Source organism: Caldicellulosiruptor acetigenus (assembly GCF_026914305.1).
In the GTDB taxonomy this organism is placed as follows: Bacteria; Bacillota; Thermoanaerobacteria; order Caldicellulosiruptorales; family Caldicellulosiruptoraceae; genus Caldicellulosiruptor; species Caldicellulosiruptor acetigenus.
Genome location: NZ_CP113866.1, coordinates 1,288,186 through 1,403,528, shown reverse-complemented (window position 1 = coordinate 1,403,528; position 115,343 = coordinate 1,288,186). Strand labels below are relative to the sequence as shown.

The 115,343-nt window shown below is 35.5% G+C and carries 115 protein-coding genes and 1 other RNA gene (2 of these 116 only partly in view); 38 read left to right on the top strand and 78 right to left on the bottom strand.

The annotated features are described in order from the left end of the window. The 11 genes from rnhA to aroB all read left to right on the top strand — a co-directional run. A protein-coding gene (rnhA, locus tag OTK01_RS06950; protein WP_029227601.1) for a ribonuclease HI crosses the window boundary here: on the top strand, positions 1-226 show its 3' portion. 212 nt of this gene lie to the left of the window's left edge; 226 of the gene's 438 nt are visible here — the last part of the coding sequence; its start codon lies beyond the left edge, outside the window; it ends in the stop codon at positions 224-226. Positions 227-231: 5 nt separating this feature from the next. After that, positions 232-1,284 carry a DUF3866 family protein gene (locus OTK01_RS06945; protein ID WP_029227602.1) on the top strand — a complete coding sequence of 351 codons (1,053 nt, stop codon included), beginning with the start codon at positions 232-234 and terminating at the stop codon, positions 1,282-1,284. Between the two features lie 9 nt (positions 1,285-1,293). Beyond that, positions 1,294-1,845, top strand: a complete 552-nt coding sequence (locus tag OTK01_RS06940) for an NUDIX domain-containing protein (protein ID WP_013432619.1) — start codon at positions 1,294-1,296, stop codon at positions 1,843-1,845. Beyond that, on the top strand, positions 1,842-2,987 hold the full coding sequence (locus tag OTK01_RS06935) for an endonuclease Q family protein (RefSeq protein ID WP_029227603.1): 1,146 nt from the start codon (positions 1,842-1,844) through the stop codon (positions 2,985-2,987). Before OTK01_RS06940 ends, OTK01_RS06935 begins: the two co-directional genes overlap by 4 nt. A gap of 15 nt (positions 2,988-3,002) precedes the next feature. Then, on the top strand, positions 3,003-3,704 hold the full coding sequence (locus tag OTK01_RS06930) for a YggS family pyridoxal phosphate-dependent enzyme (RefSeq protein WP_029227604.1): 702 nt from the start codon (positions 3,003-3,005) through the stop codon (positions 3,702-3,704). 19 nt (positions 3,705-3,723) lie between these two features. Further along, entirely contained in the window at positions 3,724-4,161 is a 438-nt protein-coding gene (locus OTK01_RS06925) for a cell division protein SepF (RefSeq protein ID WP_013403272.1), read from the top strand. A 27-nt stretch (positions 4,162-4,188) separates the two neighbouring features. Further along, positions 4,189-4,464: a YggT family protein gene (locus OTK01_RS06920; protein WP_013412077.1), complete on the top strand. Its 276-nt coding sequence runs from the start codon at positions 4,189-4,191 to the stop codon at positions 4,462-4,464. A gap of 3 nt (positions 4,465-4,467) precedes the next feature. Then, positions 4,468-5,250 carry a YlmH family RNA-binding protein gene (locus tag OTK01_RS06915; RefSeq protein WP_029227605.1) on the top strand — a complete coding sequence of 261 codons (783 nt, stop codon included), beginning with the start codon at positions 4,468-4,470 and terminating at the stop codon, positions 5,248-5,250. A 24-nt stretch (positions 5,251-5,274) separates the two neighbouring features. Further along, positions 5,275-5,736, top strand: coding sequence for a DivIVA domain-containing protein (locus OTK01_RS06910; protein WP_013290501.1), 462 nt, complete (start codon positions 5,275-5,277; stop codon positions 5,734-5,736). Between the two features lie 28 nt (positions 5,737-5,764). After that, on the top strand, positions 5,765-8,527 hold the full coding sequence (ileS, locus tag OTK01_RS06905) for an isoleucine--tRNA ligase (protein ID WP_029227606.1): 2,763 nt from the start codon (positions 5,765-5,767) through the stop codon (positions 8,525-8,527). A gap of 80 nt (positions 8,528-8,607) precedes the next feature. Then, positions 8,608-9,690 carry a 3-dehydroquinate synthase gene (gene aroB, locus OTK01_RS06900; RefSeq protein WP_029227607.1) on the top strand — a complete coding sequence of 361 codons (1,083 nt, stop codon included), beginning with the start codon at positions 8,608-8,610 and terminating at the stop codon, positions 9,688-9,690. Positions 9,691-9,828: 138 nt separating this feature from the next. Here aroB and OTK01_RS06895 read toward each other — a convergent pair whose 3' ends face one another. From OTK01_RS06895 to OTK01_RS06880, 4 genes are all read right to left on the bottom strand, one after another. Continuing rightward, on the bottom strand, positions 9,829-10,962 hold the full coding sequence (locus OTK01_RS06895; RefSeq protein WP_232841632.1) for a hypothetical protein: 1,134 nt from the start codon (positions 10,960-10,962) through the stop codon (positions 9,829-9,831). A gap of 219 nt (positions 10,963-11,181) precedes the next feature. Further along, positions 11,182-11,337: a hypothetical protein gene (locus tag OTK01_RS06890; protein WP_156844437.1), complete on the bottom strand. Its 156-nt coding sequence runs from the start codon at positions 11,335-11,337 to the stop codon at positions 11,182-11,184. Further along, positions 11,337-11,855 (bottom strand): VanZ family protein, encoded by a 519-nt coding sequence (locus OTK01_RS06885; RefSeq protein ID WP_029227608.1) that lies wholly within the window; start codon positions 11,853-11,855, stop codon positions 11,337-11,339. The genes OTK01_RS06890 and OTK01_RS06885 overlap by 1 nt, the downstream gene beginning before the upstream one ends. Before the next feature lie 69 nt (positions 11,856-11,924). Then, on the bottom strand, positions 11,925-12,458 hold the full coding sequence (locus OTK01_RS06880) for a hypothetical protein (RefSeq protein ID WP_029227609.1): 534 nt from the start codon (positions 12,456-12,458) through the stop codon (positions 11,925-11,927). Between the two features lie 481 nt (positions 12,459-12,939). Between OTK01_RS06880 and OTK01_RS06875 the strand changes: the two genes are divergently transcribed. The 6 genes from OTK01_RS06875 (at position 12,940) to OTK01_RS06850 (ending at position 20,342) form a co-directional block, all read left to right on the top strand. Next, the gene (locus OTK01_RS06875; protein ID WP_013432630.1) at positions 12,940-13,320 is read left to right on the top strand and encodes a BlaI/MecI/CopY family transcriptional regulator; all 381 of its coding nucleotides are present in this window, start codon (positions 12,940-12,942) and stop codon (positions 13,318-13,320) included. A 7-nt stretch (positions 13,321-13,327) separates the two neighbouring features. Then, positions 13,328-14,887 carry a M56 family metallopeptidase gene (locus OTK01_RS06870; RefSeq protein ID WP_029227610.1) on the top strand — a complete coding sequence of 520 codons (1,560 nt, stop codon included), beginning with the start codon at positions 13,328-13,330 and terminating at the stop codon, positions 14,885-14,887. A 160-nt stretch (positions 14,888-15,047) separates the two neighbouring features. Beyond that, positions 15,048-16,211, top strand: a complete 1,164-nt coding sequence (locus OTK01_RS06865; protein WP_029227611.1) for an amidase domain-containing protein — start codon at positions 15,048-15,050, stop codon at positions 16,209-16,211. Positions 16,212-16,371: 160 nt separating this feature from the next. After that, positions 16,372-17,004: a hypothetical protein gene (locus OTK01_RS06860; RefSeq protein WP_013432633.1), complete on the top strand. Its 633-nt coding sequence runs from the start codon at positions 16,372-16,374 to the stop codon at positions 17,002-17,004. Between the two features lie 370 nt (positions 17,005-17,374). Next, a complete protein-coding gene (locus OTK01_RS06855) occupies positions 17,375-19,099 on the top strand; it encodes an NHL repeat-containing protein (RefSeq protein WP_029227612.1) in 1,725 nt (574 codons plus the stop codon). Between the two features lie 55 nt (positions 19,100-19,154). Further along, positions 19,155-20,342 carry a hypothetical protein gene (locus OTK01_RS06850; protein WP_029671833.1) on the top strand — a complete coding sequence of 396 codons (1,188 nt, stop codon included), beginning with the start codon at positions 19,155-19,157 and terminating at the stop codon, positions 20,340-20,342. 328 nt (positions 20,343-20,670) lie between these two features. Here the strand turns inward: OTK01_RS06850 and OTK01_RS06845 are convergent, their stop codons facing one another. The 4 genes from OTK01_RS06845 to OTK01_RS06830 form a co-directional block, all read right to left on the bottom strand. Beyond that, complete coding sequence (locus OTK01_RS06845; RefSeq protein WP_029227614.1) at positions 20,671-21,297, bottom strand: hypothetical protein; 627 nt, start codon at positions 21,295-21,297, stop codon at positions 20,671-20,673. 34 nt (positions 21,298-21,331) lie between these two features. Then, complete coding sequence (locus OTK01_RS06840) at positions 21,332-21,964, bottom strand: amidase domain-containing protein (RefSeq protein WP_029227615.1); 633 nt, start codon at positions 21,962-21,964, stop codon at positions 21,332-21,334. Between the two features lie 659 nt (positions 21,965-22,623). Further along, the gene (gene mtnA / locus OTK01_RS06835) at positions 22,624-23,652 is read right to left on the bottom strand and encodes an S-methyl-5-thioribose-1-phosphate isomerase (RefSeq protein WP_029227616.1); all 1,029 of its coding nucleotides are present in this window, start codon (positions 23,650-23,652) and stop codon (positions 22,624-22,626) included. Between the two features lie 8 nt (positions 23,653-23,660). Continuing rightward, positions 23,661-24,434 (bottom strand): S-methyl-5'-thioadenosine phosphorylase, encoded by a 774-nt coding sequence (locus OTK01_RS06830; RefSeq protein ID WP_029227617.1) that lies wholly within the window; start codon positions 24,432-24,434, stop codon positions 23,661-23,663. 99 nt (positions 24,435-24,533) lie between these two features. Here OTK01_RS06830 and OTK01_RS06825 point away from each other — a divergent pair, with 99 nt between their 5' ends. The 15 genes from OTK01_RS06825 to OTK01_RS06755 all read left to right on the top strand — a co-directional run bounded on the left by OTK01_RS06825 (position 24,534) and on the right by OTK01_RS06755 (position 38,991). Then, positions 24,534-24,812 (top strand): DUF5665 domain-containing protein, encoded by a 279-nt coding sequence (locus OTK01_RS06825; protein ID WP_015907832.1) that lies wholly within the window; start codon positions 24,534-24,536, stop codon positions 24,810-24,812. Positions 24,813-24,839: 27 nt separating this feature from the next. Next, positions 24,840-25,469: a TraR/DksA C4-type zinc finger protein gene (locus tag OTK01_RS06820; protein ID WP_029227618.1), complete on the top strand. Its 630-nt coding sequence runs from the start codon at positions 24,840-24,842 to the stop codon at positions 25,467-25,469. Between the two features lie 95 nt (positions 25,470-25,564). Next, a complete protein-coding gene (lspA, locus tag OTK01_RS06815) occupies positions 25,565-26,017 on the top strand; it encodes a signal peptidase II (protein WP_029227619.1) in 453 nt (150 codons plus the stop codon). Continuing rightward, positions 26,014-26,916 (top strand): RluA family pseudouridine synthase, encoded by a 903-nt coding sequence (locus OTK01_RS06810; protein ID WP_029227620.1) that lies wholly within the window; start codon positions 26,014-26,016, stop codon positions 26,914-26,916. The genes lspA and OTK01_RS06810 overlap by 4 nt, the downstream gene beginning before the upstream one ends. A 224-nt stretch (positions 26,917-27,140) precedes the next feature. After that, positions 27,141-27,689 (top strand): bifunctional pyr operon transcriptional regulator/uracil phosphoribosyltransferase PyrR, encoded by a 549-nt coding sequence (pyrR, locus tag OTK01_RS06805; RefSeq protein ID WP_029227621.1) that lies wholly within the window; start codon positions 27,141-27,143, stop codon positions 27,687-27,689. 28 nt (positions 27,690-27,717) lie between these two features. Further along, a complete protein-coding gene (gene uraA / locus OTK01_RS06800; protein WP_029227622.1) occupies positions 27,718-29,091 on the top strand; it encodes a uracil permease in 1,374 nt (457 codons plus the stop codon). Between the two features lie 51 nt (positions 29,092-29,142). Continuing rightward, the gene (locus OTK01_RS06795; protein WP_029227623.1) at positions 29,143-30,060 is read left to right on the top strand and encodes an aspartate carbamoyltransferase catalytic subunit; all 918 of its coding nucleotides are present in this window, start codon (positions 29,143-29,145) and stop codon (positions 30,058-30,060) included. Beyond that, positions 30,060-31,352 (top strand): dihydroorotase, encoded by a 1,293-nt coding sequence (locus OTK01_RS06790; protein ID WP_029227624.1) that lies wholly within the window; start codon positions 30,060-30,062, stop codon positions 31,350-31,352. Before OTK01_RS06795 ends, OTK01_RS06790 begins: the two co-directional genes overlap by 1 nt. After that, positions 31,346-32,263: an orotidine-5'-phosphate decarboxylase gene (pyrF, locus tag OTK01_RS06785; RefSeq protein ID WP_029227625.1), complete on the top strand. Its 918-nt coding sequence runs from the start codon at positions 31,346-31,348 to the stop codon at positions 32,261-32,263. The genes OTK01_RS06790 and pyrF overlap by 7 nt, the downstream gene beginning before the upstream one ends. Positions 32,264-32,295: 32 nt before the next feature. Beyond that, positions 32,296-35,523 carry a carbamoyl-phosphate synthase large subunit gene (gene carB, locus OTK01_RS06780; protein WP_029227626.1) on the top strand — a complete coding sequence of 1,076 codons (3,228 nt, stop codon included), beginning with the start codon at positions 32,296-32,298 and terminating at the stop codon, positions 35,521-35,523. Continuing rightward, the gene (locus OTK01_RS06775) at positions 35,504-36,271 is read left to right on the top strand and encodes a dihydroorotate dehydrogenase electron transfer subunit (protein WP_029227627.1); all 768 of its coding nucleotides are present in this window, start codon (positions 35,504-35,506) and stop codon (positions 36,269-36,271) included. Before carB ends, OTK01_RS06775 begins: the two co-directional genes overlap by 20 nt. After that, a complete protein-coding gene (locus OTK01_RS06770; RefSeq protein ID WP_029227628.1) occupies positions 36,268-37,170 on the top strand; it encodes a dihydroorotate dehydrogenase in 903 nt (300 codons plus the stop codon). The genes OTK01_RS06775 and OTK01_RS06770 overlap by 4 nt, the downstream gene beginning before the upstream one ends. Before the next feature lie 12 nt (positions 37,171-37,182). Further along, entirely contained in the window at positions 37,183-37,905 is a 723-nt protein-coding gene (locus OTK01_RS06765) for a histidine phosphatase family protein (protein WP_029227629.1), read from the top strand. After that, complete coding sequence (gene pyrE, locus OTK01_RS06760) at positions 37,898-38,473, top strand: orotate phosphoribosyltransferase (protein ID WP_029227630.1); 576 nt, start codon at positions 37,898-37,900, stop codon at positions 38,471-38,473. The genes OTK01_RS06765 and pyrE overlap by 8 nt, the downstream gene beginning before the upstream one ends. Positions 38,474-38,592: 119 nt before the next feature. Continuing rightward, entirely contained in the window at positions 38,593-38,991 is a 399-nt protein-coding gene (locus OTK01_RS06755) for a double zinc ribbon domain-containing protein (protein ID WP_029227631.1), read from the top strand. A gap of 90 nt (positions 38,992-39,081) precedes the next feature. On the opposite strand, the gene OTK01_RS06750 is transcribed toward OTK01_RS06755, so the two are convergent. The 5 genes from OTK01_RS06750 to OTK01_RS06730 all read right to left on the bottom strand — a co-directional run bounded on the left by OTK01_RS06750 (position 39,082) and on the right by OTK01_RS06730 (position 43,662). Next, positions 39,082-39,786 carry an ABC transporter ATP-binding protein gene (locus OTK01_RS06750; RefSeq protein WP_029227632.1) on the bottom strand — a complete coding sequence of 235 codons (705 nt, stop codon included), beginning with the start codon at positions 39,784-39,786 and terminating at the stop codon, positions 39,082-39,084. Beyond that, positions 39,779-40,549: an ABC transporter ATP-binding protein gene (locus tag OTK01_RS06745; RefSeq protein ID WP_013432662.1), complete on the bottom strand. Its 771-nt coding sequence runs from the start codon at positions 40,547-40,549 to the stop codon at positions 39,779-39,781. Before OTK01_RS06745 ends, OTK01_RS06750 begins: the two co-directional genes overlap by 8 nt. After that, positions 40,542-41,480, bottom strand: coding sequence for a branched-chain amino acid ABC transporter permease (locus tag OTK01_RS06740; protein ID WP_013432663.1), 939 nt, complete (start codon positions 41,478-41,480; stop codon positions 40,542-40,544). Before OTK01_RS06740 ends, OTK01_RS06745 begins: the two co-directional genes overlap by 8 nt. Positions 41,481-41,486: 6 nt before the next feature. Next, entirely contained in the window at positions 41,487-42,371 is an 885-nt protein-coding gene (locus tag OTK01_RS06735; protein WP_029227633.1) for a branched-chain amino acid ABC transporter permease, read from the bottom strand. A 118-nt stretch (positions 42,372-42,489) separates the two neighbouring features. Beyond that, positions 42,490-43,662 (bottom strand): ABC transporter substrate-binding protein, encoded by a 1,173-nt coding sequence (locus OTK01_RS06730; protein WP_029227634.1) that lies wholly within the window; start codon positions 43,660-43,662, stop codon positions 42,490-42,492. A 180-nt stretch (positions 43,663-43,842) separates the two neighbouring features. Between OTK01_RS06730 and OTK01_RS06725 the strand changes: the two genes are divergently transcribed. After that, the gene (locus tag OTK01_RS06725) at positions 43,843-44,388 is read left to right on the top strand and encodes a pyruvate kinase alpha/beta domain-containing protein (protein ID WP_029227635.1); all 546 of its coding nucleotides are present in this window, start codon (positions 43,843-43,845) and stop codon (positions 44,386-44,388) included. A 124-nt stretch (positions 44,389-44,512) separates the two neighbouring features. Beyond that, entirely contained in the window at positions 44,513-45,496 is a 984-nt protein-coding gene (gene xerA, locus OTK01_RS06720) for a site-specific tyrosine recombinase/integron integrase (RefSeq protein ID WP_029227636.1), read from the top strand. A gap of 17 nt (positions 45,497-45,513) precedes the next feature. Here xerA and OTK01_RS06715 read toward each other — a convergent pair whose 3' ends face one another. The 13 genes from OTK01_RS06715 to era form a co-directional block, all read right to left on the bottom strand. Then, positions 45,514-45,843, bottom strand: coding sequence for a LysM peptidoglycan-binding domain-containing protein (locus tag OTK01_RS06715; protein ID WP_029227637.1), 330 nt, complete (start codon positions 45,841-45,843; stop codon positions 45,514-45,516). 55 nt (positions 45,844-45,898) lie between these two features. Next, entirely contained in the window at positions 45,899-46,342 is a 444-nt protein-coding gene (locus OTK01_RS06710) for a PIN domain-containing protein (RefSeq protein ID WP_029227638.1), read from the bottom strand. Then, entirely contained in the window at positions 46,329-46,577 is a 249-nt protein-coding gene (locus OTK01_RS06705) for a DUF6364 family protein (RefSeq protein ID WP_013432670.1), read from the bottom strand. Before OTK01_RS06705 ends, OTK01_RS06710 begins: the two co-directional genes overlap by 14 nt. A 213-nt stretch (positions 46,578-46,790) precedes the next feature. Beyond that, positions 46,791-48,185, bottom strand: coding sequence for a glucuronate isomerase (gene uxaC, locus OTK01_RS06700; RefSeq protein ID WP_029227639.1), 1,395 nt, complete (start codon positions 48,183-48,185; stop codon positions 46,791-46,793). Positions 48,186-48,358: 173 nt separating this feature from the next. Then, positions 48,359-49,663: a phosphopyruvate hydratase gene (eno, locus tag OTK01_RS06695; RefSeq protein ID WP_029227640.1), complete on the bottom strand. Its 1,305-nt coding sequence runs from the start codon at positions 49,661-49,663 to the stop codon at positions 48,359-48,361. Positions 49,664-49,710: 47 nt separating this feature from the next. After that, positions 49,711-51,249: a 2,3-bisphosphoglycerate-independent phosphoglycerate mutase gene (gene gpmI, locus OTK01_RS06690; protein WP_029227641.1), complete on the bottom strand. Its 1,539-nt coding sequence runs from the start codon at positions 51,247-51,249 to the stop codon at positions 49,711-49,713. Positions 51,250-51,273: 24 nt separating this feature from the next. After that, positions 51,274-53,226, bottom strand: coding sequence for a triose-phosphate isomerase (gene tpiA / locus OTK01_RS06685; protein ID WP_029227642.1), 1,953 nt, complete (start codon positions 53,224-53,226; stop codon positions 51,274-51,276). A 110-nt stretch (positions 53,227-53,336) separates the two neighbouring features. Then, on the bottom strand, positions 53,337-54,350 hold the full coding sequence (gene gap / locus OTK01_RS06680) for a type I glyceraldehyde-3-phosphate dehydrogenase (RefSeq protein ID WP_013403223.1): 1,014 nt from the start codon (positions 54,348-54,350) through the stop codon (positions 53,337-53,339). 80 nt (positions 54,351-54,430) lie between these two features. Next, entirely contained in the window at positions 54,431-55,453 is a 1,023-nt protein-coding gene (locus tag OTK01_RS06675; protein ID WP_029227643.1) for a sugar-binding transcriptional regulator, read from the bottom strand. A 156-nt stretch (positions 55,454-55,609) separates the two neighbouring features. Continuing rightward, positions 55,610-58,261, bottom strand: a complete 2,652-nt coding sequence (gene ppdK, locus OTK01_RS06670; RefSeq protein ID WP_029227644.1) for a pyruvate, phosphate dikinase — start codon at positions 58,259-58,261, stop codon at positions 55,610-55,612. A gap of 112 nt (positions 58,262-58,373) precedes the next feature. Next, a complete protein-coding gene (locus tag OTK01_RS06665; protein ID WP_156844438.1) occupies positions 58,374-59,669 on the bottom strand; it encodes a glycine--tRNA ligase in 1,296 nt (431 codons plus the stop codon). Positions 59,670-59,730: 61 nt separating this feature from the next. Continuing rightward, positions 59,731-60,465 carry a DNA repair protein RecO gene (recO, locus tag OTK01_RS06660; RefSeq protein ID WP_013432678.1) on the bottom strand — a complete coding sequence of 245 codons (735 nt, stop codon included), beginning with the start codon at positions 60,463-60,465 and terminating at the stop codon, positions 59,731-59,733. A gap of 7 nt (positions 60,466-60,472) precedes the next feature. After that, on the bottom strand, positions 60,473-61,375 hold the full coding sequence (gene era / locus OTK01_RS06655) for a GTPase Era (protein WP_013432679.1): 903 nt from the start codon (positions 61,373-61,375) through the stop codon (positions 60,473-60,475). 121 nt (positions 61,376-61,496) lie between these two features. On the opposite strand from era, the gene OTK01_RS06650 reads away from it, so the two are divergent. Then, the gene (locus tag OTK01_RS06650) at positions 61,497-62,378 is read left to right on the top strand and encodes an RluA family pseudouridine synthase (RefSeq protein WP_029227646.1); all 882 of its coding nucleotides are present in this window, start codon (positions 61,497-61,499) and stop codon (positions 62,376-62,378) included. Here the strand turns inward: OTK01_RS06650 and OTK01_RS06645 are convergent. The 8 genes from OTK01_RS06645 to OTK01_RS06610 are packed head-to-tail and all read right to left on the bottom strand — an operon-like array spanning position 62,320 to position 68,042. Then, on the bottom strand, positions 62,320-63,543 hold the full coding sequence (locus tag OTK01_RS06645) for an aminotransferase class I/II-fold pyridoxal phosphate-dependent enzyme (RefSeq protein ID WP_014042267.1): 1,224 nt from the start codon (positions 63,541-63,543) through the stop codon (positions 62,320-62,322). The genes OTK01_RS06650 and OTK01_RS06645 overlap by 59 nt on opposite strands. Next, on the bottom strand, positions 63,540-64,028 hold the full coding sequence (locus tag OTK01_RS06640; protein WP_013432682.1) for an Lrp/AsnC family transcriptional regulator: 489 nt from the start codon (positions 64,026-64,028) through the stop codon (positions 63,540-63,542). The genes OTK01_RS06645 and OTK01_RS06640 overlap by 4 nt, the downstream gene beginning before the upstream one ends. Continuing rightward, positions 64,025-64,612, bottom strand: coding sequence for a hypothetical protein (locus OTK01_RS06635; RefSeq protein ID WP_013432683.1), 588 nt, complete (start codon positions 64,610-64,612; stop codon positions 64,025-64,027). Before OTK01_RS06635 ends, OTK01_RS06640 begins: the two co-directional genes overlap by 4 nt. After that, positions 64,609-64,845 (bottom strand): PRC-barrel domain-containing protein, encoded by a 237-nt coding sequence (locus OTK01_RS06630; RefSeq protein WP_029227647.1) that lies wholly within the window; start codon positions 64,843-64,845, stop codon positions 64,609-64,611. The genes OTK01_RS06635 and OTK01_RS06630 overlap by 4 nt, the downstream gene beginning before the upstream one ends. Positions 64,846-64,865: 20 nt before the next feature. Next, the gene (gene dut / locus OTK01_RS06625) at positions 64,866-65,309 is read right to left on the bottom strand and encodes a dUTP diphosphatase (protein ID WP_029227648.1); all 444 of its coding nucleotides are present in this window, start codon (positions 65,307-65,309) and stop codon (positions 64,866-64,868) included. A 16-nt stretch (positions 65,310-65,325) separates the two neighbouring features. Continuing rightward, complete coding sequence (locus OTK01_RS06620) at positions 65,326-66,600, bottom strand: M16 family metallopeptidase (RefSeq protein WP_029227649.1); 1,275 nt, start codon at positions 66,598-66,600, stop codon at positions 65,326-65,328. Between the two features lie 15 nt (positions 66,601-66,615). Continuing rightward, on the bottom strand, positions 66,616-67,191 hold the full coding sequence (locus tag OTK01_RS13230; protein ID WP_013432687.1) for a J domain-containing protein: 576 nt from the start codon (positions 67,189-67,191) through the stop codon (positions 66,616-66,618). Further along, the gene (locus OTK01_RS06610) at positions 67,191-68,042 is read right to left on the bottom strand and encodes a DUF5685 family protein (RefSeq protein ID WP_013432688.1); all 852 of its coding nucleotides are present in this window, start codon (positions 68,040-68,042) and stop codon (positions 67,191-67,193) included. Before OTK01_RS06610 ends, OTK01_RS13230 begins: the two co-directional genes overlap by 1 nt. A gap of 148 nt (positions 68,043-68,190) precedes the next feature. Here OTK01_RS06610 and OTK01_RS06605 point away from each other — a divergent pair, with 148 nt between their 5' ends. Beyond that, the gene (locus OTK01_RS06605) at positions 68,191-68,727 is read left to right on the top strand and encodes a hypothetical protein (protein WP_013432689.1); all 537 of its coding nucleotides are present in this window, start codon (positions 68,191-68,193) and stop codon (positions 68,725-68,727) included. 30 nt (positions 68,728-68,757) lie between these two features. On the opposite strand, the gene atpC is transcribed toward OTK01_RS06605, so the two are convergent. From atpC to OTK01_RS06545, 12 genes are all read right to left on the bottom strand, one after another. Then, the gene (gene atpC / locus OTK01_RS06600) at positions 68,758-69,171 is read right to left on the bottom strand and encodes an ATP synthase F1 subunit epsilon (protein WP_013432690.1); all 414 of its coding nucleotides are present in this window, start codon (positions 69,169-69,171) and stop codon (positions 68,758-68,760) included. A gap of 20 nt (positions 69,172-69,191) precedes the next feature. Continuing rightward, positions 69,192-70,595, bottom strand: a complete 1,404-nt coding sequence (atpD, locus tag OTK01_RS06595) for a F0F1 ATP synthase subunit beta (protein ID WP_029227650.1) — start codon at positions 70,593-70,595, stop codon at positions 69,192-69,194. Positions 70,596-70,639: 44 nt separating this feature from the next. Continuing rightward, complete coding sequence (gene atpG, locus OTK01_RS06590) at positions 70,640-71,518, bottom strand: ATP synthase F1 subunit gamma (RefSeq protein ID WP_013432692.1); 879 nt, start codon at positions 71,516-71,518, stop codon at positions 70,640-70,642. 13 nt (positions 71,519-71,531) lie between these two features. Continuing rightward, positions 71,532-73,055 carry a F0F1 ATP synthase subunit alpha gene (atpA, locus tag OTK01_RS06585; protein ID WP_013432693.1) on the bottom strand — a complete coding sequence of 508 codons (1,524 nt, stop codon included), beginning with the start codon at positions 73,053-73,055 and terminating at the stop codon, positions 71,532-71,534. A gap of 14 nt (positions 73,056-73,069) precedes the next feature. Then, positions 73,070-73,612, bottom strand: a complete 543-nt coding sequence (atpH, locus tag OTK01_RS06580; protein ID WP_029227651.1) for an ATP synthase F1 subunit delta — start codon at positions 73,610-73,612, stop codon at positions 73,070-73,072. A 2-nt stretch (positions 73,613-73,614) separates the two neighbouring features. Continuing rightward, positions 73,615-74,106, bottom strand: a complete 492-nt coding sequence (gene atpF, locus OTK01_RS06575) for a F0F1 ATP synthase subunit B (protein ID WP_029227652.1) — start codon at positions 74,104-74,106, stop codon at positions 73,615-73,617. Positions 74,107-74,215: 109 nt separating this feature from the next. Further along, entirely contained in the window at positions 74,216-74,428 is a 213-nt protein-coding gene (gene atpE, locus OTK01_RS06570) for an ATP synthase F0 subunit C (RefSeq protein WP_013290424.1), read from the bottom strand. Positions 74,429-74,454: 26 nt separating this feature from the next. Further along, positions 74,455-75,135, bottom strand: coding sequence for a F0F1 ATP synthase subunit A (locus OTK01_RS06565; protein ID WP_029227653.1), 681 nt, complete (start codon positions 75,133-75,135; stop codon positions 74,455-74,457). 8 nt (positions 75,136-75,143) lie between these two features. After that, positions 75,144-75,419 (bottom strand): hypothetical protein, encoded by a 276-nt coding sequence (locus tag OTK01_RS06560; RefSeq protein WP_232841634.1) that lies wholly within the window; start codon positions 75,417-75,419, stop codon positions 75,144-75,146. Positions 75,420-75,605: 186 nt separating this feature from the next. After that, positions 75,606-77,141 (bottom strand): glutamine-hydrolyzing GMP synthase, encoded by a 1,536-nt coding sequence (gene guaA, locus OTK01_RS06555; RefSeq protein WP_029227654.1) that lies wholly within the window; start codon positions 77,139-77,141, stop codon positions 75,606-75,608. An 18-nt stretch (positions 77,142-77,159) separates the two neighbouring features. Continuing rightward, a complete protein-coding gene (locus tag OTK01_RS06550; RefSeq protein WP_029227655.1) occupies positions 77,160-78,122 on the bottom strand; it encodes an AEC family transporter in 963 nt (320 codons plus the stop codon). Positions 78,123-78,208: 86 nt separating this feature from the next. Continuing rightward, on the bottom strand, positions 78,209-78,826 hold the full coding sequence (locus OTK01_RS06545; RefSeq protein ID WP_029227656.1) for a hypothetical protein: 618 nt from the start codon (positions 78,824-78,826) through the stop codon (positions 78,209-78,211). A gap of 151 nt (positions 78,827-78,977) precedes the next feature. Here OTK01_RS06545 and OTK01_RS06540 point away from each other — a divergent pair, with 151 nt between their 5' ends. Both OTK01_RS06540 and OTK01_RS06535 read left to right on the top strand, forming a co-directional pair. Next, positions 78,978-80,180: an FprA family A-type flavoprotein gene (locus OTK01_RS06540; protein WP_029227657.1), complete on the top strand. Its 1,203-nt coding sequence runs from the start codon at positions 78,978-78,980 to the stop codon at positions 80,178-80,180. 18 nt (positions 80,181-80,198) lie between these two features. Then, on the top strand, positions 80,199-81,380 hold the full coding sequence (locus OTK01_RS06535) for an NAD(P)/FAD-dependent oxidoreductase (protein WP_013432703.1): 1,182 nt from the start codon (positions 80,199-80,201) through the stop codon (positions 81,378-81,380). A gap of 27 nt (positions 81,381-81,407) precedes the next feature. Here the strand turns inward: OTK01_RS06535 and uvrA are convergent, their stop codons facing one another. The 32 genes from uvrA to OTK01_RS06375 all read right to left on the bottom strand — a co-directional run. After that, on the bottom strand, positions 81,408-84,236 hold the full coding sequence (gene uvrA, locus OTK01_RS06530; RefSeq protein WP_029227658.1) for an excinuclease ABC subunit UvrA: 2,829 nt from the start codon (positions 84,234-84,236) through the stop codon (positions 81,408-81,410). 30 nt (positions 84,237-84,266) lie between these two features. Further along, entirely contained in the window at positions 84,267-86,252 is a 1,986-nt protein-coding gene (gene uvrB, locus OTK01_RS06525) for an excinuclease ABC subunit UvrB (RefSeq protein WP_029227659.1), read from the bottom strand. 80 nt (positions 86,253-86,332) lie between these two features. Then, a complete protein-coding gene (locus tag OTK01_RS06520; RefSeq protein WP_014042286.1) occupies positions 86,333-86,896 on the bottom strand; it encodes a lytic transglycosylase domain-containing protein in 564 nt (187 codons plus the stop codon). Beyond that, entirely contained in the window at positions 86,893-87,492 is a 600-nt protein-coding gene (gene coaE, locus OTK01_RS06515) for a dephospho-CoA kinase (protein WP_014042287.1), read from the bottom strand. Before coaE ends, OTK01_RS06520 begins: the two co-directional genes overlap by 4 nt. Further along, positions 87,479-90,031, bottom strand: a complete 2,553-nt coding sequence (gene polA, locus OTK01_RS06510; RefSeq protein ID WP_029227660.1) for a DNA polymerase I — start codon at positions 90,029-90,031, stop codon at positions 87,479-87,481. The genes coaE and polA overlap by 14 nt, the downstream gene beginning before the upstream one ends. After that, the gene (locus OTK01_RS06505) at positions 90,028-91,320 is read right to left on the bottom strand and encodes a hypothetical protein (protein ID WP_029671844.1); all 1,293 of its coding nucleotides are present in this window, start codon (positions 91,318-91,320) and stop codon (positions 90,028-90,030) included. The genes polA and OTK01_RS06505 overlap by 4 nt, the downstream gene beginning before the upstream one ends. 117 nt (positions 91,321-91,437) lie before the next feature. Further along, on the bottom strand, positions 91,438-91,596 hold the full coding sequence (gene rd / locus OTK01_RS06500) for a rubredoxin (RefSeq protein ID WP_013430239.1): 159 nt from the start codon (positions 91,594-91,596) through the stop codon (positions 91,438-91,440). Positions 91,597-91,676: 80 nt separating this feature from the next. Continuing rightward, positions 91,677-92,939 (bottom strand): phosphoribosylamine--glycine ligase, encoded by a 1,263-nt coding sequence (gene purD, locus OTK01_RS06495; RefSeq protein ID WP_029227661.1) that lies wholly within the window; start codon positions 92,937-92,939, stop codon positions 91,677-91,679. Positions 92,940-92,960: 21 nt separating this feature from the next. Further along, positions 92,961-94,502 (bottom strand): bifunctional phosphoribosylaminoimidazolecarboxamide formyltransferase/IMP cyclohydrolase, encoded by a 1,542-nt coding sequence (gene purH, locus OTK01_RS06490; protein WP_029227662.1) that lies wholly within the window; start codon positions 94,500-94,502, stop codon positions 92,961-92,963. Continuing rightward, the gene (gene purN, locus OTK01_RS06485) at positions 94,499-95,155 is read right to left on the bottom strand and encodes a phosphoribosylglycinamide formyltransferase (RefSeq protein WP_029227663.1); all 657 of its coding nucleotides are present in this window, start codon (positions 95,153-95,155) and stop codon (positions 94,499-94,501) included. The genes purH and purN overlap by 4 nt, the downstream gene beginning before the upstream one ends. After that, positions 95,152-96,177 (bottom strand): phosphoribosylformylglycinamidine cyclo-ligase, encoded by a 1,026-nt coding sequence (gene purM / locus OTK01_RS06480; protein ID WP_013432713.1) that lies wholly within the window; start codon positions 96,175-96,177, stop codon positions 95,152-95,154. Before purM ends, purN begins: the two co-directional genes overlap by 4 nt. Positions 96,178-96,180: 3 nt before the next feature. Beyond that, complete coding sequence (gene purF / locus OTK01_RS06475; RefSeq protein WP_029227664.1) at positions 96,181-97,605, bottom strand: amidophosphoribosyltransferase; 1,425 nt, start codon at positions 97,603-97,605, stop codon at positions 96,181-96,183. Further along, complete coding sequence (purL, locus tag OTK01_RS06470; protein WP_029227665.1) at positions 97,587-99,779, bottom strand: phosphoribosylformylglycinamidine synthase subunit PurL; 2,193 nt, start codon at positions 99,777-99,779, stop codon at positions 97,587-97,589. Before purL ends, purF begins: the two co-directional genes overlap by 19 nt. A gap of 6 nt (positions 99,780-99,785) precedes the next feature. Continuing rightward, positions 99,786-100,484: a phosphoribosylformylglycinamidine synthase subunit PurQ gene (purQ, locus tag OTK01_RS06465; RefSeq protein ID WP_014042296.1), complete on the bottom strand. Its 699-nt coding sequence runs from the start codon at positions 100,482-100,484 to the stop codon at positions 99,786-99,788. A gap of 3 nt (positions 100,485-100,487) precedes the next feature. Then, positions 100,488-100,736 (bottom strand): phosphoribosylformylglycinamidine synthase subunit PurS, encoded by a 249-nt coding sequence (gene purS, locus OTK01_RS06460; protein ID WP_029227666.1) that lies wholly within the window; start codon positions 100,734-100,736, stop codon positions 100,488-100,490. Between the two features lie 37 nt (positions 100,737-100,773). Then, a complete protein-coding gene (gene purC / locus OTK01_RS06455) occupies positions 100,774-101,493 on the bottom strand; it encodes a phosphoribosylaminoimidazolesuccinocarboxamide synthase (protein ID WP_029671845.1) in 720 nt (239 codons plus the stop codon). Between the two features lie 122 nt (positions 101,494-101,615). Continuing rightward, a complete protein-coding gene (locus OTK01_RS06450) occupies positions 101,616-103,004 on the bottom strand; it encodes an NCS2 family permease (protein WP_029227668.1) in 1,389 nt (462 codons plus the stop codon). Between the two features lie 218 nt (positions 103,005-103,222). Then, positions 103,223-104,452, bottom strand: coding sequence for a S1C family serine protease (locus OTK01_RS06445; protein ID WP_029227669.1), 1,230 nt, complete (start codon positions 104,450-104,452; stop codon positions 103,223-103,225). Between the two features lie 91 nt (positions 104,453-104,543). Beyond that, positions 104,544-105,947, bottom strand: a complete 1,404-nt coding sequence (locus OTK01_RS06440) for a sensor histidine kinase (protein ID WP_013403177.1) — start codon at positions 105,945-105,947, stop codon at positions 104,544-104,546. Between the two features lie 24 nt (positions 105,948-105,971). Then, positions 105,972-106,643, bottom strand: a complete 672-nt coding sequence (locus OTK01_RS06435; RefSeq protein ID WP_029227670.1) for a response regulator transcription factor — start codon at positions 106,641-106,643, stop codon at positions 105,972-105,974. Positions 106,644-106,661: 18 nt separating this feature from the next. Beyond that, positions 106,662-107,639: an AIR synthase family protein gene (locus OTK01_RS06430; RefSeq protein WP_029227671.1), complete on the bottom strand. Its 978-nt coding sequence runs from the start codon at positions 107,637-107,639 to the stop codon at positions 106,662-106,664. A gap of 27 nt (positions 107,640-107,666) precedes the next feature. After that, a complete protein-coding gene (locus OTK01_RS06425) occupies positions 107,667-108,026 on the bottom strand; it encodes a phage holin family protein (protein WP_013403174.1) in 360 nt (119 codons plus the stop codon). Positions 108,027-108,071: 45 nt separating this feature from the next. Then, positions 108,072-108,611: a CDP-diacylglycerol--glycerol-3-phosphate 3-phosphatidyltransferase gene (gene pgsA, locus OTK01_RS06420; RefSeq protein ID WP_013432725.1), complete on the bottom strand. Its 540-nt coding sequence runs from the start codon at positions 108,609-108,611 to the stop codon at positions 108,072-108,074. Positions 108,612-108,683: 72 nt separating this feature from the next. Beyond that, positions 108,684-109,328, bottom strand: a complete 645-nt coding sequence (locus tag OTK01_RS06415) for a single-stranded DNA-binding protein (RefSeq protein WP_029227672.1) — start codon at positions 109,326-109,328, stop codon at positions 108,684-108,686. Positions 109,329-109,391: 63 nt separating this feature from the next. Further along, positions 109,392-109,985, bottom strand: coding sequence for a hypothetical protein (locus tag OTK01_RS06410; RefSeq protein WP_029227673.1), 594 nt, complete (start codon positions 109,983-109,985; stop codon positions 109,392-109,394). 67 nt (positions 109,986-110,052) lie between these two features. Continuing rightward, positions 110,053-110,820, bottom strand: a complete 768-nt coding sequence (locus OTK01_RS06405) for a polysaccharide deacetylase family protein (protein ID WP_029227674.1) — start codon at positions 110,818-110,820, stop codon at positions 110,053-110,055. 81 nt (positions 110,821-110,901) lie between these two features. After that, positions 110,902-111,357 (bottom strand): DivIVA domain-containing protein, encoded by a 456-nt coding sequence (locus OTK01_RS06400; protein WP_013290390.1) that lies wholly within the window; start codon positions 111,355-111,357, stop codon positions 110,902-110,904. Between the two features lie 72 nt (positions 111,358-111,429). Beyond that, a complete protein-coding gene (locus tag OTK01_RS06395) occupies positions 111,430-112,158 on the bottom strand; it encodes a tRNA threonylcarbamoyladenosine dehydratase (RefSeq protein WP_029227675.1) in 729 nt (242 codons plus the stop codon). 82 nt (positions 112,159-112,240) lie between these two features. After that, a non-coding RNA gene (gene ssrS / locus OTK01_RS06390) (6S RNA) lies at positions 112,241-112,449 on the bottom strand. Positions 112,450-112,487: 38 nt separating this feature from the next. Continuing rightward, positions 112,488-113,480, bottom strand: coding sequence for an acyl-CoA dehydratase activase (locus OTK01_RS06385; protein WP_029227677.1), 993 nt, complete (start codon positions 113,478-113,480; stop codon positions 112,488-112,490). After that, the gene (locus tag OTK01_RS06380) at positions 113,452-114,546 is read right to left on the bottom strand and encodes an acyl-CoA dehydratase activase-related protein (RefSeq protein WP_029227678.1); all 1,095 of its coding nucleotides are present in this window, start codon (positions 114,544-114,546) and stop codon (positions 113,452-113,454) included. Before OTK01_RS06380 ends, OTK01_RS06385 begins: the two co-directional genes overlap by 29 nt. After that, on the bottom strand, positions 114,515-115,343 hold the 3' portion of the coding sequence (locus OTK01_RS06375; RefSeq protein ID WP_029227679.1) for an acyl-CoA dehydratase activase-related protein. The gene runs 47 nt beyond the window's last position; 829 of the gene's 876 nt are visible here — the last part of the coding sequence; its start codon lies off the right edge, out of view — the gene reads right to left on this strand; it ends in the stop codon at positions 114,515-114,517. Before OTK01_RS06375 ends, OTK01_RS06380 begins: the two co-directional genes overlap by 32 nt.

Genomic DNA, 115,343 nt, shown 5'->3' with positions numbered 1-115,343 from the left:
TTATATTGTAAATGCTGTCAATCAAAATTGGATAGAAAGATGGCAGAAAAATGGATGGAAGACATCTGAAAATGAAGAGGTCAAAAACATTGATTTGTGGAATGAGCTCATAGAACTTCTAAAAATTCACAAAGTAACTTTTGAGAAAGTTAAGGGTCACGCTGACAACGAACTTAACAATCTTTGTGACCAGATTGCAAGAAGTATGATAAAAGGGGAGCAGTAAACAAAGTGTTTGAAATAAAAAAAGGGATTGTGACAAGAAATTTAAATACTGCAGGGTTTTGCCAGTATGTTGAAGTAAAATATCAAGACGGCGATGTAGGTATTGCTATAAACTTTTTAGATATAAATCACGAGGTAAAAGAGGGACAAGAAGTTTTGGTGAACACAACAGCAAGAGTGCTTCAGCTTGGGACTGGCGGATATGATTATATTTTGCCTTTTGAGGCTTTTAAAAATCTGTCAAAAGGTCATATAATGAAGCTCAGATACACACCACTGCAATTTTCTGTGTTGACAGAAGAAGAAAAAAATCCTGACCTTTTTGATAAAGTCCCAAATTTTAATGATATAATTGTTATTGTATGTGAGCTTCACAGCATGCTTTTGCCTCTATGTATTTACCTTAAAGAAAAAGTAAAAGGAATAAAGATTTCTGTCATATTAAACGATTGGGGAATGTTAAATGCAAAGCTTTCACATAACTTAGAGTTTTTAAAGGAAAACAAATTTGTAGACTACATAATAACATGCCAGGAAGCATTCAATGGTGAATTTGAATGTATAAACGAAATAAATTCTCTCATTTTTTCTCAAAGCTTGGGATGTGATGTTGCTATAATTTCTCCCCTGCCCGGAATTGTGGGAACAGGGACAAAGTTTGGGTTTACAAGTTACAAGGCTGTACATGTTATTGAGGACGTAGTGAGGTTTGGCGGTAGAGTAGTGTTTCCTGTGAGAGTATCGAAAAATGAAAAAAGACAGCGGCACAGATTCATAAGTCATCATTCTCTTACAATATTAAATTATGTCAATTGTTTAGTAGAAATTCCAATTTTTGATTTTGAGGATAAAATATTTTTCGCAAAAATATATAAGACATTAAACAATTACCGTGCAAAGCATACTGTAGCTGTGGTAAACGAAATAGATAAAATGATAGTTGAAAAATATAAGTCAATCATGAGCACAATGGGGAGAAGTTATGAGCAAGATTGTGAATACTTTTTAGAACTTTTTGCTACAGCTGAATATGTCTCGACAAAACTTAAAAGGAGATGAAGAATAAAGATGGATTTTTATGAAAAGACCATAGATTCTACATTGATATATGACGGTTCATTTATATCATTAAAAGTGGACAAAGTTTTACTTCCAAACGGCAATATCTCTCAGCGTGCTATTGTACTTCACTCGGGTGCAGCTGTAGTTGTTCCTGTCGATGATGAGAACAACGTCATCTTTGTAAAACAGTTTCGAAAACCAATTGAAAAGGTAATAATAGAACTTCCTGCAGGCAAACTTGACAAAGATGAAAATCCACTTGAATGTGCCAAAAGAGAGCTTGAAGAAGAAACAGGTTATAAAGCAAGAGAATTAATAAAACTTACTGAGATTTATACAACGCCGGGATTTTCAAACGAAGTGATACATGTGTACCTTGCAACAGGCCTTTACAAAGGAGAGGCTCATACAGATGCTGACGAGTTTGTTGAAGTACTAAATATTAAGATGGCTGATGCTATTTTGATGGTCAAAAAAGGTGAGATTAGGGATGCAAAGACAATAATAGGACTTCTTCTTGCAAATATGTATTTGCAGGAGCAAGGTCTGGTAAAATGAGGGTATATGCTGATTTGCATGTCCACATAGGATTTTCTAATGGGAGGTATATAAAGGTACCTTCTTCAAAAACCCTTACACTTGAGAATATTATAAAAACAGCAAAAGATGAAAAAGGACTTAATGTGATTGGTATTGTCGATTTTTTATGTAAGGATGTAATTGAAGAAACTGATAAGCTATTAGATAAAGGAAAGCTTGAATTGAAAGATGGAAGCTTGTATTCTGAAAGGCTTTTGATAATACCTGCAGCCGAGATTGAATTGAGGTTTTGTTCAAATGATTTTCACTGTCTTGTCTTTTTCGAAGATTATGAAAAGTTAAAAGACTTCAGAAAAATAATTAAGACCTACTTTAATCAAATTGATTTTAGCTGTCCGGTTTTCAGAGGCCAAATTAGCGATTTTGAAAGGATTGTATCATCTTTTGGACTTTTAGCTGTCCCTGCACATGCATTTACGCCATATAAAGGTTTTTATTCAGCAGCACAAAGAGTTGAGGAAGTTTTCAGAGATATAGAGGTTTTTTCAATAGAGCTTGGTCTTTCTGCAGACTCAAAAATGGTAAGTTATCTTTGCGATGTCCAAAAAAGGAGTCTGCTTTCTAACTCAGACGCTCATTCTCTAAAAAATATTGCAAGAGAGTTTAATGAAATTGAGGTTGAAAATGTTTCTGCAAAGGATGTTATAAAAAGTATAAAAGAAAACAGAGTAGTTGCAAACTATGGCATAAACCCAAAACTTGGAAAATATCATAAATCGTATTGCAATAGATGTAACAGTTCATTTAATCTGAAAAGCCAAAATTCTGCATTGTGTCCGTTTTGCAAAAGTAGAGACATTGTAATTGGTGTTGAGGATAGGATCTCATGGCTTTACAAGACAGAAAATCCGGTTGAAAAACCGCCTTATTTTTACACTTTCCCTTTTGAACTTGTACAGGGATTTGGACAAAAAACAATCAAAAAAATAATTGACGTTTTTGAAAATGAAATAAACTTTATTAAATCTCTAAATAATGGTACTTTTAAGAATTATAATATTGATGAAAATGTAGTTCAAAAACTTGTAAGATTTATAAATCAAGACTACACCGTTAAATTTGGCGCTGGAGGACATTTTGGAAGAATTATATTTGAATAAACTGGGTGATGACTTATGGTTGACAAAGAGACGCTCAAAAAAAATATTGAGGATGTAATGGAAAGAATTGAAATGGCTTGTTTAAGAGCTGGTAGAAAGCCAGATGAGGTAAGCCTGCTTGGTGCAACCAAAGGGGTAGATGTCGAGACTATAAAGCTTGCAAACCAGTTTGGTCTAAAGATTTTTGGTGAGAACAGGGTACAAGAATTTTTGCCAAAGTTTCAAGAACTTCCTTATCTTGAATGGCATTTTATAGGAAGGCTTCAAACAAACAAGATTAAATACATTTACGATAAAGTAAGTCTCATTCATTCAATTGATAGTCCTCAGCAAATTGATGAACTTGAAAAAAGATGCACAAAAGCAGGAAAAACGTGCAGTGTACTTATAGAAATAAACATAGGTGGTGAAGAGTCAAAGGGTGGAATAAATCCAGAAAAAGTAGACCATTTAATTGAAAAAATCATAAATTGTCCACATGTTATTCTTAAGGGTTTTATGACAATACCTCCAATCGAAGATGATGACATGAAATTGAGAGGCTACTTTAGAAAGATGAAAGAAATCTTTGAAAAATACAAGAAATTAAATTATAATAATGTTAACATTGAAGTGCTGTCGATGGGTATGAGTGGTGACTTTGAGGTGGCAATAGAAGAAGGTGCCACCTTGGTTAGAATAGGAACTAAAATCTTTGGGGAAAGACCAAAAAAATAATAAGGGAGGTTTTTTGGTCATGTTTGATAACCTTCAAAGAAAATTTTTAAACCTTATTGGCATTGAGATTGAAGAGGAGGACAAGCCTCAGGACATCTCAAAAACAAAAGAGGAAAATGCAAAACCAAAGCATGAAACACCAAAGGTTGTGACAATCGGAAAAGCAAATCAGACAGAAGTTACAGTGTACAATCTCAAACTCTTTGATGAGGTTGTTAAAGTTTGCGATGCTCTGAGAGAAAACAAGATAGTTGTTTTCAATTTAGAACAAGTAGCAGAGGAGCATATACAAAGAATAATTGATTTTGTAAGCGGGGCTGTTTATGTTCTGGATGCTAAGATTCATAAGGTGAGTAAAAAGATATTTGTTGTTGTTCCAAGAAGTATTGATTTAGAAGTTGATGAACAGCTCAAAGAAGAGTTCAGGTCAAAAGGTGTATTTGCCTGGTTGAAGTAATCAAGACAAAATTTTTGGGGGAGTTATATGATAAGATTTTTATTTGGACTTGCAGACAAGGCAATTTCGTTTGTGGAGTTTTGTATAATAGTTGATGCAATCTTATCATGGGTGATAGTTGACCCATACAATAAATACAGGAGGATATTAGGTACTATTGTAAATCCTATCCTTGACCCTGTGAGGAGGGTAGCTTCGCGATACATTCGGATAGGTTTTATTGACTTTTCTCCTATGATTGCTATAATTCTTTTAGAAGTTTTAAGATGGCTTTTGCGACTACTTCTCATAATATTGATATGAAAAATGGGGCAGCAGGCTATGACTTATATTCCCGAAGAGAACAAACATGAAGTGCTGAAACTCAAAAACTTGATAGAAAAGCTTAGCTGGGGAATTGAATATTCTGACTTTCTTTCCCCGTTTGCAATAAAGTATGCAGTCGAGGTCCTATTAAAAAATCAAAATCACATTCTACACAGATGTTGGGGCGGGTATGAAGGCAGCGAAAGAAATATATTGGCTATTTTTAGCAGTGATTTTGAAGAATATGCAGAAAATCTCACATATCCAATACAAACAATTTTAATTGAAGCTAAGAATAACCTTTCTCACAGACAAATTTTGGGTAGTCTTATTGGAAACGGACTCAAAAGAGACAAGATAGGTGATATTCTGGTAAAAGAAAATAGCGCGCTTGTGTTTGTAAAAGATGAAATTGCAACATATATTGTAACAAATATAGACAAAATTGGCAAAGAGAAAGTAAAATGCAGTATTGTTGAAAATGGTCAAATCGATATAAAATGGTTTATCAACAATAGCAGTAAAAGAATTGTTTATACAGTTGCATCGCTTAGAGTTGACAGTGTGATAAGCCACGGTTTTGGAATTTCAAGAGAAGAAGCAGCAGATTTAATCAGACAGATGAAAGTAGCAGTCAACTGGGTCTACATTGATAAACCTTCGTATGCTGTTAAGGAAGGGGATTTGCTCTCGGTACGACATCATGGACGACTCAAAATCGAAAAGGTATTGTCCACTACAAAAAAGGGAAGAATTAGTATAGAAGTTTTTAGATTTTCATAATTTTTATGCGGAGGTAAAATATTGATGTTAACCCCTCAAGATATTGAATCTAAGACCTTTAAAAGGGTGTATATAGGCGGGTACAGTGTTGAAGAGGTAGAAGAGTTTTTAGACCAGGTTTTAAAAGATTATGAGGCTTTGTACAAGGAAAACTTAGAGCTCAAAGACAAGATTGCGCTTTTGAATGAGAACATTCAAAACTATAAGACAATTGAGGAGACGCTTCAAAACACGTTGATTGTTGCACAGTCAACTGCAGAGGAGATTAAAAAGGTCGCATATCAAAAGGCTGAGACAATAATCAAAGAAGCCGAGATGAAGGCTTCAAAGATGATAGAAGAAGCAAATAGCAAAGTTTTGCAAATAACATATGAATATGGGGAGCTTAAGAAGAGATATCAACTTTTTCTTAACAAGTTCAGGAATTTACTACAAACTGAACTTAGTGCACTTGAAATGGTAGACAAAGAACTACAAAACGACTAATATTTTTAGCAGGGGGATGAAACAGGAGATGGACTGGAGTCAAACATTGAACTTACCAAAAACAGATTTTCCAATGAGAGCAAACTTGGCACAAAGAGAGCCTCAATTTCTAAAGTTCTGGCAAGAAAATGATATTTTCAAAAAGATGCTCGAAAAAAATAAAAATAATAAAAAGTTTATTCTTCATGACGGACCACCTTATGCAAACGGCGACATTCATTTGGGCCATGCCCTGAACAAAGTTTTAAAAGACATAGTAAACAAGTACAAATCATTGCAAGGCTACTACACACCTTATATTCCTGGGTGGGACACACACGGTCTTCCAATTGAACAACAGGTTATCAAAAAGTTTGGTGTAAACAGGCATGAAGTTGACCCAGTAGAGTTTAGGAAAAAGTGTAAAGAGTTTGCCCTCAACTATATTGACATCCAAAGAGAACAGTTCAAAAGACTTGGCGTGTTTGGTGAATGGGAAAATCCTTATATGACTTTAGACCCAAAATTCGAGGCAAGACAAATTCGTGTATTTGGAGAAATGGCTAAAAAAGGTTATATCTATAAAGGTCTAAAACCTGTTTACTGGTGTCCGTCTTGCGAAACTGCATTGGCAGAAGCAGAGATTGAGTATCAAGAGGACAGGACATACTCTATTTATGTTAAGTTTGAAGTGATCGACGACAAAGGATTGTTTTCAAATTTGCCCATAGGAGATAAAAAGGTATACATTGTAATTTGGACAACCACAACATGGACACTTCCGGGCAACCTTGCCATTGCTTTAAATGCTGATTTTGACTATAGTTTGGTTGATATTGGAAATGAGATATTAGTTGTGGCATCTGAGCTTGTAGAAAGAGTAATGAAGACAAATAAAATTGAGCAGTACCAGGAAATTGCAAGGTTTAAAGGCAAAGATTTAGAATATGTAAAATGCAAACATCCGTTTTTGGATAGAAGCTCTCTGGTAATTTTAGGTGAGCATGTAACTTTAGAAGCAGGAACAGGTTGTGTTCACACAGCACCCGGGCATGGTGAAGAGGACTTTGAGGTTTGTCAGAGGTATAATATACCTGTAATTGTTCCAGTTGACAATAAAGGGTATTTAACAAAAGAAGCTGGCAAATTTGCAGGCCTCTTTTATGAAGATTCAAACAAAGAGATTGCAAAGGAGTTGGAAGCTTCAGGTCATCTTCTTGGTGTTGAAAAGATAACTCACCAGTATCCTCACTGCTGGAGATGTAAAAATCCTGTCATATTCAGAGCAACCGAGCAGTGGTTTGCTTCAGTCAAAGGTTTTAGAGAAGAGGCATTAAAGGCTGTAGATGATGTCAAGTGGGTACCAGAGTGGGGAAGAGATAGAATTTACAATATGATTGCAGACAGGCAAGACTGGTGTATCTCAAGGCAGAGAATCTGGGGTGTGCCAATCCCAATCTTCTATTGCAAAAATTGTAGGAAAGAGCTTATAACCGATGAGACAATTGACCATATAGCAAAGATATTTGAAAAAGAGGGTTCTGATGCGTGGTTCTCAAAGGATGTAAAAGAGCTTTTGCCGGAAGGTATAAAATGTCCAAGCTGTGGGTGTGAGGAATTTGAAAAAGAAACTGACATCATGGATGTGTGGTTTGACTCTGGCTCATCTCATGCATATGTTCTTGAGAGCCGAGAAGATTTAGAGTGGCCATGTGACATGTACTTAGAAGGAAATGACCAGTACAGAGGGTGGTTCCAATCATCACTCTTGACTGCTGTTGCAACAAAGGGAAGAGCTCCTTACAAGATTGTTTTGACACATGGGTTTGTAGTTGATGGCGAAGGGAAGAAAATGTCAAAGTCAGAAGGCAATGTAATATCGCCGTTTGATATCATCAATGAGTTTGGTGCAGATATCTTAAGGCTTTGGTGTGTTTCAGCTGACTACACAACCGATATGAGAATTTCAAAGGAGATTATAAAACAGCTAACAGAAATCTACAGAAAGATTAGAAACACAGCAAGATTCTTGCTCGGCAATCTTTATGACTTTAATCCAAAGACAGACAAGGTAGGATATGAAGACTTGAAAGAAATTGATAGGTGGGCGCTTCAGAGGCTGTATATGCTGATTGAAAAGGTGACAAAAGCGTACGAAGAGTATGATTACAATCAGGTATATCATCTTGTTCATAACTTCTGTGTAATTGACATGAGCAACCTTTATCTGGATATAAACAAAGATAGACTCTATGCATCAAAAAGTGAAAGCCTTGACAGAAGGTCTGCCCAGACTGTCATGTACGAAATACTTGTTGCGCTCACAAAACTTATTGCACCAATTTTGTCCTTCACAGCAGAAGAAATTTGGCAGAATATTGCTTTCAAAGAAGAAGACGCTGAATCAGTGTTCTTAACAAGCTGGCCAAAGATTGACGAATGTATATTAAAAGATGAAACCTTGAGAGAAAAGTGGAATAAAATAATTGAAATAAAAGACATTGTTGCAAAACAGCTTGAGATTGCAAGAAATGAAAAGCTTATTGGGAGTTCACTGGACAGCAAAGTAAAGATTTTTGCAAAAGGCATTGATAAGAGGTTTATAGAAGAAAACAAAGACATCATTCAGGAAGTGTTAATTGTTTCTCAGCTTGAGGTTGAAGAAGGCGATGACAACCAGATTAAAGTGGAGGTTTACAAGGCTGATGGTTCAAAGTGTGAACGATGTTGGAAATTCGATATGATGGTTGGAAAGAATGAAGAAAGTTTAAATGTATGTCCAAGGTGCTATGAGGTTGTAAAAGGTAAATAACGTAAAGAAAATGAGCCGGTGTACAAAAAATGCCGGCTTGTCTTTTATTTTTATAAAATCTGCAAAAAAGGATGGGTAGGATGGAAGACAGGATTTACTTAAATTTAAAAAGGGAAGAAAAAAACATTCCAATTGTCTTTGTTGAGAGAATAGAAAAAATTGGAGAATATCTTGCATCTTTTAACTGCTCAAATCTTGTCATATTTACTGACAAGTTGGTCTACAAGCTCTACAAAGATTTTATTGATAGCCTGCAGCACTCTTACCTTTACCTTTTTGATGAAGGTGAGGAGTCAAAGTCAATAGAGTCTTACCTGAAAGCCATTGATTATCTTTTGGATAGCAATGTAGACAGAAGAGCATTGTTTGTTGCAATTGGTGGCGGGGTTGTTGGTGATGTAGTAGGGTTTATAGCATCTACATATAAACGTGGTGTGAGGCTCATTCACATTCCAACAACTCTTCTTTCAATGGTTGATAGTAGTATTGGTGGTAAAACAGGAATCAACTACAAGTTATATAAAAATCAAATTGGAACATTTTATCAACCTGAGATGATAATAATTTGCCCTCAGTTTTTAGGAACACTTCCAAAAAGCGAAGTTTTATCTGGAATTGGTGAAATAATAAAATATGGTTTTACCTTAGACAAAAGTATATTGGATATGAAAGATAGATTTGAAAATGATGTTTTTGAGATTTTTCAAGATAAAATACTTGCTATGCAGTTGATAAAGAAATCTATTAACTGTAAAGTTAAAGTTGTTGAAAAGGATGAAAAAGAATCACTTTTGAGAGAAGTTCTGAATTTTGGCCACACAGTAGGTCATGCATTAGAGACGTATTACAATTACTATTTTTCTCATGGTATATTCGTTATTTTGGGAATGGTTGCTGAGATGATACTTTCAAACATTCTGTTTAATTTTGATTTATCAAACTTAGATTTTTTAATAAGAATTTTGGAGAAGAATAGTATAAAACTTCCTCAAAGATTTGAGAAGAGCCAAATTATCTCAATTATGAAGTATGACAAGAAGAATATAAATGCTTCTATAAGAATGGTTTTATTAAAAGATGTATGTGATTATGTTTTAGGTTACGAAACTAAAGAGGATACTTTATATGAAGCACTGGACAAATTCGAAAAAGTTATTTTTTAGAATTCATTACAAAAATGACTTTTTAAAAGTATATTTTTGAAAACTTATTTTACAGCATATAGGGAGAGCATCAAGTTAAAAACTAAAAATTGTAAAGAAGGGGCTATCTTTGAAACTTTTTAGCTAGCCCCTTGTAGCTTATTTCTTGATGAGCGAATTTAAAGAAATCTCTTTTGGTACCACTTTATGACTAACAAGTGCTATATTTTTACCATTCCATATAGGTTCAAATTTATACATTTTTTGGTCTTTGATACTGTATACCGCAACGTTATACTTTACTTTTTTATTTTTGACTTCCTTTTCGCTAAAAATAAGATAGTTATTGCCAAAAAAATTAACTGAATCATACTGTACCACACTATTTGTAGAAGATATTGTAAATAATGTTTCAAATGAATTTTTATTTCTATTTAATTTCATAACTCTTATTAAATTTTTTTCAGGATATGATGCTTCTTTTATGGATTGTATATCTGTTATAAAAGCAAATATTCCATTTGGTGCTATATCAAAATGTTGTCTTGGCGGATATGGTAAATTGTTAATAGCAGGATATAAAGTGGTATCTATTATTTCTAAATTATTTTTATCAAACCATACAATTTTGTATGGATAGGTAGGAAGATAAAGGACTTTTTCATTGTTTTTATTATATTCTTTAAATTTACTCTCTTGAATCCAGGTGATAAAAATAAGTCGATTATTAATTTCAGATGGTGCAAATTGAATCATGTTAATTTGTGAATTCTTAGGAACAACAATAAGACTATTAGTATCAATTTCTTTTGTTATTTTTTTAGTTTTGATATTCCATATTTGGATACTAAGCTTACCGTTAGGTTTATGGGGAACATTATAAATTAATAAAAGTTCGTTATTCAGCCAATGTATAAAAAATTGCTCACTAAAATCCTTTGTAAGCCAATCTTCTTTTTTTGTTTTGAGATCTACAAGTAAAATATTCTGCGCATCTCTTTCTTTGTTCCACGTTGAAATTGCCATACATTTACCATCAGACGAGATAACTGCTTCTGGATTTAGTCCTCTTCCACCTTTCCAAACAAGGTGTAAAGTAGGTCTTTCCCCTTGTAATAGTTCTTGTATATTCCAAGCAAATATTGCATTTTGGTTTACTCCAAAGGAAGATTTTAACCATGTGCAAGAAAGGATTAAATTATCATTTCTGTTCGTACAATCAACAGGAATGTTGCTATTTGTGACAAAAAAACATACTAATATAATTAAACTTACTATTAGCTTATTTTTCATTTTCATCCCTCTTCTTTCAGAGATTCAACCGACCAATCGGGTAAATGAATAACTTCACCACCATAATCATCATAAATTATTTCTATCAATAAATTGCCGGTTTTATTATATGATACCCATTTTTTGGTTTTACCATTTTTGTCGATACAAATTTCTTCATATCCACCATTTGAAAAATAATTTTTTCTTATCTTCTCCCCATTTTGAGATGGAATTAACTTATGTTTTTAAAGTTACTATGCCACTTTTGTTGTTCTCAGATGTATTTTCAGCAGCAACGATATTCAAGTTGTACAGAATAGGAAATAACACCAGAAGTAAAATTAATACTGTGGTTTTCAGAATTTTACAATTATTAATTTTTCTAATTTGCATTACAAATCAACTCCTTTGAATATAAGCATCAATAATCTTTTACTAATAATACAAAAGTAAAATCCTACAATTCCGCCTATTGTATTCGCTATAATATCGTCTATGTCAAAACATCTGCCAGAATTGTTTGTCATTATCATACTAATTAACTGCAATACTTCTATGCATAAAGAAAATGAAAAACTATAATATGTTACTTTTTTTAATGGGCAATCTTTCCTTATTATTGGTAGCAAAAAGCCGAATGGTAAAAATAAAATAATATTATACCCAAAAGTTTTAAATATTATTTCAAAAGTAGGTAGTAAGTATTCTTTTATATTATACCCTGCTCTTGATGCTTCTCTTAATGCTTCAATTCTCTTTATTAAAAAATAAAATGGAACTAAGTTATACTGTACTTTAGTAATGTCTATTTTAAATGGCAATTTGATTGGAAATTGTGTAATTATCATAACTACAAATATATATCCAGCGAAAATAATCTTTACAGCTCTTTGCTTATACTTTTGAAGCATTACCTGTACTCCTTCAGTATAAAAGATTGAAATTTAAGTCTTCTATATTTTCATAACTTTTATAATAAATCAAGGCTTGTATACTATAAAGTCTCCTGACTCATAATAACCAGTATTAAAATTAAACTCAATATAATAATCTTTATTTGGAGTTACAGTAAAAGAAATAGTTTGCCAACCTTTATTAGTAATAATATATTGAGGGGATGTTTTCTTCCCTGAACTATCCACTAAGTATACTGGAATAGATGCATAAGCATTGCTTAAAGGATTTGTCCTATTGATAGCATCTGACTTATTTAAATACATTCCAAAGCAAGCATCAATTTTAATAGTATTGCCACTTGTTTTAACCCACTTGTCACTATATAATATCCCTGATGCCCATACTACAGTACCATTATAACTTTCTCGGTCTAAGTTCACAGTTTGATTTGAAGAGCTTGGAGGATTAACTCCGAAGGGTTGATTTTTCTCATCGATATCTACTGTTGACTGAGAGAGGCTTTGGATATCTTCTTGTGTTTGCGAAGCTGCAAAAATAAATGCATTCGAAAGTATACATATCCAAAGGCAAATTACTAAACAAAACATTTTTTTCATGCATAACCCTCCAAAAATAATTATTGTTTTTTTAGCCTTTTGCAGAAACGCTCAATATGAGCGTTATCAAGTATTTTAAACTGCCGAAAAATTGAATAATCATCCTCTAACTTTTATTTTTGCAAACGGCTGAGATTGAAAATATAATCCCTATTACAATTTTACCCATTAATTTTCAAACATTTTCGACTCACCTCTTGAGTAGTTTCTTTATTTTGCTATTATTATACCACGCATGTAGAAACACTACAATTGTAAGATTAGACAAAAAAACAAGTACATTCTCTCAATTTATTGGTAAAATATTATATTATCAGTTCCAATAACTATTTTTCGACATTGAGGAAACGAAAGATATGTTTAAGGTTGAATCTTTTTATAAAAAAGTTTCAAAAAAATTCTTTTAAAAACCTCTTTACAAATTAATTTTACTGCTGTAAAATATAATTGTAATTACAATTGTAAAAGGAGAGTGAAGTAAATGAACAATGATTTGTTAAAGCCATCAGAGGCTGAGTTAGAAGTGATGAAGGTTTTGTGGGAAGAAGGAAAGCCATTGAGTGCACCAGAGATAGTGCAAAGGTTAAAAGAAAAAGACATCAAATGGGAAAAGTCAACCATTTACACGTTGATTGACAGGCTTGTAAAGAAGAAAATAATAAAGCAAGAGAAAAAGGATAAACTTTACTACTACAGTCCATCAATTAGCAAAGAAGAATATGCAAAAATAGAAACAGCAAGGGTATTGAATAAGCTATTTAACGGTTCTGTAAAAGATTTAATAGCAGCATTAGTTGAAAGTGGAAACTTAAAAAAAGAAGAGTTTGAGGAGATTAAGAAGTTATTAGGAAAAGAGGAGTAGAGATGAGATGAATATAGAAGTTATATTCAAATGGGTTTTGACAATGACAATAGGTGGTAGCATAGCTGTTTTGATATTTGCTACCTTGAGCAAAATCTTTAAAGAGAATTTGAGTGCAAGGGTAAAGTATTATATTTGGATGGTAGGGCTTTTTTGTTTTACTATTCCATGGAATGTATTGGCTAAATTAGGTATGAAAGATATTAAGATATTAAATCAAAGTACTATATTAGACGACAGCAGTTATATAACCTCAAAACTCAGTAACAACAATGTATTAAACTTGCAAATAACAGGGAATATAGCAAGAGGTAGGGCTTTAATTGCCCTGCCTTATAAAAATATTAGTTATTTTAACCCTGAAAAATTAGTAGAATTTATTGGTTATGTTTGGCTTGTAGGTGCCATAGTATTTTTTGTATGGTTTTTGATAAGGTACATTTGGTTTAAACTGGTACTTATAAGAAATTCACGAGAATGTTCAAATGAATATTGCAGTAGGATGATTGAAAGGTATTGCAATCTAAGAAAAATTTCAAGAAAGATAAAGGTATTAGAAAGTGATATTGTCCAAACACCTATGTTGATTGGAATAATTACTCCGATCTTAGTAATACCTATAAAGGATATAGCAAGAGAAGATTTAAGATTAATCATGAGGCATGAACTTGTACATTTCAAGAGAAAAGATGTACTTATTAAATGGCTAAGCAAATTAATAAATGCACTTCATTGGTTTAACCCCTTAGTATATTTTGCTGTTTCAAAGCTAAATAGAGAATGCGAATATTCATGTGACGAAGAGGTAATAAGAAAACTTAAGAAAAATGGTAAAAGAAGGTACGCAGAAGTACTTTACAACACTCTTTTGATGAGTGTGAGCAGTGAAGCAGGTGCAGGATTTGGTTTGGTAGGTAAGAATGAGAGTATTGCCGAAAGGTTTAGGCTAATTATGAGTTTTGAGTCAAGGAAAATGAGCAAAAGAGCAAAAGTGTTTGTTGTAATGTTAGTATTGACAACAATATTTCTCAATGCATTTGTTCAAATTTGGGCAAAAGATATTTTGAGTCTTGATAGCAGTGAAATAGAGGCAATCAAATCAACCATAGAAGGATTTTATGAAACGCAGTACAAATCTTATCTTCAAATGGAGTATATAGATATAACACCGTACTTGGATATGTCAAAGATACAGAATCAAAATAAGGTAATAGCTCTCAAAAAATTGGTGTTCAGAAGAAAATATATAGACGAAAAAAAGTACTGTTATGTTGAGAAGAGACATTTTCCATATGAACTTCATTATAAGAACATAGAGCTTGATGGCAACAAAGCCAAAGTAGTTATTGACTTAGAGATAAAACTAAAAGAAGCATATCCGCCGTTTATTTCATATGGAGAAAATATTTTTGAATTAGAAAAGCAGGATGGGACATGGAAAATTACAAAGCATATCTATGATAAATGGGCCTTAATGTTCTATGAATTCTCTACTGACCAAAAGTTACCAGAACCTGATTATGAGCAAATAAAAAAGCAAATAGATAGGGAGTTTAGAATTGAGTAATAACTTACATGATGATATTTAAAAATGGAGGCGAAAAGTTATGTCGTACATTCTTATTTTCAATAGTTCCTGATTAAACAGAAGATAATAGTTTCAAATAATTTATTATTTAATTTAATCTGAAAATCATATAGAAACTAAAAGAAGGGGGATATTTTAAATGAGAAAAATTGTATTGATTTTATTATGCTTCATTCTAATAATGCCAAATTCCATTGCCTATGCAAACTTATATTTTTTAAAAAACTCTGAAGAAGATAACATAAAAAACATTATCGAATCTTTTTACAATACTCAGTACGATGCATATTTACAAATGGAACATAAGGATATAACACCTTACCTTGATATGACTAAAATACAAAATCAAAACAAAGTAATAGCTCTGAAAAATTTAACAGCAAGAAGAAAGTATATTTATCAAAAAGGTTATTGTTACATCGAAAAGAGACGATTTCCATTAGAGTTCAATTACAAAGCTATTGATATAAACGGTAATCAAGCAAGCGTCATATTAGAAATAAAATTAGATGGACAGAATGCATATCCACCTTTTATTTGTGGTGGCGAAAATATATTTAAGTTAATAAAAATGGAAAATAGCTGGAAAATTACAGAACATGATTATGAAGATCTAAGTTTCTATGAAATTTCAAAAGAAAAATTAATAAGAGAATTTCAACCGAAAGAATTAGCTGAAATGATTGATCAGGAATTTTCTCCAGATTCGAAGAAAGTATATAAAAACTTCAATGATGTTGAATTGAAAAGTAATGTTAGTATTCTTAGTTTGCCAGCAGTAAATCATTATTATAGTACATCAAGGGCTGTTGAATATGCAAACAAATACGTATATAACCGTAATACCAAGTTTTATGATGCAACCGCTGGAGGAGGAGATTGCACAAACTTTGCATCTCAAGTTTTATGGTATGGATTTGGAGCAAATGATACTACGAATGATATATTAAATAAGGTGATGATGGTTCCTGGTTCATATGAAGAAGGATGGTATGCAGGTCCTGGTGGAGGCTCACGAAATTGGGAGAATGTTGAAGCTTTCTGGAGTTATATGACAAGCTATAAATCTATTGACACACCTGGTCCACGCGTTGTTGTAGTAGACAGTATAAATTCATTAGATAATGGTGGAATAATGCAAATTGATTATTATAACGATGGGAGATTTGATCATACTGCAATTCTTGTAGACAAAATTACACGGAAATTTGCACAACATACTGAAAATTGTTATCGCTATTATTCTGATTATGAAGGTAATAAAAGATTTTTCAATCCATATTATTTTAGAGAAATAGAATAAGAATACAACAAATACAATATTATTTCCCACTATCTTCATAGATTGCACACCTTCAGAAATTGAATTAATATAAATATTTCCTTAATATTCTTAATGTTTTTCTGAAGGTGTGCCCTTATTGTTGTTATTAAAAAATTATAAAATGGGAGGCGAATACATTTTGAAAATAAAAAAAGTTATTCCATATTTTTTATTACTCGTACTAATTATACTGAATATAACCGGATGTTCAAGAAATAATTTTCCGAAAAAAGAGGACAAATACACTAAAACACAAAAAATAGCTATTTCAGCGTTATCAGATACTTTTTCTATGTGTAAAACAAAAAAGTTTAATTTGCTTAAATACAAAAAATATGATAATTGGCATTTATTTTTATTTTATATGACTACCGATAATTCACCCCAATATTTGTTATGTTTGGTTGAAAACAATAAAGCGTTATGGTATGCATCTGCTGGGTATCCAGCAATGAGTATGGGATTTGGAGTAAATCGGGTCAAATACAAAGGTAAAAGCATTTATTTTTGCAACCTAAATACTTCCACTTGGATACCATCAACAGGCGCACGAAAGCCTACTAATTACACTAAAATGGTATTTGAATTTGAAAATGGGACAAAACTAATAGAAAATGTAAAAGGTGATAAGGGATATATTGTTATTGTAGACGGTTATAAAAAGCTAAAAGACTTAATCTTATATAACGCAAAAGGAGAAATAGTAAATAGATACGAAGATATAGGTTATGACTGTTATGAGTGTAAGGTAGTTGGGTTTAAATCGAAATAACTCTTACTTTTTGATTAATTACCAAAGTTTAAAGTATATTCAAGGATGCTTTTTAAAGTTTGTTTCATGTTTAAAAAAACAAACTAAAAGATTATATATGAGGTTTTATATATACAGCTTTACAAATTAAATGATCTGAAAAATATTTTAAAACTTCTTTACAAGTCAATTTTACAGATGTATAATATAGGTGTAACTACAAATATAAAATAATATCGGTTATATTAATAAATATGAGTAAAAAAATATTCTTACCATTAGGAATTAAAGTTGAAGGCTTTGAAAATTTTGATTGTTTCAATAACATAGGCTTTAACCTTCTTGAGCGCTTAAGAGGGTGTGCAAATAAAAATAAAGGAGGGCATTTACTATGAAAAATTTCAAAAAAATAATAACTTATTTGACAGTTTGCAGTCTGGTTCTAGTATCGATTTTATCCTTTTCAACTGTCAAAAGCAAAGCACTTGGAAGTGGAGAAGAAAAAGACAAACTATGGTTTTCAAACTTTGAAAAAGTTGTTAGTATTCCTGTATCTGAAAAATGGATTGAATATGTTTCAGATATGACTGGAACAGGAGGACCAGATGCTTTTGATGTCAAAGGTGATAAAGTGTATATTGTTGATAATGCGCATCACAGAATTTTAATTTACAACAAGATTTCCGGTGAATTTATTGAAGAAGTTAAATTTCCTGAAAGTATAATATGGGTGTCCAATATATCAGTTGATGGAAAAGGAAATTTATATTTATTGGGTGGAAGTTATAATGGAAACTGTCTTGTAACGATAACAAGTGGCAAAATTAGAATTAGTAGCTTGCCAGATACTCAGCAAAGAGGTAGTTGTATAACAATTTCAGGTTTTGGTTCTGACGAAAATGGACCATATGTTGTATATGCAGATTTGAAAGAAACAAGAACATTGAAATTTGGGAATGGAACAGACAAGACAAATAACTTGGATGCAGGTAAACCAGAGAGTGCTACAGTTGTTGAAGAGAAAAAAGGCTCTTTAGCACGTGATAAAGCTATATGGAAACTCAATATTCAAGGTATGAAACGTTTAGGTGGTCAGGTTATAACACCAGATGGAGAGGTTGTGACTGTTGCTTTTCCTTCACAGTATCAATTAGGAACAAATGGTTATATGGGAACAATTGGCAACATAGTATATTGGAAATTAGAAGATGGTAAAAGCTATGCGATTGTAGGTTATGATAAAAAAACTGGGGAGATAGATAGAGCCATAAAAATACCTTTAGATGTTTACAGTGTTATTCCTGAAAAAGGCTTTCTAATAGAAGGTAATGATGTTTATGTTTTGATACCATCTCAAGAAAATGTCTATGTACTTAAAGTAGCTTCTTGGCAGTCTGCTGATGAGTTTATGAAAGAAATAGAAAAAAATGATAGGATTTCAGTAAATTCATCAGAAAAATTGAATGAACAAACAAAGAGTCAAGTTTCAATTGATGGAGATATAGTAGTAGCTACTTCTGTTGTAACAGTACCAAGGTCTCAAATGATTTCAACAGCGCAGAACTATCAGTGGCACCAGTGGTACTGCAGCAAAGTAAATTATGATGGTTCTAATTTGAGTGCAAGCAATCGACAATATTGGCAAAGACCTCGCTTTATAACTAATTATAATACAAATTATTATCAAGTTCCTTATTGCTGGGGTGGTTTTAGTTCATTATCTGGTTTTGACAATGAAATTCAACAAGGATATGCAGCTGGAAATGTTAATACAAACGCACCTGGTTATATAGATAAAACAACAGGTGTTGATTGTTCTGGATTTGTAAGTAGATGTTGGGGGTTATCAAGGCATTATCATACTTCAGAATTCCCCAAAATAGCTAGACAATTAAATAGTTATTATGAATTACAACAAGGTGATATTTTATTAAAAAACAGTAGTGGATCTGGGCATGTTAGATTATTCTACACGTCAAATTCATCTGGTCAATTTGTGGTTTATGAAAGTACTATATCGATAGTTAATGGCAACTATACTGATAGAGTTATATCTATGGGATATACGTTTAATGAGTTAGTTAGTAATGGTTATCAAGCATATTCACCCTATTAATTTAAAATTGATGATAGTATTCTTGGAGGTAAATTCATTGAAAGAAAAATTAAACATGTGTAGTAAAAAAAGTGTAAAGTTTAATATCTTTGTATATGTCTCTATATGCTTAATAATTATAGGCATGATTTTTTTTGTTATAAATGCTCTAATAAGAAATGCTTCAGAACAGATAGGCTATATTGAGAGGTTTGAGAAAACCGAAAATGGTGACTTTTTTGCTTTATTTTATGGCAAAATATGGCATAGCAGTGGTAAAGAAGATTTGATCTTCAAAGTCAAAATGAGCCGCAATAAAATAAAAGGTTTAGATTATTTTTCTGTACGCTTGTTTGCATGGGGAAAAAATCAGGTAGCTTATTGTGGTGAGGATTTGAAAGAGTTAATTTTAGTTGATTACACAACTAAAAAAGAAGTTTATCGAAACCGAATGCCAGAGATGATAAAATATATCAGTGCTAATAAACAAACAGGTGAGTTTGTTATTGCCACTGAAAAAAGGTTGTATCTTTTGAAATCAGAGTATGTTCCAAAAAACAAAATATATACTTTTTCACTAAAACAAATTGCAAGAGGTTCATTTTGCTGGCCAGTTCTCTCACCAAACGGAAAGTATATTGCCTGTGGTGAGATGGATAACAAAGAAAATGATGCTGCCACATCGCTGGTTGTAATTGACTTGAACAAAAACAGCAAGAAGAAGCTACTTTCCGAAAGATTTGGAGATATGCCAATTAATAATGTTTACAGAATTATTTACTCTATTGCATGGAGCAAAGATAGCAGATATGTTGCTATCAGCACTTCAACTCCTGCTGATCCATCATATATTTGGGTTTCTGTTGCTGACATATCAACAGGAAAAACAATGGAATTTACAAAGAATACTGGGCTGTGCTCTCCGCCTGTAAATTCTTTTTCAGAAGATAAATTTATTTTCTCACAGGGAAGTCCGGGATATAAAGAATTTGGTGACTATTCTACTATCAAAGAACCTTTTAGAGCAAAGTTAGTACTATTAAATATTAAAAGTGGAAGTTTAGAATATATTAGCGGAATTCCAAAAAATATAAATGCCTACTGGCCTGTTATTGGTTTAGATGGAATATACTTTACTGATAAAGGCGGATACTTTTTAAGTGAAGAAGGGTGTTCAATTTACAAGCTAAAAAGCAAAAGAGTAGTTCAGTTATTTAAAGTTAGAGGAAATTTGGTGAGTTATGATACTATTCGAATATATTAGAGCTGACAAACAACAATCACCAAATTTCCTCTTTAAAACAAGTTTTAAATAAGTCAGATAAAATCTATTTTAAATTCAACGTATTGTAAGATTATACGGAAAGTTGGCTATCATAGACGAAGATTTATAATCACAAATACAAAAAAGTGGTGATTCAGTGCAAAAATTCTAAGATTCTTGTTTGTTTTTTGAGTGTAATTAAAATGAGAAAAAGTTGAGTCTTTATAATTGTGTAAAAAGGGATTGAGCCACCAGACTACAGCAAAAAACTATCTATTATAGTAAAAATAGAATTTGTGTCCATATTATATTTTATAGGGACTGTTTATCAGTTATTGTTTGAAAAATCGCTTATGATCCATTTGTTTTTAATTTTCTCAACCAAGAGAACCATTTTTTTAATATCACCATAAGGGTCAGCTGGATTTATGGTATAAGAGTCTGTGAAGCAGTACACAAAATAAAAATATCCTTTTTTGTACCAAATAACGGTTTGCTTGGGGTCAGCAGGTTCTACCTTATAGTAACAGGTATAAGTATCTTGTGTAGGTTGGGGAAAGAGTATTTTTAGGACTTTCTCAGATACAAATGAATATATATCTTTGTTTGAAGCAAGGCCAAGGATGCTTTTGTGATTGGCTTCATTTAGCACAGCTTTAATAATTTTATAATGTACTTGCCTTTCTGCTTTTACTTTACTTATGTTGCTGTCCACAGTTGAGTTGTTTATATTCTTTTCTTCAACAACGGGTAAAACTGAGATGATATCTGCTATAAATTTCTTCTTGTTTTTTATAATATGAATTCTCTCGGAGCTATTGTCTTCTGGCTTATGCTTATTTAAGATTGTGTCAGCCTTAATGTGAGAGATTTTTAAACTAATACTTAATAATACCAATGATCCAATGAGAATTAAAGAAAATATTACCATTGAATTACGAAATATTTTTTGCATTTAGTTAATCCTCCATAATTGCATGATTGAGTTATTACTTTCCAGAGTTCCATTTAAACGAATATACCTTTACAAATTTCAGCGAAGAGGTAGGTGAGGGATAAATCGACGAGAGTCTGTTGTTAAGTCTATTTTTTGTATGAGCACTCACATAAATTTCATTCCAGTCCACTTGGTTGTCATTGTCGAAGTCGACTATGTCGGTAATTATATATACATGACTCAAATCTGATTTAAAAATTATATCTCCTTTTTCAACATCTGTGTAAACAATATCTTGTCCACGAGGACCATAATTATTCGATGTAAGCCAAGAATAAAAATGAACGACATATGTCCAATTCCATTTTCCGTCTGAAGTACAAGAGGCATTATACTTATCACACCACCAATCATATGTCATGGGTAACTGATGAGCATTTATATTAGTTTGGTCATCAATACCGCCATATCCATACCATAAACATTGTGATACAAAATTTTGACAGTCACCAGCTGTATATGTGCTGTTTGCAAAATTTTTAAATTTTGAATTATAATTTGTATCATTATCATAGTTACTAGTGTGAGACAATGCGTAGTTAACAGCTTTTGCTCTATCGTATGGAACATAGTAATCACCTGGATAAGAATTTATTGATATATCTTCACTTGATTTACTTCTCATAATATCGCTATATATTTTTCGTATTTTATTATCTTCTGTAGAAATGTTATTACTTAGTTGGATTAGTTCATTATAGGAAGCTATTGATTCTTTGAATTCCGTATAATATTCGTCACTAACTATAAAGTAGTGATTATTCCTTAAGTAAAATTACAATTAGGAAAGGGAATAACTTAATAAACTTTTTCATTTTTGTTGCCTCCTTTCTTAAATTAAAAAATTATAGTTCTTCTCAACACTTTACTTGTTAGCTTCCTAACATTTTCTACTCACCTCTTGAGCGGTTTATTTTATTGACATTATACCACACATGTAGATACTCTACAATTGTAAGATTAGACAAAAAAACAAGTACATTACCTCAACTTTTTAGTAAAATATTATATTTTCAGTTGCAATAATTAATTTTCGGCATCGAGAAAACAAAAATATGTTTAAGATTGAATCTTTTTGTAAGAAAGTTTTAGGTTATTAAATAAAAAAATAACCATACAAAGTAAATATAGTAACAAAAGAAAAGTCCCTTTCAAAAATTCATTATTTCTTGCACCAACCTTCTTGAGCGCTCAAGAAAGCATGTAACAGTTTTTCAGCAAATCATAAAAAATAAAATATAAAACGGGGTACTCAATTCTTACAATACCCCGTTTTTTGATAACCTACTTTTCTTTGAGTTTTGAAATATTCTCTTCAAATGGTGGGAAAACAACACCTTTTTCTGTAATTATGGCAGTAATGTTCTCAGCCGGCGTCACATCAAATGCAGGATTAAACACCTTTGATTCATCCGGAACAATTTTTTTACCGTTGAAAAATCTTATTTCATCTTCGCTTCTCTCTTCAATAGGAATTTCTGAGCCTGATTTTATATTAAAATCAATGGTTGATACGGGTGCTGCAATGTAAAAAGGAATGTCGTGGTGCTTTGCCAAAACAGAAAGAGAGTAAGTTCCAATCTTGTTTGCTGTATCTCCATTTAAAGCGATTCTGTCTGCACCAACAATAACGCAGTCAATTTTTCCAAGTTTCATAAGATAGCCTGCCATGTTGTCACAGATAACTGTGTTGGGAATACCATCTTCAGAAAGCTCAAAAGCTGTGAGCCTTGCCCCCTGCAAATACGGCCGTGTCTCATCTACATAAACATGAATATTTTTGCCGGTAAAGTGAGCTTCACGGATAACACCAAGTGCAGTTCCATACCCGCCTGTTGCTAAAGCCCCTGCATTGCAGTGAGTAAGGATATTTGCACCTTCTTTTATAAGTGTATTTCCATGCTCGCCAATCTTTTTATTGATACTTTTGTCTTCATCTTCTATTTTCCTTGCCTCTTGTAGCAGCAAACTATAAATTTGACTTTGAGAAAGATTTCTTGCCTCTTCAAAAACCTTTTTCATCCTCTCAAGTGCCCAGAAAAGGTTCACAGCAGTGGGTCTTGAGCTTACAAGATAGTTTATGATTTCATAAATTTTAGCTGAATCCATGTTCTTTTCAATTATCTCCTTAAAACCCAATACAACTCCATATGCAGCAACAATTCCAATAAGCGGTGCTCCTCTTATAATCATATCTTTTATTGCTATATATACATCCTGGTACGTACTGCAAACAAAATATTCTTTTTCAAAAGGCAGCTTTCTCTGGTCAAGCACAATGAGCTTATCATTTTCAAACTCAAAGTGTTTCATCTTCCTTCTTACTCCTCACAGACATAATCTACATCAATTTTTTCAATCATTCTGTATATAAGCTTTTTTACTTTGTCATTATTTTCTCTAAAAACTCTATAAACTTCTTCTTCAGTTACTGGTTTTATATCATCTCTTCCTTCAAGTCCAGCGTCATAGTCTGTGATAAGGGATATATTCACATAGCAGATACCAAGCTCTTTTGCAAGTATCACTTCTGGATACTGTGTCATGTTGATAACATCCCAGCCCATGCTTGAAAACCATCTGCTCTCAGCAGTTGTGGAAAATCTCGGACCTTGTATTACAACAACTGTCCCCTTTTCATGCACAGTAATTCCAAGTTCTTTTGAAGACTCAATTGCAATTTTTCTCAAATATTCACAGTACGGCTTTGCAGCAGATATGTGCCTTACTTCAGGTCCTTCAAAGAATGTGTCTTTCCTTCCCCAAGTCCTGTCAACAAACTGGTCACACACAACAAAGTCGCCAGGTTTTATCTCAGGTTTTAAGCTTCCTGACGCTGTTGGTCCAATTATCTTTTTGACCCCAAGCATCTTCATTGCCCAAATGTTTGCTCTGTACGGAATCAAGTGAGGAGGATACTGATGTTTTTTGCCATGACGGGGCAGAAAAGCTACTTTTTTGCCTGCAATCTCAACCAAAGAGATTTTGTCGCTTGGTTTTCCATATGGTGTTTCAAGTTCTATCTCTTCAACATTGTCTTCCAAAGAATAAAAACCAGAACCGCCAAAAACCCCTATATCAGCCCTGTATTCCATCCTTCTTACCTCCAAGAATAAAAACTTTTGCATTTCAAAAAAATTATATAAATAAAATGTGTAAAAATCAACAAAATAATTTATTGAGAAGGTGAGATGATGTCAAGAGACGAATTTGAGGAGAAATTAAATGATTTTATCTTAAAACTTGAAAGGATGAATTTTAGCTACTATATAGAATATTTAAAAAACCCGAAGAAAATAATTTTTACAAACTTTTTATCTGGTGCTGCACGGGGATTTGGAACAGCTTTTGGCTTTTCCATTTTGGGTGCTCTTCTTTTATATATACTTAACGCTATCGTAAAGTACAACCTTCCGGTAATAGGCCGGTATATTGCTGAAATATTGAAATTTGTAAAGTTTTATATGCATTAAATAACTTTAGTAAAGGAGAGATTAATATTGCAGCCAGCTGAAATTAAAATGCTCAAAAAATTGCTTTTAGAGAAAAAATCTGAGATAGAAGGGTATTTAAAAAATACTAAAGAAAATCAGGTTGCAAACTTTAGCACACTATATTCAAATGAGGTATCAAACTATGACAATCATCCAGCTGACATTGCATCAGACCTATTTGAAGCAGAAAAGAACATGAGCTTGAAAGCTGACATGAAAAGAAAGCTTGAGCTGATTGAAAAAGCACTCTCCAAAATTGAAAAGGGAAACTTTGGCTACTGTATTTCCTGCAAAAAAGAGATTTCTATAGAAAGGCTTTTGGCAATACCTTATACAGAATTTTGTATAGAGTGCCAGAAAGATATGGAAAGGCAAGAAAATTATCAAACAGACCAAAGACCAATCGAAGAAAAGGTGCTGGGCAAACCTTTCAATGACAAGTTTCCAAGTCAAGGTGAAGAAGAACATGATGGCACAGATATGTGGAGCATACTTGAGATGCACTCAACAAGCAACGGGCCACAGGATGAGATTGTATCTGACGGAAGGAAGTTTTATAAAAAGATAAATGACGTTGATGATACAGTCGAAGAGGTGGATAAAATATCAGCTGATGACGCTAAAAAATGGTTATAAAGCTTTTTGTGTTTTGCTTTTCATTGGTTGGTATATTATAATAAAAAAAGAATACTGGCAGATACGCATTGATAATTAAAAAGGTGAGAAAGAATTTGGTTTACTGGATTATAATTATGTTAACTTTTGTGTTAGACCAGCTAACAAAGGCAAAAGCTGAAAATGTTTTTTTAGATAGTTCTGTCAATTTACTGGGTGGAATTTTGTCGCTCACCTATGTGCAAAACAGAGGCGGGGCTTTTTCCATCTTAGAGGGGAAAAGAATATTTTTTATAATTGTTTCAATCATCCTTATTCTATTTTTATGTTATATGATATTCAAGTCAACAAGTAACCTTTACAGGCTTTCTTTTTCGCTGATAGTGGGAGGAGCAATGGGAAATCTTTTTGATAGAGTTGCTAAAGGCTATGTGGTAGATTTTATAGATATAAAAGTCATTCCTGTTTTTAATCTTGCTGATTTCTTTATAACCTGTGGTGTCCTTCTTTTGATATTTTTGATGCTAAAAGAAGGAGGCGAAGAGTTATTTCTGAAGAAAAAATCTTGACAGTAGAAGGTTTTGACGGACGACTGGATAAGTATCTTTCTGAGGCTCTTTCTAAAACCCGCAGTTTCGTTCAAAAGATAATAGAAGAAGGAAATGTATGGGTAAATCAATCACAAGTTTTAAAACCTGCATATAAAGTCAAGAGTGGAGATATAATCAAAGTTGTTATTCCTGAGCCTAAACAGCTATCCCTTGTTGCTCAAGATATAGATATTGAAGTTGTGTATGAAGATGAACACTTAGCAGTAATAAACAAACCTCGTGGCATGGTTGTACATCCCGGTGCAGGCAATTTTGAAAATACCCTTGTAAATGCACTTTTGCACAAGTTCAGTGGGAGACTTAGCAGTATAAACGGAGTTATAAGACCCGGAATTGTCCACAGGCTCGACAAAGACACATCGGGACTTTTAATTGTTGCTAAAACAGATGAAGCACATATTAAACTTTCTGAAGCTTTAAAATCTCATCAAATAAAAAGGATATACTATGCTATATGTGAAGGTGTATTAAAAGAAGACAGTGGCGTAATAAATGCACCGATTGGGAGGCATCCTGTAAACAGGCTAAAAATGGCTGTTGTTCCCAATGGGAAAGAAGCAGTTACTTACTTTGAGGTTTTAGAAAGGTTTGACAAATACACTTTTATAAAACTAAGATTGAAGACAGGAAGGACTCACCAGATAAGAGTGCACATGTCATATATAGGTTATCCTTTGCTTGGAGACAGTAGCTATGGAAGAGCTAAAAACGAGTTTGGAGTTCAGGGGCAGGTTCTTCATGCAGGTGAGATTGAGTTTGTTCACCCGATAACTTCAAAAGTGCTGCACTTTTCGGCTGACCTACCAGAGTACTTTGTCGAGATTCTAAATATGCTGAGAAATAGAAACAATAAATAGCATATATGCTATTGATAACCATAGACAAACTGTACATTTTGGTGTTATAATAGCTAAAAAATAAATAAAAAATCGAATAGTGGCTTTGTTTGAGACCTTTAAGCTGGCCCTGTGAGGCGGCAAGGTTTAGAAAAAAGACTTTGATGGTGTCAGTCTGTCAAAAAAAGCTTCTTGCCAATTCACAGGCAGGAAGCTTTTTTTTGTGCCAAAGGAGGTGCTGTATTTTGGAAAAATTTAAAGAAATTATGGATGCCAATCAAATGCGACGGGCTTTAGTCAGGATTTCACACGAGATACTTGAAAAGAACAAGGGTGTTGAAAATCTTTGCCTTGTTGGGATTCAGCGAAGAGGTGTAACTCTGGCAAAAAGGATACAGGAAAACATAGAAATGATAGAAGGTGTAAAGCTTCCTCTGGGCATTCTTGACATCACATTTTACAGGGACGATTTGAGTCTGCTTTCTGAGCATCCGACGGTAAACTCTACAAGGATTGATTTTGATATAAACAACAAGAAGATAGTTTTAGTAGACGATGTTCTTTTTACAGGCAGAACAGTAAGAGCAGCAATTGAAGCTTTGATGGACATGGGAAGACCAAAGATGATTCAGCTCGCAGTGTTGATTGACAGAGGACACAGAGAACTTCCAATTAGGGCTGACTATGTAGGAAAAAATGTTCCAACTTCGAGAAAAGAGATTGTTCACGTTCTTGTTGATGAGTTTGACAACGACAACAGAGTAATAATTGAACAGCTTGATAGGGAAATATAACTTTAAAAGAAAGGAGAAAGCTTTGAAAATGAACAGAGTTGTTCAGGTTGAAGAAAAGCTTCCATTTTTAAAAACCTTGCCTTTGAGTCTTCAACATCTTTTTGCCATGGTTGGCGCAACAATCTTGGTTCCTATTCTGGTAGGACTTAGCCCAACTGTTGCTCTCTTTACAAGTGGTGTGGGGACCATAATATATATTCTTGTAACAAAAAATAAAGTTCCAGCTTATCTTGGTTCGTCTTTTGCATATATAAATCCTATTATCACAGTCTCTGCTTCGCTTGGAGGCAAAGAATATGCTCTTGCTGGATGTATTGCATCAGGTGTTGTATATCTGATTGTAGCATTTCTTGTGTACCTGTTTGGAACAAACTGGATTGACAGACTACTGCCACCTGTTGTTGTAGGTCCTGTTGTGATGATTATTGGACTTTCTCTTGCAAGAGCGGCAGCTGTGAAATCAGCTGGTCTTTTCAAAGAGGTTATAAAAGATGGTCAGATTTTAGAAGTTGCCGTCAACGTCCTAAAAAGTCCTGTTTGCTGGGTTTCTATCTTTACATTGCTTGTTGCCGTGTTTGGCTCTGTTTACTTTAAAGGATTTTTTAAAGTCATACCTGTTTTGATTGGACTTGTAAGTGGATACCTTTTTGCATATGTACTTGACTTGATTGGTATGAACACAAATCTTCTCAATTCGTTCTATCCAAATGGCAAATATATTCCGTTTTTGAACTATGAAGTTATCAAGAGTGCAAAGTGGCTGGGACTTCCTCAGTTTACATTCCCTAAGTTTTCACTCTCTGCTATTTTATCAATTGCTCCAATTGCCATAGTTACAATAACAGAACATATTGGACATCTTCTTGTAACAAATAATGTTGTGGGAAGAGACTTTACAAAAAATCCTGGACTCCACAGATCTTTAGCAGGAGATGGTCTTGCAACAATTGCTGCAGGTTTTCTTGGAGGCCCTCCTAATACAACATATGGTGAAAATATCGGTGTTATGGCAATAACAAAGGTGTACAGCACATGGGTAATTTTATGGGCAGCAATCTTGGCAATTTTGCTTTCATTTGTCCAAAAGCTTGGTGCTCTTATTCAGGTAATTCCTTCACCTGTAATTGGGGGAATCAGTATCCTGCTGTTTGGTGTTATTGCTTCATCTGGTTTGAGAATGATGATTGAAAGCAAGGTGGACTTGTCTCAAACACGCAACCTTGTAATTGCTTCTGTGGTTTTAATAATTGGTGTTGGTGGAACGAGACTCAAATTTTTCAACATTGAATTTGAAGGAATGGCACTTGCTACATTTGTCGGAATAATTTTAAATCTTCTTTTGCCAGAGCCAAAAGAACTCAAAGTAGCAAAGACAAAAGAAGCTTTAGAACCAAATAATTAAGGGTAGGGGTATTTTCCCTACCTTTTTTGTAAACAATCGGAGGTGGATAAATTGAAACATTTGCTTGGGCTAAGAGAGCTTTCAAAAGAGGATATCATAAAAATACTGAATCTTGCAAAAGATATGAAGACAATTTTAAAGAGTGAAACTAAAAAGACTCCTCATCTGCAGGGGTATTCGGTTGTAACTCTGTTTTATGAAAATAGCACCAGAACACGAACATCGTTTGAGCTTGCAGCAAAGTTTATGAGTGCAAATACAACCTCTATATCAGTGCAAACCAGCAGTGTACAAAAAGGAGAATCTTTGCTTGATACTGTAAAAACTTTGGAAGCTCTAAAAACAGATGTGCTAATTGTCAGACATTCATTCTCTGGTGTGCCGCATTTTATTGCAAAAAATTGTTCATTTTCGGTCATAAACGCTGGTGATGGAATGAACGAGCATCCAACACAGGCACTGCTTGATATGTTTACAATTAGAGAAAGGCTTGGAACAATTGAGAAATTGAAGATAGCAATCATTGGCGATATTCTTCACAGCAGGGTTGCAAGGAGCAACATATGGGGACTTTCTAAGTTTGACAACCAAATCACAGTGTTTGGGCCACAAACGCTTATTCCACCTTATATTGAAAACTTTGCTGAGGTTGCATCTTCTTTAGAAGAGGCAGTCTCAGGAAAAGATGTTGTAATAGATTTGAGGATTCAGCTTGAGAGACAAAAACGGGGTTTTATAACCTCAAAACAAGAATATTACAAGTTTTATGGATTAAACGAAGGTATAATGAGGTATATTTCAGGCAGCACCCTGATAATGCACCCTGGTCCTGTCAACAGGGGAGTTGAAATTTCTTCAGAGGTGATGCAGCTGCCAAATTCTACAATTGATGAGCAGGTCACAAACGGTATTGCTGTTAGAATGGCAGTTTTATATCTTTGTACGCGCAAGGAGGGAATTTATAGGTGATGATATTGATAAAAAATGCACAGCTTGTAAATAGTATTCACGACAAAGCTGAAAAAGTTGATATATTGATAGTTGATGACAAGATAGAAAAGATTGGTAAAAACATAGAAGAAAATCCTGACAAGATGATTATAATAGATGCAAGCGGCAAGTATGTAATGCCAAGCTTTACCGATATTCACTGTCATTTGCGGGAACCTGGTTTTGAGTACAAAGAAGACATAAAAAGCGGTAGCAGGTCTGCTGTAGCAGGAGGATTTACAACCATCTGCTGTATGCCAAATACAAACCCTCCTATAGACAACAGAGCAATGGTTGCGTATATAAAATACCGTGCAAGAGAGGTTTCGCCAATTGAGGTTTTACCTGTTGGAGCTATAACAAAAGGACTTTCAGGAGAAGAGCTTGCAGAGATAGGATTTATGAAAGAAGAAGGGGCTATTGCTATATCAGATGATGGAAAGTGTGTTATGAACGCAAACATTATGAGAAATGCTCTTTTGTACTCAAAAGATTTTTCAATACCTGTCATTTCACACTGTGAGGATACGAACTTGTCTGAAGGAGGACAGATAAATTTAGGACATGTATCAACAATCACGGGACTCAGAGGAATTCCACGCGAGGCAGAATCAATTATTGTTGCAAGAGATATTCTTCTTGCAAAGGAGACAAAAGCACATCTTCATATAACCCATGTGTCCACCAAAGAATCTGTCAGGCTTATAAAAATGGCAAAAGAGTGGGGTGTAAATGTCACGGCTGATACATGCCCGCATTATATAAGTCTTACAGAAGAAGAGGTGCTTGGATTTAACACAAACGCAAAGGTAAACCCTCCTCTGAGAACACAAGAGGATGTGGAAGCTTTGATTGAAGGATTAAAAGAAGGTGTAATTGACTGTATATCAACAGACCATGCTCCGCATCATAAAGATGAAAAGAATGTCGAATTTAACCTTGCTGCAAGCGGGACAATTGGGTTTGAGACTGCATTTTCTGTGCTGTTCACATATCTTGTTGAGAAAAATGGGTTTGAGTTGGGGAAAGTGGTTGAGCTTTTGAACCAAAATCCCAGAAAAGTAATTGGACTTCCCCCAAATGTTATAAGAGAAGGACAAAAAGCTAACCTTGTGATTGTGGATTTAAAGAAAAAGTGGGAAGTGAGAGAGGAAAACATTGTGTCAAAGTCGAAAAATAGTGTGTTTTTAGGAAAACTTTTGACTTCTTATGTTGAGACAGTAATATATAATGGGAAGATATTAAAAAAGGACGGTGTTTTGAATTGCTGAACTTTTCTGATAGGCTAATTGAGTCTATAAAAAAGAAAAATAGTGTTCTTATAGCAGGAATTGATACAAGCATTGAAAATATACCAGATTATTTTATCAAAAGATTTTATGATAAAGAAAAAAGCGAGATTGACAATTTAAAAACCATTTTGTTTGAATACAACCGAAGGATTATCGATGCTGTGGAAGAAAATGTGGTTGGAGTAAAGTTTCAGGCAGCATTCTTTGAACAGTACTCTTACCATGGATTTGAGGTTTTGCATAAACTCTGTGAATATGCAAAAAACAAAAAGCTTGTGGTAATCTTTGATGGTAAAAGAAACGACATCTCAAGTTCTGCAAAAGGATACTCAAACGCTTACCTTGGCGAGACACCTGTTTTTGGTAAAAAAATAAGGTTTTTTGAGTTTGATGCAATCACCACAAACCCTTATCTTGGTCAAGACGGTATAAAGCCATTTATTGAAGACTGTGAGAGATTCAAAAAAGGTTTGTTTGTGCTTGTTAAGACTTCCAATCCTTCTTCTGGTGATTTTCAAGATCTGATGGTAGAAGATAAATACCTTTTTGAAGTTGTAGCCGAAAAAGTTTATGAATGGGGGAAAAACTGCATAGGGAAAGAAGGTTACAGTGATGTTGGTGCTGTTGTAGGTGCAACCCAGCTTGAGGCTGGTAAAAGAATAAGGGAAATCTTGCCAAACTCTTTCCTTCTTGTACCGGGAATTGGTGTGCAAGGAGGAAAAGTAGAAGATTTGAAATATTTTGTGGACAGCAACAACATGGGCATAATAGTAAATTCGTCGCGTGATATAATCTATGCATACAAAAACTATGTTCATTCTGATTTTGAAAAGAGTAGCTACTTAGCTTCAAAAAGTATCAAGGAAAGTATCAATGCAGCAATCTCTTAAAGAAATAAAATCAAAAGAGGTGAGACTTTAAAGTGCCACTGAGAAAGGATATAAAAAAGGTTTTGGTTATTGGTTCAGGACCGATTATAATTGGCCAGGCAGCTGAGTTTGACTATTCAGGAAGCCAGGCTTGTAAGGCGTTAAAAGAAGAGGGTATTGAGGTTATTCTTATAAACTCAAACCCAGCAACAATAATGACAGACAAAACTATGGCAGACAGTATCTATATCGAGCCTATAACTTGTGAAATAATAGAAAAAATAATTCAAAAAGAAAAAGTTGACTCTATATTACCAACACTTGGAGGGCAAACAGGCCTTAACACTGCTGTTGAACTTTACAAAAGTGGGATCCTTGACAAATACAATGTCAAGGTAATTGGAACAAACATTGAAGCTATTGAGTTTGCAGAAGATAGACAACTTTTTAAACAGCTGATGATAAAAATTGGCGAACCTGTTGTTCCGAGTGAGGTTGTAAACTGTGTAGAAGATGGTCTTGCGTTTGCAAAGAAAATAGGCTTTCCTGTTATAATAAGACCGGCATATACCCTTGGTGGGACTGGCGGTGGTATTGCAAACAATGAAGAAGAGTTTGTTGAGATTGCAAGAAGAGGTCTTTCGTACAGTCCTGTGCACCAAATACTTGTAGAGAAAAGTATAAAAGGGTGGAAAGAGATAGAGTATGAGGTTATGCGAGACTCAAACGGATGCCTGATTACTGTGTGTAACATGGAAAATATTGACCCGGTGGGAATTCATACAGGCGATAGCATTGTTGTTGCACCATCGCAGACACTTTCTGATAAAGAATATCAAATGCTAAGATCATCTGCTCTCAAAATCATAGATGCTCTGAAGATTGAAGGAGGGTGCAATGTTCAGTTTGCTCTAAATCCTGATAGCTTTGAATATGCAGTAATTGAAGTAAATCCAAGGGTCAGCCGCTCATCTGCTTTAGCTTCAAAAGCGACAGGGTATCCAATTGCCAGAATTGCTGCAAAGATTGCGCTTGGCTATACACTTGACGAAATAGAAAATGCTATTACAAAAATGACATACGCAAGCTTTGAACCTGCTCTTGACTATGTTGTTCTGAAAATTCCACGCTGGCCGTTTGACAAGTTCACTTATGCAAATAGAAAGCTTGGTACCCAGATGAAGGCAACTGGAGAGGTCATGGCAATCGGAAGAACGTTTGAAGAAAGCCTTTTAAAAGGTATAAGGTCTCTTGACATAGGGCTGGACTACTTAGACCTTCCAGAGCTAAAGAGTTTAGATAACGAAAGTCTCTCACAACTTATAATCGAGGCTGATGACAGAAGAATATTTGCACTTGCTGAGGCTATAAGAAGAAGATATGAAGTAGAATACCTATACCGAATCAGCAAAGTAGACAGATTTTTCCTTCACAAGATTAAAAATATAATCGAGATGGAAGAGAGAATAAAAAAAGAGGAACTAAACAGCAGTATTCTGCTTGAAGCAAAGAAGATGGGGTTCAGTGACAAGACAATTGCAAGTCTCAAAGGGATATCTGAAAATGATGTGAGGAGTTTAAGAAAAAGCCTAAACATAACACCGGTATACAAAATGGTTGATACATGTGCAGCAGAATTTGAAGCAAAAACTCCATATTATTACTCAACATATGAAAGAGAAAATGATGTAGCAGTATCACAAACATCATATACACAGAGAAAAATTGTTGTTTTGGGCTCAGGTCCGATTAGAATTGGTCAGGGAATTGAGTTTGATTATACTTCTGTACACAGTGTTTATACACTTTCAAAGCTTGGCATAAAGTCTGTGATTATCAACAACAATCCTGAAACTGTAAGTACTGATTTTGATACTTCAGATATGCTCTTTTTTGAACCTCTCACAAAAGAAGATGTGTTAAATGTTATTGAAACAGTAAGAGCAGAGGGTGTGATAGTCCAATTTGGTGGTCAAACAGCTATAAAACTTTCTCAGCAGCTTGCAAAAGAGGGTATCAAGATTTTTGGTACAAGCGCAGAGGGAATAGATATCGCAGAGGACAGGGAAAGATTTGACAAAATCTTGAATAAGCTTAACATCAAAAGACCTCCAGGTTACACATGTTATACGCTGCAAGAAGCACTAAGAATAGCAAACTCATTGGGATATCCTGTGCTTGTGCGGCCATCATACGTTCTTGGCGGACAGGGTATGAAGATTGCCTTTGACGATGACGATATTGTGGAGATGCTCAGCTATGCAAAGAATTTAAATAGCCACCCCATCCTCATTGACAAATACATCGTCGGAAAAGAAATAGAGGTTGATGCTATATCTGATGGCGAGGATATCTTGATACCCGGGATAATGGAACATATTGAAAGAGCGGGTGTTCATTCGGGAGACAGTATTTCACTGTATCCTGCAAGGAATATTTCAAAGTATATTGAAGAGAAGATTGTCGAATACACCCTCAAAATAGCAAGAGAGCTTGAATGCAAAGGGCTTATGAATGTGCAGTTTATTGTTCAAAATGAAGAACTTTATGTTATCGAAGTAAATCCAAGAGGCAGCAGAACGGTACCGTTTTTGAGCAAGGTAACTGGTGTCCCTATGGTTGAGCTTGCAACAATGGTAAGTTTGGGATATAAGCTGAAAGATTTGGTAAACACAGTTGGGCTTTTGCCGAAAAAAGATTTCTATGCCTTTAAAGTTCCTGTTTTCTCATTTGAAAAACTGCCTGATGTTGAAGTATCACTTGGTCCTGAGATGAAGTCAACAGGCGAGGTTATGGGAATTTCGAAAGACTATTATGTTGCTCTCTACAAAGGGCTTGTTGCAAGCGGAACAAAGCTGCCATTAGAAGGTGGTGTACTTTTTACTGTTGCCGACCCTGATAAAAATGAAATCATCCCTATTGCTGAGAAGTTTGAAAAGCTTGGATTCAAAATATATGCAACATCAAAGACTGCAAAACACCTGAATTTTTATCAGGTTGCTGCAAATTATGTTAAAAAAGTGTCCGAAGGAAGTCCAAATATAATAGATTTGATTAGAAAGGGAGAAATAAATATTGTTATCAATACTCCTACAAAAGGAAGACAGCCGCAAAGAGATGGTTTTTTGATAAGAAGATTTGCTGTGGAAAACAAAGTGCCAATCTTCACTTCAGTTGACACTGCAAAAGCTGTAGTTGAAATTATTGAGTTTCTAAAACAAAAAAGAGAACTTGACATATTTAACATAGGAGAGATTGACAATGAAGCTATTAGACGTTAAAATTGAAGAAAATGTAAAGATTGCAAATGATATATTTCTCTTATCCTTTGAATCTGAATATTTAGCAGAAAATTTTAAACCGGGCAATTTTGTGAATATTCTAATTGATAAAGAGAGCATTTATCCTCTTTTGAGAAGACCTTTCAGCATCTCTTTTGTTGAGGGAAAAAGAGTCTATATCGGTTACAAAGTGGTAGGTAAAGGCACAAAGCTTCTTTCTCAAAAATCAAAAGGAGAGGTCATTAATATCTTGGGTCCGCTTGGAAACTCATTTTTGATAGACAGGTTCGATGGTAAGGTTGCTGTGATTGGAGGGGGGGTTGGGATTTTCCCCCTTGTTGGCCTCTGTAAAGAGCTCAAAAATAGAGGCAATAAAGTTGATGTATTTCTTGGATTTAGAAGCATAAACTCAATGTTTTTGGTAGAAAGATTTAAGGACATTTGTGACAATACTTTAATAGCAACAGATGATGGCAGTAGCAGTTATAAAGGGAGTGTTGTTGACCTTTTTAAAGCCAATTTTTCAAAAGCAGAATATAAAATTGTTTTTTGCTGTGGGCCAAAGCCTATGTTAAAGGCGATTAAAAATCTTAATCTCCCTGTAAAATGTTATGCCTCTTTAGAAGAAAAAATGGCGTGCGGGATAGGCGCATGTCTTTGCTGTAGTATAAAAGGAAAAGATGATAAAATGTATCATGTGTGTTCAGATGGCCCTGTTTTTGATATAATGGAGGTTGAGATTGAATGAATTTAGAAGTTGAGATAGCAGGGGTAAGACTCAAAAACCCTGTTATTGCAGCATCAGGCACATTTGGTTTTGGTCGTGAATATTCAAAGTTAATTGACATAAGTGAATTTGGCGCTATATGTACAAAGGGCATCACTTTAAAAAAGAGAATTGGCAATCCCCAGCCAAGACTTTGTGAAGTGTATGCTGGAATAATAAACTCTGTAGGGCTTGAAAATCCAGGGGTAGAAGCATTTATAAATGAAGAACTCCCTTTTTTAAAAGGCTTTGATACAAAGATAATTGCCAATATAAACGGTTTTGCCAAAGAAGAGTTTATTGAACTTACAAAAATCTTAACTTCACTTGTAGACATGATTGAAGTAAATTTATCATGTCCGAACGTGAAAGAAGGCGGAATGGTCTTTGGCAAAGACCCAGAAAAGGTCTATGAGATAACAAAGTCTGTAAAGGATGTGGCAAGCTGTCCAATTATTGTTAAACTAACACCAAATGTTACAGATATAACCCAGTTAGCGGTAGCTGCAGAAAACGCAGGAGCTGATGCAATTTCGCTTATAAACACTGTCTCTGCTATGGCAATTGACATTGAAACAAGAAAACCCCTGATAAAGATGGTGACAGGTGGACTTTCAGGCCCTGCTATAAAGCCAATTGCAGTTAGAATGGTTTTTGAGTGTTTTAAGAAAGTTAGAATACCTATTATTGGAATTGGGGGAATTATGAATTACAAAGATGCCATTGAGTTTTTTATTGCTGGTGCAACTGCCATTCAGATAGGCACTGTGAATTTTATAAATCCTAAAGCTGTTTGCGAAATAAAAGAGGGAATTGAGGCTTATCTTGAAAGAAAGGGTTTTAATTCCATAAAAGAGCTTGTAGGTAACATAAATATCTGAGGTGAAAACAAAATGTCAAAAACAGTTGTATATCTTATTCGTCATGCAGAGGCAGAAGGAAATTTTATAAGAAGATTTCATGGTATTACAGATTCCAATGTAACAGAAAAGGGTAAATTGCAAGCTCAAAAACTTGCAGAAAGATTAAAAAATGTCCATTTTGATGTGATTTATTCAAGTCCTCTGAAAAGAGCCCTTTATACTGCAAGCAAAATAGCAGAGGGAAGGGATATAAAGATTATAATAAGAGAAGATTTGATAGAGATAAATGGTGGAGATTGGGAAGACATGTGCTGGGATGAGCTTCCTTTGCTTTATCCAACAGAGTATGAAATGTGGGAGAAAATGCCTCACAAACATTGTATGCCAAATGGTGAAAGTATGTATGAACTTTTCTTGAGGGCAAAATCTGCTTTTGAGGACATCGTAAAGTCAAATGTGGGAAAAAGAATATGCATCGTAACCCACGGAACATTAATTAGGGCTCTTCTGACGTATATAAAAGGATATGAATTTGAAAGACTCAACGAGATTTTGTGGCAGGACAATACTGCTATAAATATAATCGAGTATAAAGAAGGGAAATACCACCTTATTGTTGAGGGTGACTGGTCTCATCTTGGAAAGGAGCTTTCCACAATAGCATATCAAGACTGGTGGCAACAGTTTTTAAAAGAAAGAGGAATTGAAAAACAAGATTTAACTATCATTGAAAGGAGAGAAAGTTATGAATAAAGAGGCTTACATTCAAATGTTCAAAGACACAGATGCGCTTTTGGAAGGACATTTTCTTTTGTCCTCTGGAAAACACAGTGCAAAGTACCTTCAATGTGCAAAAGTGTTGCAGTACCCAAACTTGGCAGAAATGATCTGCAGGGACCTTGCACAATACTTTAAAGATAAACAAATTGACGTTGTTATAGGCCCCGCGTTGGGGGCAGTAACACTTTCATACGAACTTGCAAGACAGCTAAATTGCCGTTCCATCTTTGCAGAAAGAGAAGATGGGGTAATGAAACTCAGAAGAGGATTTAAGATTGAAGAGGGAGAAAAAGTTTTGGTAGTTGAAGACGTCATAACAACAGGCGGGTCTGTAAGAGAGATAATTGAAATTGTAAAAGAGTACAAAGGAGAAATTGTGGCAGTTGCTGGCATTGTAGATAGAAGTGGTGGAAAGGTAGAACTTGGCTATCCTTTGAAAACTCTTCTTACACTTGAGATTGAAACATATGAGCCTGAAGAGTGTCCGCTTTGTAAAGAAGGTATACCTATTGTAAAACCTGGAAGTAGAAAAAGTAAGTAGATTAATTTGCTTGCATAAATGATTAAAATTATTAATTCCAAAAATGATATTGACAGTTAAATTATAAAAGTGATAGAATATTATAAACATTAGTTGGAAATATGGAGGATAAATAAAATTTGAGAATATGTCCAAAATGCGGTGAATTAAATGGTGAAAATAGGACAGAATGTTGGAAGTGCGGATCTATTTTGGGTCCAGTAGATAAATACAAAAAAATTTGTCTGAAATGTGGGCGTATATACCCTCAAAAAGCAGAGATATGCGATGAATGTGGTGGAAAGTTGGCAGTTTACGATGTAGATACGAATTACAATAACACGAAAACTGACAGTAGTGTAGGTTGGCTATACATAGTTTCAATATTGTTTCCAATTGTTGGTATTATTTTGGGTTGTATTTATATAGCAAGAAGAGAAGATAATTTGGGAAAATCTTTGATTATAACAAGCATAGTTGTTATAGTTATTTCAATCTTTATGAGTTTACTCTTTGTCAGTTGTTCTCCTAACTTTTGATTTTTGATAAAAAATATAAAAAAATGCAGGGTCTTTTAAAAACAACTTTGCTGAACAAGATAACCCTGCATTTTTTTACATTTTTAAAAATCAGCCACCCAAATAAGCTTTTTTGACCTCAGGATTTGCTGCAATCTCTTTTGCATCTCCGGATAAAACAATTTTACCCGTCTCTATTACATATGCTCTGTCTGCAATTGAAAGTGCCATGTTAGCATTCTGTTCAATCAGAAGAATAGTTGTTCCTTGAGAATTAATTTCTTTAATTATCTTAAAAATTTCAGTCACAAGTATAGGAGCAAGTCCCATAGAAGGCTCATCAAGCAGAAGTAATTTGGGTCTTGACATTAGAGCCCTTCCGATTGCCAGCATCTGCTGTTCTCCGCCAGAAAGTGTCCCTGCAAGTTGATTTTTTCTTTCATATAGTCTTGGAAATCTTTCAAACACAAGTTCTAAGTCTTTTTTTATTGCCTGTTTATCTTTCCTCAAAAAAGCTCCAAGCTCCAAATTTTCTAATACCGTCATTTCAGGAAACACGCGCCTTCCTTCTGGCACGTGAGAAATGCCAAGTTTAACAATCTCCATTGAAGATTTTTTGGTAATATCAATATCCTCAAACAAAATAGTGCCTGAACGTGGTCTTATCAAACCAGATATAGTCTTTAGCAGCGTTGATTTTCCTGCACCATTTGCTCCGATTAATGTTACAATCTCTCCTTTTTTAACCTCAAGTGAAACAGAAAATAATGCTTGAATAGCACCGTAAAATACATCAATTTCATTTACTTTAAGCAAACTCTAAATCCCCCTCTCCAAGGTAGGCTTCTATCACACGAGGGTTGTTCTTGACCTCAACAGGAGTTCCGACAGCTATAACTTCTCCATAGTCAAGGACATAGATTTTCTCACATATGTCCATTACAACCGACATGTCATGTTCAATTAAGAGTATAGTCAAATCAAATTTCTCTTTTATAAATTTAATAAGGTTCTTTAGCTCCTGTGTTTCTTGAGGATTCATTCCAGCTGCTGGTTCGTCTAATAAAAGGAGTTTTGGTGACGTTGCAAGTGCACGAACAATTTCAAGCTTTCTTTGTTCACCATAGGGCAGATTTTTGGCAAGTTCAAATCTTTTTTCATAAAGTCCAAAGATTTTTAGAAGTTCTTCAGCTTTTTTATGATTTTGTTCTTCTTCTTTCAAAAACTTTGATGTTCTGAAAATTGCGTCAAAAAGGTTATAACTAATATTCTTATGAAAAGAAATCTTCACATTGTCAATTACACTGAGTTCCTTAAACAATCTTATGTTCTGAAAAGTCCTTGAAATCCCCAGCGCAGAAACTTGGTATGTCTTTTTATAAGTTATATCGTAGTTTGAAAATTCTATCCTGCCAGTATTAGGATTATATATACCTGAAATCACATTAAACACTGTGGTTTTACCAGCACCGTTTGGCCCGATTAGTCCGATTATTGCACCTTTTTCAATATCAATATTGACATTGTTCAGCGCCACAATTCCTCCAAAATTGACCGTCACATTTTTTATCCTAAGCATTTTTCTCACCGCCAATTGGTATAAGCTTTGAAAGTCTTATTTCTTTTGTTCCCATAAGCCCTTGAGGCCTGAATAGCATAATTATTATTAAAATTAAAGCATACAGAACCATTCTCACTGCAGGATAATCTTGTAACAAAGCAGAGATAATAGTCAGCACAATGGCAGAAATTATTGAACCCGATATGCTTCCAAGCCCGCCCAAAACAACTATCACTAATATGTCAATTGATTTAAAGAAGTTGAACATATCTGGCTGTATAAATCCAAATGAACCGGAATAAACTGAGCCTGCAACTCCTGCAAAAAAAGCACCTATCATAAATGCCAGAACTTTATATAAAGTTGTATTGATTCCCATAGCTTCTGCAGCTATCTCATCTTCTCTGATGGCGATCATCGCTCTGCCAAACGATGAATTGATAATATTTAATATAACCACTACACTTAAGACTGTAATGACAAAATATCCAGTCCAGTCAATTCCTTGTGGTATGTCACTTATTCCACTTGCGCCACCTAAGTAATCTATATTCTGTATGATTACTCTTATAATCTCTCCAAAACCAAGTGTAGCAATTGCAAGATAGTCACCTCTTAGCCGCAGCACAGGAAGACCAATAATAAGACCACATATCATTGCAAACAGTCCACCAATTAAAACAGTGAGATAAAAGGGTACTGGTTTTTCAAGGGTGGTCAAAACTGCAGTGGTATACGCTCCAATTGCCATAAATCCTGCATGTCCAAGTGAAAACTGGCCAGTGATGCCATTTATTAAATTCAAACTTACGGCTAAAATGATATTCAGCATTATCAAAAAGAGGTTTAGTTTGATGTAATCATCTATAATACCCATCTTCATTAAAAGCGTTATTATTAAATAAAGAACAATAACAAATACAGAATATACCAAAAGTCTCTTTTTCATCTTTTCCTACACCTTCTCTTTTATATTTTTTCCGAGCAGGCCAGAGGGTTTTATAATCAAAATCAATATCAAAAGAGCGAATGCAACCGCATCCTTGTACATAGAACTGCCGTATCCACTTACAAGTGTTTCAATGATACCGAGGGAAAATCCACCAAGCATCGCACCAGGAATGATACCAATTCCACCAAACACAGCGGCTATAAAAGCTTTGAGTCCAGGCAAAACACCCATAAGAGGGTTTATAGTGTTATAGTAAAGTCCAACTAAAACACCAGCTGCTGCAGCAAGAGCAGAACCTATAGCAAATGTATATGAAATTGTAGTGTCAACGTTTATACCCATCAATCTTGCTGCATCCATATCTTGAGATACCGCTCTCATGGCTTTTCCTATTTTTGTCTTTTTGACAACAAAGTTTAGGATTATCATCAAAAGTATTGTAATAATTAGAAGGTATATCTGTTTGTTGTTTACCACTATTCTACCTTGGAGCAAATGATAATTTTTTTCATCAACAAGTCTTGGGAAAACTCTTGAATCAGCTCCCATTATGATTTGCATCAGGTTTTCCAAAAGTAATGAAACGCCAATTGCTGTTATTAATGCTGAGATTCGTGGTGAGTTTCTCAAAGGCTTGTAGGCAAACTTCTCAATAAGCATCCCTAAAACGCTGCAAAACGTCATAGAAACGATCAAAGAAGGTATTAAACCCAGTTTCAAATATGTAACACTCAGATACGCAATATATGCGCCAACCATAAAAATATCACCATGAGCAAAGTTTATAAGTTTTATTATTCCATACACCATTGTATAACCAAGACTTATAAGAGCATAAACACTTCCAAGAGTTATACCATTTATTAGTTGCTGTATGAAAGTAGACAACGTTCTTTTCACCTCTTTCAAAACCTTAAAATCATTTATAAAAACAAATGGCAAACAATATAAGGGAAGGGGCCATTCCAGTACAATTGCCCCTTCCAATTCTTAGTTTGAATTAGTCTTATGGATTAAGTTTTTGTTTGAATTTTTGTACACCATCTTTAAGCTCTATGATTACAGCAGATTTTTCAGCATTGTGATATTTGTTTATGCTCACAACTCCTGTAACGCCAACAAAGTTCTTTGTATTTTCGATTGCCGCTCTCAATCTTTCTCTATCTTTTGCTATACTGTCAAACTTCAAATTAGCTCTTTTGAGAGCGTCTGCAATAAAGTATCCAAGGTCATAACCAAGAGCAGCAAATGCATTTGGTTCTTGATTGTATTTTGCCTTAAACTTCTTTATAAACTCTTGAACCTTCGCATCTGTATCTTGGGAAGAGTAATGAGCAGAGAAAAATACATTGTTAGCATTCTTTTTGCCAGCCTTTTCAACAACTTTCGGATCATCAAAACCATCTGCACCAAGTATAGGAATATTCATTCCAAGTTCACGAGCTTGTTTTATGATAAGTCCTGCTTCATCATAATAAACAGGGGCAAATAACACATCTGGTTTTTTGTCTCTTATCTTTGTAAGTATACTGCTAAAATCTTGTTCACCCTTGCCAAACGCCTCTTGAGCAATAACTTTTCCGCCGCCTTTTTCAAATGTATTCTTGAAATTTTTCAAAAGACCTTTACTATAATCCGATGTTGCATCATAAATTATAGCTGCCTTTTTAGCTTTCAGAGTTTTCAATGCAAAGTTTGCCATTACATTTCCCTGGAATGAGTCGTTAAAACATGTTCTGAAAACATATGTCTTTGTTTTGCCAGTTCTTTCGTCAACTGTAACAGTATCATCTGTTGCGGAAGGTGAGATGATTGGAACCTTGTACTTTGTTGCAGCAACTGCAGCTGACTTTGTGGCACCTGAAGTTGCAGGGCCTAAAATAGCAAGGACATTTTCCCTTACAGCAAGTTTTGTTGCAACATTTTGAGCTTCAGTTTTGTCAGATTTGTTGTCAATAACTACAAGTTCAATCTTCTTGCCGGCAATTCCACCTTTCTGGTTGATTTCCTCAATTGCAAGTTTAATACCTTCGAGTTCTTTTTGCCCATACTGAGCAACTGCCTGTGAAAGTTCTAAGTCCACACCTATCTTTATAACATTTTTAGAAGAAGCAAATGATACAGTAAATATTGAAAGCGCAAATACTAACAAGAGGATAACTGAAACAACTCTTTTCACTAAAGTTCACTCTCCTTTTGAAAATTTTTGTATGTAGTTTGTCTTTATAGTTTATAGTATAAAATATCTTTAGATTGAATACAAGTATTCAAATTGTTTTTCTGCCGCTGTGGACATCATCATTTCCACGTTGTAAAATTAATATACTGAAGGAAAACCATAGGGCAGGGAGTGAGCAATATGTACTTTAAGTCGGCAGGTCCTCATAATACTTTGAAGACAGTTGAGCTTGCGATAAAAACTGCTAACGAAAGAAATATTAACCATATTGTGGTAGCTTCATGCAGCGGAAGTACAGCTAAACTTCTAAAAGATTGTGGGAAAGATGTTGTGGTTGTAACTCATGTAAATGGTTTTTCTGAACCTGGAAAGATGGAAATAAGCCAGGAAACTATTGAAGAGCTCAAAGCAATGGGGTTTAAGGTCTATACAGGCACACATGTTTTGTCAGGTGCGGAAAGAGGAATATCAAGAAAGTTTGGCGGAGTATATCCAGTTGAAATCATGGCACATACACTTAGAATGCTCGGGCAAGGCGTAAAGGTTGCAGTGGAGATTTCTGTTATGGCCTTAGATGCAGGACTGATACCATATGGTGAGGATGTCATTGCAATTGGTGGAACATCTGAAGGTGCTGATACTGCTGTAATTATAAGACCTTCACATGCAGCTTCTATATTTGAGACAAAGATTAAAGAAATAATTTGCAAACCCTATGAATTTTAAGAAGCCGCATAGGGTTGTGAGACAGAAAAAAGGTTGACATGATAAAAAGAAGAGAAGTATAATAGATTTTAGGAAAATATAATTGCACAAAATAAAAATTTTGTGCAATGAAGGGAATGAGAAAATGAACTTTTCTGATATTCCGTCTTATGTTGCAGATTTTTTGAATTATATGATTACAATCAAAAATAAGTCTCCAAATACAATCAAAGAATATTATTATGACTTGAGAACCTTTTTAAGATATCTAAAAGCAAAAGATTTGAATATGCTCAGCCAAATCGAAAAGATTGAAGATCTTGAAAACATTGATGTGAGCAATTTTGAAATTGAAAAGCTCAAAACCTTAACTCTTAGCAATCTATATGAATATTTTTCTTTTCTTGCTACGCGTTTTAACAACGGTCCATATGCAAGAGCCCGAAAAGTTGCATCAATCAGAAGTTTTTTTAAATACCTTTACAGCAAAGCTAAACTCATTCCCGATAACCCCGCAAAAGACTTAGAATCGCCAAAACTTGGTAAAAGAAACCCTCGTTATCTTTCCCTTGATGAAAGCAAGAAATTGCTTTCTGCAATTGATGGCGAGAATAAAGAAAGGGATTTTGCAATAATTACTCTTTTTCTAAACTGCGGATTGCGTCTTTCAGAGCTTGTGAATATAAACCTTTCGGATATAAAAGATGATATGCTGAGGATTGTTGGTAAAGGCAATAAAGAAAGAATAATATATTTAAACAAAGCCTGTAAAGATGCTATTGAGAACTATTTGAAAGTCCGCCCTACAGAAGGTGTAAAAGACAAAGATGCTCTTTTTTTGAGTGAAAGAAAGAAAAGGATTAGCAGAAGAACTGTTCAATACATTGTCGAAAAGTATGTGAAAATGGCAGGTATAAATCAGAAAAAGATTTCTGCACATAAGCTTCGCCATACAGCAGCCACATTGATGTACAGGCATGGCAAAGTTGATATAAGGTCTCTTCAGACTATCTTAGGTCATCAAAGTATCTCCACAACAGAGATTTATACTCATGTAAATGACGATGACATCAAAAAAGCCTTTGAAAAAAACCCCCTCTCAGGAGAAAATCAAGACACTTTAGCATAGCTCCTGACAAGGGGGTTTTATTCTTTGCACAAAAGTTTGTATGTCTTCACATCCACAAATTTCAATACTTGTCCAGGGTAAACCACTGCACTTTCTAATCTATTTACTTTTCGGATAAAAGAGATGTAATCGCGAATGTCTACAGTTTCATCAACAAAGTCCTTTGAAATTGTCCACAGCGAATCTCCCTCTTTTACTCTCACACATATCCAATTTATATTCTTTTCTTTATCAATGCCCTTCCCTTCTCCAATCGAAATCATCAAAGCCATTACAACAAATATCATTAAAAGAAGCAATGCAATGCCAAAACGAAACTTATTTCTTATAACAACTTTTGTTCTCATAAAATATTCATTCTCTCCGATAAAATGTTCTATATAAAGAATATCAAACAAATGTTTATATGTCAAGAGGTGAAGACAAAAAAGGATTTACTACTTTTATTTTCCCAAAATACTGACCAGAATTTAAATCTTCACTCCACACCACCGAACATCCCAAATTTATAGCGCTACAAAGTATCAAAGCATCCCAAAAAGATATCTTATATCTTTGTGAAAGCTTAATAGCTTCTAAAATATCTTTTACTTCAATTGTAACTATCTTCCATAAACTTAAGTCTGATATGATTTGAAAAGCGCAGTCAATATCTAAAGGATGTTTAACCTTTTTTGTAACAACAACAAAAAATTCTTGAAGAACTTGAGTGCTCAGTGCACCATTTCTTTCTTTCCAAAGTTTCTTCACAATTTGTTTTGCTACTACGTGTTTTTCCCCTGCAGATTTATCATAAGCATACACCAAAATATTTGTGTCAACAAATTGATAGTTACTTTCTTTCATATAAATCTTCTCTCCTCCACGTGATTGTTCCACCTGTTCCAAGGTCAAATCCTTCTTCTAAAAGTTTAAGATGTTGTAAATAGACTTTTTGATATGATTCTTCTCTATCTACAAGTTCTTCTAACAAGCTTGTGAGCAGCGCAGAAATAGATGTATTCCTTTCAACAGCAATATGTTTTACCTTTTGAATAAGTTCCTTAGGAAGAGACAGAGTAATATTCTGATATTTACGCATACTATTCACCTCCACGTAAAATAGTGTATCACATATTTACGTGAAATTCAATATTAACTTTAACAATAACAGAAGATGATATTATTTTAGAAAAGCAATAAGTGCTGTAGTGGTGTATTATTAACTAATCACAACTTATGTAATAGAATATTGAAGTAATAAAAATAAGGGTGGAACATACAATCCCACCCCGCATGTTTTCTTGTCCATCTTTTAAAACCCAAAATATTCCTTTGCATTATAATAACAGACACCTTGAACTATTCTACCAAGTGTCTCCAAATCATAAGGGTACTCGCCGTTTTCTACCCACTCGCCAATCAAATTGCAAAGAAGTCTTCTAAAATATTCGTGTCTTGCATATGACAAAAAGCTTCGAGAATCTGTTACCATTCCAACAAATCGGCTCAAAAGTCCAAGATTTGCAAGGTCTTTCATCTGCTGAAGGTTGCCATCTTTGCTATCGTTGAACCACCAAGCTGCACCAAGTTGCATCTTCCCAGGAATTCCACCGCCCTGGAAAGACCCCATAATTGTTGCAAGAACATAGTTGTCTTTTGGATTTAAAGAATACAGAATTGTCTTTGGCAAAGAATTTTCTTTCTCTAATGAATCAAGGAATTTAACAAGTGCAAAGGCTACATGATTGTCGTTTATTGAATCATATCCTGTGTCAGGACCCAAAATATTGAACATTCGCGTGTTGTTGTTTCTCAGAGCATTTATATGAAGCTGCATTGCCCAGCCAAGACTTGAATAAACTTTTCCTAAGAACCTCAATGTATACGTTTTATATTTCGCAACTTCAGTTTCAATAAGTTTCTCACCAGCTAAAGCTTTTTTGAAAATATTAGCTACTTCATCAAAAGATGCATCGGCAAAAACCATATCGTCAATAGCATGGTCAGAAGCACGACACCCCACAGAGTGGAAAAACTCAGCTCTTGACTTTAGAGCATCTAAAAACTCATCATAGCTTTCTATCTTTTTTCCACATACCTCTGCAAGCTTTTTTACCCACGGGATGAAGGTTTCTCTTTCGATGTTCACACCTTTGTCAGGTCTGAAAGTAGGATAAACTTTGACATTGAAGTCTTTATCATCTTTCAGCTTTAAATGATACTCAAGGGTATCAACAGGGTCGTCTGTTGTGCAGATTACTTCTACATTGGACTTTAAAATTATATTCTTTGCACCAAGCTCTTTGAGAACTTTATTTGTCTTTTCCCAAATAATAGGTGCAGATTTTTCATTTAATATATCATCTATTCCAAAGTATCTTTTGAGTTCTAAGTGTGTCCAATGATAAATTGGGTTTCCTATTGCCATTGGAATGGTCTTTGCCCATGCCAAGAACTTTTCATAGTCATCTGCGCTACCTGTTATATACTTTTCTTCAATGCCATTTGCTCTCATAAGCCTCCACTTGTAATGGTCCCCTCCAAGCCAAAGCTCTGTTATGTTTTTAAACCTCTTATTTTCATAAATTTCCTTTGGGTTTAAATGACAGTGAAAGTCAATTATTGGCATATTCTTTGCGTACTTTTCGTACAGCTCTTTAGCAGTCTGGTTACTCAAGAGAAAATCCTCATCCATAAATCTTTTCATTTTTCCAAACCTCCTTGAAACTTGTTTCAACATAATTTCTAAAAGATTCAAACAAAATTCACAACAAAATCTGTTTGAATATATTATAAAATGAAAAGAGGGAAAGTTCAACACTTTCCCTCTCCCTTTATTCCATTGTGAATCCAAAAACTTATCTTTGGACTTTTGTGGAGTTATTTTTTCTTCAAGTTAAAGAATGCATTCATTCCAGGATAAATGGCAATGCTGCCAAGCTCTTCTTCGATTCTCAAGAGCTGATTGTATTTTGCTACCCTGTCTGTTCTTGACGGTGCACCTGTCTTTATCTGACCAGCATTTACTGCAACAACAAGGTCAGCAATTGTTGTATCTTCTGTCTCACCTGATCTGTGGGATACAACCGCAGTGTAACCTGCTCTGTTTGCCATCTCAATTGCTTCTAAAGTTTCTGTAAGAGTTCCTATCTGGTTGAGCTTAATTAATATTGAGTTTGCAACACCAAGCTCAATTCCCTTTGCAAGCCTCTTTGTATTTGTAACAAACAAATCATCACCAACAAGCTGAATTTTGTTACCAAGTGCTTCAGTGAGCATCTTCCAGCCTTCCCAGTCCTCTTCTGCAACACCGTCTTCAATTGATACAATGGGGTATTTCTCAACAAGCTTCACCCAGAACTCTACCATTTCTTCTTTTGTTCTTACTTTACCTTCTCTTTCAAAGTGATATTTCCCGTCCTCTTCGTTGTAAAGTTCTGATGTTGCAGGGTCAAGCGCAATTGCAATGTCCTTACCAGGAGTATAACCAGCTTTTTCAATTGCTTCAACAATCACTTCTAATGGTTCCTCGTTAGACTTCAAGTTTGGTGCAAATCCACCTTCATCACCAACTGTTGTGTTGTATCCTCTTGCCTTCAATACATTTCTTAAGTGATGGAATGTTTCAGCACACATTCTTAATGCTTCGCTAAAAGATTTTGCACCAACAGGCATAATCATAAACTCTTGCAAGTCAACAGAGTTGTCAGCGTGCTTACCACCGTTTAAAATGTTCATCATCGGAACAGGCAAATATTTTGCGTTGACACCACCAATGTATTGATACAGTGGAAGGCCAAGTGCGTTTGCTGCTGCCTTAGCAACTGCCAAAGATACACCCAAAATTGCGTTTGCACCAAGCTTGCTCTTGTTCTCTGTTCCATCAAGCTCAATCATAAGTTTATCAATCTCAACTTGGTTAAGAGCATTCATTCCAATAATCTCTGGTGCAATAACTTCATTAACATTCTCAACTGCCTTGAGAACACCTTTGCCCATATATCTCTTTTTATCACCATCTCTGAGCTCAACAGCCTCAAATATACCTGTTGACGCGCCCGATGGAACAGCAGCTCTTCCTACAAATTCATCATTTACAACAACTTCTACCTCAACAGTTGGGTTCCCTCTTGAATCAAGAATCTCTCTTGCTTTTACAGCTGTAATAGAAATGTCAACCTTCATTTGTTTATTCCTCCTTCTAAACATTTTTTGGCAATATCTATATGATTTTATTTTATAATAAGCGAACTTCCTTTCATCTCTGAAGGCTTTTCTAACCCTAAGATGTCTAAGATTGTCGGAGCAATGTCTGCTAAAATTCCGTCATCTCTCAATTTAACATTGCCATACCCAACAAGATACAAAGGTACCTTATTTGTTGTATGAGCTGTATGAGGCTCGCCTGTCTCATAATCAATCATCTGTTCACAGTTGCCATGGTCAGCAGTTATTATTGCAACGCCGCCCTTTTGCAACACTTTCTCCACAACTTTTCCTATGCACTCGTCAACAGCCTCAACAGCCTTTATAGCAGCCTCTAAAATGCCTGTGTGCCCTACCATGTCACCATTTGCATAGTTGCAGATTATTACATCATATTCATCTCTTTCTATCCTCTCAAGCAAAGCTTCCGTTACCTCATATGCACTCATCTCAGGTTTAAGGTCATATGTTGCAACCTTCGGTGATGGTACCAAAACCCTGTCTTCTCCGACATTTGGTACTTCCACACCGCCGTTGAAGAAGAAGGTGACATGAGCGTACTTTTCTGTCTCAGCAATTCGAAGTTGTTTTAACCCTAACTTGCTGAGGTATTCTCCCAAAGTGTTTGTTAAGTTCTCTGGTTTGAAAGCAACATAACAGTTCTTTATTGTCACATCATACTGGGTCATGCATACAAAGAACACTTTAAAATATCCTTTTTTCCTTTCAAAACCATCAAACTCAACATCACAAAATGCCCTTGTGATTTGTCTTGCTCTATCAGGTCTAAAGTTGAAAAATATTATGCTGTCATGTTCATTTATGATTGCGGTGGGCTTGCCATTCTCAAGCACGACAGTTGGAATTACAAACTCATCGGTATTACCTTTCTCATATGACTTTTCAACAGCTTCCAATGCAGAATTTGCATACTCTCCTTCACCGAATACCATAGCATTGTAAGCCTTTTCTACTCTTTCCCATCTTTTGTCTCTGTCCATTGCATAGTATCTACCCATTACTGTTGCAATCTTGCCACAACCAATTTCTTTCATCTTCTGTTCAAGCTCTTCAATGTAGATTTTTGCACTCGAAGGTGGAACATCTCGCCCATCTAAAAAGCAATGAACATATACTTTTTCAAGATTGTGCTTCTTTGCAAGCTCCAAAAGAGCATAAAGGTGAGTGTTGTGACTATGCACACCACCATCTGATAAAAGCCCCATCAGATGAAGAGAAGAGTTATATTTTTTGCAATTTTCTATTGCCATCAAAAACTCTTCTTTTTCAAAAAAGTCACCGTCTTTAATTGACTTTGTTATCCTTGTAAACTCCTGATACACAATTCTCCCAGCACCCAAATTAAGATGACCTACCTCAGAATTTCCCATCTGACCTTCAGGAAGACCAACGTCCATGCCACTGCTACCAATCAAGGTATATGGGTAATTCTTTTCGTAATAGTCAAGGTTGGGGGTCTTACCCAAAGCAACAGCGTTCCCCTCTTGCTTTGGGTTGTAACCCCAACCATCCATGATGATAAGAACAACAGGTTTTTTCATCATCTTATTCCCCTTTACTTGCCATAATTAGTAGTGTAATATCTTTGCAAATTCCTGAGCATTAAGGCTTGCACCGCCAACTAAGCCTCCATCAATCTCTGGCATATTGAAAATGTCTGCTGAATTTGCAGAGTTTACACTACCGCCATACTGAATTCTAACCTTTTGCGCAGTATCTTCATCGTACATCTCTGCAATTACATTTCTGATAACCCCAATTACTCTATTTGCCTCTTCAGGGGTTGCATTCTTACCTGTACCTATTGCCCAGATAGGCTCATATGCAATGACAACCTTTTCAACATCTTCTTTTGAAACACCATTTAGTGCAATCTTGACCTGAAGTCTTACAAGCTCATCAGTAATACCATACTCTCTTTGTTTTAAAGTCTCACCAACACATACAATAGGCTTGATACCGAACTTGAGCGCTGCTAACACTTTCTTGTTCACAATCTCATCAGTTTCACCAAAGTACTGCCTTCTTTCAGAGTGACCAATTACCACATACTCAACTCCAACTTCCTTTAACATTGGACCTGAGATCTCACCTGTATATGCACCTTTTTCTTCATAGAACATGTTTTGTGTTCCAAGTTTTATATTTGTTCCTTCTATTGCTTCTTTAACATAAGGAACAAGAATTGATGGAGCACAGATAACTACTTCTGCCTGAACATCATCAATATATTTTTTCAGCTCCTCAACAAACTCTTTTGCTTCTTGTGGAGTCTTGTTCATCTTCCAGTTTGCTGCGATTATCTTTTTTCTTGGGTTTTTATCAAGAAGACATGCAATACCTGGTAAAACTTTGCCTTCCAAGAACTCTAATGAAGCACCGCCACCTGTTGAAATATGTGTCATCTTATCAGCAAACCCCAGTTTTTCAACAGCAGCAGCTGAATCTCCTCCACCGATAATTGCAATTGCGCCATTTTCTTCAACAGCCTCAGCAACAGCTCTTGCAATAGCTTCTGTTCCCTTTGCAAAGTTTGGAAATTCAAATACGCCCATTGGTCCGTTCCAAACAATTGTCTTTGCCTTCTTTATCTCTTTTGAGAAAAGCTCAATTGTGGTATTTCCTATATCCATACCCATCATATCGTCTGGCATTGCATCTGATGGTACGTACATAAACTCTGTATCATTCTTAAACTCTTTTGCTACTATGCTTCCAACAGGCAGCAGAAGGTTTACTCCTTTTTCCTCTGCCTTTTTCATTATCTCTCTTGCAACATCAAGCTTATCATCTTCGCATTTTGACTTCCCGATTTTATATCCTTTTGCTTTCAAGAAGGTATAAGCCATTGCACCGCCAATTAAGAGACTATCAACCTTCTCAAGAAGATTTGTAATAACCCCAATCTTGTCAGAAACTTTTGCGCCACCCAAGATTGCAACAAAAGGTCTTTGCGGATTTGCAAGAGCATTGCCAAGCATCTCTATTTCTTTTTCCATCAAAAATCCAGCAACTGCAGGCAAGAACTCTGCAACACCTGCTGTTGATGCATGTGCTCTGTGAGCTGTACCAAACGCGTCATTGACATAAATGTCTGCAAGCGATGCTAAAGCTTTTGCAAATTCTCTGTCGTTTTCTTCTTCCTCTTTGTGGAATCTCACATTTTCAAGAAGAACTACATCTCCTTCTTTCATCTGCTCAACACACTTTTTCGCATCCTCGCCTATAACGTCTTTTGCAAGAACAACTTCTTTGCCAAGAAGCTCAGAAAGTCTTTTTGCAACAGGGGCCATTGAGTATTTCGGGTCAAATTTGCCCTTCGGTCTTCCTAAATGGGATACCAATATTACCTTTGCGTTGTGGTCAATTAGATACTTTATTGTAGGAAGAGCTTCTCTTATTCTTCTATCGTCAGTGATATTACCATTTTCATCTTGTGGAACGTTAAAATCAACCCTCACAAGAACTCTCTTACCAGCAACATCTATATCTCTTATGGTCTTTTTGTTGAGCTTAGGCATTGTTCCAATCACCCCAAAATATATTTTTCAAATCAAGACTGGTCCGGAAGATATTTGCTGTCATACAATCTTTCCCGGACCAGTCTTAATAGCTATTTTTTAGTTTAAAATTACAGTCCCTTGTTTACAATATAGTTCAAAAGGTCTGCAACTCTGTTGGAATAACCCCACTCGTTGTCGTACCATGCAACAACCTTTACAAGTGTATCTTCGATAACCATTGTTGAGAGAGCATCAACTATTGAAGACCTTGGGTCGCCCTTGTAGTCAACAGAAACAAGTGGCTCTTCGCTGTATCCCAAAATACCCTTTAATTCGCCTTCTGCAGCAGCTTTCAAAACGCTGTTTACTTCTTCTTTTGTTGTTGGCTTTTCAACCTCAAATACAACGTCTGTAACAGAAACAGTTGGTGTTGGAACTCTGAGCGCAAAACCATTGAGTTTTCCTTTGAGGTGTGGAAGAACAAGCGCTACTGCCTTTGCTGCACCAGTTGTTGTTGGGATAATAGAAAGCGCTGCTGCTCTTGCTCTTCTTAAATCCTTGTGTGGAAGATCCAAAATCTGCTGGTCATTTGTATATGAGTGTACTGTTGTCATAAGACCTCTTTTTACCTTGAAATGCTTATCAATAACCTTTGTTACTGGTGCTAAACAGTTTGTTGTACAGGATGCATTTGAAATTACATGGTGCTTAGCAGGGTCGTACATCTCCTCGTTTACGCCCATAACAATTGTGATGTCTTCATCTGTTGCCGGAGCTGTGATGATTACCTTCTTTGCACCTGCTTGAATGTGCTTTTCAGCATCCTGTTTCTTTGTAAATCTACCTGTTGACTCAATTACAACCTCAACACCTAAATCTTTCCATGGCAGGTTTGCTGGATCTTTTTCAGCCAATACCTTTATCTCTTTACCATTGACAATTATTGATGTGTCTGTATAGTCCACTGTACCATTGAAGATACCATAACAGGAGTCATACTTTAAAAGATGTGCTAATGTCTTTGGATCTGTCAAGTCGTTTACTGCGACAACCTCAAACTCATTTGGATATTTTGCCAAAATTGCTTTGAAAGCATTTCTACCAATTCTTCCAAAACCATTAATACCAATCTTAACAGCCATCTCTACCTACCATCCCTTCGTTATTTTTTATTTTCACACTGCAAAAGCTATCTGCTCTTGCAGTGTTTTTGCCTTTATCTTTACTTTTCTAAACTCATAATCTTTTTAGCTATCCCTTCGTCAATAACAAATATGGTATTGTTTTTTATCTCTCCAAGCGATAAAATCGCTTCTGCTTTGTGTGAACCTCCTGCAACTCCTATCATATATTTAATGTTTTTAATTTTCTCAAGTTTTATACCTATTGTAGTGGTTGAATACACAATCCTGCCAGCTTTGTCAAAATAATACCCAAATATTTCACCAATTGCTCCAACTTCTTTAAGCTTTTCTATCATATCCTGGCTTAATTTCCTTCTCTTTGCCATTTCAATTGCATTTCCTATTCCAAACACAAGCATATCTGCACTGTTAATATCGTTTAGAACCTCTTGTATCTCTTCTTTTTTAATCAAAAGATTGTAAACCTCTTCATCCATTGTGTCAGGCAGATGAAGAAGCTTATAACTACCGTTTATCTTTTTTGCTAAATTTGCTGCAAGTGTATTTGCTTGCTTTTCTACTTCCTGACCTATCCCGCCTCTTGCTGGAACAACCAATATATCTTTAAAAGAGCATGCTGGAAAATTGTCAACAACCTCTTTTACTGTTTGCCCACCTGTCACTGCAATTATCTTTACATCTTCTATCAATGAAAGGATAACCTTGCTTGCCAAAATTCCAATCTCTTTTAGCACGTAAGGATTTAAATCAGCATCTCCTGGGACAATATATACATCCTTTGCTTTTAAAATCTCTTTTACCTTTGCCTTTATATCTTCTAATCCCTTTATATCATATACTATGTTAGAAAGTTTTTCAAGAATATCTTTGCCTTCATTTGTTAAAATAGTTCCACTTTCAGTTACATTTATGAGCCCTAAATTTCTCAATATGTCTATTTCATTTCTGACAATTCTTTCAGTGAGATTAAGCTTTTCTGCAAGGATTCTTCGACCAATTGGTTGATAATAGCTAATATTTTTGAGAATTTCGTATCTTTTTTCAACAATTTCAACTATCTCAGGAGCAATTTTCTTTATATATTCAAAGTAACTTTCCATACTCTCTCATTCTCCAGCGGGACAATTTTATCCATATAACTTTCTTTTTAGTCCCAATTATATTATACCATTTTTTTATTTCCATTCAAGTGTATACATACAAAAAAAGCAGAGGAAGGCATTTTTCGCCCTCCTCTGCTCTTCTTTGCAGAAATATTATTTGTCAATAAATGCTTTCATTTTTGATTTTACTTGAGCTTGTGCTGCAGCAAGTCTTGCAATTGGCACTCTGAACGGTGAACATGATACATAGTCAAGTCCTACGTTGTGGCAGAATTCTATGCTGGATGGGTCGCCGCCATGCTCACCACAGATACCAAGTTTGATGTCTGGTCTTGTTGATCTTCCAAGTTCTGCAGCCATCTTAATGAGTTTGCCAACACCTTTTTCGTCAAGTCTTGCAAATGGGTCTGTTTCGAATATCTTCTTTTCAAAGTAGTCATTTAAGAACTTGCCAATGTCGTCTCTGGAGAAACCAAATGTCATCTGCGTTAAGTCATTTGTACCAAATGAGAAGAACTCAGCTTCTTTTGCAATCTCATCAGCAGTAAGTGCAGCACGTGGTACCTCAATCATTGTTCCAACTTTGTATTCAATCTTAACACCTTTTTCTTCCATAACCTTTTCAGCTGTCTTTACAATGATATCTTTAATGTATTTGAGCTCTTTGAGTTCACCAACAAGAGGAACCATTATCTCAGGAACAACATCAATACCTTCATTCTTTACATTGATTGCTGCCTCGATAATAGCCCTTGTCTGCATCTCAGCAATTTCAGGATATGTTACAGCCAAACGGCAACCTCTGTGGCCAAGCATCGGGTTGAGCTCGTGCAAGCTCTGAACAATTGCCTTGAGTTCTTCAAAGGTAATGCCCATTTCTTTTGCAAGTTCTCTTATAGCATCATCTTCTTTTGGCAAGAATTCATGGAGTGGTGGGTCTAAAAGTCTTATTGTAACAGGGTAACCTTTCATTTCTCTGAACAGTGCTTCAAAGTCTCCTCTTTGCATTGGTAGGAGCTTCTCAAGAGCTTTTCTTCTCTGCTCTTCTGTTCTTGCAACAATCATCTCTCTCATTGCAGGAATTCTATCTTCTTCAAAGAACATGTGCTCTGTTCTGCAAAGACCAATACCCTCTGCACCAAACTTCCTTGCCTGTGCAGCATCTCTTGGTGTATCTGCGTTTGCTCTAACTTTAAGTCTTCTTATCTCGTCAGCCCATTGCATGAATGTTGCAAAATAGCCTGTCAGTTCTGGTTCTTTTGTTGGAAGCTCACCAGCATATACGTATCCTGTTGAACCGTCAAGTGAAATCCAATCCCCTTCACGATAAACTTTTCCATCAGGTGTTGTGAAATACTTCTCTTCTTCGTTTATAGTAATGTCGCCACATCCTGCAACACAGCATTTACCCATACCTCTTGCAACAACTGCAGCGTGTGATGTCATACCGCCTCTTGATGTCAAAATACCCTGAGCTGCAACCATACCTTCAATGTCTTCTGGAGATGTCTCTGTTCTAACAAGAATAACCTTCTTTTCTCCTCTTTCAACAGCAGCTTTTGCTTCTTCAGCTGTGAAATAAATCTTACCTGTTGCAGCACCAGGTGATGCAGGAAGACCCTTTGCAATTGGTTTTGCAGCTTTGAGCGCATCTGGCTCAAATGTTGGGTGAAGTAGTGTATCAAGCTGTTTGGGGTCAACTTTTAACATTGCTTCTTCTTTTGTAATAAGACCTTCTTCTACCATATCAACTGCAATCTTGAGCGCTGCCTGTGCAGTTCTCTTACCATTTCTTGTCTGAAGCATATAGAGTTTGCCTCTTTCAATTGTAAACTCCATATCCTGCATGTCTTTGTAATATGTTTCAAGCTTCTTTGCAATGTCAGCAAGCTGCTGGTATACTTCTGGCATTGTTTCTTTCAAAGCAGAGATTGGCTGTGGTGTTCTGATACCTGCAACAACGTCTTCACCCTGTGCGTTCATCAAGAACTCACCATAAAGCTCTTTTTCACCTGTTGCAGGATTTCTTGTAAATGCAACGCCTGTACCAGAGTCGTTGCCCATGTTACCATATGCCATCATCTGAACGTTTACAGCTGTTCCCCAATCGTGTGGAATCTCGTTAAGTCTTCTGTATACAATAGCTCTTGGGTTGTTCCACGACCTGAAAACTGCTTTTACCGCTTCCAAGAGTTGAACTTTGGGGTCTTGTGGGAAATCTTCACCTTTTTCAGCTTTGTAAAGCTCTTTGTACCTTACAACAACCTCTTTTAAATGCTCAGCTGTCAAATCTGTGTCGTATTTCGCACCATACTTTTCTTTGACTTCATCAAGTATCTTTTCAAACTTGTTCTTTTCAATGCCCATAACAACGTCAGAGAACATCTGAATGAATCTTCTGTATGAGTCGTATGCAAACCTCTCATTGTTTGTAAGTTCTGCTAAGCCTTTAACAACTTCATCATTGATACCAAGGTTGAGGATTGTATCCATCATACCTGGCATTGAAACTCTTGCACCGCTTCGAACAGAAACAAGAAGTGGGTTGCTTGGATCACCGAATTTCTTTCCCGTGATCTTCTCAAGTTCGGCAAGTTTTTCAAAGATCTCTTCTACAATCTCATCTGCTATCTTTTCGCCTTCTTCATAGTATCTTGTACAAGCCTCTGTTGTGACAGTAAATCCAGGAGGAACAGGAAGTCCAAGATTTGTCATCTCAGCAAGATTCGCACCTTTTCCACCGAGAAGTTCTCTCATGTCTTTGTTGCCTTCATAGAACATGTAGACATATTTCTTTTTGCTCAATTAAAATCCCTCCTATGTGAAATTTATTTGGGAAAATATATAAAGGGGAAACTTGGCATGTTACAACATAAAATATTATAGCATATTTTTGCAGTTTGAGAATATATTTTGTTTAAAACTTTACCTCAATTCTTTCTTCAAGGTAAGGAATTATTTCTTTTATATGCACCCTCACTTGCTCCATGGTGTCTCTATCTCTTATTGTAACAGTTTCATCTTCTAAAGTCTGATAATCTACTGTGATTCCAAATGGTGTTCCAATCTCATCTTGTCGCCTATATCTTTTACCTATGCTACCACTCTCATCGTATTGAACAATCCACTTGTATTTAAGCTCATTGTAAATTTCCTTTGCTTTTTTTACAAGCTCTTCTTTTTTCATAAGCGGGAACACAGCAGCTTTTACAGGTGCAATCGCAGGGTGAAGGTGAAGTACCACTCTGAAGTCATCTTTATCAATCTGCTGGTATTCATATGCATCAATTAAAAATGCAAGTAAAGACCTGTCCACGCCTGCAGATGGCTCAATTACATATGGAATATACCTTTGTTTTGTCTCATCGTCAAAATATGTTAAGTTTTCGCCGCTGTATTTTTGATGTTGTGTTAGGTCAAAGTCTGTCCTGTTCGCAATACCTTCAAGCTCTGACCATCCCATCGGGAATAAATATTCAATGTCCACACATGCTTTTGCATAGTGTGCAAGCTCGTCCTTGCCATGTTCGCGAATTCTTAGATTTTCCTTCTTTATTCCTAATTTGTAATACCAGTTTATCCTTTGCTCAATCCAGTGTTTGTGCCACTGCTCATCAGTCCCTGGCTTTACAAAATACTCTATTTCCATCTGTTCAAACTCTCTTGTCCTGAAAATAAAGTTGCCAGGTGTAATCTCGTTTCTGAACGACTTGCCAATCTGAGCAATTCCAAAAGGAAGCTTCTTTCTCATTGTCTGCTGAACATTAATAAAGTTTACAAAAATACCTTGTGCTGTTTCAGGTCTCAAATACACAACGGCCGACTCATCTTCAACAGGGCCCATAAATGTTTTGAACATAAGGTTGAACATTCTTGCCTCGGTAAGTTCACCGCCGCACTCAGGGCATTTGTACTCTTGAAGCTGGTCCACTCTCCATCTTTTTTTGCACACCTTGCAGTCAGCCATAGGGTCGGCAAAATTGCTCAAGTGTCCGCTTGCTTCCCAAACCTTTGGATTCATCAAAATGCTTGAGTCAAGCCCCACAACATCGTCTCTGAGCTGGACGTTTGCTTTCCACCACAGTCTTTTTATGTTATTTTTCATCTCTACACCAAGAGGACCATAGTCCCAGCAGCTATTGAGTCCACCGTATATCTCGCTTGATTGAAATATAAATCCACGACGTTTGCAAAGGGCAACTATTTCATCCATTGTCACCATATTGCTCTTACCACCTTCAAATTTATTATTTTTATCAAGAGTCGAATTTATTTTATTGTATAAACCTAAAAAAATCAAGAATTTTGATATCTTTTTGCAGCACCATTTTAATATATGGTAGCGTTATGGTCTTTATCTTGCTGTTTAAAGAGCTGTCAAACGAAATCTTGTTGAGCTTTTTCAAATTGGTTGCTGCAACAATTAAAATACGCTTTACAACTTCAATCTCGATCTCTATATCATTATCTTCTTTGCAAGCTTCGCAAGTAAGACCACCGTTTTTGAAAGAAAAGAACGCTCTTGTAATGTCCTTTCTCTGACACTTTACACACTGGGTAAACTGAGGGAAAAAGCCTGTATATACTAAAATTTTTATTTCAAATATCCTGCTGACCACTTCAGGGTCTTTTCCTTTTTTCAGAAGATAAAGAGAGTTTAAAAGAAGCCTTAAAACATCCTCATTTTTTTGTTCAAATTCCAAGAAACTGTCAACAAGTTCAATAAGATATCCCGAATAAATTGCAAGATTTACATCTTGAGATAGTTCAAAAAATGATTCAATCACAGATGCTGAAGAAATTGAGTAAATATCTTTTGTTTTTCTTATAACAAACTCACAGAACATAAGCGGCTGAGATACAGCAGACAAAACACTTAAAAGCCTTCTACAATTTTTCGATAAAACTTGAATTTTCCCAAAGTCGCTTGTGAGCACAGTCAAAATCTTACTCGACTCTTCAAAGTTTGTCTCTTTTAGCACAATTCCTTTAGTTTTTATTAATTTCATCTATTCCTCAGACCTCTTTAAGGTTATAACCGAGCATTTTCATGGCAGAGATGTCGTCTCTCCAGTTTTTCTTAACTTTTACCCAAAGCTGAAGATTTACTTTTATTCCAAATATCATCTCAAGCTCTTGTCGCGCTTGCATTCCAATTTTTTTGAGCATCTGCCCACCTTTACCAATAATTATTGCTTTGTGTGAATCTTTTTCACAATAGATGGTGGCTTCAATATCCAGTATATCCTTGTTTTCTCTTTCAGCAAACCTCTCAATCGCAATTCCAACCCCGTGCGGCACTTCTTCAGAAAGATTGAGCAAAATCTTTTCTCTTATAATCTCTGCTACAATAAAACTTTCTCTCACATCAGTTGTCATATCGTCAAGATAATACTTTGGCCCTTCTGGAAGCAGCTCCTTTATTTTGCTAAGAAGCAGGTCGCAATTGTACCCGTTAATTGCAGCTATGTCAACTATAGATTCAAAATTCAGTTTTGTGGAGAAAATGCTTTTCAGTATCTCTATATTCTCTTTTGAAGCAAGGTCAGATTTGTTCAAAACCAGAATCTTTGGTGTCTCCACTTCCTTTAGCTTTTCTATTATCGCCTCATCCCATGGTCCAATTCCATTATCGATTGCTTCTACAATATACAAAATCAAATCCACTTCTTTTAAAGTCTTTTCAGACACCTTTACCATATACTCACCCAGCTTGTTCTTTGGAGGATGAACACCTGGAGTGTCTATAAATATAATCTGAGCATCTTCTAAAGTGAGGATGCCTTTTATACTGTTTCTGGTTGTCTGTGGTTTGGGCGAAATAATAGAGATCTTTTTACCAACAAGGTAGTTCATAAGAGTAGATTTACCAACATTAGGACGACCAATTAACGCAACAAATCCAGATTTGAATGCCATAGAGCATATCACCTCTATTGTATTGTGATATAATTGTTTTAAAAGTGGTAGCTATTGATACCCTCAATAAATTATCATATCATATGTTAAAAAATTTTAACAGGAAGGATGAAAAAACAATATGAAGCTAATATATGTGGTTAAAAAAGAAGATTTGAAGATGTCATATAAACAGATATTGCAAAAAAGACTCTTTTTATCTTCAACACTGATGAGCAGGTTAAAGGTGCACGGTCAAATAAGATTTATTCCCCCAATCTATTCTGTGCATCAATATCCACAAGAAAATGCTGTAATTGAAGTTGATTTGATATCTTCCAAATCAAATATAGCTCCTGTTGAGGGTAACATCGATATATTGTATGAGGACAACTTCTTTTTATTTGTAAACAAACCTTCCGGCCTTCCTTCACATCCCTCTAAAGGGCATTATTTTGATACCATCGCAAACTATGTTGAGTATTATTTAAATTCTAAAAACCTTGCTTCACACATAATAAACAGGTTAGATAAAGATACCTCAGGAATAGTTGTATTTGCTAAAAACTCTTACTTTCACAGCATCGTCTCACACGAGTTTGAAAAAAGACAAGTTGAAAAGACATATATTGCAATAGTTCACGGCAGATTGGCAAAAAAAAGTGGGCTTATTGAAAAACCCATTAAACGCTCAGATGATGGCATCAAAAGAGAAATTCATCAAGATGGCAGTTTTGCTTCCACATACTATGAAGTCATTGATTCTTTTGAAAACTTCTCACTACTAAAATTAAAGCCAATAACAGGCAGAACACATCAGCTAAGAGTTCACTTATCGTCAATTGGCCATCCGATTGTGGGAGACTGTATTTACGGTAAAGAAAGAACACAAAATACTCCTTTGCTTCTTCACGCTTATTCGATAAGATTTACTTTCAAACTAATTGACAATAAAGTTTATTACATTACTTCTCCACTACCACATTATTTTCACGAGTTTGCTGGAAGACACCTTGAGTTTTGAGGTTTGAAACAAACTTTTCTATCCTGTCCAAAGCTTGTTTTATGGTTTCAATCGAATAGGCATACGAACATCTTATAAATCCTTCTCCTGACCTCCCAAATGCAGTGCCTGGCACAACTGCTACTTTCTGTTCGTACAAAAGCCTTTCTGCAAACTCCTCAGAAGGAAGACCGGTGGCCTTTATGGATGGAAAAACATAAAACGCTCCTTTTGGTTCAAAACATTCAAGTCCCATCTTGTTAAATCTGCTCACCATATAGCGTCTTCTTCTGTTATACTCTTCTCTCATCTTTTCAACTTCTGAAAGCCCATTCTTAAGCGCTTCAATAGCAGCATACTGGGAAAAGGTCGGAGCACTCATTATGATGTACTGATGCACTTTGGCCATCGCTTTGATAAAAACCTCCTCTGCAGCAACAAATCCGAGTCTCCAACCTGTCATAGCAAATGCTTTTGAAAAACCGTTTATAACAATGGTCTTTTCTTTCATTTCAGGGAAATTAGCAATTGAAACATGGCTTCCTTCATATGTAAGCTCAGCATATATTTCGTCAGATATTACTATGATGTCCCTATCTTTCAATATATCAACAATCTCTTTTAAATCCTCTCTTGTCATAATAGCACCTGTTGGATTGTTGGGATAAGATAAAATAATAGCCTTAGTTTTGGAAGATATTTTGGGTAAAATATCCTCTGCTCTAAGCTTAAAGTCGTTTTCTGGTCTTGTTTCAATCTCAACCGGTACACCACCTGCAAAAATTACACATGGTTTGTATGAGACAAAACAAGGTTCAGGAATCAAGACCTCATCACCAGGATTTACTATGCTTCTTAAAGCAATATCGATTGCTTCGCTTGCCCCAACAGTTACCAAAATCTGCTCCCTGTAATTTGGATAGTCCAGGTCGAATCTTTCTTTCAAATACCTGCTAATCTCTTTTCTCAGCTCCAAAAGTCCGAAGTTTGATGTATAGTGGGTGTGTCCTTCTTCAATAGAATATATTCCCATTTCGCGGATGTTCCATGGAGTTACAAAATCAGGTTCACCAACTCCAAGCGATAGAGCATCTTTCATCTCAGATACAATATCAAAAAATTTCCTAATACCTGAGGGTGGAACGCTTTGAACGCTCTTTGAAATGTACTTTTCTAAATTACTCACGGTGTTATAACCTCCCTGTCGTCCTTTTCACCATCTTCAAGTATTACTCCTGCATCTTTGTACTTTTTCATTATAAAGTGGGTTGCTGTTGAAAGGACATATTCAAGCGGTGCAAGTTTAGAGCCAACAAACTGAGCAATATCTTTCATGCTCTTGCCCTCTACAACAACGTGCAGGTCATAATCTCCCGAAAGCAAATATACAGCTTTTACTTCAGGAAACTTGTAAATTCTTTTAGCAATGGCATCATAACCAAACCCTCGCTGGGGAGTTACTTTCACCTCAACAATTGCTTCAACCACTTCTTTTTCTGTTTTTTCCCAGTTTATAATTGTATGATACTTTACAATTACCTTATCTTCCTCAAGCTTTTTTATAACCTCTTCAATGTTTTCCTTATCTTCGCCAAGCATTACTGCAATCTCTTGAGCAGAGAGTTTTGGATTTTGTTCTAAAATCTCTAAAACCTTTACTTCTATGTTCATTCTTCTTCCTCCTTTGCAAGATGTTTTAAAAATTCAATCAAAAAGCCTTTCTCCCTCATACTTTCAATTACCTCATGGTTTATAACAATTCCTGCAGGAAGTACTAACACATCGTCTACATAAAAGTCTCTTTGGAGTTTTTTAGCGGGCAAACTTTCATCATCGCTCAAAAACTTTTCTATCTCATCAACCAAAGTGCAGAGTCTTTTTAAGATTTCTTCTTTGTATTTTTCAAGATATTGAATATGCTGAATTATACTTTCTTTAATCTTTTCAAGCTCATCTAAAGTTTTTGAATATTCTATCTGAACTTCTTGTGCTTTTTTTGAATAGTATTCTTCCCATTCGCTTACAAAAAAATCCTCAATGAAAGCTTTATAATATTCAATATCCTTGATATGTAAATTAGACAAATTCTTTTTAAGCTTCTCTATCTCCTTTGCAAGTCTTTCGTTTTCTAAAGTCAAAAGTTCTCTTTCCCTATCAAGCTTAGAAATCAAATTTTCAAAGCTCTGGGTAAGATTTTCAATATAACTTCTCACCTGAGGCTTTGAAAAACCAAAAAAAGAAGTTGGAAGAATCATTCATGTTCACCCTCTTTTATATTTGCAATTATTACATCCTCACCTATCACAATAATATCATTCCATGGGATTACTTCGGTCTCCCACCTAAACCCTCGTTTCTTTTTAAGTTCAATGCTAACTATATTTCCTTCATTGTCAATAACAAGTTCTAACGAATCAGAACTTCCTAAAATTCTACCTGACTGCTGAGACACAATAGGTTTTGAATTTTTTATTTCGCTCAAAAGCATATTTTTACCCTCCTACTTTTCTACACACCACTTGAACCAAATCCTCTGTCTGCTCTGGACGTTGTCGATAGCTCTTCTGTCTCTTCAATCTTTTCTACTCTTTCAAACCTTGATATTACCATCTGGGCTATCCTATCTCCTCTCTTTACTACAAAAGGCTCCTTGCCAAGGTTAATTAATATTACTCCTATCTCCCCCCTGTAATCACTATCGATTGTCCCAGGAGAATTTAAAACAGTGATGCCATGTTTTAAAGCAAGACCACTGCGAGGTCGTACCTGTGCTTCATATCCTTCTGGAAGTTCAATGTAAAGACCTGTTCGGATGAGCTTTATCTCACCAGGGTTTATAATCTCTTCTTCTTCGACACACGCGAAGAGGTCCATTCCCGCCGCCCCGCTTGATATATATGTCGGAAGCGGCAAATCTTTTGCATCCTCTGCTCTTTTTACCCTCAGGACCATAAATGCTTTCTCCTTTCTATTGTGTCAATACTCTTTGTTCAAAGATTTTCAAATCCATCTCTTTTTTATTCCCAACAACAGCAACTGAAAATTCCTTTGACAAAACTTCTCTTGCTGTGTCAATCACCTTTGTATGGTCAATTGAATCTATAATCCTTGTAATGTGTTCAAGTTCCATAATTTTGTTTAAAAGTAACATATTTTTCCCCATGTTCGACATTCGGCTGCTTGTGTTTTCAAGCCCAAATATAATACTTCCCTTTATCTGCTGTTTGGCAACCTCAACCTCATCAAGCAAGATTTCACCTTTTAAAAAGAGACGCAGCTGACTCATGATTTCTTTGTACACCGCTGAAATATTTTTTGGATTTGTGCCTGCATAGATAATAAGTACTCCTGCATCTTTGAATGTGCTCACAAACGAAGTTATGCTATATACAAGTCCCAACTCCTCTCTTATTCGCTGGAAAAGTCGCGAGCTCATTCCCCCACCAAGAATATTGGATAAAACCAAAAGCTCATACACCTTTTCATCTTCCTGCCCAAAACCTTCAAATGTGATTGCCAAATGAGCTTGGTCAATCTTCTTGTTTTTAATGACAGCACCTCTATTAAAAACTGGTTTTGAGATGAAATTAACACCGTCTTTCTTGTTGTTTGAACACTTCCAATCTCCAAAGTACATTTCTACAAACTCTACAAGCTTCTCTTCTTCAAAGTTGCCAGCAACAGATATTACAATGTTTTGAGGCATATATCTTTTTCTCATATAATCTTCAATTTTAGTTCTATCTATCTTTTTCACAGTGGATTCTTTTCCAATTATAGGATACGAAAGGGTTTGGTTTTTCCATATCAAATCATTAAGTGACTGATATAGTATCTCTTCAGGGTCGTCTTTTGTCATGTTTATTTCTTCAATAATTACTGTTTTTTCTTTTTCTACCTCATCTATAGCAATAACAGGATTTAAAATTAAGTCTGACAATATATCAAAACCTTTTTGTAAAAACTCATCTAAAACCCTTACATAAAAACAGGTATACTCCTTTGCAGTAAAGGCATTTATCTGTCCACCAATTGATTCAATTTCATATACAATCTCTTTTGAACTTCTGTTTTTAGTGCCTTTGAACAGGATATGCTCGATAAAATGTGAAATTCCATTTATCTTTTTTGTCTCATACCTTGAACCAGCTAAGACCCAAATACCTATACTCACAGTTTTTACTGTATCAATTTTTTCATATACAAGCCTTATACCGTTTGAAAGCGTGTGAAGTTTTATCACAAAAAGGAAACCTCCTTAGCAGCCTATATCGTTATCACAGCAACATTCCCAACATGCAATTATCTGACATATTGTGCAAATGTCGCAGTCATCATGTCTTCTATATCCCCTGTTGTACGCTGACCATTCATAGTTTCTTGAAGCCATTTCAAACTGCTCTTTTGCACGCCTGTACTCATAGTTTCCAGGGTCACGATTATAGGCTTCAACAAAGTATCGATATGCTTGGTTTATCCATCCTCTTTTTTGATATATTATTCCCATCAAATAAAACCATTCTGCGTCATTTCGAGGATTCTGATTTAGCAGAATTTCCGCTTGAGCTATATTACCCTGCATAATCAAGTCTCTTACCTGTTGGTAGAGAGAGGTTTGTTCGTATGTAGAGTATTCATAGTTTGAATATTGATCGTTCATAAGGATATTATATGCTTCGTTTATCTCTTTTAACTTTTCTTCTGCAAGTTCTCTTAAAGGATTGTCCTTAAACTTATCCGGATGGTACTTTTTTACAAGTTCAAGATAAGCCTTTTTTATTTCTTCCTTTGAGGCACCTTTTCTCACACCTAAAACCTCATATGGGTCTCTCATTACTCCTTCCACTCCTTAAAGAAGTTTGTTGTAAAACGCTCTAAGACCTGCTGTGTTATTGAGTACATACCTACCTGAACAATGTTGTCCAGTATTGAATTATTATACCCCTTAATATAGTCGCTTAATATGGCAAGATAATTTTCCAAGCTAACCTTTAAAATGCTGAGTTCATATTCAAAAAGTCTTTTATTCTGCCTACACTTTTCAAAGTGGTATTTCAGACAATTATATCTCTTTTTCTTCACATCATCAATATAGTCGTCAATAGCGTCAATGATGTATACCCACACACCTGTATAATACCCAATTTGTTTCAAAACTTCTTGGTCATTGTAAGCAAATATTTCTGCCAAAATATTACCAAAATTGTGCGCAAGTTCGTCTATATTTTCACAGCCATTTTTCTCAAGAGACATTTGTTTTTTAAATAATTCTTTTATCTTCTCAAACGTTGCTCGGTGTGATTTTGTTATCTTATTTATATACAATTTCAGAATACTATAAGGGACATAACTAAATACATTCTTTTCATCAAGAATGTTATCATAAAGCTTAAAAAAACTCAAAAGAACCATTTGGTTGCTCACATATTCCAAGATTTCATTAGGTTTCAAAAAGAACCTTTCCCTAATTGGGTGAACAATACACCTTGTTTTCCCTAACTCATCTTTGATTTTAAAATGCTCTTTTAGCACAAGATACAAAAAAACAAAATCATAGTTAAGGAATACCCGCGGAAGGTTTCCTATCTTTTTTGTCTGAAGACATATACCACAGTAAACTGCCTTGTAATATTCATATTCTCGCACTTTTAACTCTGGCTTATAAGGAACCACATATCCAAACACTAAAGTCACTTTCCCCTTGTTTTTTTTACTTCTTATGTTTTTATAGTAGCAAAAAAGATTGATAATGTTAAGCAAATTTTAGTTGATTTTTTCTTGAAGAGTAATTAATATTATTGTGATAGCATATCACATTTTAGGGGGAAAGAAAATGGGTTATAAATACTGTCCAAGATGCGAACTGAATAGAATCCCGGAAGACCAAGACTTGTGCCCTGTGTGCAAAAAGGACTTAGAACAGCTAAAAAAGGTTACAGAGGCAAACATGAAACTATGCCCATACTGCCATGAAGAGTATATTCCAGAAGACCAAGACATGTGTGAGTCTTGCTTTGAAGAAAGACTGCTCACTGGAGTTGTTGACGACTCTGAAATTGAAGAAGAAGCAGTCAAGGAAGAAACCGGCTCAGAGTTATTTGAAAATGATTTTGTAGATATAGAACCAGATATTCTAACTCAGCTACCTGATGAAGAACTTGACCTTGTTGACACACCATTAGATTTAGAAGAATTAGAAGTGGAAGAAGAAATACTATTGGATGATGAAGATATAAAGGAAGAATCAGAGGACTATGAAGAAAAAACTGAGATTGAAGATGAAAATTCCTCATCTGAAGAAGAGACAAGTGGCAAATCAAAAAAGGAAACAAAATCTGAAAAGAAAAAAGGAAAAAAGAAAAATAAATGAGGCAGTGCAATTTTCTTTGCACTGCCCTTTTTATATCTCCTTTTTATTTTCTTCGGCAAGTTTTAACCTGTTTAGGGCTCTGTACAGCGCTGCTTTGTATCTTTCAAATTCATCAGGAGGAAGTTTCTGCTCAAGCCGTTTTTCAGCCCTCTCTTTTGCCAAAAGCGCTCTTTGCCTGTCTATCTCCTCTGGCCACTCTACAGCATCACTCAATATTGTTGCCTTATTGTTTTTTACCTCAAGCAAACCACCAGCAATGGCTGCTTCTCTCCACTTTCCATCCTTTTTTATCCTCAACTTTCCAATACCAATGGGTACAACAATAGGCTGATGGTTTGCCATAATACCTATTTCACCATCTATTGTTCGCAAAACAATCATTTCAACCTTGTCTTTAAAAAAAACCCTTTCAGGCTGGAGAACCTCTAATTCAAATTCAGCCATCTTTAAATTCACCTCAAGATTTATTTGCCTTTCATGTCTTTTTCGTAGTTTTCATATACCTCATCTATTGTTCCTACCATGTAGAAATACTGTTCAGGAATATGGTCCATCTTCCCTTCAATTATCTCTTTGAACCCTCTTATAGTGTCTTTCAACTTCACATACCTTCCAGGTCTTCCTGTGAAAGCCTCAGCGACAAAGAATGGCTGTGATAAAAATCTCTGAATCTTTCTTGCTCTGTAGACAATCAGTTTATCTTCCTCCGAAAGCTCATCCATACCCAAAATGGCGATAATGTCCTGAAGCTCTTTATATCTTTGGAGTATTTGCTGCACAGTCCTTGCAACATAATAGTGTTCTTCTCCCACAATTCGCGGGTCAAGTATACGTGAGGTTGAATCAAGAGGATCAACCGCAGGATATATTCCAAGCTCAGCAATCTGCCTTGACAAAACTGTTGTTGCATCCAAATGTGCAAAAGTTGTAGCAGGTGCTGGGTCTGTGAGGTCATCGGCAGGGACATATATAGCCTGTACAGAGGTGATTGACCCCTTTTTTGTAGATGTAATTCTTTCCTGCAATGCACCTACCTCGTTTGCAAGTGTCGGCTGATATCCAACTGCTGAAGGAATTCTTCCTAAAAGCGCTGACACTTCAGATCCTGCTTGGATGAACCTGAAAATATTGTCAATGAACAAAAGAACGTCTTGTCCTTCTACATCTCTGAAATATTCAGCCATGGTAAGCCCGGTCAGAGCTACCCTCATTCTTGCCCCAGGCGGCTCATTCATCTGGCCAAACACCAATACAGTCTTTTCTATAACACCAGACTCGTTCATCTCAAGCCAAAGGTCGTTACCTTCTCTTGTCCTTTCACCCACACCTGTGAAGATTGAAAAACCACCGTGCTCTGTTGCAATGTTTCTTATAAGCTCCATTATAAGGACTGTCTTGCCAACACCCGCACCGCCAAAAAGTCCTATCTTTCCACCTTTTGCGTACGGCGCTAAAAGGTCAATGACTTTTATACCTGTTTCAAAAATTTCCACTGCTGGTACCTGCTCTTCAAACGACGGTGCACTTCTATGAATGGGCCAGTAATCTGAAGCTACTACTTCACCTTTATTGTCAATAGGCTCTCCCAAAACATTAAATATTCTACCCAAAGTTCCTCTTCCCACAGGCACTTTAATAGGTCCACCTGTGTCTATTGCCTTTACACCTCTTCTAAGTCCGTCGGTTGAACCCAAAGCAACACATCGAACAGTGTCATTCCCAAGATGCTGAGCAACTTCTGCAACAAGTTTTTTACCATCAAAATGAATTTCAATAGCATTGTTGATGGCTGGCAAATTCTCATTTTCAAATCTTATATCAATAACAGGTCCTATAATCTGAACAACATACCCTATATTCTGTTCCATTTTTGGCTACACTCCCTCAAACTAAAATAAGATTGTTAAAAACATCATTTCAAAGCTGCAGCACCGCTTATAATTTCTGAGATTTCCTGGGTTATCACAGCCTGACGTTCTCTGTTGAGTTTTAAAATAAGTTTTTGTATCATCTCATCAGCACTTTTTGTGGCATTGTCCATTGCTGTCATCCTTGCAGCAAGTTCACTCACATATGAGTCCATCATAGCACCAAAGATAATTCCTTTGATGTATTCATAAATAACGATGTCAAGTACAGAAACTGGATCTGGCTCGTAGATTATCATCTCATCGCTTTTGTCTTCTTCTATACCAAATTCTGTCTTGTCGAGAGGCAAAAGCTTTTTGATAGTAACTTCTTGTTTTATGGTTGAAACAAGTTTTGTGTAAACGATGTAAACTTCATGAATTTCACCGGTATAATATTTTTTCACTATTCTTTGCGAAATGAGTCTTGCAAGCTTTACAGAAACAGACTGTGTTTGATAATTAAAATCTTCTTCAACTTGATATCCATGACGAACCAAAAAGTTTCGGCCTACCACACCAATAGGGAAAAATGTTACATCCCCTTCTTTTGCAAAATTTTCATATAAGCTGGTTGTACTTCTCAGAACGTTTGCATTGTACCCACCACATAACCCTTTGTCGCCACTGATAACTATAACTCCTATTTTCTTTTTCCCCTCTTTATACGACCCTTCAAAAAGAATGTGCGGGGTTTTTATTCCATGTAAAATCAGATCTTTCATAAACTCATTTACCTTTTCAAAATAAGGTCTTGTGCTATCGAGTCTATCCCTGAGCCTTTTCACCTTTGATGCAGAGATAAGATACATCGCTCTTGTAATCTTTTTTGTCTCACTGACACTTCTAATCCTTGATTTTATCCATCTTGTTTTATTCGCCATCTTGTAATCTCACCTACTTGTTACTCTTAAATCTCTCTTTGAACTCTACTATGACCTTCTTCAAAAGCTCTTCTGTCTCAAGAGTCAAATCTTTTGTCTCTTTTATAGAATCAAATATCTGCGGATAGTTTGCAGATATATACTGTACAAGCTTCTCATTAAATTCTCTTACCTTTGAAACTTCTATATCCATCAAATAACCATTTACAGCACTGTACAAAATCACAACCTGATGCCATACAGGAAGTGGTCTATACTGTGGCTGTTTTAGAGTCTCTACAATTCTTTGCCCTTGAGCAAGCCTTTCTCGTGTTGATTTATCAAGTTCTGAACCAAACTGAGCAAAAGCTTCAAGCTCACGGTACTGAGCAAGGTCAAGTCTGAGCCTTCCTGCAACCTTTTTCATTGCCTTTATTTGGGCATTACCACCGACTCTTGAGACAGAAATGCCGGCATTTATTGCAGGTCTAATACCTGCATAAAATAGCTCACTTTCAAGGTATATCTGTCCGTCTGTGATTGAAATGACATTCGTAGGAATATATGCCGAAACGTCACCTGCTTGCGTCTCTATTATTGGCAGTGCAGTCAGCGAACCTCCACCACGCTGAGCATTTAGTTTTGCTGCTCTTTCCAAAAGTCTTGAATGCAGGTAAAACACATCGCCAGGATAAGCTTCTCTTCCAGGTGGACGTCTGAGCAAAAGAGACATAGCCCTGTATGCAACAGCATGTTTAGAGAGGTCATCGTATATAATGAGTGCGTCTTTGCCCGACTCCATAAACTCTTCTCCCATTGCGCAGCCTGCATATGGAGCCAAGAATTGAAGAGGAGCTGAGTCGCTTGCTGTTGCACTCACAACAATTGTATAGTCCATCGCACCGTATTCTTTTAAGGTATGGACAATTTGAGCAACTGTCGAGGCTTTTTGACCAATAGCTACATAGATGCAGTAAACACCTTGATCTTTCTGATTTATAATTGTATCTATTGCAATTGCAGTTTTACCAGTTTGCCTATCACCAATTATAAGCTCTCTCTGTCCTCTTCCTATTGGAATCATAGCGTCAATAGCCATTATACCTGTCTGAAGAGGAGTTTTAACAGGCTCTCTCTCAATTACACCAGGTGCTATCCTTTCCACTGGTCTGAACTTTTTGGCATTGATGGGACCAAGACCATCTATGGGTTGACCCAGAGCATTTACAACTCTTCCTAAAAGTTCTTCTCCTACAGGCACTTCGACAACTCTACCTGTCCTTTTTACAATGGTGCCTTCCTTTATTTCCTTATCATTTCCAAGTATAACACATCCAACATTGTCTTCTTCTAAGTTGAGAGCCATTCCATAAACTCCATTAGGAAATTCTAAAAGTTCTCCAGCCATACAGTTGTCAAGACCATGTATTCTGGCAATACCGTCACCTGCCATTATGACAACGCCAACATCGCTTGTTTCAATCTTTTTTTCATAGTTTTTAATTTGGTCTTTTATAATCGACGCAATTTCATCTGGTCTAATTGTTACATCAACCATTTGACATCTCACCCCTACAAAATAGCTATCTTTACAAGCTCTTTTCTCATTGAATCAAGAGCACCTTTTACTGAAGCATCAACTTCAATGTTATTAAATAAAAGTTTTATCCCACCAATTAAGCTTTTGTCAACCTTTACAATAAATCTTGGATTTTTGACACCGTACTTTTTCAAAAGCCATTGAGAAATCTTTCTCAGAACATCATCTCCAATCTCATGAGCAACTATAACCTCAACATCAACATTTCCTGCAATTCTATCATACATCTGTTTGTAATAAAGAGGTATATAGGGAAGAACTATTTCTCTTCGCTTATCAATGAGAAGGTATAGAAGGTTCAAGATATAACTATCAATATCATCACTAAAAAAAGATTTGACTTTTTGCTTCTTTTCTGAGCGCTTCATTTCCAAATCGAACCAAATATTATTAAATTCATTATTGCTCTTGATAATCTCAAACAATTTGAATAGTTGCTCATAAAATATCTCCAGCTTTCCTTCCTCTTGACCAAGCTTGATAAGAGCTTCTGCATATCTTTTTGCTGGCAACATCTTTAAGCAACCCCTGCCTCATCAAATATGTTCTCAACCATCTTCTTATTTTCCTCTGTATTCAAATTCTTTTCAATAACTCTCGATGCAGCAAGAAGTGCAATTGAAACAAACTGATTTTTGAGTTCATTTATTTGCTTCTTCTTTTCAATCTCAAATTGTCTGAGCGCATCTTCCACAATTCTGTTAGCCTCAAGCTTTGCATTTTCAATGATTTCTGCCGCCTGTCTTTGTGCTTCTAAGGTTGCACTTTCAACAATCTCATTTGCCTTTGCATGTGCTTGGGCAAGTATATTCTCATATTCTTCCTTTAGCTTTATTGCCTCCTCTTTTGACTTTGCTGCAAAATCAAGCTGCTCTTGAATCATCTGGGATCTTTTTTCCATGAACTGTGTAACTCTTTGGAAGAAAAACTTTTTGTATATGAGGTAAAGTATCAAAAAGTTTATAACTGCCCAAAAGAATATATTCTCGAATATCTTAAGCTCGAACATCTTATTTTACCATCTCCTTCTCAATCCTCGTTAATAGAGAATTACTTCTATCTTAGTAAAATGTAAGCACTGAAAAGAGATGACGCTCCCCAAAAAGCATGGAGAGCGCTTAGATTTTAGAAATTAACATGAATGCAATAACCAAACTATAGATAGCAACTGCTTCCGCCAAAGCAGCACCAATTAAAAATAGCGGAAAAATACGTCCAAATGCTTCTGGCTGTCTTCCAATAGATTCTGAAGCTTTTCCTGTGGCAATACCAATACCAATACCTACACCTAAACCTGCCAGCATTGCTATACCAGCTGCTAATGCTGTCATCTAAAACACCTCCAAAAATTAATAGATTATTCTTCTAAGGCCTCATAAAGGTAAATTAAAGAAAGAAATGTAAAAATTATTGCCTGAAGAACACCATCAAATATATCAAAATATAAACTAGCTATAGCTGGAATACCAACAGGAGGTATGTGGGATTTTATAAGACCATGGTAAATGAGCTCCATGATGGTAGTCCCAGCAAGAATATTGCCGAATAATCGGGCAGACAAAGAAAGAGTTCTTGTGAAATAGTCCAAAAACTTAAACGGGAAAATAATAGGGATGGGTCTAAAGTGATCCAAAAACCATCTTATTGGATTTTTAAGTATTATTGTAGAAATTATCAATACTAAAATAGACATCACACCAAAACTCGCAGTAACGTTCAAGTTACTTGTTGGTGGCTGAAAACCAAAAAGCCCCACCAGATTCATGCTCAACAGGAACAAAAATAGAGTCCCTAAATATGGTGAAAAAATACGCCAGTGATGACCTAAAAAATTCTTGGTTATCTTATTCATAGAATCAACAATAAATTCGGCAATCAATTGTTTTCTTGTGGGAACTAGTTTCATGTTAGAGGTCAAATAAAATGCAAGACCAATCAAAAATAGCATCACAGCCCACATTTCAACAACTGCAACTCTCACAGGTATGCCTTTCCCAATAGGAATGGTAAATAAAACCTTTACTACACCTTCACCCATCTTTCACTTCACTTCCTTGAGAGCTTTTTAGAGTAAGCATAGGCAATAACAAATGAAAGTAGCAAGGCTATAGGATAGCTTATTAGAAGAACAACAATGTATATAATTTTCGTGACATTGTAAATGGATATAAAAGAGACCGAAAAAATCAACAGAACCACAATTAAATAGTGACTTATAAAGTAGATTATGTTAAATTGTTTTGAAAGAATTCCTTCGACCACTTTAGCCAAAGTATAGATTGTACAAATAAACAGAAAACTTATTGCTACTGAAATTAACAAAACATCTGCTCTCTTTGAATATATATATAAGCTCATACACAAGCACAAATAGATAAGTGAAACTAACTTTAAACTCAAGCTTACCACATAAGGCCTCATTTTACTTCTCTACTTTCCGAAGAGAAAACTTATAAATATGTTACACCCTTCTGTGAGAAATTTCAAGCCTATCAAAAAAATTTTTTGTTATTCCCATTCAATTGTAGCAGGTGGTTTTGAAGTGATGTCATACACCACCCTGTTGACTTTTTTCACACTATTTACAATCTCATTTGAAACCCTTTCTAAAATCTCATAAGGTATTTTAGCCCAGTCGGCTGTCATTCCATCAATGCTTGTAACAGCCCTCAAGGCAACCGTGTAATCATATGTTCTCTCATCACCCATGACACCAACACTTTTCATATTAGTTAACACTGCAAAGTACTGCCAAATTTCATTGCCAAGACCGCTCTGTTCAATCTCTTTTCTAAAAATCCAGTCAACCTCGCGCAGTATTTCCAATTTTTCTTCTGTAACCTCACCAATTATCCTTATTGCAAGACCCGGACCAGGAAAAGGTTGTCTTTTGACAATCTTTTCAGGTATTCCTAATTCTATTCCTACACTTCTCACTTCATCTTTGAAAAGCTCTCTGAGAGGTTCAATAATTTTTTCAAATTTTATTTTTTGGGGAAGACCACCTACGTTATGATGACTTTTTATTGTAGCAGCCTTGCCAACCCCGCTTTCAACCACGTCAGGATAAATGGTACCCTGCACCAAAAACTTTATATCTCCAAGCTTTTCTGCTTCTTCTTCAAATACTCTGATAAATTCCCTTCCAATAATCTTACGTTTTTCCTCAGGGTCAGTAACGCCTCTTAAAGCCTCCAAAAACCTGTCTTTTGCGTCAATCTTGATTACATTCATGTCAAACTGGTCTTTAAAAATGCTCATAACCTCATCAACTTCGCCCTTTCTCAAAAGACCATGGTCAACAAATATGCAATAAAGATTTTTCCCTATCGCTTTGTGAACAAGGACTGCTGCAACAGAGGAGTCAACACCACCTGAAAGAGCACATACCACTTTTTGGCTGCCCACAATACTTTTTATCTCACTGACCTTTTCCTCAATAAATGATGAGGTTTTCCAATCACCACTGCAATTGCAAATGTTAAATAAAAAGTTTCTTATAATTTCCTGTCCATACTCGGTATGAACAACCTCAGGATGAAATTGAACACCATAAATTTTTCTGGTATCATCTCCAAATGCTGCAATTGGACAATTCTCAGTAGATGCTAAAACCTTAAATCCCTCTGGAAGTTTTTCCACAAAATCTGTGTGGCTCATCCAACACACAGAATGTTCAGGTATCCCACTAAAAAGAAGAGAAGACGTATCATATTTTATATGTGTCTTTCCGTACTCTCTAAATAGCGCTTTTGCCACTTTTCCCCCCAAAAGATGCGCAATCAACTGGTTTCCATAACATATCCCAAGTATCGGTATACCAGTTTCAAAAAGCATTTTATCAATCATAGGAGCATTTGGTTCATATACACTTGATGGTCCACCTGTAAATATAATTCCTTTTGGATTTATGCTAATTATCTTTTCAATAGGTGTATCATATGGCCAAATTTTGCAGTATACTCCACATTCTCTTACCCTTCTTGCAATAAGCTGATTGTACTGTCCGCCAAAGTCCAGAACTATTACAATCTCATGTTTCAAACCATATCATCCTTTCTTCTAAACATGATAATATAAGAACACCAGTAAAGGAATTGTTATGAGCGAAAAAAGGGTTGTTACAAATACCGTTCGGGTTGCATAGTGGCTATCGCCGTCATATCGGTAAGATAAGACAGAGCTTGTTATAGCTGTTGGCATCCCGGTCTGAAGTACAATTATGAGTCTTGTAAAATTATCTATTGATAAATATTTGGTAAGATACATAACACCAAGTGGTAACAAGACCATCTTGAATAGTGTTATTGCATAGGCAGAAGAAGTTTTTAATGTCTTTTTAAACGATACTTCTGCCAGCAAACATCCAATAAAAAACATCGAAAGATAAATTGTAGTTTTCCCAAAGGGATTTAAAGCATCATAAATTGTCAGAAACACTTTGTCATATGAAGTTTTTATATCATGTGGCAATATTCCTTTTATTAGATAAATGATAAATGCCACAAAGACAGCAATAGAATTTGCATTTACAAACCCAAATTTAGTTTTCTCACGATTGTGCCGGGTTATTATCGAAAGTCCTAAAGACCAAGCCAGAAAATCATGCATAATATTGTAACTTGCTGCAAAGAAAACTCCCTTTTCGCCAAAGATTGAATATAACAGGGGGAAAGACAAAAATCCTGTGTTGCCAAAAGCCGAACAAAAAATATGAGTATAAAAAGTTTTTCCTTTGAGCTTAAATAAAGACCCTGTTATGTAACCAAGCAAAAGCAAAATCATAATTCCCACAAATGCTGAAAGTATCAAAATAAATACATTCTTTACTACCTGTGCAGAGAAAGGTTTGCTACTTATTGTAGTAAAAAGCAAAATGGGCGCTGTCACTTTTACAATAAGTTCACTTACCGAGTCTTTTACAGTTGTTGAAAATAGATTTAACTTTGTTCCTAAAAATCCCACAAATATAACAGTAAATAGAAATAATAAATTTTTCAGAAGAATTAGAACTTCATCATTCATTGCTGTCAAGACCCTTCTAATAAAAAGTGCGTTTTAAATGTTCAAGCTCTATTATATAAAAAAAGAGTGCCTTTTTACAAGGCACTTTATTCTGTAATCTCTATTTCTTCAACTTCTTGTGATGTGTTTGCAAGTGAGTTGAGTTTTTCTTTCATCTTGTTCATCACTTCTTTTGCAACATCAGCAGAGTACTTTTCCATTGCAAAAACAGGTGCTGTTGTAGGAGTTGATGCCTTTACTATCCTTATAATTTTGAGCTGAGGTTTATCTTGTGTTGTGGGACGAACTTTAGAACCCATTAAAATGTAATCTGCATATCCCTGTTTGAATACTCCAATTACCACTTCTTCATATGGCTGCGATAGAATCTTTGAAGACTCTGAGGCTTTAATCTGCATGGGAATAATCTGAGTTTTTCCATCTTTGCCTGTAGTGTATAGCTGGTCCAGATTTGAAAACACTACATTTGCACCTTCAACAGGAAGACCAGTTTTGCTGTCAACAACCATAACCTGTAAATAACCTTTTAAACTTTCAGTTTTAGAAACCTGCTCAGATACTGGAACAGAAGAATTTTTTTGAACTTCTGTAGAGGTTAATTTTGAATTTTCTAAGCTTTTGTTAGAAATAATTCCTACCAAAGCAATAACGAATATAGCTAAAATTGTGATGGCTAAAAACCTGTTTGAAACCTTGCTGAGCATATTTTTATTATCTCCCTCGCTAAATAAAGATTCTACTAAAATATATTATTCAGGTGCATTTTCTATCACTACTTGTTTACCGAAAAAAGATTAGGGTATAAATAATTTTGAATACCAAAAAATCATCCTTAGAAAGCGGAGGGAAAGAAAAATGCACACTAAACTAAGAGATGGAGTTTACTCAGTCGGTGTACAAGATCCAAACTTGAGGATATTTGATATTGTAATGTACACTAAATATGGGACTACCTACAATTCTTATTTGGTTATTGGAAGTGAAAAAATAGCTTTGATTGAAAATGTTAAATATAAGTTTTTTGATCAATTTTTAGACAACATAAAAGAGGTTATCTCACCAGAAAAAGTAGACTATTTGATAATAAACCACACAGAACCTGACCACTCAGGGTCAATTGAGAAACTTTTAGAGATAAACCCAAATATAAAAGTGTTTGGTAGCGGCACCGCAATTAAATTTTTGAAAAAGATTGCAAATAAAGATTTTCAAGCTCAAATTGTCAATCATAATGACGTGGTTTCACTTGGAAATAAAACCTTAAAATTTATTTCTGCTCCCTTTTTGCACTGGCCTGACTCTATCTATACCTACCTTATCGAAGATAAAATTCTTTTTACCTGTGACTCATTTGGCTGCCATTTTAGTACTGAAAACCTTGATATAAACTGGGTTATGCAAAATCAAAAAGAAGGTTTTATGGATGCCTATAAGTACTATTACGACGTTATTATGTCACCGTTTAAAAGTTATGTTCTGCAAGCAATAGATAAGATAAAAGATTTAGAAATTGATATAATTGCTCCAGGACATGGTCCTATATTAACAAATTATAAAGAAGAATTGATTTCATTATACAAATCATGGTCTGAAAAACTTTTAGAAAAGCCTTCCAAACCTTATGTTGTGATAGTATATGTATCGGCGTATGGATACACAGAAATGCTCGCAAAAAAGATTGCAGAAGGTATTGAGCAAAGTGGTGTAGATGTTTTTGTATACAACGCAATTGAACACAAGCCAGAAGAGATTGTAGAGAAAATCTATTTTGCAAACGGTGTGTTGTTTGGTTCACCAACAATAAATTCTGATGCCCTGCCACCTATTTATGATATACTCACGAGATTAAATCCAATTGTGCACGGCGGAAAGGTAGCAGCTGCATTTGGTTCATACGGATGGAGTGGTGAAGCTGTGCCAAATATTGAAAACCGTCTAAAGCAGCTAAGATTTAAAGTCGTTCAACCCGGGTTAAAGGTGAATTTCAAGCCAAACGAAGAGGAGTTAAAAAAATCTTTTGAATTTGGTATACTATTTGCTGAAAAGATAAAAGAATAAAAAGCTGGTGCATATACAATGGAAAAGTATGACATTGTTATAATTGGCGGGGGACCTGCCGGTGTAACCATTGCAGAACAGATAAGAAAAGAGAACAAGAATATATCAGTTTGCATACTAAGTGAAGAAAAGGTTTTGCCTTATTATAGGTTAAGACTTGGATATTATCTTCAAAATCCTATAGATGAAAAGTTCTTCTTGAAATCTTCAGAGTGGTACCAAGTGAACAATATAAAATTGATGTTGAATAGTAAGGTTGAAGAATGTAATTTTAAAGAAAAATTTGTGGTTTCAAGGGGTCAAAAGATAGAGTGGGACTATCTTGTTATTGCTTCAGGATCAAAACCTTACCTTCCTGAGCAGATGCGAAACGAAAAGCTGCAAAACTTTGTCTTCACATTTAGAAGCTATGAAGATTTGCTTGCGCTTAAAAAAAGAGTAGCACAGGCTGGCAGAGTTGTAATTGTTGGTGCTGGACTTTTGGGATTAGAACTTGCATCTGCACTTGAGGGTAAGGAAACAACAATAGTTGAGCTGAGCAAAAGAATATTACCAAAACAGTTGGATGAAGTTGCCTCTTTTCTCTTGGAAGAGCACATTGTAAAAAAAGGAATTAAGATAATTTTGGACAATAAAATTGAAAATGTTGAACCTTATCAAAACGGTTTGAAAATAACACTTTCAAGTGGTCAGGCTATTGAATGTGATTTACTGATTTTTTCAGCTGGAGTTGTACCAAATACTGAGTTTATAAATTCGCAGGAAGATATACTAAATAGCAAAAAAGGTATAGATGTTAATTACAAAATGCAGACTAAGCTTCCCAATGTGTATGCTTGTGGTGATGTTGCATATATTGATGGACAAAATCCCGGAACATGGACGTTTGCTTTAGAAAGTGCAAAAATAGTTGCAAAGAATATTTTAGGATTTGAAGCTTTTTATCAAAATAATCCACTACCATATTTCTTAAAAGCCTTTGGACTCGAGATTGTTTCAGCAGGTGATATGCAAAATCTGCAAAACGCAAATATACTCGAATTCTTAGATAAGAGTAGAATGATTTATAAAAAATTTGTGGTAAAAAACAATAAGTTAACTGCCTACCTTCTTTTAAATGATACCAAAGCACATTTGCAGCTTTCTAAGTTTTTAAACAGTCATGTTGACATAAAATTGTTAGAAAGCTTTTTAAAATAAAAAGCGGAGCTGAGAAAAATGCTCCGCTTATTTTTTAGCATAAATCCTGTCTTTCAGTATCTCCTTCAAGAACATCCCTGTATATGACCTTTCACACATAGCAACCTCTTCTGGGCTGCCACATACAACTACCTCACCGCCTTTATCTCCGCCCTCTGGTCCTAAATCAATTATATAATCTGCAACTTTTATAACATCAAGATTGTGTTCAATTACAATTACCGTGTTGCCCATATCCACAAGGCGCTGAAGAACAGCAATTAATTTATTGACATCATCCATGTGAAGACCTGTTGTAGGCTCGTCCAAAATGTACAGGGTTCTTCCAGTTGCCTTTTTAGAAAGTTCTGTTGCGAGTTTTACTCTCTGTGCTTCTCCGCCAGACAAAGTGGTGGAAGGCTGCCCAAGCTTTATATAACCAAGTCCTACATCATAAAGTGTTTGGAGCTTGGATTTTATCCTCGGAATATTCTTGAAAAATTCCAACGCCTCTTCCACTGTCATTTCAAGCACATCAGCAATGGTCTTATCCTTGTACTTTACTTCTAACGTCTCCCTATTATATCTCTTGCCTTTACATACATCACACGGCACATACACATCAGGCAAAAAATGCATTTCTATCTTTATAATACCATCACCTGAACAAGCTTCACACCTTCCGCCTTTCAAGTTGAAGCTAAATCTTCCTGCCTTGTAACCTCTGAGTTTTGCCTCAGGGGTTTGGGCAAAAACTTCTCGTATATAATCAAAAACACCTGTGTAAGTTGCAGGGTTCGACCGTGGAGTTCTTCCTATAGGTGATTGGTCTATATTTATAACCTTATCAAAATGTTCAAGGCCTATTATCTCTTGAAATTTACCTGGTTTTTCTTTGGACTTGTTCAAAATTGCACTTGCTGCCTTGTAAAGTATCTCGTTCACAAGAGTGCTTTTGCCAGAGCCCGAAACGCCGGTAACACAAGTAAAAAGTCCCACAGGAAAGCTAACATCAATATTTTTAAGGTTATTTTCGGATGCACCCTTGATGGTAAGCCATCTACCATCAGGTTCTCTTCTTCTCTCAGGTATCTCAATCTTTTTCTTTCCGGAAAGATACTGTCCTGTGATAGATTCTTCACATGAAATTATATCATTCAGTGTCCCTGCTGCAACCACTCTTCCACCGTGCTCGCCTGCCCCTGGTCCAATGTCCACAATGAAGTCTGCCGACCTTATTGTGTCTTCATCATGCTCTACAACAATCAATGTGTTGCCAAGGTCTCTCAACTTCTTAAGAGTTTTTATTAACCTATGGTTATCACGCTGATGCAACCCTATACTTGGCTCATCAAGAATATACAAAACTCCAACAAGCCCAGACCCTATCTGGGTAGCAAGCCTTATTCTCTGTGCTTCACCACCAGAAAGTGTGCCTGCTGACCGTGAAAGAGTCAAGTAATCAAGTCCTACATCTATCAAAAAGTCCAGTCTTGTCAGAATCTCTTTTATTATTGGCTGTGCAATTACTTTATCTTTTCCTTGAAGGTTTAACTTCTTAAGAAATTCTTTTGCTTGCAATACTGTCATGTCAGCAACATCTGCTATAGACTTACCCTCTATCAAAACCGCCAAAGCCTCTTTTTTGAGTCTTTTACCCTGACAATCGGGGCATGTAAATGTGCTCATATACTCTTCAATCTCTTGCTTGACATACTCTGACTGGGTCTCTTTATATCTTCTTTCAAGGTTATTTACAAGCCCCTCATATTTTGCAAAGTAGATACCTCGTGGAGTATAAACTTTTATCTTCTCATCACCTGTTCCATACAAGAAAATATCCAGAATTTTCTTGTCAAGTTTTTCAACAGGAGTATTTAGACTGAAATTATATTCTTTTGCAAGTGATTCTAAAATCATTCTTGCATATGAGTTTGTCTCAGTAAAGTTCCACCCATTTATTGCAACCTGACCTATGGGGATAGATTTATCTGGAATCAATAGGTCAGGGTCTACCTTTTGCAAATAACCAAGTCCCATACACGTTGGACATGCACCATACGGTGTGTTGAAGGAAAAAAGACGTGGAGTAATTTCTTCATACGAAACTCCACAGTCTACACATGCAAAGTTTTGTGAAAATACAATCTCATCTCCATCAACAATAGATACAGTTACAATCCCACCGGCAAGCTGGAGCGCTGTTTCTATAGACCCTGCAAGTCTTGATTCTATCCCCTCTTTTACTATAAGCCTGTCTACAATGACGTCAATACTGTGTTTTTTGTTCTTGTCAAGTTTTATCTCTTCTTCAAGCTCATACACGATGCCATCCACTCTAACTCTTGCAAAACCACTTCTTCTCAGTTCCTCAAATAGCTTCTGGTACTCACCTTTTCTTCCTCTTACAACCGGCGCAAGTATTTGAATCTTCGTACCCTCTTTAAGTTTCAATACCTCGTCTACCATCTGGTCAACTGTTTGCTGTGAGATAGGTTTTCCACATATATAGCAGTGAGGTTTCCCAACCCTTGCAAACAAAAGTCTCAAATAATCGTAAATCTCAGTAATTGTTCCAACAGTCGAACGCGGATTTTTAGAGGTTGTCTTTTGGTCAATGGAGATAGCCGGAGAAAGCCCTTCAATGTATTCTACATCTGGTTTTTCCATCATCCCCAAAAATTGCCTTGCATAAGAAGAGAGAGATTCTATATATCTTCTCTGCCCTTCTGCATAGATAGTATCAAAAGCCAAAGACGATTTGCCAGAACCAGAAAGACCAGTAAAGACTATGAGTTTGTCTCGTGGAAGTACCAAGTCAATATTTTTGAGATTGTGTTCCTTTGCACCTTTTATAACTATATACTCTTTTGACATCTTCCTTTTCTCCTCCAAGCAATAAAGCCATTAAAGAAGTTTTTTGAGTTCAAATATTTTGTCCCTTACTTTTGCGGCCTTTTCAAACTCAAGTTCTATAGCAAACTTTTTCATCTCCTGTTCAAGTTCCTTGATATATTCTTCTATCTCTTCCTTTGTCATATTTTCTACAATCTCTTTCTCCACAACTTCGTATTTCTCTTCCTCTTCAGCCACAGACACTGTCGCCTCAATTATCTGTCTTATACCTTTTCTTACAGTTTGAGGTATAATTCCGTGTTTTTGGTTGTATTCTATCTGAATTTTTCTACGTCGGTTTGTCTCATCAATAGCTCTTTGCATAGCGTTTGTAATTCTATCTGCATACATTATAACCTTTCCATCAACATTTCTTGCAGCGCGGCCAATTGTCTGAATAAGCGAAGTCTCTGACCTCAAAAAACCTTCTTTGTCAGCATCTAAAATTGCAACAAGTGACACTTCGGGAAGGTCAAGGCCTTCTCTAAGCAGATTTATCCCCACCAGCACATCAAACTTGCCAAGGCGCAAATCCCTGATAATCTGCATACGCTCAATTGTATCTATGTCTGAATGCATATATCTGACCCTGATTCCCACATCTTTTAAATACTCAGTAAGACTTTCAGCCATCTTTTTGGTAAGGGTAGTAACAAGCACTCTCTGGTTCTTTTCTACTCTCTTTCGTATCTCACCAATCAGATGGTCAATCTGACCCTGTACAGGATGAACCTCAATTTCAGGATCAACAAGCCCTGTCGGTCTTATAATCTGTTCAACAATGCGTGAAGATTTTTTGAGCTCATACGGTCCGGGTGTTGCACTTACAAAAATTACTTGGTTGAGCTTTTCTTCGAACTCTTCAAATGTCAATGGTCTGTTATCATACGCAGATGGAAGTCTAAAACCATATTCAACAAGGGTATCTTTTCTTGCTTTGTCGCCATTGTACATAGCTCTTACTTGAGGTATTGTAACATGCGACTCATCAATGAACATTATGAAATCTTTTGGAAAATAATCAAGCAAAGTATACGGTGGACTTCCAGGTGGTCTGCCAGTTAAATGCCTTGAATAGTTCTCTATCCCTTTACAAAAACCCATTTCCTGAAGCATCTCTATGTCATAGCGCGTTCTCTGCTCAAGCCTCTGAGCCTCAACAAGCTTACCCATACTTCTTAGCTCTTTTAGCCTTTGTTCAAGTTCTTCTTCTATACTTTTTATCGCTCTTTTCAATTTCTCAGCTGTTGTCACATAGTGAGATGCTGGAAATATTGCAACATGGTTTCTTCGACCAATTACCTCACCTGTTACAACATCAAACTCTGTGATTTTTTCTATCTCATCCCCAAAAAATTCTATTCTTATCGCCCTGTCCGTATTAGATGCAGGGAAAACTTCAAGTACGTCTCCTCTTACTCTAAATCTTCCTCTTCTAAAATCAATGTCATTTCTTTCATACTGCATTCTTATAAGCTCTCTTATGACCTCATCTCTGTCTTTTATCATGCCAGGGCGCAAAGAAATAGTAAGATTTAAATAATCCTCAGGACTGCCCAAACTGTAAATACAGGATACACTTGCAACAATTATAACATCTCTTCTTTCAAATAAGGCAGATGTAGCTGAGTGTCTGAGTTTGTCAATCTCTTCATTTATAGATGAATCCTTTTCAATGTACGTGTCAGTTTCCGGAATATAAGCTTCAGGCTGATAATAGTCATAGTAACTTACAAAGAATTCTACTGCATTTTCTGGAAAAAATTCTCTAAACTCACTACAAAGCTGTGCTGCTAAAGTCTTGTTATGTGCCAGCACAAGCGTTGGTCTTTGAACATTCTCTATGACCTTTGCCATTGTGAATGTCTTGCCAGACCCTGTAACACCTAAAAGGGTCTGAAATTTTTCACCTTTTAAAATTCCTTCTGTTAACATCTCTATTGCTTTTGGCTGGTCGCCAGTTGGTTTGAAGTCTGAAACAAGCTTAAATTTTTTCATTTCAAATCACCAAATTTTATTTTATCTCATTTGTTCTCAAATTTCAAACGTATGTTTGGAAAATCTATGCTGCAGTATGCTCAATAATCTGTATGTTTGAAGGCCTTTGGATAAAGTTTTTTGTACATTTCATAACTTTTGAAAACCCTTCTCACAAAATGGTTTGTTTCTTTAAAAGGAATTTCTGTAACTTCGATGGTATACCTTTTTATGTTCGATAGCCATTTATCAACATTTGTCAAGCCGGCGTTGTATGCAGCTACTGCAAGCTTTATATCACCATTGTAGTAATTTATGAGATATTTTATATACCATGAACCAAGCTTTATATTGTAGTCAGGGTCATAGAGATTTTCATCTGAATACTGGACTTTAAGCTTTTGAGCAACCCACTTTGCAGTTGAAGGCGAAAGCTGCATAAGTCCAACAGCGCCTTTTCTTGAAACTGCATACTGGTTAAAGTTACTTTCAGATTTTATTATTGCACATATCAAATATGGATCTACTCCTATTTCACTGCTATATTTACTTATACTTTCAGAAAACTTCAGAGGATATATTTGCTTTAGAACAAAAAAATAAAATCTTTCAAAGAATAAAAGAAGAACAAGGAGTAAGACTATTATTGTAACCTTCTTCTTCAAATCAACCCATCCTCTTTTAGATATTTTTTTATTACACTTTTTAACTTTTCAATGTCAAAATTATTCACTATAACCCTGTTAGCAAGCTTCTTATGGCTCTCTAATACTTTTTGCCTTTCTAAAAAAGATTTTATCTCCTTTTCACTCCATCCATTTCTTTTTATTATTCTATCAACCAATAAATTTTCTTCTGCCTCCACAAACCACACAACCGAACAGAGTCTGTTGAGTCCTATCTCAAATAAAAGCGCAGCATCTATGACAGTCGGGTATTCTTTAAAGACCTCTAAAACCAAGTACTTTACCCTTTCAAAAATAAATTCATGAGTTATTTTATTTAAAACCTCAAAACGGGATTTGTCAGCAGTAACTAAAGCTCTCAATCTGTTTCGGTCTATTTTCCCTGATACCAATATTTCTTCCCCAAAAACATCAGTTAACTTTTTCTTGAGTTCTTCGTTTTCTTCCAAAAGGGTATGATATTCTTTGTCAACATCAATTACTTTAAAGCCGTAACTTTGCGCTAATATGCTACTGATGGTACTCTTACCCGAACCCATCTTCCCTGTAATTCCCAAAACTCTATTTTGTCTCATACCAATTCAGTCCTTCTTTCACCTCAACCACCAGAGGCACTTTTAAATCTACTGCATTTTCCATCTCTCTTTTTACTATTCTTTTTACTATATCCTTTTCTTCGTATGGGGCTTCAATTAAAAGCTCATCGTGTACCTGCAAAATTATTTTTGATTTAAGATTGTTTTCTTTAAGTTTCTGATACACCTTAATCATTGCCAATTTCATGATATCAGCAGCACTGCCCTGAATTGGCGAATTCATTGCAATCCTTTCGGCATAGCCCCTTAGATTTCTGTTTGTAGATTTTATGTCCTTTACGTATCTCTTTCTGTTAAACAAAGTCAAAACAAATCCATTATCACGAGCAAACTTAACAGTATTATCTAAATACTCTTTAACTTTGGGATAACGCTCAAAATACTTGTTTATAAACTCTGCAGCTTCTTTTCGCGAAATTTTTATATCTCTTGCAAGACCATAATCAGAAATCCCATAAACTATACCAAAATTCACTGCTTTAGCTTGACTTCTCATCTCTGGAGTAACATTGGCTATGTCTACACCAAAAACCTCAGCTGCTGTCTGCGAATGGATGTCAACATTGTTTTTGAAAGCACTTATAAGTCTTTCATCTTCAGAAATATGGGCAAGTATCCTCAGTTCAATTTGGGAATAATCTGCATCAATCAGTACATGTCCTTCTTCAGGTACAAAAACCTTTCTTATCAATTTCCCCTCATCATATTTTACAGGTATATTTTGTAAATTAGGATCGCTACTTGCAAGTCTTCCTGTGGCTGTACCTGTTTGGATAAAGGTTGTATGAACTCTGCCCGAAGAAGGATTTATTGCCTGAAGTAATCCCTGACAGTAGGTTGTTAGTATCTTTGTATACATCCTGTAGTCCAGAATAAGAGGAACTATTTCATGTTTGTCAAAAAGCTCTTCTAAAACCTCGGCATCGGTGGAATATCCTGTTTTTGTCTTTTTTATTACAGGAAGTTTTAGCTTTTCAAACAAAATGTAAGAAAGTTGTTTGGGTGAATTTATATTAAACCACTCACCCGCAATCTGGTATATCTGCGTTTCAAGTTTTAATATTTTGCTTTCAATCTCCTTGGTATACTGGAGCAAGGCATCTCTGTCTACCTTAAATCCTGTTTTTTCCATCTCATATAGAACCGGGATAAGAGGTCTTTCTATATTCTCATACAGAAACTGGCATGAATTTAAATCTATTAATCTTAAAAGTTCATCCCATAACCGTTTTAGAAGTACTACAGAGACTATCTTTTTATCTTTTCTTACAGCTTCTATATCAGTGTTCAAGTAGGATACAAACAACGTTTCTAACTCATATGAACTTCTTGTGCTGTCAAGAACATAAGAAGCAATCATTACATCCTCGCAATTTTTAATATTATCTGTGTCTTTCAAGTTGAGTTGATGAAATATATTTTTTAAATCATACACAATTTTCACAGTGTCACTTTTTAAAATCTCCTCTACCAAATGTCTATCCCTTGTTACAAACACAGTATTACTTTCTTGGTCATACAGATAAAAACACTTTTCGTCAGGTACAAACATTAATGGAATCTCTTTTGATCTTATTTGTGAAATACTTTCAAGCTCTTTTTGCTCTACGTCAGGAATATCAGTTTGCTGCTGAACAAATTCAAATTGAACTACTTCTGATAGTCCCAACCGTTTTATTATACTTTTGAACTCTAACTGGACCAAAATCTCATAAAGCCTTTCCTTGTTCCACTCTTTTGTTCTTAAGTCTTCAAGTTTAACATTTAGTGGTAAATCACATACAATTGTTGCTAAGCGCTTGGATAAAAACGCCATGTCTTTTCCCGCTTCCAACTTTTCACGGATAGAACCTTTAATTTTATCTAAATTTTGGTATATCTCTTCTAAAGATGAATACTCCTCCAAGAGCTTCTGGGCACTTTTTTCGCCAATTCCCTTCACCCCGGGAATGTTATCTGATTGGTCTCCAACAAGCGCTTTATAATCAGGCACTTGATTTGCCCAGGCTCCATATTTTTCTTTTATATTTTCAATGGTGTACAAATCTTCCATTGTCCTGTCAAACTTCGTTGAGACAATCTTTACAACCACGTTTTTGTCAAGTAACTGAAGAGTATCCCTGTCACCTGTAATAATAACAATATCCAAACCAGTATTTTTGAACTGGTTAACAAGTGAGCCGATTACATCATCTGCCTCATATCCTTCAAACTCAACAATTGGAATGTTAAGGGCATAAAGAATTTCTCGAACATAAGGAATTTGTACTTGAAGGTTATCCGGCATAGGTTTTCTGTTAGCTTTGTATTCTTGGTATTCGCTTTTTCGTGCCTCTCTTCCTCTCTTGTCAAATGCTACAGCAACATAATCAGGTTTTTCTTGTTCTAAATATTTTAATATCACATTTACAAACCCATAAATAGCGTTTGTTGGAATATTGTTTGAGGTTGTCAGTTCAGGAAGAGCAAAAAAGGCTCTGTACAAAATACTGTTTCCATCGAATATAACCAGTTTCATCTTCTATCTTCCCTTTCATTAATTCTTAAAAGTTCTTCTTTTTTGAATGAATAGTTGTTTTTATAAAAGTGTTCATACTTAAAATCATAGTATAGAAACAATAAAGCCTTTAAGTCATTGCTTGTTTTATAGTAGCTTAAATCTTCATAGTAGTTGAAGAGAAACCTGTACAGCTCATAACAAATATATATTGTTAGGGCTTCATTTGGATACATTCCATTCTCAAATTTTCTATCAAACTCTTCTATATTCATCAAAGTCTCATCTGTGAAAAATTTATAGTTTCTTATAACATGCCATTCTATCTCACCGATGAGTCTTTCAATAGAAGTTTTTATTTCTCTTCCTGTTAAAGAACAGAGCTTAGTATAAAGAAGTAAAATATAAGGCAGATGATAATAAGTTTTTATTGAGGTTAACATAAGATTTTTATTGTAAAAGTTAAAATAAATATTTTCTTTTGTGGACAATAGTTCTATGTTTTCTTGAAGACTTAAAATTTCACTTTTATTAAGCTCGCTTAAAATTTTTATATAATAAAAACAGGAAGATTGTAACGAGGATGTATAGGAAAGCTCGAAATTCATAAGCTTTCTGGGAAGATATAAAAAATAAAGTTTTAACATCTTTGCTGGAATGCCAAGTGATAATCGGTACTTTCTCGCAATGTCTATTTTTGAATACTTCATTATATCTACTATACCAACGTATTTTGGATTGTTTGCCAATTCTAAATTAAGTCCTGCTTCAAAAGATTTTAATCTTGGATTAAAGTTTTCAACGCAATCATAAATTGAACTTCCTTTCTGTACCTTGACTTCTATTTTTATATTTGAGCCTTTCTTTATCCTCGACGTCGGTAGTAAATTTTGAAAACAAAAACTATTCTGTTTTTCATCTATCCAGAACGAATGGAAAAACCCTATACAAAATAAGTTTTCTTTTATCTTTGTGGCAAATCTCAAATATGTTTCATCCAGTTGTAAAATGCCGCAAACTTTTAATAGAAAATATGAATCTTTAGTTCTCAAAAGTATAATTTGTGTATTCGAGTTGTTACACACAAGTCCCTTCTTTCCTCTTTGAAGCCTTGGCATAAAAACAATTTCTGCTTCTTGAATGTCAAAAGCTACTCCTATGTTATTAACTTCACAGCTGTCAGTAAGAGAAAGCTTTGCAGTAAAACCATCCTTTTCATTTATGATTTCATACGAAACCTTTTTCAAACCTCGACCAGCTTGTGTAAATACATCGTTTAAAAAAATATATGAAGGAATGTTTGTTAGCATTCTTTTCTTATACCTCTTTGACATTCCTATAAAATTATTATACCATAAAAATACCCTAAGCCATCCCAATAAACTACCAAAGATGACTTAGGGTACTCTCAACTTTACTTTTCGAACCTATTTTTTCTCGAACATGTCCTTGCCAACACCGCAAATAGGACAAACCCAATCGTCTGGCAAATCTTCAAACTTTGTTCCCGGCGCAATACCGTTTTCTGGGTCTCCATTTTCGGGATTGTACTCGTAACCACATATACTGCATACCCAAATCTCCACTTTAAACACTCACTCCTTTTTTAGAAATTTAAACTGTCAAATAATTTATACCTCATTTTTCTTTTCTTAAAACACAAATTTTATTCAATCTCTTTATCACCTATATCAGTTCGATAGAACATATTTTCAAAATGAATTTTTCTGACCTCTTCATACACCTTCTCTTTCGCTTCTTTTAGCGTCTTTTCTCTTCTTACTACATTCAACACCCTTCCACCAGCAGTTTTTATCTTACCGTCTTCCTTTTTCGTATTTGCATGAAACACTATGGTCTTTTCATCAAGATTTTCAAATCCACTTATTTCAAAGCCAGTATCATATTTGTCCGGATATCCTTTTGATGCGAGCACAACACACAAAGAATACTCTTGTTCAAACTTTGCCTCCATACCCTTTAAATTTCCTTCTCTCGCCTTTATCATTATTTCCATAAGTTCACTTTTCATAAGTGGTAAAATTGCTTGGGCTTCTGGGTCTCCAAAACGTGCATTAAATTCTAAAACCTTTGGACCCTCTTCTGTCAGGATAAGCCCTCCATATAGTACTCCTTTGAAAGGCCGCCCTTCCTTTCGCATGCCATACACTGCTCTGAGCATTATGTTTTCTAATATATCTTCAAAAATAGCTTTATTGACAAGTTTAGACGGTGAAAAAGCACCCATTCCACCTGTATTTGGTCCCTTGTCACCATCAAGTGCCTTTTTGTGGTCTCTTGCTGTTGTAAGAGGAACGATATCTTTGCCATCAGAAACAACAAACACTGAAACTTCCTCGCCCAAAAGATAATCTTCAATAACCACTTTGTTGCCTGCAGCTCCAAAAAACTTTTCTTTCATAATAAGATTCAAGGCATCAACTGCCTCTTGCTGATTATTTGCAATAATCACACCCTTGCCAAGAGCAAGCCCATCTGCTTTTATAACAACCGGATATTGTGATGTTTGATTTATAAATCTTACGGCATCTTCAAGACTGGTAAACACCTCATACCTTGCAGTTTTTATCCCGTATTTTTTCATTAAATCTTTTGCGAACGCCTTGCTACTTTCTATCATCGCAGCATCTTTTGTAGGTCCAAACGTCTTTATACCAAAAGATTCAAGATAGTCAACAATCCCGTCAGCCAGTGGATTGTCAGGACCAATAACTACAAAATCTATTCCTTTCTCTATACAAAAGTCCTTTATCTTGTCAAACTCATTTACTTTAATATCAGCACACTCAGCTATTTCGCTTATTCCTGCATTGCCTGGAACGCAGAACAACTCTTTGTAACCTTCATTGTATATCTTCCATGCAATAGCATGTTCACGTCCACCATTTCCTACAATTAGCACTTTCATGGCTAAAATACCACCTCTTTCTTAATGCCTAAAATGTCTCATTCCTGTGAACACCATAGCTATATTGAACCTGTTTGCCATTTCAATAGAATCCTTGTCGCGGATAGAACCACCTGGCTGGATAATAGCACTAATTCCTGCTTTGCCCGCAGCTTCAACACTGTCTGAAAACGGGAAAAATGCGTCTGATGCAAGCACTGCTCCTTTTAAATCAAATCGTGACCTTGAAATTGCATGTTCAACAGCCCATATTCTATTTGTCTGACCCATTCCAATGCCCAGGGTCATTTTATCCTTTGCTACAACTATAGCATTCGACTTCACATGTTTTACAACCTTCCAGGCAAAGATTAAATCTTCCAATTCCTTTTCTGAAGGTTTTCTTTCTGTGACAACCTGAAACTGGTCTGCAAGAAGCATTCTATCCTTTTCTTGTATTAAAGCACCACCGTTTACAGATTTTATATCATAGAAAGTATCAGTCTTTTCCAAAGATGCTAATTTTAAAACTCTCAAATCTTTTTTAGAACACAGGATGGAAAGAGCATCCTCGTCAAATTCTGGAGCAATGACAATTTCAAGAAATATCTTTTTGAGCTGCTCTGCTGTATCCTTGTCAACCTTTCTATTGAAAGCAACAATCCCGCCAAATATTGATACCGGGTCACTTTCATACACCTTTTTGTAAGCCTCATTGATATTCTCTGCTGACGCTACCGCACATGGGTTGTTGTGCTTTATAGCAACGCAGGTGGGTTCATCAAACTCCTTCAAAAGCTCTATAGCACTATCACTGTCAAGGATATTGTTATACGAAAGTTCTTTACCATGAAGCTGCGTACAATTCACAATATTTGATGTTTCGATGAAGGGTAACGATATCTTATAAAAACATGCCTTCTGGTGAGGATTTTCACCATATCTTAAGTTCTGCAAAAGTTCAAGTGGGACTGTAAAATACTTAGAAAACGACTGGTCTTTTCGCACATGTTTGAAATAGTTAAAAATCATTGAATCATAATACGAGGTGTATTCAAAAACTTTTGTGGCAAGATAAAATCTTGTCTCAAAAGAAACCTCTCCATTTTTTTCTATTTCCATTGCTACTGTATCGTAATCTTCAGGGTCAACTATTACTGTTGTGTATTTGAAGTTTTTTGCAGCTGCTCGAATCATGGTGGGCCCGCCTATATCTATATTTTCTATAACGTCATCAAGCGTAACATCTTTCTTGAAAATAGTCTCTTTAAACGGATAAAGGTTAACCACAACCATGTCAATTGGCAGAATATCCAGTGCCTTTAAAGTTTCTAAGTGTTCTCTATTATCCTTCATTGCAAGAATTCCTGCGTGAATATTTGGATGAAGAGTTTTTACTCTGCCATCCAAAATCTCTGGAAAACGGGTCACATCAGAGATATTTATAACCTCAATCCCATTTTCGGTCAAATACTTCATAGTACCGCCCGTTGAGATAATGTCATATCCAAACTCTTTTAGCTTTTTTGCAAATTCCACTATACCGTTTTTATTGTAAACACTTATAATTGCCCTCTTGTTCATATTTCAATTCCCACCTTTTTTAAGATTTCCTTGTCCTTTATGATAACTTTTCTGCCTACAACTTCTATCTTATCTTCACAAAGAAGCTTTATAGCTAAAGGATATATTTTCCATTCAACCTCTTCAAGTACCCTCTTTTGAAGAGTCTCTGGAGTATCATCTTCCCTTACATATATAGCTTTTTGCAAAATTATCGGACCACCGTCAGGTACTGCATCAACAAAGTGGACTGTTGCACCTGTCACCTTCATTCCATATTCTAACACACTTCTGTGAACGTTTATGCCATACATACCTTTACCACCAAATGCTGGAAGCAAGGAAGGATGAATGTTTACAATTCTGTTCTTGAACTCTTCCACAAAATACTCTGAAAATATATAAAGGAAACCTGCTAAAATGACGTAATCAATTTTTTGACTTTTAAGAAAGTTTACCAAATATTTTTCATACTCCAAAGAAGAGGAAAAATCTCTCCTGGATATATAAATTGCTTGAATACCGTTTTTTCTTGCCCTTTCAAGTGCATATGCATCTTTTTTGTTGGATATGACACATGAGATAGTAGCTGGTATCTCTCCAATTTTAATCTGGTCAATGATGGCCTGAAGATTAGAGCCAGAACCTGAAACAAATACAGCTAATTTTTTCATTTCAAAACAACTCCGTCTTCACCTTTTTGAATTGTACCTATTACCCATGCATTTACTTTCTCTTGTTCTAATATCTCTAATGTCAAATCCACATCTTCTTTAGAAACTATTAGAACCATACCTATTCCCATGTTAAATGTTGAAAACATCTCTCTTTCTTCTACTTTTCCATGTTCCTGAATCAACCCAAATATAGCAGGCTCTTCCCAGCTGCCTTTTTCAATGACGGCAGAGTAACCTTTTGGAAAAGCACGAGGTATATTTTCAAAAAATCCACCGCCTGTTATATGAGCTATTCCTTTGACATTTACCTTTTCAAGCACTTTCAAAACAGGTTTTACATATATCCTTGTAGGCTTCAACAGCTCTTCCCCAAGTGACAATCCAAGCTCTTCATATGTCTTTTCAAGCACTTTGGGATTTTCGTCTATCCCAAAAACTTTTCTTACAAGTGAATAACCATTGCTGTGAACACCACTTGAAGCAAGTCCAATTAGTACATCTCCTGTGTTTACATCTTTGCCATACACCGCTTTTTGTCTTTCTACAATTCCAACCGCAAACCCTGCCAAATCGTACTCATCCTCTTTGTAAAATCCTGGCATCTCAGCAGTCTCTCCGCCTACAAGCGAGCATCCAGCAATTTTGCAACCTTCTGCAATGCCTTTCACAATGCTTGCAACCTTGCTACTGTTTAGTTTACCACATGCAACATAGTCTAAAAAGAAAAGAGGTTTTGCACCATGGCACAAAATATCATTCACGCACATGGCAACACAGTCTATCCCAACAGTGTCGTGCTTATCAAGGTAAAACGCAATCTTCAGTTTAGTACCAACTCCATCTGTGCCAGAAACCAAGATATATTCAGAACTTCCAACATTCAAAAGATACATACTCCCAAAACTTCCTATATCAGTAATGACATTTGAATCAAAAGTTTCTCTCGCCAAACCTTTAATCAGATTCACTGCTTTGTAGCCTTCCTCAATGTTCACTCCCGCATCTTTATATGTGGTCATTCTTCAAACACCCTCTTCAAGAATATATTTATTAAAATTCTCTGGTATCTCGGTTACATACTCCCCGCTAAAACATGCTGTACAAAACTGATGGATTCTCCCCTCAAAGACCTCATTCAGCCCATTTAAGCTCAGGTACTCTAATGAGTCAGCGCCTAAAATCCTTGCAATCTCCTCAGTTGAGTAGTTTGCTGCAATTAGTTCTTTCCTGTCAGGTGTATCAATACCGTAGTAACAAGGAAAAACAACTGGGGGCGAGCTTATCCTGAGATGGACCTCTGATGCCCCTGCATCCCGCAGCATTTTTATAATCTTTCGCGATGTTGTTCCCCTTACGATAGAATCATCAATTAAAACTACTCTTTTGCCCGCCACATTGCTTTTTAAAACATTGAGCTTTATTTTCACAGCTATTTCTCTTTGGGTCTGCTCGGGTTTTATAAATGTTCTTCCTATATATCTATTTTTTATAAAACCTTCTGAAAATGGAATGCTAGCTTCTTCGGCAAAACCAATAGCAGCAGTTGTCCCAGAATCTGGCACACCAATTACAATGTCACAGTCCACATAAGACTCTTTGCAAAGTTGTTTCCCAAGCCTTTTTCTTATTTCATAAACGCTTATTCCTTCCAAGTATGAATCAGCCCTTGCAAAGTAGATAAATTCAAATACACATAAGTGTTTAGTACCATTTTCATATTTTATACTCCTAATACCATTTCTACTTACCGAAATTATCTCCCCTGGTTCGACATCTCGGATATATTCTGCTCCAATAGTGTCCAGAGCACATGTTTCTGACGCAAAACAAATACTATTGTTTATCTTTCCCATTACCAGTGGTCTTAGACCATAAGGGTCTCTTACCGCAATAAGTTTGTTGGGTGTTAAAATCAGGAGAGAATATGCCCCTTTTATTTCATTCATAGTTTTTAAAATGGCTTCTTCGATATTTTCGGATTTTATTCTGTTGCGAGAAATCAAACTTGCAATAACTTCAGAATCAATAGTTGTCTGAAAGATTGCTCCTTCCTGTTCAAGTTTCTCTCTTATTATATGTGCATTGACAAGATTGCCATTGTGGGCAAGAGCCATATGACCTTTTCTGTATTTTATGACAAGAGGCTGAGCGTTTTCCCTGTCACTCTTGCCTGTAGTAGAATACCTTACATGACCAATTGCTGAATATCCTTTAAGATGATTGAGCACAACCTCGTTGAAAACTTCATTGACAAGACCATTGTCTTTATGATAAATGATATTCCCCGCGTCGTTTACAGCAATACCGCTGCTTTCCTGGCCTCTGTGTTGAAGAGCATAAAGTCCAAAATAGGTAATCTTTGCAACGTCCAGCTTACCATCCGGGCAATATATGCCAAATATCCCACAATGGTCTTTAAAATTCTCTTCTAACTCTTTAAAGCACATGGTATTGCCTCCTGATATATTCTCTCCACCTCTTTTAAGTCCAAATGAATATCTTTATCATTTATTTTACCATTTATTATATACTCATCTGTTACTCTTCCTACTACAGTAAACTCAATGTCATCTAATATATCCTGTATTTTTCTTAAATTTTCTTCTTTAAACGTAACCACAAATCTTCCCGGTGTCTCACTGAAAAGATAAAAATCTTCTCTTAGCTCTGTTTTGATTTGTAGCTCGGCACCTTTTGAACCTCTTATTGCGCTCTCTATAAGCGCAATTGCAAAACCTCCATCCGAAATATCATGAACAGAGCTGAAAAGTCCTTTGTTTATACATTGTAAGACCTTGTCACATACTTTTTTGTGAAGTTTCAAATCGAGTTTTGGCACCCTACCAGAAACTATTCCATGATAAAAACTTAAATATTCGCTTGCTCCAATATCATCTGAGGTTTTTCCAATGACCGCAATTAAGTCACCTTCATTTTTAAAGAAAATATTAACAGCTTTTTCAATATCATCAATAACGCCAATCATTCCAATTACAGGTGTAGGGTAAATAGGCCCTTCTTCTGACTGGTTATAGAATGATACATTTCCACCAGTTACAGGAGTTTCGAAATACTCACATGCCACTTTCATTCCTTCAATTGTCTTAACAAACTGGTAATAAATTTCCGGATAGTGCGGATTTCCAAAGTTAAGTCCATCTGTAATTGCAAGTGGTTTTGCTCCAACAGCCACTATATTTCTATAACTTTCTGCCAATACAAGCTGAACTCCTTCGTACGGATTCAAATAACAGTATCTGCCGTTACTATCTATTGTGACGGCAATTCCTTTCTTTGTCCCTTTTATTCTCAAAAGACTTGCATCATGACCAGGCCTTATAACAGTATCTGTTCTGACCATATGGTCATACTGGCGATAGATGTATTCTTTGCTTGCAAGGTTAGGATTTGAAATCATCTTGTAAATAACCTCGTTTAAATTATTTGGCTGGGGAATTGAATATATATCAAACTTTTCAGCCTCTTTTATTATGACTGGCTCTTTTATTTCTCTGACATATGCTGGCGCATGAGCAAGTGCCTTTGCAGGAACCTCTGCTAAAGTCTTGCCATTTTCAAGAACCCTGAGCATGCCATCATCTGTTACTCTTCCTATCTTTACTGCATGAAGTCCCCATTTTTCAAATATTTTATATACTTCTTCTTCTCTTTCTTTTTTAACAATGACAAGCATTCTCTCCTGTGACTCTGAAAGCATAACCTCAATTGGGTTCATACCTTCTTCTCTTTTTGGAACAAGTGCTACATCTATCTCGATGCCTGTTCCTGCTCTTGCAGCTGTTTCACACGTCGAAGAAGTAAGCCCTGCTGCACCCATGTCCTGAATACCAACCACTGCATCTGTTTGAAAAAGCTCTAAACATGCTTCTAAAAGGAGCTTTTCCATAAATGGATCTCCAACCTGCACAGCGGACCTTTTCTCCTCTGACTCAGCTGTAAGGTCTGTTGAAGCAAATGTAGCACCACCCATTCCATCTCTGCCTGTTGTATGACCAACGTAAAATACAGAGTTGCCTACTCCCTGTGCAACTCCTCTAAATATTTTATCTTTCTTCATAATGCCTACACACATGACATTGACCAAGATATTGTTCTTGTAAACAGGGTCAAACGTGGTCTCACCACCTACAGTGGGAATACCTACACAGTTGCCATATCCTGCAATACCAGCTACAACACCTTCAAACAAGTATTTTGTTCTACTATCATTGAGACTGCCAAACTTGAGCGAATCCAAAAGAGCTATTGGTCTTGCTCCCATTGTAAATATATCTCGTATTATCCCGCCAACTCCTGTTGCTGCACCTTCGTATGGTTCTACTGCTGATGGGTGATTGTGACTCTCTACTTTAAAACACACTGCATATCCATCACCAATGTCAACAATCCCTGCGTTTTCTCCTGGACCTTGAAGTATATGTTCACCTTTCGTAGGAAGATTTTTCAAAAATGCTTTTGAGTTTTTATATCCACAATGCTCAGACCACATAACCCCAAAAAGATTAAGCTCAAGCTCATTTGGTTCTCTACCCAGAATTTCCACAATCATTTTATACTCATCGTATGTCAGGCCTACTTCTTCGTAAAGATGTTTTTTCAAAACCTCTCACCTCGACTTTAAATAATTGACAATGCTTAAAAATACTCTTTTACCATCTTCACAACCAAGGATTTTCTCGCTGCTTCTTTCAGGATGAGGCATCAGTCCAAAAACATTTTTTTCCTTGTTACATATACCTGCTATATTTAGAATAGAACCATTGGGATTTGTTTCATCATTGACGTTGCCATATTTGTCACAATACTGCAGCACAATCTGCTGATTTTGAATCATTTGTTTTAATGTTTCATCATCCACAACATAGTTACCCTCACCATGGGCAATAGGCAGGTTTATTACCTCTCCTTCTTTGTAGAGATTAGTAAAAGGAGTATTTGTATTCACTACCTTTACGTACTGGTCACTGCAAATAAACTTAAGATTTTTGTTTCTTATCAGCGCACCTGGCAAAAGATGACTCTCTGTGAGAATCTGAAACCCATTGCATATACCTATCACAAGTCCTCCGTTTTGTGCAAATTCTTCTATTCTTGGCATCACTCTTGAAAACCTTGCTATTGCTCCAGCTCTCAAATAATCCCCGTACGAAAATCCGCCAGGCAAGATTATACAATCAAACCCCGTTAATTTTTCATCACTGTCGTGCCAAATATACTCGACATCTTCATTTATTACATCTTTAATAACATGAAAACAATCACTGTCACAGTTAGAACCTGGAAATACTACAACACCAAACTTCATCTCTTACTCCTCCGAAATGTTAAACTTGTATTCTTCCATGACAGGGTTGCATAAGAGCTTTTCACACATAAGTTTTACTTGTTCTTCTGCTTTTTCTATATCATTCTCATTTAGATATACCACAATATATTTTCCCATTCTGACTTTTTCTACATTATTAAATCCCAGGCTCTTTAAAGAATTTAACACAGCAATGCCTGGTGGGTCTGAAATTGATTTTTTTAAATATACAAAGATTTCTGCCTTGAGCATTCCTATTTCTCCTTTCAAGTAAGTATTTTGAACTTGTTTACTTTTTATCCAAGCCAAGTCTTCTTAATATTTCCATATATGCCTCTTCCACGTTTCCAAGGTCTCTTCTAAATCTGTCCTTATCAAGCTTTTCCTTAGTTGTAGTATCCCAGAACCTGCAGGTGTCTGGAGAAATCTCATCAGCCAAGATTACCTCTCCCTTGTACCTGCCAAATTCAAGTTTGAAGTCGATAAGGTCAATGTTAACTTGTTTTAGATAATTTCTGAGCACATCGTTAATTTTAAAAGAATACTCTTCAATCTTCCTAATTTCCTCTTCGGTTGCAAGTTCCAAAGCTAAGATATGGTATTGATTTACCTGAGGGTCGTGAAGGGCATCGTTCTTGTAACAAAATTCTAAGATGGGTCTTTTCAAAATCGCTCCTTCTTCAAGTCCAAGTCTTTTGGACAATGAACCTGCAGCTATATTTCTCACGATAACCTCAACTGGAATTATCTGCACCCTTTTAACAGCTGTCTTTCTCTCATCAATCTGTTCAATAAAATGTGTGGGAATTTTGTTGGACTCTAATATTTTGAAGAAATGGTTTGATACTAAGTTGTTAACAACTCCTTTATTATTAATTATACCTCTTTTTGTACCGTCGAAAGCTGTTGCATCATCTTTGTATTCAATCACAACAACATCCGGATTGTCAGTTTCATAAACCTTTTTTGCTTTGCCTTCATATAAAAGCTTTGTAATAACATAACTCATTTTAAAGGCCTCCCAATTATCAATTAGTGTAAATGTTAAAGCCTTCTTTGAAAAATAGCAATGTATATTTATGCAATACCTGGATTTTTAAAGGGGAGCAATCTGTATGCTCCCCTTTTCTTTTAGTGTGCAATAACCATAAATCTCAAAATAAAGAGTATAGCAAGAATGTATGTTACTGGATGAATCTCTTTTGCTTTTCCTCTTAAGAGTTTAACCAGAACGTAGAATATAATACCTGCTGAAATACCATTTGCAATACTGTAAGTAAACGGCATAATTACAATTGTCAAAAATGCCGGAAGAGCTTCTTCAAAATCGTTAAAGTCAATCTTTTTTATAGAGCTTATCATCATGACACCAACAGCAATCAAAGCTGGAGCAGTTGCCTGGGATGGCACAAGCCCTATAAACGGTGCAATAACCAATGCAAGGATAAATAAAATACCTGTGACCAAGGATGTAAGACCTGTTCTTCCACCTTCTTCTATACCGGCAGCACTTTCAATGTAGGTTGTGACAGTAGATGTACCAAATATGCTACCGACAACTGTAGCAACAGCATCAGACATCAATGCCCTGTCCATATTTGGAATATCTCCTTTTTCATCAAGCATCCCAGCCTTATCAGCAAGACCTACAAATGTCCCGATGCTATCAAACATATCTATGAGAGTAAATGTCAATATCACCGCAAAAAGACTAAGAAGAACCGCACCTATGCCGCCTCCTTGGCCATGTGCCGCAAACAAACCTGCAAAGTCAAAGTTGAAGGCAGAGACTTTAAATGACTCCAGCGAAAATTTAAATTTCGACAAATCCACAATTTTCAAAGGAAAGCTTATTACTGTGGCTATAATTATTCCAATAATAATTGCGCCTTTTACTCTTTTTGCAATCAAAATACCGATAATTAAAAGTCCTATAAGAGCAACAATCGCACCACGTGAAGATATTATTGCTGAGTTTATATTCGGGTCATTTGTCAAAGACTTAAAAGCAGATGTAAAATCGCAGAACTTTGGAAGTTTGGAACCGGGATCTATTACTACTATTCCACTGTTTATAAATCCTATAAAAGCTATAAAAAGTCCAATACCTGCTGTCATGGCATGTTTTAAAGATTGAGGTATAGAACGAACTATAGCTTGTCTGAGGCCAACTGCCGTGATGATAACAAATATAATACCTGATATAAACACTGCTGCTAATGCCTGCTGTGGAGTATATTTCATTTGAAGGCATACAGTGTAGGTAAAGAAAGCGTTAAGCCCCATCCCAGGTGCAAGAGCAAATGGAAGATTAGCATAGAGTGCCATTATAAGCGTTCCTACTGCTGCACCAATACATGTTGCAAAAAATACAGCATGCTTGTCAAGCCCCGTTGTGCTAAGAATAGAGGGATTGACAAAGATTATGTACGCCATTGTGATAAATGTAGTAAAACCTGCTAATACCTCTGTCTTTACATCAGTTTTTCTTTCTTTGAGCTTAAAAATATTCTCTAACACAAATATACCACCTTTCTTCGAACATTTTTTAAATATAACATCCGAATGTTTGGTATCTACAAGTACATATTATCAAAGCAAAAGCCTTTATGTCAATAATTAATTGTGAACAAAATTAAAATGTACTTAAATAATATTCGGAATGATAATATACAAAAAAACAGGTCACACCTTTCCTTTAAAAGGTATAACCTGCCTTTTAAATCTTTTTAAATTCTTTAATCGTTAGTAGTTGTATCAATAGGAGTACCTAAGGTTACCTTAAAATCCTTTGTTTGTCCATCTCGCAACACTCTTATGGTTATTACATCGCCAATCTTATGATTTGAAAGTATTGACTGAATATCTGAAAATGTTGTAACTTTCTTCCCATCTATCTGCAAAATTATATCCCCTTCTTTTAAACCTGCTTTTGCTGCACCTGTACCTGGATAAATCCTTGAAATATACATCCCCATAACGTTACCAGACCTGTCATAGTACTCCATAACAGATATACCTATGGTCGGTCTTAAAACCTTTTTATATTTCATCAAATCATTTATAATCGGTTTTACATAGTTTATTGGAATAGCAAAGCCCATTCCTTCAACACCTGTTTGAGAAATCTTTGCTGTGTTGATACCAATAACTTCACCACTGCTATTTACAAGTGCTCCTCCACTGTTACCTGGGTTTATCGCGGCATCAGTTTGAATCAGCGGAATCTGAATACCATTTCCCATATCAAGCTTTCTATTGACCGCACTCACAACACCAAATGTAACTGTTCCAGCAAACTCTTGCCCAAGAGGATTTCCTATTGCAACAACAAACTCTCCAACTTTTACTTTTGATGAGTCTCCAAGTGGAGCAACAGCCTTCACATATTTCGGGTCAATTTTCAAAAGCGCTATGTCACTCAAAGCATCAGTCCCAACAATTGTAGCCGGCACTTCCTTTTCGCCAGATAGAATTACTGTAACAGATTTCGCACCTGAAACCACATGGTTATTGGTAACAACATAACCATCTTTACTAATTATAACTCCAGACCCCTCACCAATTGTAATTTCCTGTTCTTCATCTGTCCACCAGTTATAAGCTGTTCCTTTGTTTTTAATTCCCACAACAGCTGGACCAACCTTTTGTGCCACATCTGTCACAAAAGAACTGTTACCAGAATTGAGTACAACTGTTTTTGTAATAGGTTCTGTGGTGGTGGAATTATTCAAGTTGAAACTATTCAACGTAGAGTTAATATCATTTTTGAAATTATTAAAGTTTACACCAAAATATGCCATAAAGAATATTGAGATTAGTAATGCGCCTATGAGACCTCCTATAAGCCCTGCAACTATATACTCTTTTACTGATTTTTTCTTTCTTATTGTTTTGGGAATTTCAAAGTTAATAGGGCTGTAAGATGGCTGATAGTTTGGAGTTTCAAAATCAAATTTATCTGTCATCTTTGTTCACCTCTCACTTTGTTTTTTCACTTATAATTCTACCCCTTGTTTTTGAAAAAATTATTAACGAATTGTTAACAAATAATAAAAATTATTTTAAATCAAGCGTAAATGTAAACTTTGAGCCAACACCTTCCTCACTTTCAACCCAGATGTTCTGTTTATGAAGCTTTATAATCTCTTTTACAATTGAAAGCCCTAACCCAACCCCATTTTCAAGGCTTCTTGACTCATCAACCTTATAAAACCTTTCCCAGATAAGCTTTTGTAACTTTTCAGGAATACCCACGCCTGTATCCTGTATTGTTATATAAGCTTTACCATTTACTACTTCAGAATATATATAAATCTTCCCGCCAACCTTGTTATACTTTATAGCATTGTCAAGAAGATTGTGAACAACCCTGCTTATCAAATCCCTATCTGCCTTGACAACAAGTTCTTCGTCCACTTGCAGAGTTACATCTATTTCTTTTTCTTCTATCCGCTTTTCAAACTTAATTAGCTCCTCCGCAATCACAGAATAAATCTTAAATTCGCTTAAATTAAGATTTATTTTCCCCCACTCAAGTCTTGACAATTCTAAAAGTTGATTAATCAAATTGTTAAGCTTTATGACTTCCTCTTTTACAAGGGTCAGATAAAAATCTCTTTTGTCATCTGGAATGGTCTTATCCAATATACCTTCCACAAATCCTCTTATAGAGGTAAGAGGAGACCTGAGCTCATGTGACACATTCGAGATAAAACTTTTTCGCATCATCTCCAAGTTTTCTAATTTTTCGGTCATATAATTAAAAGATGAGATAAGCTCGCTAATCTCGTCATCACTATTGTTTGGAATAGGAATTTTTTGTGAAAAATCACCTTCAGCTATCTTTCTTGAAGCCTGTGCAAGCTTTTTAATGGGAGTGATAATCCTTTGAGTCAGTGCATATGTTATTATCAAAACAACTAAAACTTCGAACAATGTAATAAGCCAAATTATCCTGTTGTACATCTTTAACGTCTGCCTTATTTCATCAGTTGAGGTGATAAGAAGTAGCCCTGACACAACATGGTTATTTATCACTACTGGATACCCTATCACAAGATATTCTCTTTTTATCATATCCCCTATAAGAAGCTTTTTTACAGCAATCTCGCCTTCAAAGACCTTGTCTCTTATCTTTCTTAGATTTAAATCATCTATATACACCTGTTCATCCGAGTTTAATATTACATTTGCATTTTTGTTTATCAATAGGATTGAAGCATTCAGATAATCTCGTAAAAATCTAATCTCGAACCTAAGTCTATCCTGTTCCAAAAACCCTGTTATATACCAAAGAGCAAGTCCAGTTGCTATCTTTTCAGCTTCACGAACAAGCTGAGTCTGTTTTTGAGATACAAAATAGTTTTCTGTCAGGTTATTGAGCACTGTCCCAAAAATTAAAAATCCAACTGCAATTATGATTGTATATGTCACCACAAATTTAAAATATATAGATTTCAATTCTTTTCACTTCCTCAACAAAGCCTAAATTTCAAACTTATAACCCACACCCCATACAGTCTTTATCTTCCAAGGATATTTGTCCTTTTCAATCTTTTCTCTTATTCTCTTGATGTGTACATCAACTGTTCGAGTGTCTCCAACAAAGTTGTAACCCCATATATGGTCAAGAAGCTGCTCTCTTGTGAACACTTTGTTGGGATGTGATGCTAAGAAATACAAAAGCTCTATCTCTTTCGGCGGCATATCTATTACTTTATCTTCAAGTTTCACCTCATATGTAGTGAGATTTACTGTCAGATTTGGATATACAACAACCTTTTCATCATTGACTTCACCCTGTGTTCTTCGCAGCACCGCTTTTATTCGTGCAATTAGTTCTTTTGGATCAAACGGTTTTACAATGTAGTCATCTGCTCCCAACTCCAATCCAAGTACCTTATCAAATGTCTCGCCCTTTGCAGTGAGCATTATAATTGGAATGTTACTAATCTTTCTGAGTTCTCTACAGACTTCATATCCATCCTTTTTGGGCAGCATAATGTCCAGTATTACAAGGTCGGGCATTTCATTTTTGAACATAGCAATTCCATCCATACCATTGTGAGTAACCACCACTTCAAACCCTTCTTTTTCTAAGTAGAGCTTTATTACCTCACATATCTTTACATCATCATCAATGACAAGGATTTTCATCCTATCCCTACCTCTCCTCTACACGACTTTATATATTTCATCTATTGGTAAATCATTTATATAAGTTTTTTCTCCGCTTTTAGAAACAAATTCTATACTTGGTTTTTCCACAATTTCTCCAACTATGCAGCATTCAATGTCACTTTCTAAAAGCTTTGTTACAAGTTCATCTGCCTTACTTGTTGTAATTAACATACTTCCACTTGAGATAAGCTTATATGGATTTAAATTAAAAAAAGCGCACACTTTCTGAACTGCACTACTGAGATTTATCATATTTTCATATATTACTGCACCTTTACTTGATGCTCTGCACACCTCATATATAGCTCCAAAAAGTCCGCCTTCTGTAATATCATGCATACTGGAGGCATATTCTCTTGCTATCATCCCTTCCTTTACAACACTTAATTTTTCTACAAAGCTTTCTATTTCTTTTTCTTCGTGGCTATTTAATATATCTTTCAGTTTTTCTTTATATTTGTTATATAAAATAAAAGTACCTTCTAAACCTATTGTTTTTGTGATAACAATTTTATCACCCGGTTTTGCTCCCCCTGTAGAGATAAGAAGCTCTTTTTTTACCTTTCCAAAACCAGTTGAAACAATCAATGGTCTTGTAACTGCAGTTGTCACTTCGCTATGTCCGCCCAAAAGAATCACATTTAATTTATCGCAAGCATATCTTATTTGACTCAATATATTTGCAAATTCATCCTCATCACTTCCGGGAGGAAGAAGCACAGTAGTAAGTACCCCAAGTGGCTGTGCTCCAGCTGCCGCCAAATCGTTACAGGCAACAACCACCGACAAAAAACCACTCATACTGTCGCCTGCTGTAATTGGGTCGGTGGTAAGAACAGCTATTTCTCCTTCGATATCCACAGCAGCACAATCTTCTCCAATATTAGGAAGCAATAAGATATTTTTATTGGTCCTTAAGTTGCTAAAGACATGCTTCTGCAGTATCTCTACGGGTACCTTCCCTATATCCAAAAAGAAGACCCCCTTTGCCTCTTCAATTTAAAATACTCTATCTGGCAAAAATATATCAAACATCCCTACAACAAAAGAGGTAATCAAGTTAGCTATAATGGGTACTTTAATACCTGGTACTGACATATTACCAAAATACAAAATAGCAAAAGTTACCAAAAAAGCAATTATTCCTCTTCCTATAGGGGTTCTATAAAGTGTTGTTATTCTCTCAATTATATATGTTATCACAGATATTGCTACAATTAAAGCTATTCCTATCATCCAATTGCTGAATACAAAGTTAGGGTAGATGAGCTGCATCAAAAGCATCATAAAAGAAGCAACAACAAATCTCACAATTATACCAAGCCAGCTTGCATACCTTTTTTCAGTTTTTTCACTCATAACAAAAGCACCTCCTATTTGTAGGTTAACCAACTTATAATGCAGTTATTCACGGGAGGTGCTTTTGAGTCTTTTATATTCATTTACATATTTTGATACATACATCACAAGTGCAAAAATAGCAAAAATTAGAGCCAATATGAGTGTAAGAAAGGATATCTGCCATCTCAAGATTAACGAGACAATGGCTATGTAAAACAAAAAAGTAGAAAGCTTGCCATAGATATTAGCAGAAACCACTATTTTTATCTTCCCATATAAGAGAGCTGAACCTACTATCATAAAAATCTCTTTTGCAAGGACAATATAAAAAACCCATGAAGGTATATATTCCTTTAAAACAAGGCACCACAAGACAGTAAGTATCATCAACTTGTCTGCAAGCGGGTCAAATAGCTTTCCAAATTGTGTAACCATATTGTATCTTCGTGCAATAAAACCATCCAAAACATCAGTGAGTCCTGATAATAAAAATATACTTAGCGCTATCAGATAATTGTACTTCAGATGAGAAAGAAATATTGCAGCAAATACTGGTACCAATATAAATCTTAAAATTGTGAGAATATTTGGAAGATTCAACAACTACACCTCTTTTTTCTTTTGTCACTTTTTATGATTTTATCATATTTTAAAGATAATATCTATATCACATCTTTAGCTTACATTCTCACTCTTTTCTACTCTTTCAAGCTTAAATATAGAGACCTCGTAAGCAGTTCTTATCTCTACTCTACCATCTTCCAATTTCTTTTGATAATCTCTACTTTGCACTCTTCCCCATATTTTTATGTTATCACCTATTTGGAATGTGCTGGCAAAACGTGCATTTCTCCCCCAAGCAATACAGGGAATATAATCTGACTTTCCATAAAGTCTATTTACAGCAAGCAAAATGTCTGTTATTTCTCTTCCTAAAGGCGTGGTACGGTACTGAGGTTTTTTGCACACATATCCATTTAAGAATATCTCATTGATATTCTTCGAAGGGTCAATGCTCTCAACATTTTTAATGTCCCTTGCAAATACTGTTAAGATAAGTCTGTTACCTACATTTGAAGGATTATTGTATGACCTGAACTGTCCTAATACTTCTGCCAAGCTTCCCTCTTCAAGATTTACATTGATTAAAAGTCTATCAGAAACTGTTACAATTAAAATATCCTTTTGCTGAGAAAGTCGGGGAACTTCAAGCTTAAATGTAAAAAATTTTTCACCAAAACTCTCATGACTAAAATTAAGTGGAGTAACAACCTTTCCACATAAGTAAACTCTGTTGTTATCCAAAGGATTTTGAGACATGGCACACACTCATCCTTTCGTACTTTATTAGCCTATTTTTATACTATTCAACAAAGTAAATTTTTAGACATTCAAATTCAAACCACACAGACTTTTTAAAGTGGCAGAAATCACACAGACAGATATCCCCTCTTCCTCTTTTTGTAGATTTTCTTTTTCTTTTATTTCTTTCTCGGCAATAATATTGCCATCAATGGTCTCAACAGCTCTCTGGAAAAATAAGCTCAGACTTACCTTGTTGTCATTGCCATAATCAAGATGAGTTATATTTATGGTGTTTTGGGACGAAAAACCTATGTCAACAACCTTACAAGAAGCATTTTTTAATACCATAGGTAAGCTGTTATCCATAAAGATTAAAATTTTCTGGTGTTTATCAAAAATGCCTTCCCACTCACCAAAAATCTCGTTCTGAAGTACAACAACCAGTTCACAATATCTAATAACATTTTGTGGACAATCTAAATAAAAAATGATATAATCGAAGGGAAGACTAAAATCTGTAAGCAAACCTGTAATTTTTTTATCATTATTTTTTTCATTCGCTAAATCTATCTCTAATATTTTTTTACCCTTTTTTTTTACAAAATCAACAAAGTCGCTTTTAAACATCTCTTTGTACGATGGGTTTTTATACAATACGCCTATTTTTACCATTTTATTTTTCTCCCCGCTGTTTTTTACCGCATATATTAGTGTGACCATTCTTCTTTCAATTATTAAGTCACCTTACTATTTTCCTCTGAACACCTTGATGGTCAATATAATAACCATCTTTGTATATTAGCTCTGATACTGTTACAAATTGATATCCCTGCTTGGAAAGACTACTGAGTATAATTGGCAGAGCATACTTAGTATTTTTGGCATTATTATGAAACAATACAATAGAGCCGCTTTTTACTCTCTTCAATACTCTCTGTGCAATCTCTTGGGCAGATAAATCTTTCCAATCAAGTGAATCAACATCCCACTGAATAACATAATATCCCAAGGAAGAAAGAGTTCTTATTAAAGTATTATTGTAATCACCATACGGGGGCCTAAAAACCACTGGTCTTTTGTGAATAATCCTCATAATTTTTTCTTCACAGCTTTTAATATCTCTAATTATCTCAGCTTCAGATAATCTTGACATGTGAAGATGCTTGTCAGAATGGCTTCCTATTTCATGCCCTTGACTGAAGATATTTTTTACATCTTCGGGATATTTTTCTACCCAAAAGCCTACAAGGAAAAAAGTTGCTTTTGCATTGAATCTTTTGAGTATACTAAGCAGTTCTTTTGTATCGTCGTTTCCCCATGCAGCATCGAATGTTAAAGCTATTTTCTTGTCATCCCTGTCAACACAGTAGATTGGTAGAAGCTTTTTTTGATTTACAACCTCTACAGTTAGCCTTGAATAGATAAAAATAGTGTTTATTATGAGCAAAATAAGAATTGCGAATAAGACCAGCCTTATAATCTTGGAAATGTTAAAAACTTTTATCATTATTCATTCTACAAAGTTTGTTCTAAGGTAAATTTATGAAAATGACAGTAATAATATGAAAAAATTAGAGTAGCATATTTTTTACATAATGCTACTCTCTTCTTGAAGTTCAGGTTGAGAGCTACCTATAGCTTTCTCATCAAATTTAGAAATGAAGGATTGAAGTTCTCCTTTTATTCGCTTTATTTCGTCTTTTAAATTTTGCAGAAGCTTTTCATGCTCCTCAATTTCAGCAAGAAGAGCTCTCTTTTTGTTTTCTCCCTCTTCAATTGCTTTTGATACGATACTCTCTGCCTTTTCCTGAGCAATTATGAGAAGTTCAGCAATTTTTATTTTCTGCTCGTTCAACTTTGAAAGCTCTTCCTCAAGCTTTTTCAAAGTATTCTTTAACTCCTCATTTTCTTTCTGGAGCTCTTCAATCTTTTCCTGTTTCTCTTTTATTTCTTTTTCATAGGTCATCTCCAAATTGTTTAAATACTCTATCACAGAACTTGGTTTAAAACCCCTAAAAGCCCTTGCAAATTTGTATGTATTCATTTTTCCCTCCAGATTCTCTTAAGACCTTTTTGAATATTTTAACATAAAAAAGATTATTTTTGTATATCAAAATTAATCACCAAAAACCAAGTCCTTTACCACCTCATAAGCCATAATAAATCCTGCAACAGGTGGAACAAACGAAATACTTGCTGGAACATGCTTTTTTTCTGACTCTTCTTTTAAATATCTATAATCGGGTTTTGATGGTTTTTCCTCAGAGTACACAACCTTTAAACTTTTAATATTTTCTTTTCTCAGAATACTTCTAAGTTTTTTAGCAAGCGGACAATAACGTGTAGAATATATATCAGAAACTTTTATAAGCAAAGGATTTATCCTGTTGCCCATACCCATACAGCTTATTATTTTTATATTCTCTTTTGAAGCAAATTTGATAAGTGCAACCTTTGCCCCAATATCATCTATTGCATCTACTATATAATCTAAATTCTTATTCCCAAAAATCTTATAAATATTCTCAGATGTAATTTTATTTGGTATTATCTCTATTTTCACAAAAGGGTTTATTTCAACTGCCCTTTCACGTGCAATATCCACTTTATATCTTCCTATATTTGTAATAGTAGCTATTAGTTGGCGGTTCAAGTTGGAGGGAACAACTCTATCTTTGTCAACAATAACAAAATTTTCTACTCCACAGCGAACAAGAGCTTCAAACGCAAAACTTCCAACTCCACCAAGCCCACACACTGCTATTTTTGCCTTTGACAGTTTTTCAATCTTATCTTCTCCAATCAGCATCATAGTTCTTTGGAAAATATCTGCTGGACCTATCAATATTCTTATTCTCTCCTCTCATAAAAAAATCAAAAAAATAAAAGACCCTCTCTCCTTTTTGGGGTCTTCCTTCTTTCATGTCAGGAACTCCACCATGCCGTCCTCAGGGAGTTTCCCAGACCCTGCCTCAGCAGGTGGGTATCCTGCCAATAGCTTTGCATTACTTCCTGTTTGTCACCCAAGCAAAACCTTGGGTGGGAAGCCTATGCGCCACTATTGGACTCCGGATTCCCTTTTTTGATGGTGTTGGCCTGGAACTTCACCATCTTGTAACGCACACGGCAGAGTTCCTGCCATAGCTTTGTTTTGTTATTTCTAATTTAAATATATCACAGATTTTTAGAGTTTTCAATATGATAATTCCTGTTAGATGAGTATTTCTGGCATCTATCACCCCATCTTGCCACTAAACTGCCATTGCTATAAAAGCCAACAACTTCGCAATAGTTTGAGCAGTCATGGCACTCAAATCCTTTTGTCTCAAACTTGCAACCATTAATGTTTTCAAAACCCCTGAATTTGGTGATAAGACCTTTTGTCCTCTCCTTTGCCAGCAGGGCAATACCTATTGCTCCCATCACATTGTAGTACTTTGGAACTATAATTTGTGTTCCAAGAAGTTGCTCAAAAGCCTTTTTCATTGCTATATTTGCTGCAACACCGCCCTGGAACAGTATTGGACTTTCCAAGCTTTTCCCTTTCGCCAAATTGGCAAGATAGTTTCTCGCCAGAGCTAAACAAAGCCCAAAAAGAATATCTTCACAGCGATGTCCAAGTTGTTGTTTGTGAATCATGTCTGACTCAGCAAACACAGCACACCTGCCAGCTATTCTTACTGGATTTTGTGATTTTATTGCTGTTTCGCCAAACTTTTCAATCGGAATATTGAGTCTCTCTGCTTGTCTATCTAAAAAAGAACCCGTTCCCGCAGCACAGATTGTATTCATGGCAAAATCAATCACAATTCTATCTTTTATTAAGATTATTTTCGAATCTTGACCGCCTATTTCAATTATAGTTCTTACATCAGGTACAAAAAAGATTGCAGCCTTTGCATGAGCAGTTATCTCATTTTTTACAATGTCTGCTCCTACCACCAGCGATGCTAAATGTCTGCCTGACCCTGTAGTTCCAACTCCTTTTATCCTCAAACTATCTCCATATTTTTCGTAGAGTGTAGCAAGAGCTTTTTGCAAAACCTCTATAGGCTTCCCTTGGGTTCTGAGATACATGCTTTCAATTACCTCACCATTTTTATCAATCAAGACTACATTAGTACTAACAGAACCAATATCAATCCCAAGAAAGAAGTCCTCTCTCAACCTTCTCACTCCTTGCCTCAATTAGGTCTAAAAAAGCTTCTAAACGCGTTTTAATGCCCACATCACTGTCAATTTCGTCTACCACCACATGCATGATAGGAACACCAATTTGATTTTTGATACCATTTAATACTGATTTTGCTATTATTTCTGGCATACATGTGAGAGGAAAAATATGCAATATCCCATCATATTTCTGGGCTGCAAAGTATATGGCATAAGAAATGGTCTCTCTTGCGTGACCTCCAATTAAAACTGGCATTATACCTTTAGAATATCTCTTAACAATTGTATCTTTCTTTCTAAATATTGGATATATCAGATGTGTATCAATCCACTGGGAAATATAAAGATTTCGTTCAACCTCACATCCCATCTCACCAAGTATTTTTTCAATGTTCAAGCTTGAAAAACTATCAATAATGGTGTATATCTCTCCTACAATTCCTATTTTTCTGACCTTCTCATTTACAATGTACAAGTTGTCAAGCAAAACATTCGTGGTATCAACTAATCTTTCCATTTGGTCAATTCCATAAACTTTTAACGCTTCCTTTCTGAACCTTTCATATATTTTATCTACGCTTCCCTTAACCATTTCCCTTGGTCTTAAAAAATGTACTTTTCTCTCAATCCCATCTACCTTTTTGGCTAACCTATACACTCTCTTTAATATACTGGCTATATTTTTTCTTGCAAATATCTTGCTCACCTGCTCCAAAAAATTCCTAAGACCATAAAAAAGAGGTTCGATGACTATCATCTCTACATCATAACCCAAATCTTTGAGAATCTCCTTTTCAAGTGCACCATAGTATCCAAATCTACACGGTCCACATCCACCAAAAATCACAATGGTATCTGCTCCCATTTCAATTGCCTGGATGAAATTCCCCATGTTCAATTTAAAAGGCAGGCAAATAAATTCGGGCGAAAGTCTCTTTCCAATTTCAAGAGCGCTTTTGTTATTATATGGAGGAACCACCACTTCAAATCCAAGTTCTTCGAAAAGAGCTTTGGCAATAACAAAAAGATTACCCATGTGTGGAAAGGTAATTTTTCTCATCTTTGCTCCTCCATTCAATCATATCTAAATAGGCTTCTATTCTTGTTTGTATCCCCACATCAGCACAGTGTTCATCCACAGTTATACAAAGATAAGGCAGTCCCACTTTATTGCATTTTCTCATAATCAGTTCCTGCAAAACAGAGTCAATCCCACATCCAAATGTCATAAGGTACACTACGCCGTCAATTTGTGTATTATTTACTGCCCATTCAAAATAATTGTAGATATCCCTTGCAGAGGACCAGAAGAACCCCTTTGGCAAATCAGAGGAGATATAAAAAGAATTAAAACGATAGTATGCGGGGTAAATAGGATTGTAGCCCGCGCTTTTTATAGTTTCCAATATACCTTTGTTTAAAAATTCATCAAAAATTACATAGCTATGAGCCAATACAATTATGTTTTTAGTTTTAGCTATCTTGGCCATAGGAAAATCAAAAAGCTGTTCATTTTTCATACTTTTTTCTGACATTATTTTTCTCTTTTTTCTTAAATTTATCTCAGGGACTATAAGCTCAACTCCACAGTAGTTAGTTTTTATGATATCTGGAATACCAATAATCTTGGGGCATGAATAAGTGCCTGGTAATACAGATACAAGGCGCGGCAAAAACAACACATCTACATTCTTTTTTCTTATAAGATATTCTACATGTCCAATAAAAATTTTGGCAGGGATACAAAGTTCATCACAGCCATTTTTAAGCCCATATTCTACCATTTCCTTTGTTGTCTTGCCTGAAAAGACTATTTGAGAATCTTCTAAGACTTCTGGTATAACTCTTATAAAAAAG

Coding starts and splice junctions, on each gene's coding strand:
- OTK01_RS06675 (WP_029227643.1), bottom strand. CDS start 55,453: ATGGAAAGTTACTTTGAATATATAAAGAAAATTGCTCCTGAGATAGTT.
- OTK01_RS13230 (WP_013432687.1), bottom strand. CDS start 67,191: ATGAGAGACCCATATGAGGTTTTAGGTGTGAGAAAAGGTGCCTCAAAG.
- OTK01_RS06840 (WP_029227615.1), bottom strand. CDS start 21,964: ATGAGAAGTAAATCAAGTGAAGATATATCAATAAATTCTTATCCAGGT.
- recO (WP_013432678.1), bottom strand. CDS start 60,465: ATGAAATTAATAAAAACTAAAGGAATTGTGCTAAAAGAGACAAACTTT.
- OTK01_RS06425 (WP_013403174.1), bottom strand. CDS start 108,026: ATGAGTGAAAAAACTGAAAAAAGGTATGCAAGCTGGCTTGGTATAATT.
- OTK01_RS06540 (WP_029227657.1), top strand. CDS start 78,978: ATGCACACTAAACTAAGAGATGGAGTTTACTCAGTCGGTGTACAAGAT.
- tpiA (WP_029227642.1), bottom strand. CDS start 53,226: ATGCCTAAGCTCAACAAAAAGACCATAAGAGATATAGATGTTGCTGGT.
- OTK01_RS06875 (WP_013432630.1), top strand. CDS start 12,940: ATGAACAATGATTTGTTAAAGCCATCAGAGGCTGAGTTAGAAGTGATG.
- OTK01_RS06710 (WP_029227638.1), bottom strand. CDS start 46,342: ATGAAAGAAAGTAACTATCAATTTGTTGACACAAATATTTTGGTGTAT.
- purS (WP_029227666.1), bottom strand. CDS start 100,736: ATGCTCAAGGCAGAAATCTTTGTATATTTAAAAAAATCAATTTCAGAC.
- OTK01_RS06865 (WP_029227611.1), top strand. CDS start 15,048: ATGAGAAAAATTGTATTGATTTTATTATGCTTCATTCTAATAATGCCA.
- OTK01_RS06410 (WP_029227673.1), bottom strand. CDS start 109,985: ATGGTAAAAATAGGCGTATTGTATAAAAACCCATCGTACAAAGAGATG.
- OTK01_RS06825 (WP_015907832.1), top strand. CDS start 24,534: ATGTCAAGAGACGAATTTGAGGAGAAATTAAATGATTTTATCTTAAAA.
- OTK01_RS06790 (WP_029227624.1), top strand. CDS start 30,060: ATGATATTGATAAAAAATGCACAGCTTGTAAATAGTATTCACGACAAA.
- atpC (WP_013432690.1), bottom strand. CDS start 69,171: ATGGCTGAATTTGAATTAGAGGTTCTCCAGCCTGAAAGGGTTTTTTTT.
- purD (WP_029227661.1), bottom strand. CDS start 92,939: ATGAAAGTGCTAATTGTAGGAAATGGTGGACGTGAACATGCTATTGCA.
- OTK01_RS06380 (WP_029227678.1), bottom strand. CDS start 114,546: ATGAGAAAAATTACCTTTCCACACATGGGTAATCTTTTTGTTATTGCC.
- gap (WP_013403223.1), bottom strand. CDS start 54,350: ATGGCTGTTAAGATTGGTATTAATGGTTTTGGAAGAATTGGTAGAAAT.
- OTK01_RS06880 (WP_029227609.1), bottom strand. CDS start 12,458: ATGAAAAAAATGTTTTGTTTAGTAATTTGCCTTTGGATATGTATACTT.
- OTK01_RS06855 (WP_029227612.1), top strand. CDS start 17,375: ATGAAAAATTTCAAAAAAATAATAACTTATTTGACAGTTTGCAGTCTG.
- OTK01_RS06740 (WP_013432663.1), bottom strand. CDS start 41,480: ATGAAAAAGAGACTTTTGGTATATTCTGTATTTGTTATTGTTCTTTAT.
- purF (WP_029227664.1), bottom strand. CDS start 97,605: ATGTGCTTTAAAGAGTTAGAAGAGAATTTTAAAGACCATTGTGGGATA.
- atpD (WP_029227650.1), bottom strand. CDS start 70,595: ATGGAACAGAATATAGGGTATGTTGTTCAGATTATAGGACCTGTTATT.
- OTK01_RS06925 (WP_013403272.1), top strand. CDS start 3,724: ATGTTTGATAACCTTCAAAGAAAATTTTTAAACCTTATTGGCATTGAG.
- OTK01_RS06870 (WP_029227610.1), top strand. CDS start 13,328: ATGAATATAGAAGTTATATTCAAATGGGTTTTGACAATGACAATAGGT.
- atpA (WP_013432693.1), bottom strand. CDS start 73,055: ATGGTTGATGTAACAATTAGACCAGATGAAATTGCGTCGATTATAAAA.
- OTK01_RS06415 (WP_029227672.1), bottom strand. CDS start 109,328: ATGTCTCAAAATCCTTTGGATAACAACAGAGTTTACTTATGTGGAAAG.
- xerA (WP_029227636.1), top strand. CDS start 44,513: ATGAACTTTTCTGATATTCCGTCTTATGTTGCAGATTTTTTGAATTAT.
- OTK01_RS06605 (WP_013432689.1), top strand. CDS start 68,191: ATGGGTTATAAATACTGTCCAAGATGCGAACTGAATAGAATCCCGGAA.
- OTK01_RS06895 (WP_232841632.1), bottom strand. CDS start 10,962: ATGAAAAATAAGCTAATAGTAAGTTTAATTATATTAGTATGTTTTTTT.
- aroB (WP_029227607.1), top strand. CDS start 8,608: ATGGAAGACAGGATTTACTTAAATTTAAAAAGGGAAGAAAAAAACATT.
- OTK01_RS06665 (WP_156844438.1), bottom strand. CDS start 59,669: ATGGATGAAATAGTTGCCCTTTGCAAACGTCGTGGATTTATATTTCAA.
- dut (WP_029227648.1), bottom strand. CDS start 65,309: ATGGTCCTGAGGGTAAAAAGAGCAGAGGATGCAAAAGATTTGCCGCTT.
- OTK01_RS06715 (WP_029227637.1), bottom strand. CDS start 45,843: ATGAGAACAAAAGTTGTTATAAGAAATAAGTTTCGTTTTGGCATTGCA.
- mtnA (WP_029227616.1), bottom strand. CDS start 23,652: ATGAAACACTTTGAGTTTGAAAATGATAAGCTCATTGTGCTTGACCAG.
- OTK01_RS06940 (WP_013432619.1), top strand. CDS start 1,294: ATGGATTTTTATGAAAAGACCATAGATTCTACATTGATATATGACGGT.
- OTK01_RS06830 (WP_029227617.1), bottom strand. CDS start 24,434: ATGGAATACAGGGCTGATATAGGGGTTTTTGGCGGTTCTGGTTTTTAT.
- eno (WP_029227640.1), bottom strand. CDS start 49,663: ATGAAGGTTGACATTTCTATTACAGCTGTAAAAGCAAGAGAGATTCTT.
- OTK01_RS06770 (WP_029227628.1), top strand. CDS start 36,268: ATGAATTTAGAAGTTGAGATAGCAGGGGTAAGACTCAAAAACCCTGTT.
- gpmI (WP_029227641.1), bottom strand. CDS start 51,249: ATGATGAAAAAACCTGTTGTTCTTATCATCATGGATGGTTGGGGTTAC.
- uvrB (WP_029227659.1), bottom strand. CDS start 86,252: ATGAAAAAATTTAAGCTTGTTTCAGACTTCAAACCAACTGGCGACCAG.
- OTK01_RS06890 (WP_156844437.1), bottom strand. CDS start 11,337: ATGCAAATTAGAAAAATTAATAATTGTAAAATTCTGAAAACCACAGTA.
- OTK01_RS06400 (WP_013290390.1), bottom strand. CDS start 111,357: ATGAATACATACAAATTTGCAAGGGCTTTTAGGGGTTTTAAACCAAGT.
- OTK01_RS06920 (WP_013412077.1), top strand. CDS start 4,189: ATGATAAGATTTTTATTTGGACTTGCAGACAAGGCAATTTCGTTTGTG.
- pyrE (WP_029227630.1), top strand. CDS start 37,898: ATGAATAAAGAGGCTTACATTCAAATGTTCAAAGACACAGATGCGCTT.
- OTK01_RS06435 (WP_029227670.1), bottom strand. CDS start 106,643: ATGAAAATCCTTGTCATTGATGATGATGTAAAGATATGTGAGGTAATA.
- coaE (WP_014042287.1), bottom strand. CDS start 87,492: ATGAGACAAAATAGAGTTTTGGGAATTACAGGGAAGATGGGTTCGGGT.
- uvrA (WP_029227658.1), bottom strand. CDS start 84,236: ATGTCAAAAGAGTATATAGTTATAAAAGGTGCAAAGGAACACAATCTC.
- OTK01_RS06535 (WP_013432703.1), top strand. CDS start 80,199: ATGGAAAAGTATGACATTGTTATAATTGGCGGGGGACCTGCCGGTGTA.
- uraA (WP_029227622.1), top strand. CDS start 27,718: ATGAACAGAGTTGTTCAGGTTGAAGAAAAGCTTCCATTTTTAAAAACC.
- OTK01_RS06550 (WP_029227655.1), bottom strand. CDS start 78,122: ATGAATGATGAAGTTCTAATTCTTCTGAAAAATTTATTATTTCTATTT.
- OTK01_RS06725 (WP_029227635.1), top strand. CDS start 43,843: ATGTACTTTAAGTCGGCAGGTCCTCATAATACTTTGAAGACAGTTGAG.
- OTK01_RS06935 (WP_029227603.1), top strand. CDS start 1,842: ATGAGGGTATATGCTGATTTGCATGTCCACATAGGATTTTCTAATGGG.
- OTK01_RS06630 (WP_029227647.1), bottom strand. CDS start 64,845: ATGCTTTTGAGCGAAATAAAAAATTCAAAACCTATTGTGTCTCAGCAG.
- OTK01_RS06405 (WP_029227674.1), bottom strand. CDS start 110,820: ATGATAAAAGTTTTTAACATTTCCAAGATTATAAGGCTGGTCTTATTC.
- OTK01_RS06545 (WP_029227656.1), bottom strand. CDS start 78,826: ATGCTCAGCAAGGTTTCAAACAGGTTTTTAGCCATCACAATTTTAGCT.
- polA (WP_029227660.1), bottom strand. CDS start 90,031: ATGAAACTGGTTATATTCGATGGAAACAGTATTTTGTACAGAGCCTTT.
- OTK01_RS06650 (WP_029227646.1), top strand. CDS start 61,497: ATGAAGCTAATATATGTGGTTAAAAAAGAAGATTTGAAGATGTCATAT.
- OTK01_RS06565 (WP_029227653.1), bottom strand. CDS start 75,135: ATGGGTGAAGGTGTAGTAAAGGTTTTATTTACCATTCCTATTGGGAAA.
- atpH (WP_029227651.1), bottom strand. CDS start 73,612: ATGTTGCCAGCAAAAAGATATGCAGAAGCTCTTATCAAGCTTGGTCAA.
- OTK01_RS06635 (WP_013432683.1), bottom strand. CDS start 64,612: ATGATTCTTCCAACTTCTTTTTTTGGTTTTTCAAAGCCTCAGGTGAGA.
- atpE (WP_013290424.1), bottom strand. CDS start 74,428: ATGACAGCATTAGCAGCTGGTATAGCAATGCTGGCAGGTTTAGGTGTA.
- atpF (WP_029227652.1), bottom strand. CDS start 74,106: ATGTTCGAGCTTAAGATATTCGAGAATATATTCTTTTGGGCAGTTATA.
- OTK01_RS06885 (WP_029227608.1), bottom strand. CDS start 11,855: ATGCTTCAAAAGTATAAGCAAAGAGCTGTAAAGATTATTTTCGCTGGA.
- OTK01_RS06915 (WP_029227605.1), top strand. CDS start 4,468: ATGGGGCAGCAGGCTATGACTTATATTCCCGAAGAGAACAAACATGAA.
- OTK01_RS06850 (WP_029671833.1), top strand. CDS start 19,155: ATGTGTAGTAAAAAAAGTGTAAAGTTTAATATCTTTGTATATGTCTCT.
- OTK01_RS06930 (WP_029227604.1), top strand. CDS start 3,003: ATGGTTGACAAAGAGACGCTCAAAAAAAATATTGAGGATGTAATGGAA.
- purM (WP_013432713.1), bottom strand. CDS start 96,177: ATGACCACATATAAAGATGCGGGAGTGAACATTGAGGAAGGCTACAAA.
- era (WP_013432679.1), bottom strand. CDS start 61,375: ATGGCATTCAAATCTGGATTTGTTGCGTTAATTGGTCGTCCTAATGTT.
- uxaC (WP_029227639.1), bottom strand. CDS start 48,185: ATGAAAAGATTTATGGATGAGGATTTTCTCTTGAGTAACCAGACTGCT.
- ileS (WP_029227606.1), top strand. CDS start 5,765: ATGGACTGGAGTCAAACATTGAACTTACCAAAAACAGATTTTCCAATG.
- purQ (WP_014042296.1), bottom strand. CDS start 100,484: ATGAAGTTTGGTGTTGTAGTATTTCCAGGTTCTAACTGTGACAGTGAT.
- OTK01_RS06745 (WP_013432662.1), bottom strand. CDS start 40,549: ATGCTTAGGATAAAAAATGTGACGGTCAATTTTGGAGGAATTGTGGCG.
- OTK01_RS06505 (WP_029671844.1), bottom strand. CDS start 91,320: ATGCTAACAAACATTCCTTCATATATTTTTTTAAACGATGTATTTACA.
- purH (WP_029227662.1), bottom strand. CDS start 94,502: ATGAACAAGAGGGCAATTATAAGTGTTTACAATAAAAACGGTATAGTG.
- purN (WP_029227663.1), bottom strand. CDS start 95,155: ATGAAAAAATTAGCTGTATTTGTTTCAGGTTCTGGCTCTAATCTTCAG.
- OTK01_RS06775 (WP_029227627.1), top strand. CDS start 35,504: ATGAAGCTATTAGACGTTAAAATTGAAGAAAATGTAAAGATTGCAAAT.
- atpG (WP_013432692.1), bottom strand. CDS start 71,518: ATGGCGAATAAAACAAGATGGATAAAATCAAGGATTAGAAGTGTCAGT.
- OTK01_RS06640 (WP_013432682.1), bottom strand. CDS start 64,028: ATGAACATAGAAGTAAAGGTTTTAGAGATTTTAGAACAAAATCCAAAA.
- OTK01_RS06445 (WP_029227669.1), bottom strand. CDS start 104,452: ATGACAGATAAATTTGATTTTGAAACTCCAAACTATCAGCCATCTTAC.
- OTK01_RS06705 (WP_013432670.1), bottom strand. CDS start 46,577: ATGCGTAAATATCAGAATATTACTCTGTCTCTTCCTAAGGAACTTATT.
- OTK01_RS06765 (WP_029227629.1), top strand. CDS start 37,183: ATGTCAAAAACAGTTGTATATCTTATTCGTCATGCAGAGGCAGAAGGA.
- purC (WP_029671845.1), bottom strand. CDS start 101,493: ATGAGTTATGTTATTACAAAGCTTTTATATGAAGGCAAAGCAAAAAAG.
- OTK01_RS06910 (WP_013290501.1), top strand. CDS start 5,275: ATGTTAACCCCTCAAGATATTGAATCTAAGACCTTTAAAAGGGTGTAT.
- OTK01_RS06845 (WP_029227614.1), bottom strand. CDS start 21,297: ATGCAAAAAATATTTCGTAATTCAATGGTAATATTTTCTTTAATTCTC.